General features: G+C 71.7%; 84 protein-coding genes (2 of these 84 running past the window's edge). 31 read left to right on the forward strand and 53 right to left on the reverse strand.

Going from position 1 to position 115,343, the window contains the following annotated elements; genetic code table 11:
- A protein-coding gene (locus KV106_RS00970) for a patatin-like phospholipase family protein (RefSeq protein WP_261205717.1) crosses the window boundary here: on the forward strand, window positions 1-925 show its 3' portion. Its footprint begins 149 nt before the window's first position; 925 of the gene's 1,074 nt are visible here — the last part of the coding sequence; its start codon lies beyond the left edge, outside the window; its stop codon occupies window positions 923-925.
- A 103-nt stretch (window positions 926-1,028) separates the two neighbouring features.
- Window positions 1,029-2,021 (forward strand): tripartite tricarboxylate transporter substrate binding protein, encoded by a 993-nt coding sequence (locus tag KV106_RS00975; RefSeq protein WP_261205718.1) that lies wholly within the window; start codon window positions 1,029-1,031, stop codon window positions 2,019-2,021.
- A gap of 22 nt (window positions 2,022-2,043) precedes the next feature.
- On the opposite strand, the gene KV106_RS00980 is transcribed toward KV106_RS00975, so the two are convergent.
- The 7 genes from KV106_RS00980 to KV106_RS01010 form a co-directional block, all read right to left on the reverse strand.
- Window positions 2,044-2,430, reverse strand: a complete 387-nt coding sequence (locus tag KV106_RS00980; protein WP_057590264.1) for a DUF4150 domain-containing protein — start codon at window positions 2,428-2,430, stop codon at window positions 2,044-2,046.
- A 109-nt stretch (window positions 2,431-2,539) separates the two neighbouring features.
- Window positions 2,540-3,217: a DUF3540 domain-containing protein gene (locus KV106_RS00985; protein ID WP_261205719.1), complete on the reverse strand. Its 678-nt coding sequence runs from the start codon at window positions 3,215-3,217 to the stop codon at window positions 2,540-2,542.
- A complete protein-coding gene (locus KV106_RS00990) occupies window positions 3,214-4,347 on the reverse strand; it encodes a pentapeptide repeat-containing protein (RefSeq protein WP_261205720.1) in 1,134 nt (377 codons plus the stop codon). The genes KV106_RS00985 and KV106_RS00990 overlap by 4 nt, the downstream gene beginning before the upstream one ends.
- Window positions 4,344-7,001 carry a DUF2169 family type VI secretion system accessory protein gene (locus KV106_RS00995; RefSeq protein ID WP_261205721.1) on the reverse strand — a complete coding sequence of 886 codons (2,658 nt, stop codon included), beginning with the start codon at window positions 6,999-7,001 and terminating at the stop codon, window positions 4,344-4,346. Before KV106_RS00995 ends, KV106_RS00990 begins: the two co-directional genes overlap by 4 nt.
- Window positions 7,002-7,016: 15 nt before the next feature.
- Window positions 7,017-7,454, reverse strand: a complete 438-nt coding sequence (locus KV106_RS01000) for a hypothetical protein (protein WP_261205722.1) — start codon at window positions 7,452-7,454, stop codon at window positions 7,017-7,019.
- A 12-nt stretch (window positions 7,455-7,466) separates the two neighbouring features.
- Window positions 7,467-9,812, reverse strand: a complete 2,346-nt coding sequence (locus KV106_RS01005; protein ID WP_261205724.1) for a type VI secretion system Vgr family protein — start codon at window positions 9,810-9,812, stop codon at window positions 7,467-7,469.
- Between the two features lie 166 nt (window positions 9,813-9,978).
- Window positions 9,979-11,115 (reverse strand): iron-containing alcohol dehydrogenase, encoded by a 1,137-nt coding sequence (locus KV106_RS01010; protein ID WP_057590258.1) that lies wholly within the window; start codon window positions 11,113-11,115, stop codon window positions 9,979-9,981.
- A gap of 139 nt (window positions 11,116-11,254) precedes the next feature.
- Here KV106_RS01010 and KV106_RS01015 point away from each other — a divergent pair, with 139 nt between their 5' ends.
- Window positions 11,255-12,217, forward strand: a complete 963-nt coding sequence (locus tag KV106_RS01015; RefSeq protein WP_261205726.1) for an alpha/beta hydrolase — start codon at window positions 11,255-11,257, stop codon at window positions 12,215-12,217.
- Between the two features lie 33 nt (window positions 12,218-12,250).
- Window positions 12,251-13,111: a YbgC/FadM family acyl-CoA thioesterase gene (locus KV106_RS01020; RefSeq protein WP_261205728.1), complete on the forward strand. Its 861-nt coding sequence runs from the start codon at window positions 12,251-12,253 to the stop codon at window positions 13,109-13,111.
- A 7-nt stretch (window positions 13,112-13,118) separates the two neighbouring features.
- Here KV106_RS01020 and KV106_RS01025 read toward each other — a convergent pair whose 3' ends face one another.
- On the reverse strand, window positions 13,119-14,027 hold the full coding sequence (locus KV106_RS01025; RefSeq protein ID WP_261205730.1) for a hypothetical protein: 909 nt from the start codon (window positions 14,025-14,027) through the stop codon (window positions 13,119-13,121).
- A 215-nt stretch (window positions 14,028-14,242) separates the two neighbouring features.
- Window positions 14,243-15,175, reverse strand: coding sequence for a CAF17-like 4Fe-4S cluster assembly/insertion protein YgfZ (ygfZ, locus tag KV106_RS01030; RefSeq protein ID WP_261205731.1), 933 nt, complete (start codon window positions 15,173-15,175; stop codon window positions 14,243-14,245).
- Between the two features lie 156 nt (window positions 15,176-15,331).
- Between ygfZ and mltG the strand changes: the two genes are divergently transcribed.
- From mltG to KV106_RS01095, 13 genes are all read left to right on the forward strand, one after another.
- A complete protein-coding gene (gene mltG, locus KV106_RS01035) occupies window positions 15,332-16,354 on the forward strand; it encodes an endolytic transglycosylase MltG (protein WP_261205732.1) in 1,023 nt (340 codons plus the stop codon).
- The gene (tmk, locus tag KV106_RS01040) at window positions 16,351-17,013 is read left to right on the forward strand and encodes a dTMP kinase (protein ID WP_261205733.1); all 663 of its coding nucleotides are present in this window, start codon (window positions 16,351-16,353) and stop codon (window positions 17,011-17,013) included. The genes mltG and tmk overlap by 4 nt, the downstream gene beginning before the upstream one ends.
- Window positions 17,010-18,023, forward strand: coding sequence for a DNA polymerase III subunit delta' (locus KV106_RS01045; RefSeq protein WP_261205734.1), 1,014 nt, complete (start codon window positions 17,010-17,012; stop codon window positions 18,021-18,023). The genes tmk and KV106_RS01045 overlap by 4 nt, the downstream gene beginning before the upstream one ends.
- Entirely contained in the window at window positions 18,020-18,436 is a 417-nt protein-coding gene (locus KV106_RS01050; protein ID WP_261205735.1) for a PilZ domain-containing protein, read from the forward strand. The genes KV106_RS01045 and KV106_RS01050 overlap by 4 nt, the downstream gene beginning before the upstream one ends.
- 74 nt (window positions 18,437-18,510) lie before the next feature.
- Window positions 18,511-19,317, forward strand: a complete 807-nt coding sequence (locus tag KV106_RS01055; protein WP_261205736.1) for a TatD family hydrolase — start codon at window positions 18,511-18,513, stop codon at window positions 19,315-19,317.
- Entirely contained in the window at window positions 19,317-19,982 is a 666-nt protein-coding gene (locus tag KV106_RS01060) for an ankyrin repeat domain-containing protein (protein ID WP_261205967.1), read from the forward strand. Before KV106_RS01055 ends, KV106_RS01060 begins: the two co-directional genes overlap by 1 nt.
- Window positions 19,983-20,143: 161 nt before the next feature.
- A complete protein-coding gene (locus tag KV106_RS01065) occupies window positions 20,144-20,359 on the forward strand; it encodes a hypothetical protein (RefSeq protein ID WP_261205737.1) in 216 nt (71 codons plus the stop codon).
- A gap of 342 nt (window positions 20,360-20,701) precedes the next feature.
- A complete protein-coding gene (locus tag KV106_RS01070; protein ID WP_057590246.1) occupies window positions 20,702-21,154 on the forward strand; it encodes a hypothetical protein in 453 nt (150 codons plus the stop codon).
- A gap of 148 nt (window positions 21,155-21,302) precedes the next feature.
- Window positions 21,303-21,896: a phosphatase PAP2 family protein gene (locus KV106_RS01075; protein WP_057590245.1), complete on the forward strand. Its 594-nt coding sequence runs from the start codon at window positions 21,303-21,305 to the stop codon at window positions 21,894-21,896.
- 74 nt (window positions 21,897-21,970) lie between these two features.
- Window positions 21,971-23,257 carry an acyl-CoA dehydrogenase family protein gene (locus KV106_RS01080; RefSeq protein ID WP_261205738.1) on the forward strand — a complete coding sequence of 429 codons (1,287 nt, stop codon included), beginning with the start codon at window positions 21,971-21,973 and terminating at the stop codon, window positions 23,255-23,257.
- Between the two features lie 172 nt (window positions 23,258-23,429).
- A complete protein-coding gene (locus tag KV106_RS01085) occupies window positions 23,430-24,542 on the forward strand; it encodes an ABC transporter permease (RefSeq protein WP_261205739.1) in 1,113 nt (370 codons plus the stop codon).
- The gene (locus KV106_RS01090; RefSeq protein WP_261205740.1) at window positions 24,536-25,342 is read left to right on the forward strand and encodes an ABC transporter ATP-binding protein; all 807 of its coding nucleotides are present in this window, start codon (window positions 24,536-24,538) and stop codon (window positions 25,340-25,342) included. Before KV106_RS01085 ends, KV106_RS01090 begins: the two co-directional genes overlap by 7 nt.
- 25 nt (window positions 25,343-25,367) lie before the next feature.
- A complete protein-coding gene (locus KV106_RS01095; RefSeq protein WP_261205741.1) occupies window positions 25,368-26,543 on the forward strand; it encodes a c-type cytochrome in 1,176 nt (391 codons plus the stop codon).
- Between the two features lie 17 nt (window positions 26,544-26,560).
- On the opposite strand, the gene KV106_RS01100 is transcribed toward KV106_RS01095, so the two are convergent.
- The 4 genes from KV106_RS01100 to KV106_RS01115 form a co-directional block, all read right to left on the reverse strand.
- On the reverse strand, window positions 26,561-26,761 hold the full coding sequence (locus tag KV106_RS01100) for a hypothetical protein (protein WP_057607172.1): 201 nt from the start codon (window positions 26,759-26,761) through the stop codon (window positions 26,561-26,563).
- Window positions 26,762-26,863: 102 nt separating this feature from the next.
- Entirely contained in the window at window positions 26,864-27,904 is a 1,041-nt protein-coding gene (gene mgrA / locus KV106_RS01105; protein ID WP_057590240.1) for an L-glyceraldehyde 3-phosphate reductase, read from the reverse strand.
- 110 nt (window positions 27,905-28,014) lie between these two features.
- Window positions 28,015-29,670, reverse strand: coding sequence for an acyl-CoA dehydrogenase family protein (locus KV106_RS01110; protein WP_261205742.1), 1,656 nt, complete (start codon window positions 29,668-29,670; stop codon window positions 28,015-28,017).
- Window positions 29,667-30,290: a TetR/AcrR family transcriptional regulator gene (locus KV106_RS01115; RefSeq protein WP_261205743.1), complete on the reverse strand. Its 624-nt coding sequence runs from the start codon at window positions 30,288-30,290 to the stop codon at window positions 29,667-29,669. The genes KV106_RS01110 and KV106_RS01115 overlap by 4 nt, the downstream gene beginning before the upstream one ends.
- A 172-nt stretch (window positions 30,291-30,462) precedes the next feature.
- Between KV106_RS01115 and KV106_RS01120 the strand changes: the two genes are divergently transcribed.
- The 3 genes from KV106_RS01120 (at window position 30,463) to KV106_RS01130 (ending at window position 32,774) form a co-directional block, all read left to right on the forward strand.
- Window positions 30,463-31,458 carry a Rieske (2Fe-2S) protein gene (locus KV106_RS01120; protein ID WP_261205744.1) on the forward strand — a complete coding sequence of 332 codons (996 nt, stop codon included), beginning with the start codon at window positions 30,463-30,465 and terminating at the stop codon, window positions 31,456-31,458.
- Complete coding sequence (locus tag KV106_RS01125; RefSeq protein ID WP_261205745.1) at window positions 31,451-32,266, forward strand: thioesterase family protein; 816 nt, start codon at window positions 31,451-31,453, stop codon at window positions 32,264-32,266. The genes KV106_RS01120 and KV106_RS01125 overlap by 8 nt, the downstream gene beginning before the upstream one ends.
- A gap of 106 nt (window positions 32,267-32,372) precedes the next feature.
- Complete coding sequence (locus tag KV106_RS01130; RefSeq protein ID WP_057590236.1) at window positions 32,373-32,774, forward strand: VOC family protein; 402 nt, start codon at window positions 32,373-32,375, stop codon at window positions 32,772-32,774.
- Window positions 32,775-32,784: 10 nt separating this feature from the next.
- On the opposite strand, the gene KV106_RS01135 is transcribed toward KV106_RS01130, so the two are convergent.
- The gene (locus KV106_RS01135) at window positions 32,785-34,020 is read right to left on the reverse strand and encodes an SAM-dependent methyltransferase (protein WP_261205746.1); all 1,236 of its coding nucleotides are present in this window, start codon (window positions 34,018-34,020) and stop codon (window positions 32,785-32,787) included.
- A gap of 374 nt (window positions 34,021-34,394) precedes the next feature.
- Here KV106_RS01135 and KV106_RS01140 point away from each other — a divergent pair, with 374 nt between their 5' ends.
- Window positions 34,395-34,523, forward strand: a complete 129-nt coding sequence (locus KV106_RS01140) for a hypothetical protein (protein WP_261205747.1) — start codon at window positions 34,395-34,397, stop codon at window positions 34,521-34,523.
- 106 nt (window positions 34,524-34,629) lie between these two features.
- Here the strand turns inward: KV106_RS01140 and KV106_RS01145 are convergent, their stop codons facing one another.
- The 4 genes from KV106_RS01145 to KV106_RS01160 all read right to left on the reverse strand — a co-directional run bounded on the left by KV106_RS01145 (window position 34,630) and on the right by KV106_RS01160 (window position 37,467).
- Complete coding sequence (locus KV106_RS01145) at window positions 34,630-35,025, reverse strand: hypothetical protein (protein ID WP_261205748.1); 396 nt, start codon at window positions 35,023-35,025, stop codon at window positions 34,630-34,632.
- Between the two features lie 199 nt (window positions 35,026-35,224).
- Entirely contained in the window at window positions 35,225-36,148 is a 924-nt protein-coding gene (locus tag KV106_RS01150; RefSeq protein WP_057590233.1) for a cation diffusion facilitator family transporter, read from the reverse strand.
- 29 nt (window positions 36,149-36,177) lie between these two features.
- On the reverse strand, window positions 36,178-36,357 hold the full coding sequence (locus KV106_RS01155) for a DUF3606 domain-containing protein (RefSeq protein WP_057590232.1): 180 nt from the start codon (window positions 36,355-36,357) through the stop codon (window positions 36,178-36,180).
- Window positions 36,358-36,474: 117 nt separating this feature from the next.
- Window positions 36,475-37,467: an AraC family transcriptional regulator gene (locus tag KV106_RS01160; protein ID WP_057590231.1), complete on the reverse strand. Its 993-nt coding sequence runs from the start codon at window positions 37,465-37,467 to the stop codon at window positions 36,475-36,477.
- 193 nt (window positions 37,468-37,660) lie between these two features.
- Between KV106_RS01160 and KV106_RS01165 the strand changes: the two genes are divergently transcribed.
- Window positions 37,661-38,713 carry an aldo/keto reductase gene (locus KV106_RS01165; protein WP_261205749.1) on the forward strand — a complete coding sequence of 351 codons (1,053 nt, stop codon included), beginning with the start codon at window positions 37,661-37,663 and terminating at the stop codon, window positions 38,711-38,713.
- A gap of 19 nt (window positions 38,714-38,732) precedes the next feature.
- Here the strand turns inward: KV106_RS01165 and KV106_RS01170 are convergent, their stop codons facing one another.
- The 6 genes from KV106_RS01170 to KV106_RS01195 form a co-directional block, all read right to left on the reverse strand.
- Window positions 38,733-39,596, reverse strand: coding sequence for an NmrA family NAD(P)-binding protein (locus KV106_RS01170; RefSeq protein ID WP_261205750.1), 864 nt, complete (start codon window positions 39,594-39,596; stop codon window positions 38,733-38,735).
- Between the two features lie 35 nt (window positions 39,597-39,631).
- Complete coding sequence (locus tag KV106_RS01175; RefSeq protein ID WP_057590294.1) at window positions 39,632-39,940, reverse strand: hypothetical protein; 309 nt, start codon at window positions 39,938-39,940, stop codon at window positions 39,632-39,634.
- A gap of 135 nt (window positions 39,941-40,075) precedes the next feature.
- Window positions 40,076-40,780, reverse strand: a complete 705-nt coding sequence (locus KV106_RS01180) for a glycosyltransferase family 2 protein (protein WP_057590228.1) — start codon at window positions 40,778-40,780, stop codon at window positions 40,076-40,078.
- Complete coding sequence (locus KV106_RS01185) at window positions 40,777-41,391, reverse strand: class I SAM-dependent DNA methyltransferase (protein ID WP_261205752.1); 615 nt, start codon at window positions 41,389-41,391, stop codon at window positions 40,777-40,779. Before KV106_RS01185 ends, KV106_RS01180 begins: the two co-directional genes overlap by 4 nt.
- Entirely contained in the window at window positions 41,388-42,170 is a 783-nt protein-coding gene (locus tag KV106_RS01190) for a PIG-L deacetylase family protein (RefSeq protein WP_057590226.1), read from the reverse strand. Before KV106_RS01190 ends, KV106_RS01185 begins: the two co-directional genes overlap by 4 nt.
- Window positions 42,158-43,171, reverse strand: coding sequence for an acyl-CoA dehydrogenase family protein (locus tag KV106_RS01195; protein WP_261205753.1), 1,014 nt, complete (start codon window positions 43,169-43,171; stop codon window positions 42,158-42,160). Before KV106_RS01195 ends, KV106_RS01190 begins: the two co-directional genes overlap by 13 nt.
- Window positions 43,172-43,364: 193 nt before the next feature.
- Between KV106_RS01195 and KV106_RS01200 the strand changes: the two genes are divergently transcribed.
- A complete protein-coding gene (locus KV106_RS01200; RefSeq protein ID WP_057590224.1) occupies window positions 43,365-43,574 on the forward strand; it encodes a hypothetical protein in 210 nt (69 codons plus the stop codon).
- A 2-nt stretch (window positions 43,575-43,576) separates the two neighbouring features.
- On the opposite strand, the gene KV106_RS01205 is transcribed toward KV106_RS01200, so the two are convergent.
- Window positions 43,577-44,170, reverse strand: a complete 594-nt coding sequence (locus KV106_RS01205) for a DUF4304 domain-containing protein (protein ID WP_261205754.1) — start codon at window positions 44,168-44,170, stop codon at window positions 43,577-43,579.
- A gap of 86 nt (window positions 44,171-44,256) precedes the next feature.
- Between KV106_RS01205 and KV106_RS01210 the strand changes: the two genes are divergently transcribed.
- A complete protein-coding gene (locus KV106_RS01210; protein WP_261205755.1) occupies window positions 44,257-44,778 on the forward strand; it encodes a hypothetical protein in 522 nt (173 codons plus the stop codon).
- Window positions 44,779-44,808: 30 nt separating this feature from the next.
- On the opposite strand, the gene KV106_RS01215 is transcribed toward KV106_RS01210, so the two are convergent.
- The 5 genes from KV106_RS01215 to KV106_RS01235 form a co-directional block, all read right to left on the reverse strand.
- A complete protein-coding gene (locus KV106_RS01215) occupies window positions 44,809-45,423 on the reverse strand; it encodes a class I SAM-dependent methyltransferase (protein ID WP_261205756.1) in 615 nt (204 codons plus the stop codon).
- 37 nt (window positions 45,424-45,460) lie between these two features.
- Window positions 45,461-46,330: an AraC family transcriptional regulator gene (locus KV106_RS01220; protein WP_057590220.1), complete on the reverse strand. Its 870-nt coding sequence runs from the start codon at window positions 46,328-46,330 to the stop codon at window positions 45,461-45,463.
- Between the two features lie 68 nt (window positions 46,331-46,398).
- Window positions 46,399-47,751: an MATE family efflux transporter gene (locus tag KV106_RS01225; RefSeq protein WP_261205757.1), complete on the reverse strand. Its 1,353-nt coding sequence runs from the start codon at window positions 47,749-47,751 to the stop codon at window positions 46,399-46,401.
- A gap of 46 nt (window positions 47,752-47,797) precedes the next feature.
- A complete protein-coding gene (locus tag KV106_RS01230) occupies window positions 47,798-48,454 on the reverse strand; it encodes an alpha-ketoglutarate-dependent dioxygenase AlkB (RefSeq protein ID WP_261205759.1) in 657 nt (218 codons plus the stop codon).
- Complete coding sequence (locus KV106_RS01235) at window positions 48,441-50,786, reverse strand: ATP-dependent DNA helicase (RefSeq protein WP_261205760.1); 2,346 nt, start codon at window positions 50,784-50,786, stop codon at window positions 48,441-48,443. Before KV106_RS01235 ends, KV106_RS01230 begins: the two co-directional genes overlap by 14 nt.
- A gap of 250 nt (window positions 50,787-51,036) precedes the next feature.
- On the opposite strand from KV106_RS01235, the gene KV106_RS01240 reads away from it, so the two are divergent.
- The 6 genes from KV106_RS01240 (at window position 51,037) to KV106_RS01265 (ending at window position 58,844) form a co-directional block, all read left to right on the forward strand.
- Window positions 51,037-54,540 carry a response regulator gene (locus tag KV106_RS01240; RefSeq protein ID WP_261205761.1) on the forward strand — a complete coding sequence of 1,168 codons (3,504 nt, stop codon included), beginning with the start codon at window positions 51,037-51,039 and terminating at the stop codon, window positions 54,538-54,540.
- A 62-nt stretch (window positions 54,541-54,602) separates the two neighbouring features.
- Complete coding sequence (locus KV106_RS01245; RefSeq protein ID WP_261205968.1) at window positions 54,603-55,451, forward strand: CheR family methyltransferase; 849 nt, start codon at window positions 54,603-54,605, stop codon at window positions 55,449-55,451.
- Window positions 55,448-56,053 carry a chemotaxis protein CheB gene (locus KV106_RS01250; RefSeq protein ID WP_261205762.1) on the forward strand — a complete coding sequence of 202 codons (606 nt, stop codon included), beginning with the start codon at window positions 55,448-55,450 and terminating at the stop codon, window positions 56,051-56,053. Before KV106_RS01245 ends, KV106_RS01250 begins: the two co-directional genes overlap by 4 nt.
- Window positions 56,043-57,266 (forward strand): hybrid sensor histidine kinase/response regulator, encoded by a 1,224-nt coding sequence (locus tag KV106_RS01255; protein WP_057590214.1) that lies wholly within the window; start codon window positions 56,043-56,045, stop codon window positions 57,264-57,266. Before KV106_RS01250 ends, KV106_RS01255 begins: the two co-directional genes overlap by 11 nt.
- A gap of 101 nt (window positions 57,267-57,367) precedes the next feature.
- Window positions 57,368-57,736 carry a response regulator gene (locus KV106_RS01260; RefSeq protein WP_057590213.1) on the forward strand — a complete coding sequence of 123 codons (369 nt, stop codon included), beginning with the start codon at window positions 57,368-57,370 and terminating at the stop codon, window positions 57,734-57,736.
- Between the two features lie 31 nt (window positions 57,737-57,767).
- The gene (locus tag KV106_RS01265; protein ID WP_261205763.1) at window positions 57,768-58,844 is read left to right on the forward strand and encodes a S41 family peptidase; all 1,077 of its coding nucleotides are present in this window, start codon (window positions 57,768-57,770) and stop codon (window positions 58,842-58,844) included.
- 18 nt (window positions 58,845-58,862) lie between these two features.
- Here KV106_RS01265 and KV106_RS01270 read toward each other — a convergent pair whose 3' ends face one another.
- The 19 genes from KV106_RS01270 to KV106_RS01360 form a co-directional block, all read right to left on the reverse strand.
- Window positions 58,863-59,336, reverse strand: a complete 474-nt coding sequence (locus KV106_RS01270) for a TonB C-terminal domain-containing protein (protein ID WP_261205765.1) — start codon at window positions 59,334-59,336, stop codon at window positions 58,863-58,865.
- 47 nt (window positions 59,337-59,383) lie between these two features.
- Window positions 59,384-60,103 (reverse strand): S1 family peptidase, encoded by a 720-nt coding sequence (locus tag KV106_RS01275; RefSeq protein ID WP_261205766.1) that lies wholly within the window; start codon window positions 60,101-60,103, stop codon window positions 59,384-59,386.
- 98 nt (window positions 60,104-60,201) lie between these two features.
- Window positions 60,202-72,750 (reverse strand): filamentous hemagglutinin family protein, encoded by a 12,549-nt coding sequence (locus tag KV106_RS01280; RefSeq protein WP_261205767.1) that lies wholly within the window; start codon window positions 72,748-72,750, stop codon window positions 60,202-60,204.
- Window positions 72,751-72,872: 122 nt separating this feature from the next.
- Complete coding sequence (locus KV106_RS01285) at window positions 72,873-73,883, reverse strand: FecR family protein (RefSeq protein ID WP_261205768.1); 1,011 nt, start codon at window positions 73,881-73,883, stop codon at window positions 72,873-72,875.
- A 109-nt stretch (window positions 73,884-73,992) separates the two neighbouring features.
- Window positions 73,993-74,511, reverse strand: coding sequence for an RNA polymerase sigma factor (locus tag KV106_RS01290; RefSeq protein ID WP_064262158.1), 519 nt, complete (start codon window positions 74,509-74,511; stop codon window positions 73,993-73,995).
- Window positions 74,508-75,212, reverse strand: coding sequence for a secretin and TonB N-terminal domain-containing protein (locus KV106_RS01295; RefSeq protein ID WP_261205769.1), 705 nt, complete (start codon window positions 75,210-75,212; stop codon window positions 74,508-74,510). Before KV106_RS01295 ends, KV106_RS01290 begins: the two co-directional genes overlap by 4 nt.
- 123 nt (window positions 75,213-75,335) lie before the next feature.
- Window positions 75,336-75,569 carry a hypothetical protein gene (locus tag KV106_RS01300; protein ID WP_057590205.1) on the reverse strand — a complete coding sequence of 78 codons (234 nt, stop codon included), beginning with the start codon at window positions 75,567-75,569 and terminating at the stop codon, window positions 75,336-75,338.
- Window positions 75,570-75,595: 26 nt separating this feature from the next.
- Window positions 75,596-76,132, reverse strand: a complete 537-nt coding sequence (locus KV106_RS01305) for a YbjN domain-containing protein (protein ID WP_261205770.1) — start codon at window positions 76,130-76,132, stop codon at window positions 75,596-75,598.
- A 37-nt stretch (window positions 76,133-76,169) separates the two neighbouring features.
- On the reverse strand, window positions 76,170-77,111 hold the full coding sequence (locus KV106_RS01310) for a peptidylprolyl isomerase (protein ID WP_261205772.1): 942 nt from the start codon (window positions 77,109-77,111) through the stop codon (window positions 76,170-76,172).
- A gap of 23 nt (window positions 77,112-77,134) precedes the next feature.
- Entirely contained in the window at window positions 77,135-77,908 is a 774-nt protein-coding gene (locus KV106_RS01315) for a hypothetical protein (RefSeq protein WP_261205773.1), read from the reverse strand.
- A gap of 10 nt (window positions 77,909-77,918) precedes the next feature.
- The gene (locus KV106_RS01320) at window positions 77,919-79,706 is read right to left on the reverse strand and encodes a putative porin (protein WP_057590291.1); all 1,788 of its coding nucleotides are present in this window, start codon (window positions 79,704-79,706) and stop codon (window positions 77,919-77,921) included.
- Window positions 79,707-79,753: 47 nt separating this feature from the next.
- Complete coding sequence (locus tag KV106_RS01325; protein WP_261205775.1) at window positions 79,754-80,500, reverse strand: energy transducer TonB family protein; 747 nt, start codon at window positions 80,498-80,500, stop codon at window positions 79,754-79,756.
- Window positions 80,501-80,510: 10 nt separating this feature from the next.
- Window positions 80,511-80,921 carry an ExbD/TolR family protein gene (locus KV106_RS01330; RefSeq protein WP_057590202.1) on the reverse strand — a complete coding sequence of 137 codons (411 nt, stop codon included), beginning with the start codon at window positions 80,919-80,921 and terminating at the stop codon, window positions 80,511-80,513.
- Window positions 80,922-80,931: 10 nt separating this feature from the next.
- Window positions 80,932-82,806, reverse strand: a complete 1,875-nt coding sequence (locus tag KV106_RS01335; protein ID WP_082321565.1) for a DUF2341 domain-containing protein — start codon at window positions 82,804-82,806, stop codon at window positions 80,932-80,934.
- A gap of 73 nt (window positions 82,807-82,879) precedes the next feature.
- On the reverse strand, window positions 82,880-84,571 hold the full coding sequence (locus KV106_RS01340; protein ID WP_261205776.1) for a ShlB/FhaC/HecB family hemolysin secretion/activation protein: 1,692 nt from the start codon (window positions 84,569-84,571) through the stop codon (window positions 82,880-82,882).
- A gap of 245 nt (window positions 84,572-84,816) precedes the next feature.
- Window positions 84,817-98,391: a filamentous haemagglutinin family protein gene (locus tag KV106_RS01345; RefSeq protein ID WP_261205777.1), complete on the reverse strand. Its 13,575-nt coding sequence runs from the start codon at window positions 98,389-98,391 to the stop codon at window positions 84,817-84,819.
- A gap of 148 nt (window positions 98,392-98,539) precedes the next feature.
- Window positions 98,540-99,502, reverse strand: coding sequence for a FecR family protein (locus KV106_RS01350; RefSeq protein ID WP_261205778.1), 963 nt, complete (start codon window positions 99,500-99,502; stop codon window positions 98,540-98,542).
- 46 nt (window positions 99,503-99,548) lie between these two features.
- Window positions 99,549-100,109, reverse strand: coding sequence for an RNA polymerase sigma factor (locus KV106_RS01355; RefSeq protein WP_057590199.1), 561 nt, complete (start codon window positions 100,107-100,109; stop codon window positions 99,549-99,551).
- Between the two features lie 10 nt (window positions 100,110-100,119).
- Window positions 100,120-100,845, reverse strand: coding sequence for an STN domain-containing protein (locus KV106_RS01360; RefSeq protein ID WP_261205779.1), 726 nt, complete (start codon window positions 100,843-100,845; stop codon window positions 100,120-100,122).
- A 218-nt stretch (window positions 100,846-101,063) separates the two neighbouring features.
- On the opposite strand from KV106_RS01360, the gene KV106_RS01365 reads away from it, so the two are divergent.
- Window positions 101,064-101,417 carry a hypothetical protein gene (locus tag KV106_RS01365; RefSeq protein ID WP_261205781.1) on the forward strand — a complete coding sequence of 118 codons (354 nt, stop codon included), beginning with the start codon at window positions 101,064-101,066 and terminating at the stop codon, window positions 101,415-101,417.
- A gap of 32 nt (window positions 101,418-101,449) precedes the next feature.
- Here KV106_RS01365 and KV106_RS01370 read toward each other — a convergent pair whose 3' ends face one another.
- The 4 genes from KV106_RS01370 to KV106_RS01385 form a co-directional block, all read right to left on the reverse strand.
- Window positions 101,450-113,419 carry a filamentous haemagglutinin family protein gene (locus KV106_RS01370; protein WP_261205782.1) on the reverse strand — a complete coding sequence of 3,990 codons (11,970 nt, stop codon included), beginning with the start codon at window positions 113,417-113,419 and terminating at the stop codon, window positions 101,450-101,452.
- 118 nt (window positions 113,420-113,537) lie between these two features.
- Window positions 113,538-114,554, reverse strand: coding sequence for a FecR family protein (locus KV106_RS01375; protein WP_261205783.1), 1,017 nt, complete (start codon window positions 114,552-114,554; stop codon window positions 113,538-113,540).
- Between the two features lie 46 nt (window positions 114,555-114,600).
- A complete protein-coding gene (locus tag KV106_RS01380; protein WP_057594968.1) occupies window positions 114,601-115,101 on the reverse strand; it encodes an RNA polymerase sigma factor in 501 nt (166 codons plus the stop codon).
- A protein-coding gene (locus KV106_RS01385) for an STN domain-containing protein (protein ID WP_261205785.1) crosses the window boundary here: on the reverse strand, window positions 115,098-115,343 show its 3' portion. Its footprint extends 477 nt past the window's final position; 246 of the gene's 723 nt are visible here — the last part of the coding sequence; its start codon lies off the right edge, out of view; it ends in the stop codon at window positions 115,098-115,100. Before KV106_RS01385 ends, KV106_RS01380 begins: the two co-directional genes overlap by 4 nt.

The raw sequence follows: 115,343 nt of genomic DNA on the forward strand, positions 1-115,343 counted from the left end.
CGAGTGGCTCACGCAGTCCAGCCAGCCGGTGCACCTGGTGGGCGCGTCGATCGGCGCCTGGCGGCTGGCCACGGCCTGCCTCGGCGATCCGGTCGCGGCCTTCGAGCGCTTCGAGCACGACTACGTGCGCCAGCAGTTCGAGGTGCCGCCGGGGCAGAAGCGGCTGAGCCCGCACCAGCTGAGCGAACGCTTCGCCGAGAGCCTGCAGGCCTTCTATGGCGGGCGCATCGGCGAGGTGCTCGCGCATCCGCGCTACCGGCTGCACGTGGTGACCTCGCGCGGGCGCCACATCCTCGGGCGCGAGGGCAGGGCGCGCACGCCGGTCGGCTACCTCGGCGCCTTCGCCTCGAACAGCGTGCACCGCAAGACCCTGGGCGCCTGGCTCGAGCGCTGCGTGTTCTCCACGCCCGGCGCCGAGCTGCCCTTCGGCACGCGCGACTTCCGCACCCGGCAGCATGCGCTACGCGAGGACAACTTCAACCTGGTGCTGCAGGCCTCGTGCTCGATCCCGTTCCTGCTGGCCGCGGTGCACGACATCCCGGGCGCGCCGCGCGGCGCCTACTGGGACGGCGGCATCACCGACTACCACCTGCACCTCGACTACCAGCCGGTCGACGACGGCCTGGTGCTGTACCCGCATTTCCAGCGCGCGGTGGTGCCGGGCTGGCTCGACAAGGGGCTGCGCTGGCGCCACAGGTCCACGGGCTTCCTCGACCGCATGGTGGTGCTGGCGCCCGATCCCGACTGGGTGAAGACCCTGCCCAACGGCAAGCTGCCCGATCGCAAGGACTTCATCCATTTCCAGAACGACGCGCAGGCGCGCATCGCGGCCTGGACGCGGGCCACGCGCGAGGCCCAGCGGCTTTCGGACGAATTGCGGGAATGGCTGGCGCGCGGCAGCGCGGCCGAGATCCTGCCGCTCTGAGCGGCGCCGGGCAAACCCTGAACGGGCACGCGGCCCGCGCTTCGAGAATGGCCCGCATGCCGTCCGCCCCGGACGGCGCATAACAAGCAGGAGACCGTTCCCGATGCCCCATGCCCTGATGTCGCGCCGCCGCTTCGCCATCGCCACCTCCGCCGCCGGTGCGGCCGCCACGCTCGGCCTGCCGGTGCTCGCGCAGAGCGCCTGGCCCAACAAGCCGATCCGCATCGTCGTGCCCTACACGCCCGGCGGCTTCACCGACCAGATGGCGCGGCTGGTGCAGATCGGGCTGCAGACGCGGCTGGGCCAGCCGGTGCTGATCGACAACAAGCCCGGCGCCAACAGCCTGATCGGCGTCGATGCGGTCGCCAAGGCCGCGCCCGACGGCAGCACCTTCGGCGTGGTGATCGCGGCCTATGCGGCCAACACCTCGCTCTATCCGAAGCTGCCCTACGACCCGCGCAAGGACCTCGCGGGCGTGTCGCTGATGGGCGTGTCGCCGCTGCTCGCGGCGGTCAACCTCGACGCGCCGTTCAAGACCGCGCGCGAGCTGATCGACTACGCGCGCGCGAATCCCGGCAAGGTGAGCTTCGGTTCGTCGGGCAACGGCTCGGCCGCGCACCTCACGACCGAGCTGTGGAAGTCGCTCACGAAGACCTACATGATCCACATCCCGTACCGCGGCGCGGTGCCGGCGCTGACCGACCTGATGGGCGGGCAGATCCAGCTCTTCTTCGATGCGCCCACCGGGCTCATCAACCAGGCCAAGGCCGGCAAGATCCGGCTGATCGGCGTGGCCGGCGACAAGCGGCTGCCCGCGGTGCCGGACGTGCCGACCTTCATCGAGCAGGGCTTCGCGGGCTTCACCGGCAGCACCTGGGCCGGCATGCTCGCGCCGGCCGGCACGCCGCGCGAGATCGTCAAGCGCATGTCGGACGAGGTGGCGCGCATCATCAAGAGCGACGAGACGCGCGCGAAGCTCGATGCGATGGGCACCTTTCCGGCCGGCGGCACGCCCGAGGAATTCGATGCCTTCATCGCGTCGGAGACCGCGAAGTGGGGCGCGGTGATCCGCACCGCGGGCGTGAAGGCGGAGTAGCACCAGCCCGGCCGTCGAAGGCTCAGGCCGCCAGCACCAGCACCTTGAACTGGCTCGGCACGATCCGCATGCCGACGATGTTGCAGCGGTTCTGCACCGACAGGCTGGTCATGCGCGTGCACGGCGTGCCCTTGAGCAGCACGGTGAAGGCGCCCGTGATGTGGCGCGAAGGCCCCATCACCGTCTGCGAGACCACGCCCATCAGCACGCCCGCGTTGTCGCCGTTGGTGATCGGCGTGACGGTCGCCATGTTGTGGGCCGGCGTGCCGCCGTAGAGGATGTTCCAGGCGTTGGGAATCGCGGTCGGGCCCAGCGCGATGTTGGGGTAGGGGATCGGCAATGCCGGTGGCGTCTTGCAGACGTCGGGGAAGGCGAGGTCGACACCCATCATCTGTGCGTTGGCGAACATGGTTGACTCCTTTTCCGATCCGTTCAGGCTGAGCTTGTCGAAGCCCTGCGCGGCGCTTCGACAAGCTCAGCGTGAACGGGTATGGGGTTTGACAGGGCGAGCTTTCGGGTCAGCCCATGTGGATCTGCTCGGCATCCACCTTGACCAGTCCCTTGCTGCTCACCAGCGTGTTCTTCGCATGCAACCGCAGGGTCTCCTCGGCCTGGTAGTCGATCTGCCCCGCGCGCACCTGCTCGACCTCCTCGGTGAGCCTGAAGCTCGAGCGCGTGAGCACGCTGAGCCGGTCGAGCACGGTCTCGCAGGTGCGGCCGACGAAGCGCGCGAGCAGCGTGGTGATGCGCACTTCGCCGCCGCGGTAGTCCATCTCGCCGATCTCGACCTCTGCCTTGCGCGCTCGCAGATCGAGTTCGGGCGCGGCCAGTTCGAGCCGGGTGCCGGCCTGCAGCGTGAGCACGCCGTCGACCGCGAGCCGCGCCTGTGCGGGATCGGCCTGCGTGATGACGGCGATCAGGTAGGCCTGGTCGCGCCGCGGCCCGGCCACCAGCACCGTGTCGCCGACCGAGGGCTGCAGCAGGCAGCTCGCGGCGCGCGGGCAGTGCCAGCGTTCGCCGCCGGCCTGGGCCTCGACGAGGAAGGCATCGCCGGGCAGCGCCTGCAGCACGGTGCCGAGGGCGTTGCCGGTCCAGGCGGCGGGCGCGGGCAGTGGACGGCGCAGCAAGGCCTGCATGTCCGGTGCGTGGTGCGCGGTAGGAGCGGAGGCGCGTTCGCGCAGGGCGGCGGGGCTCATGGTGCGAGGTCCTCGAGGTCGTCGGAAGTGGAAGGCAGCGGCCGGCCGAAACCGTCGCGGCCCGCGCGTTGCGGCCGGTCCTGGCGCGCGGCCGAGAAGCGTTCGGCCTCGAACAGGGCCGGGTCGCTGTCGAGCACGCCGCCGCGCTCGCCCCATCGGGTGCCGGACTGCAGCGCGCGGTGCATCTGCGTGCGCTCGAAGAAGGCGCCGCGCAGGTCGGCCTCGCCGAGGTCGGCATAGGCGAAGTCCGCATACACGAGCCGGCTGCGCGCGAACGAGGTGCGGCGGCACCGCGCGCGATGGAACACGCACTGCTCGAGCCGCGCATCCGACAGGTCGGCGTCGTCGAGCCGCGCACAGACCCACAGGCTCTGGTCGAAATGGCCGCCGCGCGCATCGGCCTGGCGCAGGTCGGCCTCGGGAAACAGGCACTGCGGCGCATGCACCGCGGTGAGCACCGCGCGCGCGAGCTTCGCGCCCTTGAAGTTGCACTGGACCAGCGTCGCGCGGTCGAAGTTGCAGCCGCCGAGGTCGGCATCGATGAACTGGCAGAGCCGGAACTGCTGGCCCGAGAAGTCCTGGCCCGCGAGATCGGCCTCGCTGAAGATCACGTTGTGAAAGCTGGCGCCCGCGAAGCGCGCGTCGCGCAGCGCGGCGCGGTAGTAGACGGTGGTGTCGAGCGTCACCGCGTCGAAGCGGGTGCCGGCCAGGCTCGATTCGCCGAACACGGCCTTCGTGAGGTCCGCACCCGCGAAGCTAGTGCCATCGAGCCGGCTCTGGTGAAAGGCAGCGAGGTCGGCCTTGGCCTCGGCGGCATCGGCCTCGTGCAGCTCGCAATCGCTGAAAGCCGCGCGGCTCATCGTGGCGCCGCGCAGGCTCGCGCGCGCCAGGCTGCAGCGGTGGAAGCCCGCGCGCTGCAGGTCGGCCCCGTCGAGCACGGCACCGTCGAAGCGGCAGGCATCGAAGGCCGACTCGGCGAGCTTCGCGCCGCGCAGGCTGGCGTTGGAGAAATCGCAGTCGCGCAGGGCGCCGCCGCTGAGGTCCAGGCCATCGAATCGCATGCCCTGGAAATCCTGCCGCTCGATGAATTCGCCGCCGCGCAGTTTCAGGGCCAGGGTCTCCGGCGTCATTGCACCGGATCCGCCGCGCGCCGCGGCAGCGTCTTGGCCTGTTCGAGGTAGGCGCCGTGGGTGTCGGTCACCGTGTCGATCACGGTCTGCGAAACGTCGGCGCGGAACAGGTTGGCTTCGCGCAGGTCGCAGGAGAGCAGGCGGGATTTCTGCAGATGGGCATTCATGAGGTTGGCGCCGCGCAGCGAGGCCTGGGTGAAGTCGGCGCGGATGAACAGGCTGTCGGGCGCATCGATGGCGCCGAGGTCGGCGCCGGTCAGCACGCAGCCCGAGAGATCGCAGGTGTCGAGCGTGGCGCGCACGAAGCGCGCGCCCTCGAGCTGCATCTCGCGCAGGCTGCAATGGACCAGCGTGGCGCCTTCGAAATCGACCGTGCGCAGGCTGCTGGTGCCGACGAAGCAGGTGGTGCGCAGCGTGGCGCCGCGAAAACTCACGCGCCGGTCGGCCACGGTGTGGGCCCAGGCGCAGGCTTCGAGCGAAGCGCCCGCGAAGTCCAGGCCCTCGACCTCGCAGGCAATGAGGCCGAACTTGTGCAGCGTGGCGCCGCGAAAGCTGCAGTCCACGAGCCGGCTGCCTTCGAGCACGGTCACGTAGTCGAAGTGCGCATCGTCGAAGCGGCAGCCCTCGAAATGCATGCCGAACAGGTTCAGGTGCGCGAGCCGCGCGCCGCCGAAGTCGCAGTGGTCGAAGCGGCTTTTCTCGCTCGTGGTTTCGTGCAACCGGGCGTGCGCGAACGAGGTGCGCTCGCAGCGTGCGAGGCTCAGGTTGGCGCGATCGAGCACGCAGTGGGCCAGCGAGGCATGCGCGAGGTTCGCGCGCACCAGCACCGCCTCGGTGGCATCGGCGCCGTCGAGCTGCGCGCCCGCGAGCGAGGCGCTTTCGAGCAGGGTGCGGTGCAGCCGGGCGCCGCGCAGGTCGATGCCCGAGAGGTCGGCGCCGGTCAGGTCCAGGCCCGAGAGATCGCGCGTGGTCGCCATGAGCTGCAGCACGCGTTCGCGCGCCTCGGCCGCGCGGGTGCCGTCCATCGCATCGGCGGCGCTCTGGTGCTGGGCGCCGAGCCGGTACATGTCGATCAGGCCGCGGCGGCCGTTCTCGGCCGCCTGCTCGAGCGCGCGCTGCTGCTCGGGCGGCATCTGCGGGCTGCGCGTGGCGGGCGCGATGCCCAGCAGGCCCTGCATCACGGTCTTCGCATCGAAGGCCGGCGGGCCCTTGACCTCGGTGCGCTGCGCGCCGTCGACCATCTCGCCGGTGTCGAAGCCGACCTTGCGCGACTCGGGCGCGTTGGCCTTCGCATGCCGCGCGAGGTCGCGGCGGCCGTCCTCGAGCTTCTGCAACTGTTCGCGCTCGTAGGCCTTGGCGCGCTCCATGAACGCGGGCAGCTCGCTGAGGCTCGGCCGCCTGGTGAAGGGCTCGGGCACCGCGCGCTCCTTGAAGTGGCGCGGCTTGTGGCCGGCTGCCACGCCCTTGTCGGCGAGGTCTTCGCGCAGCACGCGCGCGCGTTCGCGCATGTTGCGCACCAGCGGCGATTCCTCTTCCTCGAGCTGGTCGAGCCAGGGACCGATGGTCTCGGCGGGCAGCAGTTCCTCGTCGCGGAAGGTGTGGAGCGCGCCGGTCTCGGGATCGCTGCGGCGCTGCAGGATCTCGAGGTAGTGGGCCAGCGGTCGCGGTGCATCGGCGGCGCGCTCGATGGCGGGCATGAGGTGCGTGATGTCGGCGGCGTCGTCCTCGGCGATCGCGGTCTCGCCATGGAAGATCAGCGCGATCTGTTCGCGGTGCGGGAAGAACCAGGCCGTGGTGAGCCGCAGCTCGACCTCGTCGAAGTGGCCAGGCTCGTCGCTGCCGGCCTGCGTCCTGCGCGCCACGAAGCCGCGCGCGCGCCAGTCGGGCAGCCGGCCGTGCTGCACGGGCCGCGCGGGATGCATGTTCAAGATCTCGTAGGGAGTGCCGCCCGCGATGCGGTCGGCCTGGGGCCAGCGCTGCTCGGGCACGGCGGCGTTGAAGAGCCGCCAGTCCATGTCCTGCGCGAAGCCGGGGAACAGGTGCTCGCGCCAGTGCGCGCCGTAGTCGCTGCCGATCAGCCGCATGCGCGCGGGCCAGCTCACGTCGATCGCGCCGGGGCAGGCCGGCTCCATCGTGCGGCCCGGATGGTCGATGCGGCGCTGCGGATGCTCGACGTTGGGCAAGCGCTGCACCCACAAACCGTTCACGAGTTCGGGCTGGTGGCCGATGCCCAGCGGGTTGTCGGCGAAGGCCGGACCGCCGTAGGCGCGGCTCCAGTCCAGCCGCATCGATTCGAAGGGCTGCGGTGCGCTCGCGCGGCCGTCGATCCAGTAGCGGTCGCCGAACACGGCGAACCGGCGTGCCAGCGCGCCCACGCGCAGCTCGACCGCGCAGGCTGTCTTCTCGGCCTGGTGATGGGTGTAGGCATGGCCGGTGGCAAGGAACTCGGCGCAGGCCTTGGGCATGCCGAGGTCGATGGCGCCGGTGGGGCCCAGCTCCTCGGAGACCGTCTTCCAGAATTCGGTCTCGGGCAGCAGTACCGGCTGTTCGTCCATCGGCACCATGCCCATCACCGTGAGTGCCAGGCGTTGATGGCCCTGGCGCAGGAAGGGGCGCGTGATGACGCTCAGCCGCAGGGGTTTGACTGTTTTCACGGGCGGGCGCGCGGCTCAGTGCGAGGCGCGCGGAATCTCGAGCGGCGTGCGCGCGCGGTCGATGGCGAAGATGGAGGCGTCGTTCGGATCGCGCAGCAGGTGCACCGGCTTGCCGGGCACCGCGAACTGCGGCAGCAGCCCTTCGTCGATCAGCGTGCGCACGACGGCGCGTCGTTCTTCCACGACGGCGTCGGTGCCGAGCACGCGCAGTGCGAGTTCGACGGCATAGACGGTCTGGCCCTGCGAGCCGCCGCGCGAGAGTTCATTCTCGGAACGCTTGAGCGACTCGACCACGGCCTGCGCGGGAATGCCGGTCTGCGCCAGCCGCTCCCAGGTCTTGGCCTCGGCCGAATAGATACGGTTCTCGCGCGTGGCCGCGATCACGACCGACACCGCCACCAGCAGCATCGAGCCCATCAGCACCGCGAAGACGATCCACAGCAGGATTTCCATTCGTTCGCTTCGTCAGGCCACCAGTGTCAGCACCTTGAACTTCGCCGCCAGGCCGCCGGTCGCGATCAGCATGCCCTTGTTGGCGATCTTCAGGCCCGTGGTGCTGATCTTCAGCGGCGCGTTCTTCATCGAGAAGATGGCCACGTCGATCTTGACCGTCGCGAGCTGCGCGTTGAGCGCCGCGTAGTACTGCAGCCGCGCGCCCCACACGTCCAGCGACATGCCCACCAGGCTCAGCCGGAAGCCCACGCCGCCCACGCGCGCGAGCCGCCAGTCGCCGCTCGAGGCGTAGTTGTTGTTGTAGACGGTGGAGTTGTTGGTGTAGTTGTTGGTCGTGTTGTTGTAGGTGGTCGACGTCGTGTTGTAGACGTTGGTGTTGATGACGTGCTGCGTCGTGTTGTGGACGTGGTTCGTGGTGTTGAAGGTCACGTCGGGCGAGGTGTGCACCGTCGGGCCGGTCACGATGGTGGTCGAGGGGCCGTTGACCGTCGTGTTGTTGACGGTGTTGATGGTGTCGTTGCGCCCGCCGCTCACGAAGCGGATCTCCTGGCCGTCGATGGTGCCGTGGAAGCCGCCGGTGATGGCGAGGTTCACGCCGCCCGTGATGGTGTCGTTCAGGCCGCCCGCGAGGTTGCGGTTCTTGCCGCCGGTGATGCGCTGGTTGACGCCGCCACTGATGGTCTCGCTGAAGCCGCCGGTCACGTCGCGGGTGTCGCCGCCGGTGATGGTCTCCTGCGCGCCCGCGGTGATGTCGCGCGTCTCGCCGTCCTGGTAGGTGGCCGACTCGTGGCCCTTGATCAGCGTGGTGCGCGTGCCGTCGGTGGTGTGGGTCTCGTCGGCCTCGACCTCCACGTCGAGGTTGCGCTCGGCATGCAGCAGGATCTGCTCGGCGCCGGTGCGGTCCTCGAAGCGCAGCATGTTCGCCTGGTTGGCCGCGCCGCCCTCGCTCGAGCGCGTGAGGATGCCGCTGGCCGTGGCGTTGGCCGGCAGTTCCCACGGCGGCATCTGGTCGCTGTTGTAGACGCGGCCCGTGATGATCGGCCGGTCGGGCTCGCCGCCGATGAAGTCGACGATGACCTCCTGGCCCACGCGCGGCATGTGCATGGTGCCGAAGTTCGCGCCGGCCCAGCTGCTGGACACGCGCACCCAGCAGGAGCTGTTCTCGTCGGCCTGGCCATAGCGGTCCCAGCGGAACTGCAGCTTCACGCGGCCGAAGCGGTCGGTCCAGATCTCCTGCGGGCCGACCACGGTGGCGGTCTGCGGGCCGTTGGTGCGCGGGCGCGGCGTCTTGCGCGCGGGTCGGTAGGCCACGGAGGAGGGCAGCACGGTGAAGTCGAACTCGCACACCGATTCGGCGCTGCCGCCGCTCGAGTACTCGGGCTCCTGCAGGTCGTAGCGGGTCTCGGTGACCAGGTACTCGCGGTTGTCGGCCTCGCGCGGGCAATGCGTGAGCGAGAACAGGTAGCCGGGCGCCATGCCCGCCACGTTGGTGTGGCCCGCGGCCAGCTCGTGCGCGCACTGCAGCTCCTGCAGCCGGATGCGCGCATAGGTGTCGCCCTGCTGGTGCTCGCTGTAGCCGCCCAGCCATTCGTAGACCTCGTACGAAGCATGGTCGTGGCCCTTGGGGTCCTGCTGCACGCTCTGCAGCGAGGCGCGCGACTTGCGGAAATCGAAGTCGTCGAGCATCACTCGGCCCGAGGTGATCTGCTCGGCCACGCGCCAGCGGTCGATGCAGGGCTCGAGCGCATCGACCACGCGGTCGCGCGGCCGGTACGGGATGCTGGCGTAGCCGGGCAGCGGCCGGTAGGCGCCGGCGTCGTCGGCCAGCACCAGCAGGTGCGAGCCGTTCGAATGCTCGAAGTGGTAGGAGATGCCTTCGTGCTCCATGAGGCGGCTCGCGAAGGCGAAGTCGCTCTCCTGGTACTGCACGCAGTTCTCCCAGCTGCGGTAGCTGCCGGTCAGTCGCTTCTCGTATTCGAAGCCGTATTTGCCGAGCACCTCGTCGAGCACTTCGGGCACGCTCTTGTTCTGGAAGATGCGGCTGTCGGTGGTGCGCGTGAGGTACCAGAGCCAGGGCTGCACCAGCGCGCGGTAGACGTAGTGGCGGCCGGTCTCGTTGGCACGGCCCAGCAGTTCGAAGCGCACCACGGTGCCGTTGAGGAAGCGCGGGCCGGCATCGTCCGAGACCTCGATGCTCAGCGAGGTGCCCAGCAGCGTCTTCAGGTCGAGGTTGAAGCTGTTGCTGACCATGTCGACCTCGAACTCGAAGAGTCTGGAGAGGCCTTCCTGTCCCCGCATCGCGCGAAACTTCAGCTGCTCGGCGCTCAGTGCGGTGTGGACCCGGATGGTTCGCGTCATTCGAAGGTGTTCCCTGTTCTCGAAGGACCCGGCGGGTGCGGGTCGTCGAGGCCAGTCTAGGAAGCCCTCATGTCATCGACATGACGCGATGGTGCATGCGACGCGCTAAGACCGCGCGCTTAAGACGAACTGTTTATAAGGCCGGGCCAAGCGCCACGGCCCGGCCTCACATCGAGGCTTCGAGCATCGCGCGGTAGTCGTCGCGCGTGGCCAGCCGCGGGTTGGTCTTGTGGCAGTGGTCGGCCATCGCGCCGTCGATGATCTGCTCGAACAGCGCGGGCGTCACGCCCACTTCGGCCAGGCCCCTGGGCAGGCCCAGGCGCGCGTTCATGTCGCGGATCGCATCGCCGAGGTCGCCAGCCGAATCGAGGTGCATGGCCTGCGCCATGCGCTGCAGCCGCTGCTCCTTCTGCACCGACTCGGCACCGGCGTTGAAGTGGATCACCGCGGGCAGGAACAGCGCGTTGAGCGTGCCGTGGTGCAGGCGCGGATCGACGCCGCCGAGGCTGTGGCTCAGCGAGTGCACGCAGCCCAGGCCCTTCTGGAACGCCATCGCGCCCTGCATCGAGGCGCTCATGAGGTTGAGGCGTGCCTCGCGGTCGCTGCCGTCCTTGGTGGCGCGCTCGATGTGGCCCCAGGCGCGCTCGAGGCCGTCAAGGCCGATGCCGTCGGCCGGCGGGTTGAAGGCGGCCGACATGAAGGTCTCCATGCAGTGCGCGATCGCGTCCATGCCGGTGGCGGCGGTCAGGCGCGGCGGCAGGCCGAGCGTGAGCTCGGGGTCGCAGATCGCGGCCTTGGGCATCAGGAACCAGCTGTGGAAGCCGAGCTTTCGGTGGTCGTCGACGATCACGATCGCGCCGCGCGCGACCTCGCTGCCGGTGCCGCTGGTGGTGGGCACCGCGATCAGCGGCACCACGCGCTCGGTGATCTTCGGCGAACCGCCCTCGATGGTGGCGTAGGTCTTGAGCGGGCCCTCGTGCGTGGCCGCGATCGCCACGCCCTTGGCGCAGTCGATGGCCGAGCCGCCGCCCACGGCGATCAGGCCGTCGCAGCGGCCGCTGCGGTAGAGCTCGACGGCCGCGCGCACGGCGGCCTCGGTCGGGTTGGACGGGGTCTGGTCGAAGATCGTGACCTCGAGGTCGGCGATGGCGTCGATCGCCTTCTGCAGGATGCCGGCCGCGCGCACGCCGGCGTCGGTCACGATCAGCGGGCGGTTGATGCCGATGCGCGCGCACTCGCTCGACAGCAGCTTCACCGCGCCGAATTCGAACTGGATCTGGGTCAGGTATTGGATGAGGGCCATGGGGTGGGGGAGGGGTTCTCGAGCTGGCAGGCAAGTACGATGGCGGACCATCGAATCTACCAACAGGCAGGCAGCTTGCCCACGAAGAAAACCCTCGACGCTGTCGCACTCGGCACAGCGCTCGTTGGCTTCCCATGACATGACGACGAATCCCCCCGTACCTTTTTCCCCTCCGCTGACCGCCAGGATGGCCAGCGTGGTCGAGCGCATGGCGCGCGCCGGCCACCCTTCGCTCGACCAGCTCACGCCCGAGGAGGCCAAGGCCTCGTACGAGCGCGGCGCGGGCGTGCTCGAGGTGCCCAAGCCCGAGCTCGCGCGCATCGAGGATTTCGAGATCGCCGCGCGCGACGGCCACGCGATCCCCGCGCGGCTCTACGCGCCCTCGGCCGAGGTGCTGCCGGTGCTCGTGTACTTCCACGGCGGCGGCTTCACGGTCGGCAACATCCGCACCCACGACACGCTGTGCCGCGTGCTCAGCAAGAAGAGCGGCTGCGCGGTGGTGTCGGTCGATTACCGGCTCGCGCCCGCGCACAAGTTCCCGACCGCTTCCGACGATGCCTGGGACGCCTTCGCCTTCGTCGCGCGCCAGGGCGCGAGCCTGGGCCTCGATCCCGCGCGGCTCGCGGTCGGCGGCGACAGCGCGGGCGGCACGCTGGCCGCGGTCTGCGCGATCCTCGCGCGCGACGCGGGCCTGCCGCTCGCGCTGCAGCTGCTGATCTACCCCGGCATGACCGGCCACCAGGACACCGAGTCGCACCGCCGCTATGCGCAGGGCCCGCTGCTGACCAAGGCCCTGATCGACTACTTCTTCGGCCAGTACGTGCGCAGCCCGGCCGACCGCGACGACTGGCGCTTCGCGCCGCTGATCGCCGACGACGTCGACGACGTGGCACCGGCCTGGATCGCACTGGCCGAGTGCGACCCCGTGGTCGACGAGGGCATCGCCTATGCCGACAAGCTGCGTGCCGCGGGCGTGCCGGTCGACCTCGAGATCTACCGCGGCGTGATCCACGAGTTCCTCAAGATGGGCCGCGCGGTGCCCGAGGCGCTGCAGGCGCAGGACGACGCGGCGAAGGCGCTGCGCGAGGCGCTGCGGCCCTGACGATCCGACTTCTTTTCCCTGGAGACAACAAGAATGCAACGCAGTGATTTCCGTTTCTTCCACCGCCTGCGCGTGCGCTGGGCCGAAGTCGACATGCAGAAGATCGTCTTCAACGCGCACTACCTGATGTATTTCGACACCGCCATCGCCGACTACTGGCGCGCGCTCGCGCTGCCCTACGAGGAAGCGATGCATTCGCTGGGCGGCGATCTCTACGTGCGCAAGGCGACCATCGACTTCCGCGCCTCGGCGCGCATGGACGACGTGATCGACGTGGGCATGCGCTGCGCGCGCATCGGCACCTCGTCGATGACCTTCGAGGGCGGGCTGTTCCGCCAGGGCGAATTCCTGGTCGGCTGCGAGCTGGTCTACGTGTTCGCGGACCCGGCCACGCAGACCTCGAAGCCGGTGCCGGCCTCGTTGCGCGCGATCCTCGAGGGCTTCGAGGCCGGCGAGACGATGCGGGCCATCGACACCGGCGACTGGGCCACGCTCGGCGAAGGCGCGGCGGCGCTGCGGCGCGCGGTCTTCATCGAGGAGCAGAAGGTGCCCGAGGCGATGGAGTGGGACGAGCACGACGCGGCCGTGCCGCACGTGGTGGTGCGCAACCGGCTCGGCCAGGCGATCGCCACCGGCCGGCTGCTGCCGGCGCGGGACGGCCGCTCGATGATCGGCCGCATCGCGGTGCATCGCGCGCTGCGCAGCGGCGGCCACGGCGTGGCGGTGGTGCAGGCGCTCGAGGCCGCGGCCCGGGCGCGCGGCGATGCGGAGATCGCGCTCCATGCGCAGCGCAGCGCCGAGCGTTTTTACGAACGGCTCGGCTATGCGGTGCATGGCGAGCCCTTCGTCGAGGCCGACATCCCGCACATCGAGATGCGGCGCACGCTGCGTTGAGCGTCGCTCAGTAGCGCGGCGGCGGATCGGGCACGTAGCCCGCCTCGGATGCGGGGAACGGCGACGGTCCCGCGGGACGCGGCCAGCGCGGTGCCGGGCTGGCCGGGATCACGCCCGCGGCAACGAGGTTCTCGCGGCTGTCGTAGCGGATGCGCACCACCTCGTCGGGCGAGGAACGCAGGCGCTCGAAGGTGGTGTGGCCGACGTACGAGGTCTCGCGGCGGCCATGGCCGGTGCCCAGGCTGGGCGCGGGCTGGCTGCGCGACTGGGCCATGGCGGAGGATTCCCCGGGCGCCGCGCTGTCGGCCGAGGCCGAGGCCGAGGGTGCCATCGACTTGTTGCGGGCCTCGAGTTCGCCGCGCGGCGCCGATTCCTCGCGGCTGTAGCCGTCGCGGCGTGGGAACGGCATCGGCACGGGCGGTGGCGGTGGTGCCACGCGCTCGCGGAACACCGCGACGCCGATCACACCGACCTCGTCGGGGCGGCCGGTGCGGCTCGCGTACGAATTGCCGTTGGCCGTGAACTCGAAGGCCGCGATCTGCGAATCGCTCTTGCGCCAGCCCGCGATGTCGGCGCGCTCGCCGCCCGAGAGCACGTAGCCGTTCTGCTGCACGCCCGCGGTTTCACCGGTCAGCACGTTGACGCCGTCGACCGACATCACGGTCATGAGCCGCTCGCCCATGCGGTTGCGCAGGCGCACGGCATAGCGCGCGCCGGGACGCCCGGCCACCCAGTACTCGCCGTTGGCGCGGTAGACGGGCAGCTCGCGGCCGGTGGCGCGGTCGACCACGCTGACTTCCATCAGGCTGCCGAGGCGGTCGACGGGCGAGGGCGGCAGATAGGGGCGCGCCGGGGTCTGGGTGCAGGCCGAGAGCGCGGCCAGCGCGAGGGCGGTGGAGAAGAATCTGCGGTTCATGGAGGTCTCTCTTTCCTTGCCGGAAGTGGTCGGTGCAGGCTTCTACGGCGCACCGGCGGCAACGGGGTCAAGAAAGACGCACAAAAAAAGGCGCTATCTGAAAGATAGCGCCTTGCGCCCGAACGACGGGCGTTGGAAGCCCAAAACGCCTCACTGATTGGGCTTCAAGCTGCAGCGTGGCGTCGGTGGTCGGCGCCCGGTGCTGTTCGGAGAACTCAGATATCTTCGAGCAGCGGATAAGGCAAAGGTTCCACACTCAGCGCCGGGCCGCTGGCCGAGGCCGCATGCAGGCCGCCGGCCTCGAGCGCGGCGATCTGCATCGAGATCAGCGCGGCCCAGCCGCCGTCGGGCGCGGGCGCGGCCTGCGCGACCGTACCCACGGGCTGTTCGGCGTCGCTGGCGGCAAAGACTTCCTGGCCGGCCGCGACTTCGCCGTTGGCCTTGACGAGGTAGGTGCGGCGCTTGAGCGTGCCGCGGAACTGGCTGCGCGCCACCACTTCCTGGCCGGGGTAGCAGCCCTTCTTGAAGTTGACGCCGCCCACCGATTCGTAATTGATCATCTGCGGCACGAAGGCCTCGACCACCGGCGTGGTGAGCGTGACGATGCCGCTGCGCACCTCGCTCCACGACCACAGGGCCGGATCGAGCGCGGCGCCTTGCGGCGCGGCGCTGCCGGCCGGGGCCAGCCAGAGCGCGCGCGGCACGCCGTCGGCCGGGTACAGGGAGATGGCGCTGCCGCCCTCGATGCCTTCGATCGCACGGCGCTGGCCGGGCGCGGCGGAAGCGTCGATGCCGTTGGCCGCGAGCGCGGTGCCCGCGAGGCCGAACAACGCGAACTGCTCGGTCGCGTCGCTGAGCTTGGCCTTGGCGCGCAGCACGTACATCGACAACCGCTTGAGCGTGGCGGCCAGGATGTCGCGGCTGCAGACCAGCAGCACCAGCTCGGGCTGCGGGCGGATGCCGATGAAGCTCGCGATCACGCGGCCCTTGGCGGTGCACAGCGCCGCCAGGCGGGCCTCGGCGGCGCCGAGCAGGGAGAAATCCTGGGTCAGCTGGCCATGCAGGAAGGCCGCGGCATCGGGGCCCTCGGCACGGATCACGCCCAGATGGGCGAGGGGCGCAACGCCATTGAGAACGACTGTGGTCATCGCTGAATTATCATGGCCGGGCCCGATTCGTCGGGACCGCGGGGACGGCAGCCTTTCTTCTTGCAGGGCCACCGCCTTGTCCGGTCGCTCCTTTCGCGTCCGCCCCGCTCGGCCCCTTTCATCGCCTCCTTCTTCTTCCGCTTATCCATCGGATCCGTGCGCCGCTTCTTCCTCACGATCTTCCTGCTCGCTGCCCTGGCCGCGCTGGCCGCCGGTGCCGGCGGACTCTGGTGGGTGCACCAGCCGCTCAAGCTGCCGGCGCCCAACGTCGACCTGTCGGTCGAGCCCGGCACCACGCCGCGCGGCATCGCCCAGGCCGTGGCCGATGCCGGCGTGGCGGTCGATCCGCAACTGCTCTACCTGTGGTTCCGCATCTCGGGCCAGGACCGGCAGATGCGTGCCGGCAGCTACGAGCTCGACCGCGGCGTGACGCCCAAGCTGCTGCTCAACATCCTGGTGCGCGGCGAGGAGGCCACGCGCAGCCTGGTGCTGGTGGAAGGCTGGAACATCCGCCAGGTGCGCGCCGCGCTCGCCAAGGCCGAGCAGCTCAAGCCCGACAGCGTGGGCCTGAGCGACGAGGCGCTGATGGAAAAGCTGGGCCGCCCCGGCCAGCATCCCGAAGGCCGCTTCTTCCCCGATACCTACACCTATTCCAAGGGCTCGACCGACATCGCGCTGCTGCAGCGCGCCATGCGCGCCATGGACAAGAAGCTCGAGGCCGCCTGGGCCGCGCGCGCGAGCAACCTGCCGCTGCAATCGGCCGAGCAGGCGCTGATCCTCGCGAGCATCGTCGAGAAGGAGACCGGCAAGGCGGCCGACCGGGCCGAGATCGCCGCCGTCTTCAACAACCGGCTGCGCATCGGCATGCCGCTGCAGACCGACCCGACCGTGATCTACGGCATGGGCACCGCCTTCGACGGCAACCTGCGCAAGCGGGACCTGCAGACCGACACGCCCTGGAACACCTACATGCGCAACGGCCTGCCACCCACGCCGATCTCGATGCCCGGCAAAGCCGCGCTGCTGGCGGCCGTGCAGCCGGCGCAGAGCAAGTCGCTGTACTTCGTGTCGCGCGGCGACGGCACCAGCCAGTTCAGCACATCGCTCGACGACCACAACCGTGCCGTCAACCGCTACCAGCGCGGCGGCGGCACCCCTGCGACGAAGGCGGCCCAATGAACGCTGGCGGACTCTTTCTCACGCTCGAGGGCATCGACGGGGCCGGCAAGTCCAGCCACCTCGATGCCTTGCAGGCGCTCTTCGAGGGCCGGGGCCGCGCGGTCACGCGCACGCGCGAACCGGGCGGCACGCCGCTGGCCGAGACGCTGCGCACGCTGATCCTCGAGCAGCCGATGGACCCGCTGACCGAGTCGCTGCTGGTGTTCGCGGCGCGGCGCGACCACATCGCGCAGGTGATCGAGCCGGCCCTGGCGCGCGGCGACGTGGTGCTGTGCGACCGCTTCACCGACGCCACCTTCGCCTACCAGGGCGGCGGCCGCGGCTTCGACACCGAGATGCTGTCCACGCTCGAGCGCTGGGCGCAGGCCGGACGCGGCGGGCAATCCGAGGTGGCCCTGCTGCAGCCGCACATCACGCTGTGGTTCGATCTCGCGCCCGAGATCGCGGCCCAGCGCCTGGCCGGCGCGCGCGTGCCCGACAAGTTCGAGGCCCAGCCGGTCGAGTTCTTCCGCAAGGTCGCGCAGGGCTATGCCGATCGCGCTGCCGCCGATGCGGCGCGCTTCGTGCGCATCGATGCGGGCCAGAGCCGCGACCAGGTCTGGCAACAGGTCGAGGCGGCGCTGGTGGCGCGCGGCCTGGCCGGGGAGGGACGCGCATGACCGCGGCGGAACTGTCGCCCTGGCTGCGCCAGCCGCTGGTCGAGCTGCTGCGCCAGCGTGGTCACGCCTGGCTGCTGCAGGGGCCCTCGGGCCTGGGCCAATACGACCTGGCACTCGCGCTGGCCTCGGCCTGGCTCTGCGAGCAGCCGACGGAGGAGGGCGCCGCCTGCGGCCATTGTCCGAGCTGCCACGCCATCGAGGTGCGTACCCATGCCGACCTCTGCGTGCTGATGCCCGAGGTGGCGATGCAGGAACTGGACTGGCCGCTCGACGAGAAGGCCCAGGCCGACATCGACGACAAGAAGCGCAAGGCGAGCCGCGAGATCCGCGTCGAGGCGATGCGCGACGCGGTCGGTTTCGCCCAACGCACCAGCGCACGCGGCCGCGGCAAGGTGGTGCTGGTCTATCCGGCCGAGCGCATGAACACCATCACCGCCAATGCGCTGCTCAAGACGCTCGAGGAGCCGGTGGGCGACGTGCGTTTCGTGCTCGCGAGCGAGGCCGCCTGGCAGCTGCTGCCGACCATCCGCAGCCGCTGCCTCGGCTTCACCTTGCCCTGGCCCGACATGCAACAGGCCGAAGCCTGGCTTGCGGCGCAGGACGTTCCGGCGGCGGATGCCGCGGCCCTGCTGCGCGCGGCCGGCGGACGCCCGAGCGATGCCCTGCGGCTCGCGCGCGCCGGCCAGTCGCCCAAGGCCTGGGCGCTGCTGCCCAAGGCCGTGCTGCGCGGCGACGTCGGCGCGCTGGCCGACCAGGCGCCGGCCCAGGCGGTCAGTGCCTTGCAGAAGCTCTGCCACGACCTGATGGCCGTCGGCAATGGCGCGGCGCCGCGTTTCTTCGAACCCGGCGACCTGCCGGCCGCGCCCTCGCGGCTCGCGCTGGCGCGCTGGTCGAAATCGCTGGCCGCGTCGGCCCGGACCGCGGAACATCCGTTCAATGCAGGACTCATGCTGGAAGCGCTCGTGAGCGAAGCGCGCAGCACCCTCAATTCAGCCGCTCGCCGCCCATGAACCAATCCGCAGCCCCGTCCGCCAACTCCGCAGCAGCCGCTGCCGCCGCCAACGCCGCGGGTGGCGCCGCGCCGCACCGGCCGAGCGTCATCCAGCTCGCCATCAAGGAGAAGGGGGCGCTCTATGCGGCCTACATCCCGCTGTTCTCCGAGGGAGGCATCTTCATTCCGACCTCGCGCGAATACCGGCTCGGCGACGACGTCTACGTGCTGCTGACCCTGCCCGAGGACCCGCAACGCTATCCGGTGGCCGGCAAGGTCGCCTGGATCACGCCGGCACGCGCGGCCGGCAGCCGGGCGCCCGGCGTGGGCATCCGCTTTCCGTCCGACGAGAAATCGCGCCAGCTCAAGGCGCGCATCGAGGCCGCGCTGGGCGGCTCGATGGCTTCCGACCGGCCCACGCAGACGATCTGACATCGGCGGCGATCCGGCCGCCTTTTGCGCTCGCCAGTTTTCCCGGCTTCCTTCGTTTCCTCAGATTCCTGGCGATGTTCACCGACTCCCACTGCCACCTGACCTTTCCCGAATTCGCCGACCAGATGGATGCGGTACGCGCCGCCATGGACGCCGCCCAGGTCGACCGGGCCCTGTGCATCTGCACCCGGCTCGAGGAGTTCGACGAGGTGCAGGCGCTGGCCGCGCGCTACGACAACTTCTGGGCCAGCGTGGGCGTGCATCCGGACACGGAAGACACGCTGGAGCCCAGCGTCGACGACCTCGTGCGCCTGGCCGCGCGGCCGCGCGTGGTGGCGATCGGCGAGACCGGCCTCGACTACTACCAGATGGAAGAACGCAAGGGCGGCCGCAGCATCGCCGACCTCGAATGGCAGCGCGAGCGCTTCCGCGTGCACATCCGCGCCGCCCGGCAGACCGGCAAGCCGCTGGTGATCCACACGCGCGAAGCCTCGGCCGACACCATCGCGATCCTCAAGGAGGAGGGCGAGGACGGCTCCGCGGGCGCGGTCGGCGGCGTGTTCCACTGCTTCACCGAAACGGCAGAGGTGGCGCGCGCCGCGCTGGATCTCGGCTTCTACATCTCCTTCTCGGGCATCCTGACCTTCAAGAAGGCGCAGGATCTGCGCGACGTGGCGGCCTTCGTGCCGCTCGAGCGCATGCTGATCGAGACCGACAGCCCATACCTTGCCCCGGTGCCGTACCGGGGCAAGACCAACACGCCGGCCTACGTGCCGTACGTGGCGCGGCAGATCGCCGAGCTGCGGCAGTTGCCGCTCGAGGCCGTGGCCCGGGCGACCAGCGACAACTTCGAAACACTGTTCAAGGGGGTTCGACAATGATGAAGAAAAACTTCAAGAAGCTCGTCTATCTATCTGTTTTTTCTGCGATTTTTTCTGCGCACGCAGGTTCCTTCGAAGATTTTTTCCGGGCCGTGCGCGCCGACAACCCCAGCGGCGTTCGCAGCCTGCTGCAGCGAGGCTTCGATCCGAACACACGCGACGAACGCGGCCAGACCGGCCTGCTGATCGCGCTGCGCGAGCCGTCGCCGAAGGTGGTCCAGGTGCTGCTGGAGTCGCCGCAGACCAATGTCGAGCTGCGCAACGCCAAGGACGAGAGCCCGCTGATGCTCGCGGCGATCAAGGGACAGCAGGAGCTCGTCACCCAGCTCATCAAGCGCGACGCCGACATCAACAAGCCCGGCTGGACGCCGCTGCACTATGCGGCGACCGGCGGGCACGTGGCGATCATGAAGCAGTTGCTCGACAACTTCGCCTTCATCGACGCGCAGTCGCCCAACGGCACCACGCCGCTGATGATGGCCGCGATGTACGGCTCGACCGATGCGGTGAAGCTGCTTTTGGCCGAGGGCGCCGACGTGACGATGAAGAACCAGCTCGGCATGACCGCCGTCGACTTCGCCAACCGCGCCAATCGGTCCGAAGCCGCGGGGTTGATCGCGGCGGCTTCAGCGGCGAAACCGGTGCCAAAAGACGGAAAATGGTAAGAATTTACTAATAAATTAGTAGTTTTCGATGCTGGAACCATGAAAGCGTGATTTATTACCGGCTCCGTCAAGTGTCTGGATGATGAAGTTTGTATTTTTTGGAAACAGGCGCGGACAGAATGAGGGCTTCATCGAAGCCCTTTTTTCTGCCCGGAACATCCATGCAATTCACCCTACAGCAGCTCGGTGGCGGCGCCTTGGCATGGCGGATGTCCTTGCTCGCAGCCATCCTGATCGCCGGCACGCTCGTGGGCTGGCTCCTGTACCTGGTCATCAAGGCCGGTGTCCGCGATGGCATGAGCGAGGCGCTGCGTCGGCGCCGGCGGTTCCAGCGGGCGGAACTGACGACTGACGGCGGGTTGGACGCGCGGGACTGAAGTTGAGCGCCAGGAGCTGATGGCCAAGAGGCCCTGGCTTTGGATCTGGTCCAGCTAATCTGCACAATGTGCACAATGTGCACAATGTGCATTATGTAAAATAACATGGCAGAGAAAAGGCGCCCGGCGCAAAGCCGGGCGCTCAAGAACCTGCCGCTGTCACGGCAGGTGCCCCAAGCCAGGGAGGAGGAGTCGCTCGGGACACGCGGATGCTGAACCTCCAGGATTTCTCGCCGTGTCGGACGGCGCCGATAGTTCAGGACCTTCGGAAATGGCTCGAAGTCCCGAGAAGTTCTGCGAGTACTCATATTCCGTTCATATTTGCTGCCTAGCATCCGCCGCATGTTGCTGGCCAGGTTCCGCCGATGGGTCGACGCGCACCGATGCATCGGGTGCGCCATCGGTCTTTGGCTGGTGCTGCTGCATCCCTTCATCTCGGCGCACTTCCACAACGACGGCCTCGAGGACGAGCCCGGCCTCAAGGTGCGCAACGCCGGCGAAACGGTGCGCTTCGAACCCGACGAACGCGCCGGCCATGCGGACAGCCTCGAGACCACCATGTTCGCGCAGGCCTCCTGCTGCACGCCCATGGTCAATGCCTTGAGCACGGCGTTCGACGGCTTCATGGGCCTGGTGCTCGCGCTGCTGCCGTTGACCATCGCCGTGGCCGCCACCGGACTGCCCGGCGTTCGCCATGGACCGTGGCGTCGCACCAGCGCGCGGAGTGGGGCGCCTCCCCTGCCCCGCCCCTGGTTGCGCCTACCGCCGACCACGGCACCGCCGTCGTTCGCCTGACACGGTCTGGCGGCCTTTCCGCGCCGCACCCATCGCTTCTGTCGTCCCGTACGGCAAGGCCACTTCACTTCGCCCCACGAGACTCATTCATGTCCTTCGACCGCGCGCGCGCCGTCTTCGTCCCATTTCGTCCGTTCGGGGAGGCTCCGTGAACGAATTCCACCTCGACCTGCTGCGCTGGCTCGCCGCCGGCACCCAGCCCACGCCCTGGGTGTTGTCGATCGCGATCGGGCTCGCCCTCGGCGGCGCATGGCTTTCCGCCGCGATCATCGGTGCCGCCGCCTGGCGCCGGCCCGGCAACTGGACCTACGCCTTCTTCGTGCTCGCGGGCGCCGGGCTCACCGCCATGCTGTGCCAGGACATCGCCGCGCGCATCAACATGCCGCGCCCCTTCATCATGGGCCTGGTGCCGGCCTACATATCGCACGGTGCCAGCGCCGCGCTGCCGAGCACGCATGCGTCGGTGATGTTCATGGTGGCCTTTGCCTTCCTCGCACGGCCGGCGCTGCGCGCCGCGGGCGTCGCGCTGTTCGTGGTCGCGGCCGCCACGGGCTGGGCGCGCATCCACGTCGGTGTGCATTTCCCGCTCGACATCGCGGCCGGGCTGATGTTCGGCGCGCTCATGGCGGGCCTGGTGGGTGCTGCCTGGTGGATGCTGGAACTCGGCACGCGGCGACTCGTCGGCCGCATGCCGAGCCTGTCGGGCAAGCGCTGGCCGACGATGCCGAGGTCGCGCGCCTGAAGTCCCGCGGCGCATAAGAAAACTCGAAAAGCGCATTTCCCAATCGAAGGGCGCGACTGCAAAGTCGTCGCCCCATGGAATCCCTCACGCATCCGCCGCGCACCGCGCCCGGCAACCCATCGCCCGCCGCCGAGTCGCCGCGCGCCCCGCAACCGCCCTCGTACGATCAGCTCGCCGATCGCTTCCGCCCGATCTTCGCGCGCATCGCCCAAGCCGCGGTGCAGCGCGAGAACGAACGCCTGCTGGCCCATGACGCCGTGGCCTGGCTGGCCCAGGCCGGCTTCGGTGCGCTGCGCGTGCCGGTCGCCCAAGGCGGTCTCGGCGCCTCGGTCGAGCAGTTCTTCGACCTGCTGATCGAACTCGGCGAGGCCGACTCCAACCTGCCGCAGATCTTGCGCGCCCATTTCGGCTTCATCGAGCGCCTGTTCGCCGAGATCGACCCCGCGCTGCACGGTCCCTGGCTGCGGCTCGCGGCCGACGGCGTGATCTTCGGCAACGCCACCACCGAGCTCGGCGAAGGCCCACTCGGCCAGATGCAGACCACGCTGCGCCGCGACGGCGACGGCTGGCGCCTCGAGGGCGACAAGTACTACAGCACCGGCACCCTCTACGCCGAATGGATCGCGGTCTCGGCGCAGCGCCACAACGACGACGGCAGCAACGACCGCGTGATCGCGCTGGTGCCCTCCGAGGCGCCGGGCGTGGAGCGCGTCGACGACTGGCGCGGTTTCGGCCAGCGTCTGAGCGCCTCGGGCACCACGCGCTTTCGCAACGTGCGCGTCGACCCGGCGCACGTGCTGCTCTACGTGCGCGACCAGCCCACGCCGCTGACCGCGCAGTTCCAGCTCACGCACCTCGCCACCCTGGCCGGCATCGCGCGCGCCATCGTGCGCGACGCGGTCGACTTCGTGCGGCCGCGCAAGCGCGTCTACAGCCACGGCAGCGGCAGCACGCCGCGCGAGGATCCGCTGGTGCAGCAGGTCGTCGGCCAGCTCGCCAGCACGGCCTTCGTCGCGAGCTCGACGGTGCAGGCGGTGGCACGCACGCTGGGCGAGATCGACCGCCGGCGCCAGCGCGGCGAAGCGATCCCCGAGCAGTTGCTGTTCCAGGTCGAGCTCGAGACCGCCAAGGCGCAAGCCGGCATCGTCGACGCGGTGCTGCAGGCCGGCACGCGGCTGTTCGACGTGGGCGGTGCCTCGGCGCTGCAGGAGGACATCCGGCTCGACCGCCACTGGCGCAACGCGCGCACGCTGGCCTCTCACAACCCGACCATCTACAAGGGCCGCGTGGTCGGCGACCACCTGCTCAACGGCGCGCGGCCTACCTTCTACTGGGCCGTGGGCGCGAACGTCTCGTCCTGAAAGCCCCGGCGGCGACATGCCGCAGCCGACGAATCCGCATATCCATGCGTGCATTCATTCGTTGGCCGGGAAGGGTGCAGCGCCAACACTCGCCCTTCCCTTCCTCATCCTCCGGCGGAGCAATTCCCATGACCCTCTTCGACGATCAACCTGCCATCGGGAGCGCCCAGGCATGACCTCGGCCGACCACGCACTCGACGTGTCCGGCGTGCTGAACGCGCCGGAGTTCCGCGGCCCCACCGCGGCTCCCCAGCCTCGCGCGCCGCGCCCGCCCGCACCGGTGGCCACCGATGCCGCCACCGTGCTCGCGCGCCGGCACGCGCTGCCGCCGGGTCTCTGGCGCACCGGCGTGCTGGCCGCCGCGGCCTGGCTGGCGCTGGGCCTGCTCACGCTGCTGTGGCCCAACAAGCCGATCGGCTTCAGCGACTGGAATTTCACCGAGGAATTCGGCTACGCCACGCTGGCAGTCGCCGCCGTGTTCCTCGTCATCGCGCTGCTCGGCCCGCGTGCCGGCCGCGTCGCGCGCACGCTGCGTCCCGCCGGCCAGTGGCTGGTGGCCTCGGCGCTGGTGCTCGCGCTGTGGGAGATCGCCACCGCCAAGCTCGCCGTGCTGCCCTCCCCCTTCTTCGCGCCGCCGCAGAGCCTGATCGACGTGCTGCACGAGGACTGGCAGCGCCTGGGCCTGTCCACCGCCTACTCGCTGCGCCTGCTGGCCAACGGTTTCGTGATCGGCGCGCTGGTCGGCTTCGTCACCGGCGTGGCGGTCGGCTGGTCGCGCATCGCGGGCTACTGGGTGCATCCGCTGCTGCGCTTCCTCGGCCCGGTGCCCGCCTCGGCGCTGCTGCCGCTGGCCTTCTTCTTCGCGCCCTCGAGCTACGTGGCCGCGGTGTTCCTGGTCGGCCTCGCCACCTTCTTCCCGGTCGCGGTGCTGACCTGGTCGGGCGTGGCCTCGGTCGGCAAGAGCTACTACGACGTGGCGCGCACGCTGGGCGCCTCCGAGCGCTTCCTGGTGCTGCGCGTCGCCATCCCGGCCGCGCTGCCGCAGGTCTTCGTGGGCCTGTTCATGGGCCTGGGCGCCTCGTTCTCGGTGCTGATCACGGCCGAGATGATGGGCGTGAAGGCCGGCCTCGGCTGGTACCTGCAGTGGGCCCAGGGCTGGGCCTCCTACGCCAACATGTATGCCGCGCTGCTGGTGATGGCCGCGCTGTGCTCGGGCCTGATCACCTTGCTGTTCAAGGTGCGCGACCGCGTGCTGTCGTGGCAGAAGGGAACCGTCAAATGGTAGGCGCCGTCCTCTCCCACGCCGTCGAGACAGGCGCTGCCGCCCACACCGGCGCGCTGATCGACATCCACGGCGTGAGCCACTGGTTCGAAGTGCCCACGGGCGTGCTGCAGGTGCTCGACGACATCGACCTGCAGGTGCGCCCCGGCGAGTTCGTCGCGCTGCTCGGCCCGAGCGGCTGCGGCAAGTCGACGCTGCTGCGCCTGGTGGCCGGCCTCGAGCCCGCGACCCCGGGACGCATCACGCAGAACGGCGAGGTCATCGAGAAGCCCGATCCCTCGCGCATCGTGGTGTTCCAGGACCCCACGCTGTTCCCGTGGCGCAGCGTCTGGGACAACGTGGCGCTGGGCCTGCAGGCGCGCGGCGTGCTCGAAGCGCAGCGCGGCCGGGTCGACGAGGCGCTGCAGCGCGTCGGCCTCACCGAGTTCGCGAAGGCCTATCCGCATCAACTGTCGGGTGGCATGGCGCAGCGCGTGGCGCTGGCGCGCGCGCTGGTCAACGACCCGCAGCTGCTGGTGCTCGACGAGCCGCTGGGCAAGCTCGATTCGCTCACGCGCATCGCGATGCAGAGCGAGCTCGTGAACCTCTGGCAGCGCGACGGCTTCTCGGCGCTGCTGGTCACGCACGACGTCGAGGAGGCGCTGTTCCTGGCCAACCGCGTGATCGTGCTGAGCGACCGGCCGGCGCGCATCGCGGCCGAACTGGTGGTGGACCTGCCCTACCCGCGCCATCGCGGCGATCCGCGCCTGGCCGAGCTGCGGCACGAGGCGCTGCGCCACCTGGGTCTGGACGCGACCTGGTGAGGCAGGCCTTCGAGGCGCGGGCGCGATGAACGCGCTGCCCGATGCGGCCTGGCTCAATCTGCTGATCGAGGCGCTGCAGACCCTGCAGTTGCAACTGCTGCGGCTGCTCGATGCGCTGGGCCTGGTCGCGCATGCGCACGGACAGCCCGCGTGGCCCTGGGCCGAGCGGCTGTCGGGCGAGAACCTGCTGATCGACCTGGGCCAGGCGCGCCGGCTCGGCGTCAGCGTGGTGCTGCTGGGACTGTCTCTACTCGTGCTGGTCGTGGCGCTGCTGTGGCGACGGCGCCGGATCTGGCTGCTGGGCGCCGCGGTGCTGCCCGTGGTGCTGGCACCCTGGCCCGATGCCCACGTGGTCCTCGTGCCCGCTCACCCCACGAGCTTTCAACAACATGCGACGGGCTTCAGCGCCGAATCGATCGCGCGCGGCCGCATGCTCTATGCACAGGATTGCGTGGCCTGCCACGGCAGCGACGGACGCGGCCAGGGGCCGTTGGCCGCGTCGCAGCCCGTGTGGCCGCCGAATCTCGCCGGACCGCTGCTCTGGCGCCGCGCCGATGGCGACCTGCTGTGGCGCGTGCTGCACGGCACGCGGGATCGCCATGGCGCGCAGACCATGCCGGGCTTTCAAGGCCGATTGAGCGAAAGCGACGCCTGGGCCCTGATCGACTTCATGAAGGCCCAGGCCGCCGGCGAAAGCCTGCGCGTGGCGGGCGTCTGGGCCCAGCCCGTGAGCCCGCCCGACATGGCGGTGCGTTGCGACGGCAAGCCGGTGCGCATGCTCAGCAGCTGGCGCGGCCAGCGCCTGCGGATCGTGGCCGCCAGCGATAACGCAAGTGCGTTGCTCGAGGATCCGCGGCTGGTGACGGTGCTGCTCGAGCCGCGTCCCGGCCTCGCGTCGAATGCGCACGAGCGAAGCATCGCCTGCGTGGCCGACTCTCCGGCGGCGTGGGAGGCCTTCTCGCTGATCGCCGCCACCGAGAAGCTCGAAGGCACGCAACTGCTGGTCGACCGCCAGGGCTGGCTGCGCGCGCGCGGCGAGCCCGGCAAGAGTGCCTGGAGCGACGACGACCTGCTGTGCCGCGCGGAGACCGCCTCAGGAACAACGACCATCCCGGCGGCCGCGGCCGATGGCCTCGGCGCGCTGATCGCGCGCATGGATGCGCAGCCGGTGCGCTTCGTGAAAGGCGGCTTCGTGCATTGACGGCATGGCGCCGTCGCTCACCACGAATGCATCAGCACCGCGGGCCGCAGCGCCGCCATGGCCTGAAGCCGGCGCAATGCGCGGCGCGGCACATGGCCGTAGGCCGCGCGACGCGCGATCGCATGGGCCGATGCGGGCGGGACGGTCCAGGCCTCGGCGGTGCGCGAGATGACGAGCTGGGCCTGTGCGGCCACGGAGTGATAGGTGCGCTGGGGCATGAGGAACTCGAAACGGAACGCCCCCATTCTGCGCAGCCCGTGCGGCAGCTCAAAGACGGATTGCGAGTTACCTGATGCGCTCCGTGATCACCGGCCCTGCGCTCAGGCGAAGTCGGTCGACGGTTTTTCCCAGAGGTTCACACCGCCCTCGACCGCGTGCCGATCGATCTCGGCCAGCTCTTCGGCGCTCAGCGGCGCGCCCCGGAGCGCGGCCACGTTGTCGACGATCTGCTCGGGCCGGCTCGCGCCGATCAGCGCCGAACTCACGCGCGGATCGCGCAGGGTCCAGCTCAGCGCGAGCTGGGCCAGCGACTGGCCGCGGCGTTGCGCGATCGCGTTCAGCGCGCGCGCACGCTCGATGTTGGCATCCGACAGATGCTCGGGCTTCAGCGAGCCGCCGCCCGGGCGGTTGATGCGCGCATCGGCCGGCACGCCCTGCAGGTACTTGTCGGTCAGCAGGCCCTGCGCCAGCGGCGTGAACGCGATCACGCCGGCACCGAGTTCCTCGGTGGCGCCGAGCAGGTCCTTCTCGATCCAGCGGTTGAACAGGTTGTAGGCCGGCTGGTGGATCAGCAGCGGCACCTTCCATTCGCGCAGCAGCGCGGCCATCTCGCGCGTCTTGCCGGCCGAGTACGAGGAGATGCCGATGTACAGCGCCTTGCCCTGCTGCACGGCCTGGGCCAGCGCCGAGGCGGTCTCCTCCAGCGGCGTGTGCGGGTCGAAGCGGTGCGAATAGAAGATGTCGACGTAGTCGAGTCCCATGCGCTGCAGGCTCTGGTCGAGGCTGGCCAGCACGTATTTGCGCGAGCCGCCACCCTGCCCATAGGGGCCGGGCCACATGTCCCAGCCGGCCTTGCTCGAGATGATCAGTTCGTCGCGGTAGGGCTTGAAGTCCTCGCGCAGCAGGCGACCGAAATTGGTCTCGGCGCTGCCGTAGGGCGGGCCGTAGTTGTTGGCCAGGTCGAAGTGGTTGATGCCGAGGTCGAAGGCGGTGCGCAGCAGCTGGCGCTGGGTGGCGATCGGCGTGGTGTCGCCGAAGTTGTGCCACAGGCCCAGCGAGATGGCGGGCAGCACGAGGCCGCTGCGGCCCACCTTGCGGTAGGGCATGGATTCGTAGCGCGTGGAGGCGGCGAGGTAGGTCATGGGCGATGGAAGAACGCGAAGAGAAAGAGAAAGGCGCCATGTCGGCGCCGGTACTTCGCGTTCGAGGATAGCGGCAATCGCGTCGACGCGCAGGCCGCCGATCCGCTGCGTTACGACGCCACGGCCGTGTCGCGCCCGAAGGCCAGCGCCGCGAGTTCCTCGTCCGAGGCGGGCAGCACCGGCGGCACCAGCGCGTCCTGCAGGAACAGCCGCAATGCGGTCCATCCCGAGCCGTCGGCCTTGCGCGCCTGGCGCCATGCGGCCGCCTCGAGCAGCAGCACCGATTGATAGGTGCGCGCCATGCCCCAGGCCAGGCGCCGGCCATCGCTCTCCTGCGCGCGCGGCATCAGCTCCGCGAGCGTGCGTCGCGCATGCACGATCGCATCGGGCGCGCGCGTGCCCTGGCCCGCGAGCGCCGAGAGCCGTTGGTCGATGTCGGCGAGAAAGGCCTCGCCCGCCTCGGGCGCGCGCAGCGCACGCAGCACGTCGTGCGCGAGCACCGAGGTCGTGCCCTCCCAGATGCAATGCACGTGCAGGTTGCGCAGCACGCGCGGGATGCCCGTGTCCTCCACATAGCCCGCGCCGCCGAAGCTCTCGACCAGCTCGCTCGCGGCCCAGATGCTCTGGCGCGCGCAGGCCAGCTTGGTCAGCGGCGCCAGCAGTCGCGCGAGCCCGGGCGCACCGGTGCCGCGCTCGTGGCGATTGAGCGCGAGCGCGGTCTCGAAGTTGAGCGCCAGCATCGCCTCGTACTCGGCCGTGATGCGCGCGATCCACTGCGCATGCAGCGGCTTCTCGGCGAGCATCTGGCCGAACACGCGGCGCCGGCTCGCGTAGTCGCGCGCCAGCATCAGCAGATGGCCCACGCCCGCCGGGCCGCCCCACGAGGCCCACAGTCGCGCGACGTTGAGCAGGTCGCCGATCTTCGCGACGCCGCGATCGATGCCGCCGACCGGCACCGCGACCGTGCCTTCGAGCTCGAGCTCCGCGGTCGGCAGGGCGCGCGTGCCGAGCTTGTCCTTCAGGCGCCGCACGGCGATGTGGTTCCAGCTGCCGTCGGGGCGGCGCAGCTCGACCAGGAACAGCGACAGGCCACGGCTGCCCGGTACCGCGTCCTCGGGCCGCGCGAGCGCGAGCGCCATCTGCGAGGTGGTGGCCGAGGTGAACCACTTGGTGCCGTGCAGCGACCAGGTGCCGTCGCCGCGCGGACGCGCGACGGTCGAGGTCTGGCCGACATCGGAGCCGCCCTCCTTCTCGGTCATCCACTGGCCCGAGGTCCAGCCGCCCTGCCGCGCGGTGAGCTTCGGCCGGTAGCGCGCGGCCAGCGCTTCGTCGTGCAGCGTGAGCAGGCGCGCGGCGCCATCGGTCATCACCAGCGGACACGAGGCCACCGCGCCCGCGCCGTCGTACAGGTTCACGAGGCCGGCCTGTACCACGCGCGTGAACTCGCCGTAGGGGTTCTCGTAGGGCAGCGCGACCAGGCCCTCCTCGAGGCCGATGTCGACCAGGCGATGCCAGGCCGGATCGACCTCGATGCGATCGACGCGCCGGCCCCAGGCATCGAAGGGCTCGTGGCGCGGCACGTTGTGCTCCGCCGTCGCGGCCAATGCGGGAATCTCCTGCATCGCGCGCTCGCCCATGCGCTGGAACAGCGGGGTCGCGTCGGCGAAGACCTCGGCGGGCAGCAGGCGTTCGAGCGTGTGGTGCAGGGCGCGGTCGCTCGCGAAGCGGTTCGACGGCTCGGGATGGGGCTGGATGAAGTCGGTCATGGTGTCTCCTTGGCCGAAGGCGGGACGGGTGCCTTCTTTGTGCGCGCGGTGTGGTCGAGCACCGCGGCCAGGCACAGCGCGACGATGTCTTCCACCACGCGCTGCGCCGCGCGCTTGGACAGCACGCCGAGCGCGAGCGGGCCGATCATGGCTTCGGCCAGTGCGCCGACGATCGCCGCGGCGCTGGTGTGCGCGTTCTGCGCGCGGAACTCGCGGCTGTCGATGCCGTCCTCGATCACGGTCACGAAGATCGCGCGATAGGGTTCGCGAAAGCGCAGCCGGTCCTCGTCGATCTGCGGCGCCACCGGTTCGGCCAGCAGGGCCCACGCGAGCTTGGGCCGCTTGAGCGCGCGGTGCGCGAAGGTGCGGATGATCGCGGCCAATCGCTCGCCGGCACCGCTTTCGGAGGCGGCCGCGGCGGCGCAGGCGTCGATCTCGCGCTGCGAGGCCTGGCGGAACACCTCGTCGAACAGGTCGGTCTTCGACGGGAAGTACTGGTAGAGCAAGCCGGTCGAGACCTCGGCCGTGGCCGCGACCATCGGCATGGTGGTGCCGCCGTAGCCATGGGTGGCCACGAGTTCGAGCGCGGCCAGCACGATGCGCTCGCGCGTGAGCGTCATGCGCTCCTCGACTTTGGATGTGCGTCGGTAGGTCACGCGAAGAATTGAATCACAGTTCATTTCTTATTGCAATTGCACTCCGGCTCCCTATACTTCGACGCCTCGGCCGCATCGCAACGATCGCGCCGCCGGCGGCCACGGCGTCCAGTTCAACCACCAAGGAAGCTTCTCCATGCGCAGGTTCGACGACTCCTCTTTCGGTCATGGCTGGTTCCAGGCTGCCTACAGCGAGGACCTTCGCAAGGGCGACGTGCAGCCCCTCACGGCCATGGGCCGCGAGTTCGTGCTGTGGCGCGACATGCAGGGCCAGGCCCATGCGATGGATGCGCACTGTCCGCACCTCGGCACCCACCTGGGCCACGGCGGCCGCGTCTGCGGCACCTCGCTGCGCTGTCCATTCCACGGCTGGCAGTTCGCGGGCGATGGCGCCTGCACCGACATTCCCTACAGTCCGAATCCGCGCCTCGAGATGCGGCACCTGAAGTCCTGGCCGCTGGTCGAGCGCAACGGGCTGGTGATGGTGTGGTGGCATCCGCGCGGCATCGCGCCCAGCTTCGAGGTGCCGGCGATGCCCGAGCATGGCGATGCGCAGTGGTCGCGCTACCGGCGCCAGCGCTGGGAGGTCGCGACGATCTGGCAGGAGGTGCAGGAGAACATCGTCGACACCACGCACTTCCACCACCTGCACGGCGTGGCCACGCTGGCGCGGCTCGACCGCTTCGAGCCCGCGGGGCCGGCGCTGCACGTGAACATCCTGCACGACTTCAACACTCCGCGCGGCCGGCTGCCGGGCTTCCTGCAGACCTCGCTGTACGGCCCCTACTTCGCGACGGTGCGCTTTCGCATCGCCGACCTGGCCGAAATCCTGTTCGTCGATTCGGTGGTACCGATCGAGACCGGCCGCGTCGCCGTGAGCTTCAGCCTGATGGCACGGCTGCAGGGCATCGCCTCGCCCGACATGAGCCTCGCGCTGATCGACGAGGCGATCCACCAGGTGAGCCAGGACGTGCCGATCTGGGAGCACAAGATGCGCTGGAAGCGTCCCAGCCTGGCCGAGGGCGACGGGCCCATCATGCGCTTCCGCCATTGGGCCGAGCAGTTCGAGACCGAGGACGAAGTGCCTGCCCCCGCGCCCCTGCGCCGCATCGAGATCGCCGCCCATGCATGAGCTCGCCGCCTCCGATGCCGTCTTCGTGCGCGAGGACGCGAACAGCTGGCGCGCCAGCGAACTCTCGCGCGGGCCCTGGGATCCGCGCGCGCAGCATGGCGGCGCGCCCTGCGGCCTGCTCGCGCACATCGCCGAGTCGGCGGTGGAGGGCGAAGGCTGGCAGCTCGCGCGGCTCACGGTCGAGCTGATCCGGCCGGTGCCGGTCGACAGCCTGTCGTCGAGCGTCGACGTCGAAGCGGGCCGCACCACCGCGCGCGTCGAGATAGCGCTGATGGCCCAAGGCAAGCCAGTGGCCAAGGCGCATGCATTGCTGGTGCGCACACAGGCCGTGGCGCCGCCCGAGGAGATGTTGCAAAGGCCGCTGGCCCCTGCCCTGTCGATGCCGGCACCGTCGGCCTGCACGGCACCCCTGCGCATCCCGGGCCTGCCCGACGTGCGCTCGTTCTATTACACGGCGACCGAAAGCCGCGTGGCGGCCGGCGATGCCGCGGCACCGGGACCGGCGGCCGCCTGGTTCCGGCTGCGCGTGCCGCTGGTCGCGGGCGCGGCCAATTCGCCCGCGATGCGCGCGGCCGCCGCGGCCGACTTCGGCAATGGCCTGAGCTGGGTGTTGCCGGCGGAGCGCTTCAACTTCGCCAACGCCGACCTCTCGCTGCAGCTTGCACGGCAACCCGTGGGCGAATGGGTCGGCCTCGACGCCGTGACCACCATCGCGCCCGACGGCAGTGGCTGCGCCTTCAGCCAGCTGCACGACGAGCGTGGGCGCTTCGGTTTCGCAACGCAGACGCTGCTGGTCTTCGCGCGCTGACGAAGCGCCCGCGTAGGCGCTGTCCGGCCACGCGATGCGCGGCGTGCCCGTTTCCGCTCGCGGCCATGCCGACGACGATGCATGCTTCATCGGAAAAGGACCGCCCATGTTCGACCACATCGGCTTCAGGGTGCGCGACCTGCGCGCCGCACGGCGCTTCTACGACGCCGTCGCTCCTGCGCTCGGCCTGCAGACCATCGACAACAGCCCGCATTCCTTCCTGCTCGTGCGCAGCATGGAGGAGACGGTGCCCTTCGTCTGGATCGGCACCGACCAGCCCGCGTTCTGGAACAGTGCGCATCAGGTGTCGGCAAGCCCGATCCATCTCGCCTTCTCCGCCGCGAGCACGCGGCAGGTCGACGAATTCCATCGCGCGGCATTGCAGGCCGGCGGCATCGACAACGGTTTTCCCGGCCCGCGCGGGCCGGCCGAAATGCACTACTACGGCGCCTACGTGCTCGACCCCGACGGCAACAACGTCGAGGCCGGCTGCCGCGGCGCGGGCTGATGCGACCGGCTCAGACCGCGACCGCGCCGGCGTACATGTAGCGCCGCGACCAGGGCAGTGTCTTCGCGGCGCGGCCGGCCTTGCGGCCCACGATCTGGTAGATCGCCACGTCGTCGTTCTCGAAGGCATAGGCGCAGCCCGCGAGGTACACGCGCCAGATGCGGAACTTCTCCTCGTCGACCATCGCGCGCACCTGCTCGGTGTGTGCCTCGTAGGCATCGCTCCACAGGCGCAGCGTGCGCGCGTAGTGGCGCCGCAGGTTCTCCACGTCGAAGGCCTCGAGGCCGCCCTGCTGCATCGATTGCAGGGTCAGGCCGATGTGCGGCAGTTCGCCGTTCGGGAACACGTAGCGGTCGATGAAATCGCCACCCCCGTAGGAGACGCCGCCGCCTTCGGGGTCCGACGAAGTGATGCCGTGGTTCATCACCACGCCGTCATCGGCCAGCAGCGCGCGCACGTGCCGGAAATACTCGGGCAGGTTCTTGCGGCCCACGTGCTCGAACATGCCGACGCTGGTGATGCGGTCGAACTGCCCGCTCACATCGCGGTAGTCCTGCAGCCGGATCTCGATGCGGTCGGCCAGCCCCGCGGCCTTCACGCGCTCGGTCGCCAGGTCGAACTGGTTCTGCGACAAGGTCACGCCCACGCAGCGCGCGCCGAACTTCCGTGCCGCGCGGATCACGAGCGCACCCCAGCCGCAGCCGATGTCGAGCAGCGTCTGGCCCGGCTGCAGCTGGATCTTGGTGAGGATGTGGTCGATCTTCTTGAGCTGCGCGGTCTCGAGGTCCTCGTCGCCGTTCTCGAAGTAGGCGCACGAATAGACCATGTTCGGGTCGAGCCAGAGCTGGTAGAAGGCGTTCGAGACGTCGTAGTGGTACTGGATCGACTTCCTGTCCGACGCCTTGGTGTGCGTGAAGTAGCGCGCCATGCTCTTGAGCGCGCTGGCACCGGCGCCGGTGCCGTTGTCGAGCGAACTCTTCGCGAGCCCGTAGGCGATGTCGATGATGTCCGTGAGCTTGCCCTCGATGTCGATCTTGCTCTGCACGTAGGCCTCGCCGAGGTTGGCCAGCGTGGGCTCGAGCATCAGCGACAGCGCCGAGGGCGATTTCACGTGCAGGGTGACGGCGGGGCCGCTGAAGTCGCCGAAGTCGTACGACTTGCCGTCCCACAAGGTCAGCCGCGCGGGCAGATTGGCGCGAGCGCGGACGGCCGCGCTCCACTGTTCGACCTTCTTTTCCCAAAGCATGCATTTCTCCGTGTTGGTGTTGCTTGCGATTCGGGAAAGCACGATAGCCAGATTCCGTGCGATGTGCAGGGACATGCCGGACTTCGACCCGGAGCCGTCACGGCTTAGCGCTCCAATCTGACGGAAAGCCGTGGTCCGATGTAAATGTGCGCGAAAACTACAGTATGCAGAATTCTGACAATCTGTAATACAAATGCACTATTACCAAAGAATAATTGAGGGAATCGTAACGAAGCTGCACACAGGCCTCAGAGCCTCGGCAAGGGAAAAAGCTCGGTGCAAAACAATCTTGAAGTCCAACGCCGATGGCTATTTCGTCTTCCAAGTGTTCCTGCGGGCTTGCCCATCTCGAACGCATTCCACGTCGCTCCTGGATGCGCTGGCTTCCATGGCTGCGCCACTACCAGTGCACCCTCTGCGGCGGCAGGCGCATGGCCACCGAGAACGCGGTGAACGCCGCGGTGGCCGCCCGCGCGAGCCGCGAGGCCACCGAGCGACGTTAATCGCCCGTCCTGACCATCGCCTGAATGGGCGGGCCCGGCGGGCACGCACCTGCCCTTCCGGCCCCGTGCCGGGTCTCGTTCGACGCCGGGCGTGCCGGCCGAAAACTCAGTCGTAGCGCACGGTCACGAGCGCGATGGCGGCCGCCTGCGCCGCCACCGACAACACCCCGCCTTCCTGCCCGATCGACCACTCGCGCCGTTGCGCCAGCGGCGTGGTCCGACCTTGCGCATCGACGAACGCGATGGCCAGCGGCTGCGCGCCGAGGGCATCGACGCGCACGCTGGCGCTGGGCGCATCGATCCGCTGGCGCAGGAAATGGATCTCCGTGGCGTCGCCCGTCACGCGGTAAACGAACGCGGTGGGCCTCGCGGCGACACGCGTCTCGTAGGGTGCTCCGACGATCGCGCCGGTGAAGTGGATGGTTCCGTCGGCGGCCTGGGTCGCCGGCGGCAGGAGGCACAGGGCAAGCATTGCCGGGCGTGCCAGGTTGCGAAGCGTCAAGGCGTGATGACTCACGTGAGGCTCCTTTCTCTCTGCTCAGATTGCTCCCTGATTTCTGAACAGAATGAAACCATTGATTACAAGCAAATGCAAGTAATTGTTTCCGTCATGACGAGGGGTTGCGCGGCGATACGGAAATCTGTAGTGGCTTGTCACCACGCTGTCGCACCGGCGTGCGTCGTGCCGCGCGTAGCGCCGGTCAGGAGCGCGGCGCCAGGTCCGCGGGCGCTTCGCTGGCCTCGATGAACAGCCGCTTGATCATCGGAAAGCGCGCCCGCACCTGCCGTTCGATGGCGGCGATGGCCTCGGCGGCTTCGCCGGTGTCGGTGTCGTCCTTGAAATTCACGTCGACGATCGCGAGCACCTGGTCGGGCCCGATGTACATCGACAGCACCCGGCCCACCTCCTCCACGCTGGGCTGCGCCATCGCCAGCTCGCGGATCGCGCGCGCCGTCTCGGGCCGCACGCCCTCACCGATCAGCAGGCCGCGCGACTGGGCGATCAGCAGCAGCGCCACGCCCGCGAGCAGCAGGCCGATCACCATCGAGGCCGCGCCGTCGAACACCGGCATGTCGAAGCGGTGGCCCAGGTAGATGCCCAGCGCCGCCACCGCGAGGCCGGCCAGCGCGGCCGAGTCCTCGGCCAGCACGGTGTAGGTGGTCGGGTCCTTGCTGCGGTCGAGCGCCTGCCAGAACGGCGTGCCGCCGGCCTGGGCGCGGAACTGCCGCAGCGCGATCAGGAAGCTCGTGCCCTCGAACACCGCCGCGGCCGCGAGCACCACGTAGTTCCAGGTCGGATCGCCCAGCGGCTCGGGATGCCGGATGTGCTCGATGCCTTCATAGAAGGACACGCCGCCGCCGAGCCCGAAGATCAGCACCGCGACGATCAGGCTCCAGAAATAGAGCTCCTTGCCGTGGCCGAACGGATGCTCCACGCTCGGCGGGCGCTTGCTCAGGCGCAGGCCGACCAGCAGCAGCACGCCATTGAAGGTGTCGACCGACGAATGGATGCCCTCGGACAGCATCGCCGAGCTGCCGGTGATGCCGGCCACGGCGAACTTGGTGATCGCGATGGCGATGTTGGCGCCGATGGCGCCGTAGATGGCGATGCGGGATTCGGCCATGGAGAGCGTGGCCGTTCGCTAGCCGGGCCTCAAGGCAGGCCGAGGTAGATGCGCAGGTCGTCCTTGTAGGTACCGGCCGAGGCGACGGCGGTGCGAAGCCGTTCTTCCGACACGCCGAACCATTCGGTCCAGTAGTCGACTTCCTTGAGGTCGGTCACGTCGATCCGGTCATCGTCTCGGGGGATGCGGATCTGAAGCTCTTCGGACATCGGACGTTTCTCCTGCGTTGAAGCCACGCAGTGTCGCGAGCGCCCGGCGCCACGAGGCCGGACGCGGACGACACTGCGTGCAGGACGGCATCCATGCGCGCCGCGCACGCAGGATGCTCAGGCCGCCTCGCGCGAGGCCGCGCCCAGCGCGTCGTTGCCCGCCTCGCCGAGCCAGCGGCGCTTGTCGCGCAGCGGCGGCGCGCCGAACATGCGGCCGTACTCGCGCGCGAACTGCGAGGGGCTCTCGTAGCCCACGTTGTGCGCGGCCGTCGCCACGTCGGCGCCGGTCAGCAGCATCAACCGCCGCGCCTCCTGCAGGCGCAACTGCTTCTGGTACTGCAGCGGGCTCATCGCGGTCACGGCCTTGAAGTGGTGATGGAACGAGGACACGCTCATGTGCACCGCGCGCGCCATGTCCTCCACCTTCAGCGACTGCGCGAAGTTCACGCGCAGCGCGCTGATCGCCTTGGCCACGCGCTGGGTGTGGCTGTCCTGCAGCGCGATCTGCCGCAGCCGCGCGCCCTCGCCGTTCACCAGCAGCCGGTACATGATCTCGCGCTTGATCAGCGGCGCCATGATCGGCACGTCCTCGGGCGTTTCGAGCAGGCGCAACAGGCGCAGCACCGGCTCGAGCACCGGCATCGCGATGCGGTTGACGTACATGCCGCGCGAGGCCGGCGCATTGGCCTTGGCCGGCAGCTGCTCGCTGCGGATCAGCTCGCCGATCTCGTCGACCGCGAGCTCCAGCCGCAGGCCCAGGTAGGGCTCCTGCTCGCTGGTCACGCGCACCTGCCCGCACACCGGCAGGTCGACCGAGGTGACCAGGTAGTGCATCGGGTCGTAGACGTAGATGTCGTCGCCCACCATGATCCGCTTGGAGCCCTGCGCGATCAGGCCCAGCGCCGGCGTCTGCATCGCGTGCTTGGGGCCGTCGGGCTTGCTGACGCAGTAGACGAACAGCCCGGGCACCGCGGTGTCGATCGAGCCGTCGCGGCCGCCGGTCACCAGGTTGATCAGGCGCACCAGCTCCTTGCGGGCTTCGTCGAGTTCGGGTTCGAGCGGCAGCGGCGTGCCGATGGCGGAAAGGATGTCGGGGGTTTCGTCGGACATGTGGCGAGTCGTTGTCACGGTGGAGAAACAAGCGGCTCGCAGCTTAAACCTCCCCTGGCGCGACCGCACGCCCGCGAGCACCGGTCTGGAGAATTAGGCAAGACCTTTGCAGGAACGCGCTGGCCCCGGGGCGGCGCGCGGCCGGATACTTTTCCGGGGCCCACCGGGCCTTTAACGCAAAGGAATTCTTTCGATGCAATACCGCAAATTCGGCCGCACCGGCCTCTTCGTCTCCGAACTCTGCCTCGGCACCATGACCTTCGGCGGGTCTTCGGGCATCTGGGGCCAGATCGGCGATCTCCAGCAATCCGAGGCCGAGGCGCTCGTCGGCCGCGCGCTCGACGCCGGCATCAATTTCATCGACACCGCCGACGTCTATTCCGAAGGCCAGTCGGAAGTCATCACCGGCCAGGCGCTCAAGAACCTCAAGGTGCCGCGCGACAAGGTGGTGGTGGCGACCAAGGTGCTCGGCGAAACCGGCAGCAAGGGCGTGAACTCGGCCGGCGCCTCGCGCTACCACATCATGGACGGCGTGAAGGCCAGCCTGCGGCGGCTGCAGCTCGACCACATCGACCTCTACCAGATCCACGGCTTCGACCCCGCCACGCGCATCGAGGAAACCGTGGAAGCGCTCGACACCCTGGTGCGCCAGGGCCACGTGCGCTACGTGGGCGTGTCGAACTGGGCCGCCTGGCAGATCGTCAAGGCGCTCGGCATCGCCGAACGCAAGGGCCTCGCGCGCTTCGAATCGCTGCAGGCCTACTACACGATCGCGGGCCGCGACCTCGAGCGCGAACTGGTGCCGATGATGCGCGGCGAGGAGGTCGGCCTGATGGTCTGGAGCCCGCTGGCCGGCGGCTTCCTCAGCGGCAAGTACAGCCGCGACGGCGACGCCGAGCAAGGCAGCCGACGCGTGGCCTTCGACTTCCCGCCGCTGAACAAGGAACGCGCCTTCGACTGCATCGACGTCATGCGCGAACTGGCCGAGGCGCGCAAGGTCTCGGTGGCGCAGATCGCGCTGTCCTGGCTGCTGCACCAGCCGGTGGTGACCAGCGTGATCATCGGCGCCAAGCGCGTCGACCAGCTCGACGACAACCTCGCCGCCACCGCCATCAAGCTGAATGCCGACGAACTCGCGCGGCTCGACAAGGTCAGCGCGCTGCCGGCCGAGTACCCGGGCTGGATGCTCGAACGCCAGGGCGGCGTGCGGCGCCAGCGCGTGGCGGACTCGCTGGCGCGCGGTTGAGACGCGCGGTGCGCGCCGCTCAGCCGGAGCGGCTGCGCACCAGCGCGCCGATGTATTCGCGCAGCGGGACGCGCCCGCGCTCGGGATTCTCGACCTCGTACTTCCGCTCGAGCGTGATGCGCGTCATCGCCGCGTACGAGGCAGCGCCCGCGTCCGAGAAGCCCATCGCCCTGAACGCGTGCTCCCACTGGCTGCGCGGGGTCTGGACCGCGCGCACCGGCTTGTCGAGGGCCAGCGCGAAGGCCTCGGCCACGTCCGCGCTGGTATAGGGCTCGGGCCCTTCCACGTGGTGCGGGCCCGAATCCTTCGCCGGCCCTTCCATCAGCCGTGCCGCGAACTGCCCCAGGTCGCGCGGCGCCACCATCGGCAGCGCGAAATCGACCGGATACATGGTGTGGACCACGCCCTGCTCCTGCGCCGTGCGCAGCGACAGGTCCCAGTTGCTCATGTAGTAGGCCGCGCGGATCACGGCGGTGGGAATGGGCTGGGCCGCGAGCGCCTGCTCCATCTCGTGGAGCACGCCGAGGTCGCCGATGCGCTCGCCCGGCTGCGCGCCGTAGGCCGACTCGGCCACGATCTTCTCGAGGTTGGCGCCCTGCACCGCGCGCAGGATGCTGCGCAGGCTGCGCCGTTCCTCGGCCGCGGTGTCGGTCGAGGGCGCCGCGGGCGGGTTCAGCAGGAACAGGCGCTTGCCGCCGGCCAGCACGCGCTGGAAGGCCGGGACGTCGAACACGTCGACCACCGCGACCTTGGCGCCCGTCTTGCGCAGCGCCTCGGTCTTCGAGGCATGGCGCGTGACGACGGTGACGGGCTGGCCCTTGGCCAGCAGCGCTTCGGCCAGGGCCGAGCCCACATGGCCGGTGGCTCCGAGGATGATGTGCATGGTCGTCTCCATGATCTCCGTGACGGCGGCCGGACTCAGCCGCGCTGCTCGTTGCGCTTGCGCGTGGCCGCGGCCTTGCGCGCCGAGGCCGACCGCGCGGCCGCGGGCCGGGCCGCCGCCGCGGCACCGCCCTTGTGGCCGCCCTTGCGCGAAGGCGCGTGGTTCTCCGGCCGGCCGCGGCCCGAGCCGCTCTTCTTGCCGCCGCCGGTCTCGGCGTTCACCGTGGCCCAGGCACGGCGCTCGGCCTCGCCCCGGCCCACGCCGCGCTTCTCGTAGCCTTCCTCGATGTGCTCGGCCTTGCGTTTCTGCTTGTCCGTGTAGGACGACTTGTCGCCTCTTGGCATGGTCATCGCTCCTGTGTGCATGAAAGATGCAAACCATGCTGCGCGCGGCGATCGCACCCAGGGTAAGAAAAGCCTAGCGCCCGGCGTCAGCGCTGTCCGTCGTCGGTGGCGCGGCCTCGCGGCGCTCCAGCCTGCTCAACCCGCTTCGATGGCCGCCACCGGCACGGCCAGCGCGGCCGCCATCGCCAGCAGCGTGTCGCCGAAGCCACCGCGCGCGCGGGCATCGGTGCGCGCGCTGGTCGTGACGCGCGGGCGCGCGCTCCATGCGATGCGCGCGCCCGCGGCCTCGAGCGCCGCGACCAGCGCCACGTCCTCGCCGCAGGCCAGTGGCGCGAAGCCGCCCACGCGCAGGTAGGCCGCGGCCGAAACGCCGAGGTTCGCGCCATGCACGTGGCGATGCCCGTCGCGCGCCATGTAGTCGCGCGCGAAGCGTTCGCGCAGCCGCGCGGCGCCGCCTCCGTGCACCTTCCAGTCGTGCACGCCCACCGTGCCGCAGACCGCGTCGGCACCCGCCCGCGCCTCGGCGAGTTGCATCGCGAGCCAGCCGGGCGCGACGCGGGTGTCGGCATCGGTGAAGGCCAGCCAGCGCGCGCCGGCCTCGAGGCAATGGGCCGCGCCGGCCGCGCGCGCGATGCCCACGTTGCGCGCATCCAGCGCGAGTTGCCGCGCGCCATGGCGCGCCACCACGTCCGCGGTGCCGTCGACGCAGCTGTCGAGCACCACCACGAGGCGGACCTCCTCGCCCGCCAGCGCCGGATGCGCCGCGGCCCGGCGCGCCGCGCGCAACGCGGCGCCGATGCGCTCGCCCTCGTCGTGGGCCGGGATCACGAGGCCGATCACCGGATGCCCTCGCACTGGGCGACCGAGCGCGCATCGCGCGTCCAGACCTGCAACAGGAAATCGTCCTCCTCGTGCAGCGCCAGCCGTGCCAGGCCCAGCGCGGCCAGGATGCCCTGCACCTCGGCGGTCGGCAGGCTGCGCTGCGCGAAACCGGGGCGCCAGTCGCAGGCCACCAGCGTGCCGTCGGCGGCCAGCGTGCGCTCGCAGCAGGCGGCGACACGCTGCATCGCCTGGCGGTCGAGGAAGTAGCCGATCTCGCTGAGCACGATCAGGTCGAAGCGGCCGCCCTCCGGCGCGAGCGGCCAGTCGTCGGGCAAGGCCTGCCGCCGCACGTCGACGTGAGGCAGCCCGGCCGTGCGCTGCCGCGCGATCGCCACCGCCCGGGCCGAGAAATCGCTCGCGAGCAGACGGTCGCAACGCGCGGCCAAGGCGAGCGTGAGCTCGCCGACGCCGCAGCCGGGCTCGAACGCATGGCGGTAGCGCGCCCGCGGCAAGGCCGCGAGCAGCAGCGAGCGCTTGCGCGCCTCGTACCAGCGCGTGCGCACCGCATAGGGATCCTCGCTGGCCGCATAGAGCGACTCGAAGTAGCCGTGCTGCGCCGCGGAGCTCACAGGAACACCACCTCGTAGGGCCGCTGCGCGCGCGCCAGCGTGGTGGCGCGCAGCACCGGCGGCGCGCCGGTCGAGGGGTCGCGCCGCAGCTGGCTGGTGAAGGCACGCACCGCCTCGCGCTTGCGCCGCAGCGCCTCCGGGTCGAGCAGCAGCCGCCGGGCGTGCCGCCAGGGCATGCGCGCATCCGCGGGCCGTGCCCAATGCCAGCCCCAGACCGGCACCTCGACCAGCCGCGCGCCCGCGCTCGCGGCCGCCAGCGCGCAGGCCTGGCCGGTCGCCTCGTGGTCGGGATGGCCGTCGCGGCGCCAGGTCGTGAAGACCATGTCGCGCGGGCGCAGCAGCGACACCAGTTGCGCCGCCAGCGTGGCTCGCAGCGCGCGCAACCCGCCATCGGGCAGCCCGAGCCGCGCCGGCTCGATCGCCAGGCCCAGCCGCTCGAGCGCGCGCAGGCTCTCGCGCGGGCGGGTGCGGGCCAGCCGCTCGGGCGGCCAGACGGCCGAGCCATGGTGGCTCGCGGTGCCGTCGGTCACGGCGATCACCGCCACCTCGCGGCCCTGGTCCGCGAGCTGCGCCAGCAGGCCGCCGACCGCGAGCACCTCGTCGTCGGGGTGCGGCGCCACCACCACCGCGCGGGCGCCCTCGGGCACCAGTTGCCCGCTGTCGATGGCGGGCAGCCGGGCCAGCCCGGGCCAGTCGTTCCATTCGTCCTCGGTGGTGCCGTCGCCGCGGATCGCGCGCTGGGCGGCATCGTCGGGCACTTCGTCCATCACAGCACCCATGTGGCGCTCCTTTCGTCGACTGCGATCTGTCCCAGCGCGGCGAGGTCGCGCTCGGCATGGCTTTGGCGCAGGTACACCGGCAGGTCGGCCATCGCGCGCGCGAAACGCGCGTCGCGGCACAGCGGCGCGGCGCCGAGCGCGCGGCCCGCGTGGCGCAGCACCGTCTCGGCCGCCTGCTCGGCCACCAACCGCGCGTTCAGCGCCACGCGTCGCGCGTCGTCGGCCGGATGGGTGTCGATCCAGTGCGCGGCCTCGCGCAGCACCGCGGCGGCACCGGCCAGCGCGGCATCGATGGCGCCGAGGTGCGCGAGCCGGTGCGCATCGGGCTTGCCGCCCCGCGCCGCGAATGCGAGCACCTGGCGCGCGATGCCGAGCGCGCCACCCCACCAGCAGGCCGCGATGCCGGCACCGCCCTGCCAGAAGCCCGGGCGGCTCGTGTAGTCGCCGGGCCTGCCGACCGGCACCGCGAGCGCGTGCTCGAAATGCACGTCCACGCTCGCGCTCGCCGCCATGCCGACGGCCTCCCAGCCTTCGTCCGACACGCGCACGCCCGGCTGCCGCAGCGACACGGCCGCGAGGCAGGCTCGATCCGCCTCGTCGTGCACGCTGACGATGGCATGCGTGAGGCCGGCCGCGCCCGAGCACCAGGCCTTGCGTCCGTCGAGGCGCACGGCGCCCGGGCAGCCCTCCTCGGGCCGCATGGCGACGCGTGCATCGGGCGGCTCGGCGCACCAGGTGCCCCAGCGCGAGCCGGACGGCAGCGCGGGACCGTGCAGCTCCGCGAGGATCGCGAGCGCATCGGTATGGCCTTCGTAGAGCTTGGCCAGCGAGAGATCGTGCGCCGCGACCTCGGCGAGCGCGCGCCAGCGCATCAGCGTGCGGCCCTGGGCCGGCCAGGGCACGCGGTCGGCGCCGGCTTCGACCAGACGGCTCAGCGCAGCGGCGGGATCGGCGGGCAGCCGGAGCCGCTCGAGGGTGTCGCTGCTGAGGTCTTCCGTCATGGATCTTCGTGCGGGCGTGTTCCGGTGGATGGGCCCAGAACTTAGATGGCGGGCGCGCCCCTTCCCGTCGGCAGGAAGGCTCCGGGCCTGTAGGAGCGGCGGCCCGCGCCACCGACGCCAGGCCGAGGCCTGGTCCGACAGGCGCGCCACCGGTGCACGCGGAGAACGGAGCGCACAGCCACTGGAGAAAGCCATGCCCAACACCCACACCACCCCGTCGAACGATGTCGACAGCCGCGACCTGCTGCGCGACGGCAACCACGGACCGCAGCACAACAAGGCCGGCCACCAGGCCCCGACCTCGCGCAACGAACCGCGCCGCACCACCGAAAGCCGCAACGACCGCGAAGGCCACGTGGGCGGCAGCAACCAGATCCAGTCGCGCCGCGGCGCGACGCGCTGAGCTCAGTTTCCGAGCACCCGCTCGAGATCCGCCTTCAGGCTGGTGGCGCGCTCGGGCGCCTTCGCCAGGCCCGTGTCGACCAGCGTCCGGGCGATCGAATGCTCGCCCAGGTGCAGCGCGATCCGCGCGAGGTGCAGCGCCGTGCGCGCATGGATCCGCGCGGGGTCGGTCTCGCGCAGCATCCGCGCGAAGCCTTGCGGATAGTCGCCGTGCCTCGCGAAGAACGCGCGCCCGGGTTCGGCCCATTCGCTCACGATGAATTCGACCGTTTCCTCGGCCTCCTCCATCGAGCGACCATAGGCCCAGCCATGGGCCTCGCCGGCGGGCGGGTCGAGGCGATCGCGGAACACGCAATGCGACTCCTCGATCTCCGCCGGCGCGACCTGGCCGCCGCCCTCGGTCGGCAGGAAGTCGAGGTGCGCGCCGAGGTTGAGGTAGCACTGCTTGCCACCGCTCGCGCCCTGCACGTTGAAAACGTGGATCACCGGGCCCTCGATGCGCCGCAAGGTCTGGCCCGAACCCTCGAAGCCTTCGGCCATGAGCACGGGATGGAGCTTGCGGGTCAGCAGCTTGAGGAAGGCGGCGCGGGTGGTCATCGGCTTCGTGGGGCGGGTGGATGGAAGCTGCATTCTGACCGCGCTCTCGCGCTCGCTATGCTCGGACGCGCAGCAGGAGACAACGCATGACGGTGGTGGCACGGGATCGGCGGATGGCGGCTTTGCGCGAACTCGGCGTGTCCGAGCCGATGCAGCGGCTCGCGGCGGGCGAATGCCTGCACGAGGCCTTCAGGGGCTGCTGCCTCGGGCCGCCCTTCTACGTCGATGGCGGCGCCGCGGTGCCCGAGGGTCCGCCGCTGGTGCCGCTGTGGGAGCGCGACAGCAGGGTCGCGGCCGTCTGGCACCAGCACGATGGCCTGGCGTTCATCGAGTTCAGCATCGAGGACCCCGGCGCCTTCGAGGTGCTGGCCCGGAGCGAGCAAGGCTTCTGGGCCAGCCGCTTCGACTTCCTCTACGAATGCGACCTGGCCATCGAGACATTGCGAGCGGCGGCCGAATGCGTGGGCTTCCGCTTCCTCGAGCGCCACCTCGCGTCGCGCGAGGCAGCCGAGGACGGCCTGACGAGCTTCGCGGCGCATCGCGCCTGGCTGCGGGGGCTGGTGGCGCAGATCGATGGCGAAGCGGCGGGCTCCGGCCTCGGCGCCTGAGCGGCGCGAATGCGATCCCGCTGGCTTTTGTCAGCGCCCGAACACCAGCAGCAGGTTGTTCGCGGGCATCGCGTGCCGCGCGTGCAGGCGCAGCCCCGCTTCGCGCGCCTGCGCTTCGACCTGCGTCAACGAGCGGATGCCCCAGGCCGGATCGCGCTCGCGCAGGCTCTGGTCGAAGGCAAGGTTGCTCGGCGCGGGCGCCACGCCCTCCTCGAAATACGGCCCGTAGGTGAGCAGCACGCCACCCGGGCGCAGATGCCGCGCCGCCCCCTGCATCAGCGCGGCACAGGTGGGCCACGGCGAGATGTGCAGCATGTTCGCGCAGTAGATCGCATCGAAATCCTGTGCGAAGGCCGTGCCCTGCGAAGGCCAGGAGGCGTCGAGCACATCGAGCAGCACGGGCTTCCCGAGGCCGGGCAGGCCGGACTGTTCGACGCGGCGTGCGAGCGCGGGAAGCGCGCGCGCATCGGCATCGCTGGTCTGCCAGCGCCAGCCGGGCAAGGCGGTCGCGAACCACTCGGCATGCTGTCCGGTGCCCGAGGCGATCTCGAGCGCGGCGCCCTCCCGGCCGAGGATGCCGAGCAGCCGCTCGAGGATCGGTTGCTTGTTGCGTTCGGCGGCGGGACTGAAGGACAGGTCGGACATGCGGTGCTCGGTGGCGAAGGTCGGGAGCCGGAGGCTATCAGCCCTCGACCGGCACGTGGAAGTCGATCACCGCGCCGGGCCGCGTGGGTTCGAACTTGCCGTCGTAGAGCTCGAAGTCCGGGCTGTCGGCCAGCTTGAGTCCCGAGGCCGGGATCAGTTGACCCCAGATGGTCGCCATCGCGTTCTTCACCTGCGGGTGCAGCGCCGATCCGTCGAGCGTGATGCGGAACACCGCATAGGTCGCGGCCGGTATGCGCTTCTCGCTGAAACCCGCGGGCAGCGCACTGCCGGGCACGATGCCCACGCCCGCCATGTAGTCGAAGCTGCCCTCCTCCCGGTCGACGCCCCAGACCGCGCCGTAGGTGGCCCAGCTCGGCACCTGGCCCTCGAACGGCAAGGCGCCGATCAGCGCGGACCACAGCTGCGGAATCTCGGAACGGCTCTCCTGGTCGAAACGCCGGGCCGGGCCGGCGATGCTGAAGGCCTCGAGCCGGACGAGGTCTGGCAAGCGGGTCACGGCGGTGGAGGTGCTGGCGGGCAGGTTCATGGGATATTGGCCTTCGATGGGTGTGAGGGCGAAGCCGGCGCGAAAGCGCCCGGGCGAGACGCCGAAGATGCGCTTGAACGCGCGGGTGAATGCTTCCTGCGACTCGAAACCGCAATCGAGCGCGAGCTCGACGAGCTGGAGCTCCGGCTCGTCGCAGAGCCGGCGCGCGCCACGCACCAGCCGGCGGCCACGCACATAGGCCATCACGCTGCGGCCCATGCGCGCGGTGAAGAGCCGCGAGAAGTGATACGGCGACAGTCCCGCCTGCTGCGCGATGCGATCGAGCGTGAGCGCGTCGTCGAGCCGCGCCTCGATCCAGGGGATGAGCTCGGCGATCGGGTCGGGGGTGGGTCGGTCCATGCCGCGATCATCGGCCACGCGGGCGCGGCGCGTCCTGACCGAACTTGCTGTCGGGCCCTTCGCGTTCCCTAGATCAGCCGCTGGATCGGCCTGCGCTTCCACACACCGTGGAAGTACAGCGCCTGCAGCCCCAGCGCCACCAGGTAGGTCAGCGGATAGGCGACCCAGACGCCGCGCAGGCCGAGCGCCTGCTGCAGCACCCAGGCCAGCGGAAACAGCAGCACGGCCAGGCAGCCCAGCGAGATCGCCGTGGGCACGCGCACCGTGCCGGCCGCGCGCATCACGCCCGTGAAGACGCTGGCCATGCCGAAGGCCACGCTGCCCCAGACCGTGATGCGCAGCACCGAGGCCGCGAGCTCGACCACGGCGGGATCGTTGCTGAACAGGCTCACCGCAAGCGGCGCCGCCAGCGCGACCAGCACGGCGAGCCCGGCCGTGAGCGCGAGGTTCATCCACAGGCCCACGCGCTTCACGTGGTCGATCTCGTCCAGGCGCCCGGCGCCGATGGCCTGCGCGGCGAACACCGAAGCCGCGATGGCGATCGACATCGCCGGGAACTGCACATAGGCCATCACCTGGCCCACCGTGCCCCAGGCGGCCGTCGCGCCGGGGCCATGGTGGTTCACCAGCGACAGCAGCATCGCGTCGGCCAGCGAACTCGTGATGAAGAAGAGCCCGGTGGGCACGCCGAGCCGCGCCACGGTCGCGAGCACGGGCGCGTTCCAGCGCAGGTGCGCGCGCAGCTTCGCGGGCGCGAGCAGGCTGTCGCTGCGGCGCAGGTGCCAGGCCAGCCACAGCACGGCCAGCGCGTTGCCCGTCATGCTGGCCCACGCTGCGCTCTGGGTGCCGAGCCGCGGCAGCCCGAGCCAGCCGAGGATGAAGGCCGGCGTGAGCAGCACCCAGACCGAGGACGCCACCGCGAGCGCCTTGAGCGGTGTCACCGTGTCGCCCAGGCCGCGCAGCAGCGCCGCCAGCATCAGGTGCAAGAACAGCACGGGCATCGCGGCGAACAGCACGCGCGCATAGCCCACGGCATCGGCGAGCACGTCGCCCGGCGTGCCCAGCGCCCGCAGCACCGGGCCGATCCCGGCCGCGCCGATGCCCGCGATGACGCACGACAGCAGCAAGGTGCCCAGCAGCACCGCGCCCGCGACGCGCCGCACCTTGTCGGTGTCGCGCGCGCCCCAGGCCTGGCCCACGAGCACCGAGGCCCCCGTGCCCAGCCCGATCGCGAAGGCCATGCAGCACATGAAGAGCGGAAAGAAGCTGACCGCCGCGGCCAGCGAACGCGTGCCGAGCAGCTTGCCCAGGTAGATGGTGATGGCCGTGCCGCCGAGCGCCTGCAGCACGTTGGTCAGGACCAGCGGGCCGAGGAAGACCAGGAAGCGTTGCCAGAGGGGGCGGGTGGAAGTGGACTCCATGGGGGGCGGATCGTAGCGCGCGCCCTGCCCCGGCCTCCGGCGTGCCTCAGCGGTCGTCGTCGCGCCACGCCGGGCCGGGCGCGCCCACCCTTCGCCGCGAGCGCGTGCGCAAGGTGATCGAGTAGCGCAGCGCCGGCGTCGGCGCGATCGCGTGCTGCCACTCCCAGCGCGCGGCACCGCGCAGCAGGTAGATCGAGCGCGGCTCGACCAGCAGTTGCACCGTGGGATCGTTGGCCGCGTAGTGGCCGTCGCGCCGGTAGGGTCGCAGCTGCATCACGGCGTCGCCGCGCAGCGAGATGCCGACGATGTGCTCGAAGTCGGGCACGTCGCGGTGCCAGCCCAGCGGCGTGCCGGGCTGGTACTCGGCGATCAGCGCATGGGTGAGTTCGGCCTCGTCGATGCCGGCCCAGGCCGCGGCGCGGCTGCGCATCGGGTGCAGCGATTCGGGCAGCGGCGCGCCCGGCAGCAGCCGGTTGGCATCGAAGTCGTAGCGGCCGCCGAAGCCGATGCCGCGGCGGCGCGCGGTGTAGGCCTTGTAGCGCATCTCGCGCAGCGTGAAGCCGCCGACGATGGCCAGCAGCTCGGCCTCCTCGGCGGCGCTCAGGAAGTCGGCCTCGTAGCGCAGCCCGTCGATGGCCGCGACCGGCGCGGCGCCGAACAGGTCGGGCTGCGCCTCGTGCTCGACGCGTCTAGCGGCGCGCATCGCCGCCTCCTTGCTGCCCGCCCTGTCCGTTCAGTCGCACCTCCCACCAGCGCGGCAGCAGTTCGCGGATCTCGGCGCGCGAGAAGCGGTCGTCGAGCAGGTGCAGCACGCCCTCGTCCTCTTCGGTGCGGATCACGCGGCCCGCGGCCTGCACCACCTTCTGCAGGCCCGGATAGAGGTAGGTGTACTCGTAGCCCTTGCCGAAGCGCGCGTCCATGCGCTCGCGCGTGATCTCGTTGAGCGCGTTGTACTGCGGCAGCCCGAGGCTCGCGACGAAGGCACCCACGAGGCGCGTGCCCGGCAGGTCGATGCCCTCGCCGAAGGCGCCGCCGAGCACCGCGAAGCCGATGCCGCGGCCGCCGACCGCGAAGCGCTCGACGAAGGCCTGGCGCTCGGCCTCGGGCATGCCGCGGGTCTGGCTCCACACCGGCACCTCGGGATGCCGCGCGACGAAGGCCGCGCGGGCCTGCTCGAGGTAGTCGAAGCTGCTGAAGAAGGCCAGGTAGTTGCCGGGCCGGCGCGCGTACTGGCTGCCGATGATGCCGGCCACGCTGCGCAGCGAGCGCGCGCGGTCGCGCCAGCGCGTGGACACATCCATCGCCACCTCGACATGGAGCTGGCGGCCGCTGAACGGCGAGGCGACGTCGAGCACGGCCACGTCCTCGGGCAGGCCCAGCGCATCGCGGTAGAACGGGAACGGCGAGAGCGTGCCCGAGAAGCAGACGGCCGAAGCGGCATCGGCGAAGCGGCCTTCGAGAAAGGGCGCGGGCACGAGGTTGCGGATGGCCAGCCCGCGCGAGCCGTTCGGCCCCAGGGTGCGCTCGAACACCGAGTGGTCGCCGAAGCTCTCGGCCAGCCGCGCGAAATGCAGCGCGTCGAAGAAGAAGCGCTGCAGCGGGCCCTGCGCCGCGTCGGGCGTGGCCGCGAAGTGCTCGGCCATCGCGGTGTTGGCGGCCTGCAGGCTGCGCGCGAAGCGCTCGGGGATCTCGTCGGCGGTCTCGTAGTCGACCGCGTTGGCCTGCTGCGCCTCCTGCAGCGCGCCCCATTCGCGATGCAGCCGCGCGAGCGGGCCGCGCACGGCGGCGGGCGCGGCGCGGTGGGCCTCCTCGAGCGCGCCGTCGTCGAGCGGCGCGGTGTACATGCCGCGCGCGCGCTCGAGCAGGTTGTGGGCCTCGTCCACCAGCAGCGCGGCGCGCCATTCGCGCTCCTTCATGGTGGCCCACAAGAAGGCGCTGCCATCGAAGTAGTAGTTGTAGTCGCCGACCACCACGTCGCTCCAGTGCGCCATTTCCTGCCCGAGAAAATAAGGGCAGACCTCGTGCGCGAGCGCGATGCGGCGCAGCGCCGGGCGGTCGAGCCAGGCGGCGCGCGCGGCCTCGGCGCGCGCCGCCGGCAGCCGGTCGTAGAAGCCCTTGGCCAGCGGGCAGGCGTCACCATGGCAGGCCCGGCCCGGGTGCTCGCAGACCTTTTCGCGCGCGGTGAGTTCGAGCACGCGCAGCGGATCCGCCGGTGCCTTGCCATCCGTGGCGGCCTGGCGCTCGAGCAGCCGCAGCGCCTCGAGCGCGATCGCGCGGCCCGAGGTCTTGGCCGTGAGGAAGAACACCTTGTCGACGCGGCCCGCCGCGCGCGCCTTGAGCAGCGGGAACAGCGTGGCCAGCGTCTTGCCGATGCCGGTGGGTGCCTGCGCCATCAGGCAGTGGCCCTTCGAGCCGGCGCGGTAGACCGCCTCGGCCAGTTCGCGCTGGCCGGTGCGGAAGGCGCCATGCGGAAAGGCCAGCGCGCCCAGCAGCTCCGCGAGCGCCGCGTGATGCCGGCCCTCGCGCTCGGCCCAGACGATGTAGCGGCCGCAGAGGTCCTCGAAATGGGCCTGCAGTTCCTCGCGCGTGTGCAGTTCCTCGAGCACGGTTTCCTCGCCGCTCGCGAGGTCGAGGTAGACCAGCGCCACGGTGATCGCCGCATGGCCGTTCGCCTCGCAGAGCATCCAGCCGTAGCAGCGCGCCTGCGCCCAGTGCAGCGCGCGGTGGTTGCCGCGGATGGCGTCGAAGTCGCCGCGGAAGGTCTTGATCTCCTCGACGCGGGCGCTGCCCGACTGCAGCTCGTAGCCGTCGGCGCGGCCGCGCACCAGCAGGGCGCCGCATTCGGACTGCAGCGCGACCTCGCTCTGGTAGTTCTCGCCGCGCCGCCCCTGCACCAGCGCGTGGCCCGCCATGCCCTCCTGCGCGCTGGGCGCGGGCACGAAGCGCAGGTCGAGGTCGCCGGCCTTCGCGCCGAAAGCGCACAGCGCCTTGACGGAGACGGGCGCGACGGTGGCGTGGAAGGCTTCGCGAGACATCGGAGTGAGAGGGGCGACGGGACGCAGCGGCCGCCAGTATATGGATATTCATCCAGTGTGCTGGTGGAATTTACAGTATCCCTGCCGGCGCGCAGGCTAGAGTACGCAGCTTCGGGAGGCCCGCGGCCTGCCCTTCTCCCCCTCTTCCCTTGCGCCTTGCCACCGTTCCGGGGCCGGGCGGGCGGCCGCGCGCCGTCCGTCTCCTCCGGTCGAAGACAATGTCAATTGTTCGTTCACAACTACGTTCGAAATGAAAACTGCCGCAGCGATCGACACCGCCGACTTCGAGCGCCTTTTGAGCCGCAATATCAAGCTGCCGCTGCTCGGGGGCCTGTTCGGTGCCGTCGTCTTCGTCGCCCTGATCCTGTACCTGCTGTCGACCATCGCCTGGGTCGAGCACACCGACCAGGTGGTGCGCAACGCCAGCGAGCTGCAGCGCCGCTCGATCGACATGGAAACCGGCATGCGCGGCTTCCTGATCAGCGGGCAGGACCGCTTCCTCGAGCCCTACGACGCCGCGCTGGCGCGCGTGAAGACCGACACCGCGGCGCTGCGCCAGCTGGTGGGCGACAACCCGCAGCAGATCGAGCGGGTCGACCGCATCGGCTCGCTGCAGGGCGCCTGGAACGAGTTCGCGGCCGAGATGATCGCGGCGCGCCGCAGCGGCGGCGACTTCGAGGCCGCCGTCAAGCTGGGGCGCGGCAAGCGCCTGACCGACGACATCCGCAACGAGTTCGACAACTTCATCAACACCGAGCAGTCGCTGCGCTTCCAGCGCAATGCCGAGGTCAAGCGCACCAGCTGGATGGTGGTGGGCCTGTTCCTGCTGTTCACGCTCACCCTGAGCGGCCTGGTGGCCTTCTTCGGCCGCCGGCAGCTGGTGCGCCTGTCGGAGAGCTACGACGCGGTGCTGCAGGAGCAGGAGGCGCACACCGAGCGCCTGACCGAGCAGGCCTGGCTGCGCACCGCCCAGACCGAGCTGGTCGGCGAGCTGGTGGGCGAACTCAGTGCCGCCGACATGGGCCGCAAGATCCTGGCCTTCTTCTCGCGCCACCTGGGCAGCACCGTGGGCGCGCTCTACGTGCGCGAGCGCCACGGCCCGCTGCGCCGCGCGGCCAGCTACGGCTTCTCGATCGAGGCCGAGAACGCGCAGCAGGTGTTCTCGCCGAGCGAGAGCCTGGTGGGCCAGGCCGCCGCCGAGAAGCGGCTGATGCTGATCGACCCGGTCGAGGCCGACTACCTCAAGGTCAATTCGGGCCTGGGCGAGATGCGCCCGCGCGCCGTGGTGCTGCTGCCGGTGGCCAACGACGGCGTGTCCAACGGCGTGGTCGAGCTCGGCCTGCCCGGCACGCCCGACCAGCGCGCGCGCGACCTGTTCGAGGTGGTGGCCGAGGACATCGGCACCTCGCTGGCCGCCGCGCGCTACCGCGAGCAGTTGCAGGAGGTGCTGGCCGAGACTCAGCAGCTCAACGAGGAGCTGCAGGTGCAGCAGGAGGAGCTGCGCACCGCCAACGAGGAGCTCGAGGAGCAGTCGCGCGCGCTGCGCGCCTCGCAGGCCATGCTCGAGAACCAGCAGGCCGAGCTCGAGCAGACCAACAGCCAGCTCTCCGAGCGCACCGAGGCGCTCGACCAGCGCAACACCGCGCTGCGCCGCGCCCAGCGCGACCTCGAGGAGCGCGCCGACGAACTGCAGCGCGCGAGCCGCTACAAGTCGGAGTTCCTCGCCAACATGTCGCACGAGCTGCGCACGCCGCTCAACAGCGCGCTGATCCTGGCCAAGCTGCTGGGCGACAACCCGCAGGGCAACCTGAGCACCGAGCAGGTGAAGTTCGCCGAATCGATCTACGCCTCGGGCAACGACCTGCTGGTGCTGATCAACGACATCCTCGACATCGCCAAGGTCGAGGCCGGCAAGCTCGACCTGGTGACCGAGGACACGCGCCTGGACCGCCTGGCGCAGGCGCTGGAGAGCACCTTCCGGCCGCTGGCCGACGAGAAGCGGCTGAACTTCCGCCTCGAACTGCACCCGGCCGCGCCGGCCTCGCTGGTCACCGACCGCCAGCGCGTGGAGCAGATCCTCAAGAACCTGTTGTCGAACGCGCTCAAGTTCACCGAGCAGGGCGAGGTCTCGCTGGTGATCTCGGGCACGGCCGACGGCGGCGCCTCCTTCGCCGTCTCCGACTCGGGCATCGGCATCGCGCCGCACCAGCAGGAAGTGATCTTCGAGGCTTTCCGCCAGGCCGACGGCACGACCAGCCGCCGCTACGGCGGCACCGGCCTGGGCCTGTCGATCTCGCGCGACCTCACGCGGCTGCTGGGCGGCACGCTCAGCGTGCAGAGCGAGCCGGGCCAGGGCAGCACCTTCACCCTGCACCTGCCGGCCCAGGCGCCGCAGGCCGCGCAGCAGGAACCGGGCAGTATCCCGTCGCAGCCGCCCGTGGGCGGCGCGCCGGCGCGCCTGCAGCCGCGCGCGCCGGTGCCGGTCGCGCCCCCTGCCCCGGCCGCGCCGGCGCCGGTGGTGCCCGCGCCGCAGTTCGCCGACGACCGCGCGCTGCCGCGCGACCAGCAGGTGCGGCGCGTGCTGGTGATCGAGGACGAACCGCAGTTCGCCCACATCCTCTACGACCTCGCGCACGAGCTCGGCTACCGCTGCCTGGTCGCGCACGGCGCGGCCGACGGCTTCGCGCTGGCCAGCGAGTTCGTGCCCGACGCGATCCTGCTCGACATGCGGCTGCCCGACAGCACCGGCCTGGACGTGCTGCAGCGCCTGAAGGATTCGCCGCTCACGCGCCACATCCCGATCCACGTGGTCTCGGCCGCCGACAACGCCGAGGCCGCGCTGCACATGGGCGCGGTCGGCTATGCGCGCAAGCCCGCCACGCGCGAGGACCTCACGCGCGTGTTCGCGCGGCTGGAGGAGAAGCTCACGCAGAAGGTCAAGACCGTGCTGCTGGTGGAAGACGACGACCTGCAGCGCCAGAGCGTGATCCAGCTGATCGGCGACGACGACATCGAGATCGTCGACGTGGCCTCGGGCGAGGAGGCGCTGGAGCTGCTGCGCACGCGCATCTTCGACTGCATGATCACCGACCTGAAGCTGCCCGACATGCAGGGCAGCGAGCTGCTCAAGCAGATGGCCTCGGAGGACATCGTCTCGTTCCCGCCGGTGATCGTCTACACCGGGCGCAACCTCACGCGCGAGGAGGAGGCCGAGTTGCACCGCTACTCGCGCTCGATCATCATCAAGGGCGCGCGCTCGCCCGAGCGGCTGCTCGACGAGGTCACCCTGTTCCTGCACAAGGTCGAGGCCGAACTCTCGAGCGAGCGCCAGGGCATGCTCAAGGCCGCGCGCGGGCGCGACCGGATCTTCGAGGGCCGCACGGTGCTGCTGGTGGACGACGACGTGCGCAACATCTTCGCGCTCACGAGCGCGCTCGAGCAGCGCGGCGCGAAGGTCGAGATCGGCCGCAACGGCCGCGAGGCCCTCGAGCAGCTCGACCGCGTGAAGGAGATCGACCTCGTGCTGATGGACGTCATGATGCCGGAGATGGACGGCCTGGAGGCCACGCGTCACCTGCGCGCCGATCCGCGCTTCGCCAAGCTGCCGGTGATCGCCATCACCGCCAAGGCCATGAAGGACGACCGCGAGCAGTGCCTGGCCGCGGGCGCCAGCGACTACCTCGCCAAGCCGGTGGACCTGGACCGCCTGTTCTCGCTGCTGCGCGTGTGGATGCCGAAGATGGAGCGGCTGTGACCGACGCGCCGCCGCCTTCCCTGCCCGAGCGGCCGGCGACCGGCCGCCCCGCCCTGCCCTCCGTGCCGGGCGCGATCGCCGCTCCGCCGCAGCCGCTGAGCGACACCGAGATCGAGCTGCGGCTGCTGATGGAGGCGATCTACCTCAAGTACAGCTACGACTTCCGCGACTACACGCTGGCCTCGCAGAAGCGCCGCGTGCTGCACGCGCTGACGCAGCTCGGCCTGCCCTCGATCTCGGCGCTGCAGGACCGGGTGCTGCGCGACGCCGCGCTGTTCGGGCGCCTGCTGCAGTTCCTCACCATCCCGGTCAGCGAGATGTTCCGCGACCCTGCCTACTTCCTGGGCCTGCGTCGCCACGTGGTGCCGCTGCTGCACACCTATTCGTCGGTCAAGGTCTGGGTGGCCGGCTGCAGCACCGGCGAGGAGGTGTTCTCGCTCGCCATCCTGCTGCGCGAGGAAGGCCTGCTCGAGCGCACGCAGATCTACGCCACCGACATCAATCCGGCCTCGCTCGAGAAGGCGCGCCAGGGCATCTTCCCGCTCGAGGCGATCCGCGGCTACACCGCCAACTACCAGCGCGCGGGCGGGCTGCGCGCGTTCTCCGACTACTACACCGCGGCCTACGACGCCGCGCGCTTCGACCCCTCGCTGTGCGCCGACACCATCTTTGCCGACCACAGCCTGGCCACCGACAGCGTGTTCGCCGAGACCCAGTTGGTGTCCTGCCGCAACGTGCTGATCTACTTCAACCGCGAGTTGCAGAACCGCGCGCTCGGCCTGTTCCACGAATCGCTGAGCCACCGCGGCTTCCTCGGCCTGGGCGCCAAGGAGAGCATCGACTTCTCGGCCTATGCCGACCGCTTCGAGCCGCTGGCGCGCCCCGAGCGCATCTACCGGAAGGCCACGTGAGACAGGCGCTGCCCTCCCACCTGCGCCGCCGCGTCGAGGCCGTGGTCATCGGTGCCTCGGCCGGCGGCATCGACGCGCTGCTCGGTCTCTTGAGCGGCCTGCCCGCCGCCAGCCGCATTCCCAAGGTGGTGGTGCTGCACCTGCCCGAGGGCCACGACAGCCGCCTGGCCGAGGTGTTCGGCGAGCGCGTCGCCATGCCGGTGCGCGAGGCCGCCGACAAGATGCCGCTCGCGGCCGGCACGCTCTACTTCGCGCCGCCCGGCTACCACCTGTCGATCGAGCGCGACCGCTGCTTCTCGCTGAGCTGCGAGCCGCCCGTGCTGTTCTCGCGTCCGTCGATCGACGTGCTGATGGCCTCCGCGGCCGACGTCTACGGCGCCGGCCTCGCCGGCCTGCTGCTCACCGGCGCCAACGACGACGGCGCCGAAGGCATGGAACGCATTCACCGTGCCGGCGGGCTGACCGCCGTGCAGGATCCCCAAGAAGCCCTGGTTTCCGTCATGCCCAACGCCGCCATTGCGCGCCATTCGCCCGACTTCGTGCTGCCGCTGCGCGATCTCCACACCCTGCTGCTGCACCTGGAGGCCGCTCATGGACATTGACGTCGAAAGCAAGCTGCTGATCGTCGACGACCTGCCCGAGAACCTGGTGGCGCTCGAGGCGCTGATCCGCGCGCCCGGGCGCTCCGTGTTCCGCGCCCAGTCGGCCGAGGACGCGCTGGCACTGCTGCTCGAGCACGAGTTCGCGCTCGCCATCGTCGACGTGCAGATGCCCGGCATGAACGGCTTCGAGCTGGCCGAGATGATGCGCGGCACCGAGCGCACGCGGCACATCCCGCTGATCTTCGTGAGCGCCGCCGGCCGCGAGCGCAACTACGCCTTCCAGGGCTACGAGAGCGGCGCGGTCGACTTCCTGCACAAGCCGCTCGATCCGCATGCCGTGATCAGCAAGGTCAACGTGTTCGTCGACCTGCACCGCCACCGCAAGGCGCTGCGGCATGAGATGGAGCTGCTGGCCCACGCGCACCGCAAGCAGGAGGAGCTGGTGGCGCAGCTGCAGGTCACGCAGCGCGAACTCGAGCGCGCGGTGCGCATGCGCGACGACTTCATGTCCATGGTCTCGCACGAGCTGCGCACCCCGCTCAACACCCTCTACCTCGAGGCGCAGCTGCGCCAGCTGCACGTGTCCAAGGGCAACCTCGCGGCCTTCGCGGCCGACCGGCTGCCCGCGATGATCGAGCGCGACCAGCGGCAGATCCGCAACATGGTGCGGCTGATCGACGACATGCTCGACGTCACGCGCATGCGCAAGGACGCCCTCTCGATCCAGCCCAAGCCCACCGACCTCGCGCAGCTCGCGCGCGCCGTGGTCGAGAACCTGCGCCAGCAGGCCGAGGCCGCCGGTTCCGAGATCTCGCTGCAGGCGCCGTCCGAACTGCCGGGCGTGTGGGACGAGTTCCGCATCGAGCAGGTGCTGACCAACCTGCTGACCAATGCGCTGCGCTACGGCGGTGGCCAGCCGGTCGCGATGACGGTCGAGCAGGTCGGCGCCGGCGAGGACGGCTTCGCGCGCGTCAGCGTGCGCGACCGCGGCATCGGCATCGCGGCCGAGGACCAGGCGCGCATCTTCGAACAGTTCGAGCGCACCGAGCACAGCCGCAAGCACGCGGCCGGGCTCGGCCTGGGCCTGTACATCACGCGCCAGATCGTCGACCTGCACGGCGGCAGCATCGGCGTCGAGAGCGCGCCGGGCGAGGGCTCGACCTTCAGCGTGGAGCTGCCGCTGGCCGCGCCGCGCGGATCGGCGCAACCGTAGGCTTGCTCCTACCCCACGCGCGGCGCCTTGCCGGGATACTGTTCCATTCCGGACATTTTCAGAAAACCAAAGGCCGCAAAGGCCACCAAGGACCGACCGCCGTGAATGTGCTGATCGTCGACGACAACGAAGCCGCAGCCGACCTGCTGCAGGAACTGCTGACCCTGCAGGACCACACCGCCCGCTGCACCTACACCGGCCAGCAGGCGCTGGACGCCGCCGCCGCCGAACGCTTCGATGCCGCGCTGATCGACCTCACCCTGCCCGACATCCCCGGCACCCAGGTGGCGCGCCGCCTGCGCGAGACCGAGGCACAGGGCGCGCCCAGGCTGCTGGTCGCGATCTCGGGCTTCTCGGCCGCCGATGCCGGTGCCGCGGGCGGGCCCGACGGGCGCAAGCTGTTCGACCACCATCTGCAGAAGCCGATCGACATCGGCGCGCTCGAGGACATCCTCGCGGCAGCGGGCTGAGGGCCTTTTCGCTGCCTTAGCATCGGCGGCCATGCGCCGCCTGCTTCCCTCCACCCTCCTCGCCCTCGCACTGGGCGCGCCGGCCGTATCGGCCGCCGCGCAGTCCCCCGACACCGTTCCCCTCGCACCCGCCGAGCGCGACCGCATCGTGGCCCGCGCCGCCGAGCTGGTGCAGCGGCACTACGTGCTGCCCGCGCCGGCCGATGCCATCGCGGCCCGCCTGCGCGCGCGCTTGCGCGACGGTGCCTATGCGGGCATCGCCGACGCCGACGCGTTGCGCGCGCAGCTCGAGCAGGACCTGCAATCGGTGAACCAGGACAAGCACCTGCTCGTGGCCTTCAGCCGCGAGCCGCTGCCGAAGCCGGCCGATGCGCAGGCCGCCGCGGCGGCGCAGGCCCACCTGGCGCGACAGTACGTGCGCTTCAACCACTGCTTCTACAAGGCGGAACGCATGGCCGGCAACGTCGGCTACATCGACCTGCGCTGCTTCGACCAGCCCGAGGCGCTGGCCGCGACCGCCGCGGCCACCTTCGAGTTCCTGGCCCACACCGATGCCCTGATCGTCGACCTGCGCCAGAACGGCGGCGGCTGGCCCGCGGGCGTGGCCCAGGTCAGCAGCCATCTGCTCGAAGGCAAGGTGCATCTCAACGACGTGCTGCATCGCGAAGGCCACCGCGTGGAGTCGCACTGGACCCGCGCCAAGCTGCGCGGCCCGCGCTACCTGGACCGGCCGGTCTATGTGCTGACCAGCAGCCAGACCTTCTCGGGCGGCGAGGAGTTCGCCTACAACCTGCAGGCGCTGAAACGCGCCCGCATCGTCGGCGAGCGCACCAAGGGCGGTGCCCATCCGTCCAGCAACCATCGGTTGAACGATCGCTTCGAGATCACGATCCCCTTCGCGCGCGCGATCAACCCGATCACGCGCACCAACTGGGAAGGCACGGGCGTCGTGCCCGACCTGCCGGCCAACGCGGACGAGGCGCTGGGCGTGGCGCACCTGGCGGCGCTCAGGGGGCTGGTCGGCAAGGACAGCGATCCGACGACCGCCTATGAGGTGAGCGAGGCCATCAAGGCGGCGGAGACATCCACTGCCGGCGCCCGCAAGTAGTGCCGGCGCAGCGTGCCCTCAACCCGGCCCCAGCACCTTCAACGTCAGCTGCAACACCATCGGCTGCCGCATGTCCCGCGGCGGCGGCTCCGACAGCGGCTGCGCGGTCAGCAACTGGCGCAGGTCGGCATCGGCCTGCGCATTGCCCAGCGAATCGAAGGCCACGCGCTCGGGCCGGCCATCGGGCGCAACCCACACGCGCACGATCAGCGGCGGCGGCGGCAGGGTGCGGCCCTCCTCGAGCAGGCGCTGCTGCATCCAGGCATGCAGGCGCTGCACGGTCTCGTCGGCCGGGTCGCTGAGGCGGCCCTGGAACTGGTTGCCGGCCAGCTCGGCATAGCTGATCCAGTGCTGCGGCACCGGTGCGAGCGCCGAGGGCGCGGGCTGGGCCTGCACGGGCATGTGCACGGCCGCCAGGCCCAGGCCGGCGAGGCCGAGCGCGCGGAACAGGCTGGCCCAGGGCCGCGGCGCGGCGGCGGAATGACGGTGCAAGGGGAACATGCGTTCTTTCGGGGAAAGTTCTGGAAATCGGTGCAGGCTCAGCCGCACAACACGCCGACCGACAGCGTGGCGGCGCGCGCGGCCGGCGACTGCTGGGGGCCGAGCTGCGGGGTATCGCTCTCGCTGTAGGCCACGTCGTTGTCGCGCAGGAAATGCTTGATGCGCGCGGCCCTCTCGGCCCGCACGCGCGTGGAGCCCGCGGCCGCGCCGCTGCCCGACAGACTGGGCAGCCGGCTCAGCGTGCCGCCGCTGGCGCCGGGCGCGGCCGCGATGCGCTCGACCACCACGCCCAGCAGCAGGCCGCCGGCGTCGAGCACCGCGCTGCCGCTGGCACCGGGCTTGGCGCCCGAGAGCAGCTGCAGGCCCTCGGCGCCCGGCACGGTCAGCGCGTTGCCGAGCACGGCCGAGCGGTCGGCCATGCGCTGCAGCGGGCCGTGGGCCTCGGAGAACACCGAGATCGTCGCGGTGGGCAGCGCCTCGCTGCGCGGGAAGGTCGCGCCCAGGTAGGGCTTGATGTCGCTGCGCAGCACGGCGATGTCGAGCTCGGGTTGCGGGCTCGTCGCCCGCACCGTGGCTTCGGCGACGCGGCCGTCCTTGAGCACGAACAGCGAGCGGCAGCCGGTCACGGCATGGCGCGCGGTCAGCACGTCGCCGGCGTCGTTGAGGAACACGCCGCTGGCGTTGCCCTCGAGGACGCGCGGTGGCGATTCTTCGGCGGTCGCCAGCGTGGCGGCCGCCGCGCACACGACGGCCGCCAAGCGGCGAGCAGGACGAAAGGAAGTCATCCGCATAGAGACGGATGAGCGGGCCGCCGAATGCGCTTTGTCATGCAAGTTTCACGAAACTCGTTCCCCGCCTAGCGTCCGCGCGCGCCGGCGCCACCGAGGTCGGCCAGCCGGGCGCGCTCGGCCGGCGTGAGCTTCGCGAGTTGCGCCGCGTCGAGCGCGCCCTGCCCCAGCATCTGGAACGGGCTGGCCGGGTCGTAGCGCACGTTGCGCTGCGAAGGCGCGGCCGGCGCGCCCGAGGCACCGCCCGAGGGCGCAGGCGCGGGGGCGGCCGGCTCGTCGCCGAAGCCCAGTACGCGCACCGTGAACACCGAGGGCAAGGCCTGGCGCGCGGCCGTGCGTTCGCGCTGCATCACGTCCTGCGCCGCCATCGTGGCCTGCGCGGCCGCGGCGCTGGCGTTGGCGAGCGCACCGACGTTCACCGAGGCCACCACCGGCAGTCCGGCCGATTCGCCCTTGACCTGGATGTTGGCCGCGTTCACCACCTGCAAGGCCGCGAGGTTCACGTTGCCCGACACGCGAATGCCGGCCTCGCCCGCGTCGATGGTGCCCAGCGGCGCGATCAGGTCCACGTCGCCCGGCGGCACCTCGGGAATCGGATCGAGCGTGGCGATGCCCGCGCCCGTGCTCGGCACGTTCGGCGACAGCTTCACGTTGCCCAGCATGTCGTACTCGCGCTTGGGCGGCGTGTAGACCAGCGTGGTCTTCGAACCGCGTCCGGCATTGATGTCGCCCGTGGCCGACCAGCCGAGGATGTCGCCGCCGAAGGTGGTCATGATGCGCGACAGGCCCAGCAGGATGCTGCCCTGGCTGTACATCTGGATGTCGCCCTCCCCCTGCGTGATGAAGCCTGTGGGGTTCGCTCCCGGTGTGCTCGCAGGCGTGATGCCCTCGACGCCGACGATGGTGGTGCCGCCCGGCGTCAGCGTCTGGATGTCCCCGCCCACCACGGTGCGGATGCCCGCGCTGGTGCTGGTGCCCTGGTAGAGCGTGAGGCCGCCTTCGCGCTCGATCGGCCGGCCGTCCGCGCCCCGCGTCGGGAACAGCGTCGCGATGGCCTCGCGCCCGCGCAGATAGCTGCCGTAGCGCTTGCTGTCGACGTCGTTGTACTCGCGCCCGCCCGCGATGAGCTCGTCGTAGAACACCTCGCGCACGAACACGCGCTGCTGCTCGGGTGGCAGCGCCTGGAAGTACGCCAGCGCGTCAGCGGGCGACGCCGCGACATGGCCGAAGCGCTCGCGCAGCCATTGCGTCAGTTCGGCGTCGTAGGTCTTCACGACCTTGCCGGGCTGGCCGGCCAGCGCGGCCGATGCGTCGATGGCATTGGCGGGGTCGAGGTACAGCGCGGCGAAGCCCGCGAAGTCGCTCGCGCCCTGCCCGCGCGGCCCGGCACCCAGCCCCGCCTGCACCGCGATGTCGGCGCCCGGGCGCCGGTCGCCCGGCACCACGGCGCCGAGGCTGGTCAGGGTGCCGCGGTTGCCCTGGTAGATCTGGCCGCCCGCGGACACTTCGAGCGTGCCCGGGCCGGCGATGCTGAAGCTCGTGTACAGGATGTCGCCGCCGGCCGCGATCATCGAGATGTCGGAGGGCGCGTTCTGCACGATCAGGCCGCTGCTGTTGACGATGTCGCCGCCGGCCAGGATGCGCAGCGGCTTGGACGCCAGATAGGTGGGAATCGCCGCTTCGCCGACGCCCGGGCTCACGTTCAGCAAGTTGCCGATCTCGATCGCCAGCACGTCGCCGTTCACGGCATAGATGTGCGACACCACGCCTTCGCCGGCCATGCTGCCGTCGCTCACGGTGCTGAGCCCGAAGTTGAACAGCGCGCCGCCCACGCCGACGTGCGCCGGGATGTATTCGGCGAAGGTGTTCTGGTACATGTAGTCCCACTCGTACGGCTGCAGCTTGCTGGCGTTCCAGTAGTTCGTGGCCGCGAGGGGATTGAAGGGGTTGTCGCGCAGCATGCGCCAGCCCGGACGCAGTGGCGTGGCCATGCTCGACAGCGCCGTGCCCAGCGGCCCGATCGGGTTGTGCCCGTTGCTGATGGAGTTGGTTGAGTCGCCGCTCACGAGATCGCGCGCCAGCAGGTCCAGGTGGCCGACCGGCGAGGGCATCATCTGGCCGCCGCCGAGGCTCTCGGTCGCGTAGTAGATGCTGCCGCCGGCCGCCACCGCGCTCAGCGTGGCCGGCATGATGCTCGTGCTGCTGTTCACGTCCTGCATGTTGGTCGCGGGATCCATGTTCGTCGCGCCGAAGGGCGAGACGTTGCCGCCCGCGGAGAACAGGTCGAGCGCCGTGCGGTCGGTCCACAGCGTGAACCAGCTCGCGGTCGGGCCGCCGAGGCTGCCGTTGCTCGCCTGCGTCTCGACACGCTCGCCCGCGCGGCCCGCATCGACCACCGCGCCGATCGCGAGGTCGCCCAGCGTCTCGATGCGCAGCACGCCGTCGCCCGGCGCGAAGCTCACGACGCCGTCGCGCTGTCCGCTGTAGGGCGTGTGCGGATCGACCGCGCGCGGGTCCTGGTTGTTGGGCGTGGCGAAGTTCTTCAGCACCACGCTGCCCACGTCGGTGGCCGCCATGCGCGTATCGCCGCGCAGGTTGGCATACAGGCCGGTGCGGATCTGTCCGCCGGCCGAGACGTCGAGATTGCCGCCGCCGGTCTGCGCCAGCACGCCGCCGTCGGCGACGCGGCCGGTGCTGCCCACCGCGACCAGCAAGCCGCGCGTGAAGGAGCCCGCGGTGCCGATGTTGCCGCCCGCGTGAACGCTGGCATTGCCGCCGCCGAGCGTGCCCATGCCGGCGAAGCCGCCGAATCCCAGCCGCGGCTGCGCGAGGGTCGGCCAGCCGTCGATGGCATAGCTGCCGAAGTTCAGGCCCCAGGCCGTGCGCTCGCCGATCTCGGCGCCGCCCTGGCGCCACAGCCACTCGCCGGTCGACAGGGTCTCGGGCTGCACGTAGCCGAGGATGTCGCCCTGCGCCGAGAGCGTGAAGTCGCCGCCGTTCTCGGTGAACCACATGCGCTGCGCGGGCAGCGTGCGCTCGTAGTCCGCGTTGCCCGCGCCGAGCACGCTGCCGTCGGGCAGCCTGGCGCGCGGCGCGTTGTAGCCCGAGTCGTTGCCGGTGCCGGCCACCGAGGTGCCCGCGGTGTAAACGCCGAACAGCGACTCCTGCCGGTAGCTGCCGCCGGCATAGAGCTCGAGGTCGCCGGTGCCGGTGCGCACCACGCTCGGCGCCTGCACGGTGAACTGCGTGGTCGTTCCGGCCAGGTGCAGGTCGTCGAGCACCAGGTTGCCGCGGCCGGCCAGTTGCGCGGCGCCCTGCAGCCGGCGTGTGTCGGCGGCGCCGAGATCGGCGCCGCTCACCAGCCGGATCGAGGCCGACAGGCTGCCCGCGGCCAGCATCCGCGACGCGGCCCACAGCCGGCCGGGCTCGGCGCGCGGGCCGCTGAGCAGGATGTCGGCACCGCCCGGCGCGACCGTGGTCAGCACCGTGCCGGCCGCGACCGTGATCGTGCCGGCGAGGAAGCCGTTGTAGATCGTGTCGCCCGGTCCGTAGCTGCCGTAGTCGTCGCTGATCGAGCCAGACACCACGACCGGGAAGTCGCCCGTGAAGATGCCGGGGAACACGTACCAGAAATCACCCCAGGTGGCGTTGAAGGGCACGCTGACCGTGACGTCCTTCGGCGCCGGCTGGTTGGTGAACAGCACCTGCAGGCGGGTCTGCCAGCCGTTGTCGTCGGGCGTGGCCGGCGGCGGCGCGAAGCCGTCGTTGATGCTGCCGTGGATGTTCAGGTCACCGCCCGCGCGCAGCGCCAGCGACATCGGCTCGCCCGCGCCGTAGCGCGCCGAGGCCAGGTCGCGGTCGGCCGCGGGGCCGTAGCGGTAGCCCGACAGGTCGAGGTCGCCCTTGACCGTGAGGTTGCCCGTGGGCGTGCTGCTGGCGATCTCGACGCCGGGGCGCAGGTGGAACGCATCGCCGTAGGCCAGGAGCCCGGCCATGCGCGCGCGCAGCTCCGCATTGCCGCGCGCGGCGGCATCGAAGGCGCGGCTGTCGCTGTCGATCAGGTCCAGGTAGGCCTGGTCGACGATCTGCCCATTGGCATCGCCGGGGTCCGGCCGCGCATTGGTGTAGCGCGCGACGCCGTTCAGCGCGATGGCCTGCGCGCCCTGGATGTTCAGCGTGCCCGCGGCCGCGATCGCGATGTCGCCGCCGGTGGCGTTGGCCGGCGCGTCCGCGCCGGTGGCACTCTCGCCGGTGCTGCCCACGCGCGGCGCGTCGATGTCGAGATGGCCGCGCGCGATGCCGTCGGGCGAGCGCAGGTCCAGGGTCGCGCCCGGTTCGAGGCGCACCGTGCCACCTGTGCTGCCCAGCGAGATCTTGGCTCGGTTCGACGCATCGATGGGCGCCCCGTAGCTGTCGGCGACCAGCGTGGTGGCATGGGTGTCGAGCACCGCGCCGGCCGCCAGCGTGAGGTCGCCGCTGGCGTTGAGGCGGATGCTGCCGGGCGTGGCGCCCGAGGCGTCGATGGTGCCGTTGACCGTGAGGCGGCCCGCGTCGGTGGCGATGCTCACCTGCCGCGCGCGCACGCCCTCGCCCACGTTCAGGTCGCCCTGCTTCACGACGAAGCCGCGCGCGCCGAAGAAGGCGGCGTCGTTCAGGCGCGCATTGAGCGCAGCGAAGTCGGCATCGGAGATGGCGCGCGTCGTCAGGTCGAACTTGCCGTCGTCGAAGCCGGCGCCGCCGCCCGCGCCGTGCAGCGCGCCGGCCAGCGTCACCGTGCCCGCCCTGGCGTCGAGCGTCAGCGAGCCGGCGTCCTCGTGCGCGGCCGACACGTCGATGCGCGAGCCCGCGGCCTGCGCGATGCTGCCGTTCGTGCTCGCGAGCGTCGCGGCGCCGCCCCAGCTGTACTTCGTGATGTCGTAGAACTGCACGGCGCGGCCCGACAGGTCGATCTGCGCGCCCTCGCCCAGCGAGATGTCGCCATCGGCCAGCAGCCGGAGCACGCCGGTGGGCAGCGCCACCGTCGTGTCGAGCGACACGCTCGGGCCCTGCAGCGTCAGCGAGGCACCGAGTTCGCCGATGGCGGCGGTGTCGGGCGCGGCGGCACCCGCGGGCGCCGACACGTCGATGGCCCCGCCCGCGACGTAGCGCATCGCCGAGCCCGCCTGGCCGGTGAGCAGAGGCGTCACGATCGACAGCGTGCCGCCATGCAGCGTGCCGTCCGCGTCGCGCGACTGCCCCACCAGGAGCGCGGCCTTGTTGTTGGCCGTGACGCGATCGGTGGCCTGGATCTTCACCGAGCCGAAGCCCAGCGCCAGACGCTCCAGCTCGGCCTGGCGCTGCGGCTGGCTCAGCGCGTCGTAGCCGAACTGCACGGTCCGCGCATCGATCACCAGCGACCCCGTGCCGGTGCCCGGACCGCCGGGCTGCACCGCCGCCGGCGTCGCGCCCGCATAGGGCGTGGTGGTGCCGTTGCCCGTGGCAATGCCGTTCCACACGAAGTCGCGCGTGGCGATGCGCACCGTGTCGCTGTCGGTGCCCAGGCCGTAGAAGGCGGGTGTGTTGAACACGAGCTGCACCGGCGAGTCGCCGGTGTCCAGCGTCAACGAACCGTAGAAGTTGAAGGCGCCACCGGCCGTGAGGCTCAGGCGCTCGAGCGCCGGCACGCCGGCGCTCGCCGAGGGGCGCAGCAGGCGGTCCAGCGTGGCCTGGGTGAGCTGCCAGCCGGCCTGCATCGACCCGGCCGCCTGCGCGGCTGCCATGCTCGCGGCGGTGCCGATGTTGATCTGGTCCTGCGCCACCGTGAGATAGCGCGCGCCCAGGTTCACGTCGCCCAGCGCCAGGCCACCCGGCGCGGCGAAGGCGATCGTGCCTTCGCTCAGCACTGTCGCGCCGTCGCTGACCGTGACCGTGCCCGTGCCGAGCGCCGGCAGGAAATCCAGCCAGCCGTTGCTCACGGCGAACACCGCGGGCGAGTAGGAAGCGGCCGAAACGCCGGGCGCGTTGGCATACAGGAAACCGAGATTGGAATCGACGCCGGGCCGGCCCAGGCCGCGCGTGTCGAGCACAGCGCCGCCATCGACATTGATCTGGTTGCCGATGAGGAAGATCTGGCCCGCGCGCAGCGTGGCTCCATCGCGGACGTTCACCAGGCCCGCGCCCAGGCCATTGCCGAAGTAGATGCGCGCGCTGTCGCCCGACGAGTCCTGGCCGTTGAAGTAGATGTAGATGCCGCCGATCGCCAGCGTGTCGGCACGGAAGGCATTCAGCATGTCGGCCGACACCTCGATGGCGCCCGCCTTGGGCCGCGCGGCGCCGCCGACGATGTCGATGGGCTTGTCGCCCAGCAGGTTCACCTGGCCGCGCAGGCCGCCCGGGGCGGCATCCAGCAGCACCTGGCCGTCGAACTGCAGCGGCACCACCTCGTCGTTCTGCGCGAAACTGAAGCGCAGCACCTTGCCGTCCACCGGCAGCAACGGCCGCACGTTGCCGAACAGCGCCGCCTGCGCCTTCGCGAAGTCGGCATAGCTGGTCTCGTTGTATTGCGAGAAGTGGCGCACCGTCTGGCCCGGCGTGACCAGCACGCGGCTGGGCAGGTTGTCGTGCACGGCAGTGTTCGAAAAGCCCAGCGTGCCGGTGGTGCTCCACGAGCCGAAACCATCGGCCAGCGCGCCGGCCGGCGCGGCGGTGCCCGAGAGCGCATCCATGCGCGCGCCGACCTCCACGCGGAACGCGCCCGGCATCAGCGCATAGCTCGCCGGCAGCAGCGCGTAGGTGCCGGGGGGCAGGCCCGGCACGCCCGCGCCGATCGTGATCTGCCGGCCCACCGCCGGATCGCCCGCGCCCTTGTCGCGAACCACCGGCGCATAGGCCGATGCGTAGCCGGGCACGATCGCATAGACCGCGTTGCCCGCGCCGCTCTTCGGATAGGCCGCCGGATTGGCGTTGGCCAGCGCCGTCGTCAACACGTCGACCGAACCGCCACGGCCGGTGATGAAGCCCGCGCCGCGCAGGTCGCCCCCGCCCGAGAGGTCGAGCACCGAACCGGGCTCGGCGACCACCGAGCCGCCGCCGATCGAGATGCCCTGCGCCAGCACGAAGTTGTCGGGCGAGAGGTTGACATTCGGTCGATTGATGAAATTGCCGCCGAGGCTGAACAGCGTGCCGTCGGTGCCGCGGTAGGTCAGGCCGTCCTGGGTGCCGCCGTAGGGCATGGTCAGGCCCGCCGCGCTCACCGAGGTCAGGCTGCCGTCGCGCAGCACCAGCCGCATCCAGGGCAGGATCTCGGGGTTGGCAATGACGCCCCCCATCCAGGCGACGCCGTTGAGCGAGCCGCCGACGTCGTTCAACCCGATCGTGCCCAGCGGCGCGCGCACCACGCCGCCCTGGTCCAGCGTCGGGCCCATCAGCACGAGCTGGCCGAACACCGAATCGGGCACCGGCGCGTCATGGCCGTTCGAGCGGATCGTCAGGCTGCGCTCCTGGTCCCAGATGCTGGACGAATCCGGCAGCCTCGCCTGGCCGGCGATCACCACGCCGCGCTGCCCGCTCACCGGATAGATCTGCGCCGCGTCGATCAGCAGGTCGCCGGTGACGACGAAGGCGGCGTTGCCCAGGCGGATGTCGCCCTCGCTGCGCAGCGTGAGGGCGGCGAAACCGCCGGCATCGACGGTGTGGCCGACGGGCGGCCCGTTCGGCACCACGGCACCGTCGCCATAGCCGGCGACGATGCCCGACTGCACGCGGCCGTAGATGTCGATCAGGCTCGCATCGAGCGTCAGTGCGCTGTCGCCGCGCGCCGGGCTGCCGATGGCCCGGTTGCCGATGATGAGGCCCGGGCTGAAATAGCCCGAGGCGCCGTCCCAGGTGCCGCCGTCGAACCGGATGTAGGGCGCCGCCAGGCGCACCTTCGCGTCGGGCGTGTTGTCAGCAACCGTCAGGAAGCCGTTGCGCAGGTTCAGGCTGCGGCCCAGCGCGAGGTCGATGTCGCCGTCGAACAGGAACAGGTCGTGCGCCGAGAGCGTCAACGCGTCGAAGCCGCCCGCGCGCACCTGGTCCGCGGACAGCGTCGCCGCGCCGTACTTCAGGCCCGCGTCGGCCTGTCCCGGCGCGAGGCCGTCGGCCAGGCCGCCGGGGTGGTACTGCTGCGTCAGCGTGATGTTGTGCATCACCTGCACGTCCTCGGGGATGTTCTCCGCGCCCGCGAGGTATCTGCGGTTGGCCATCTCCATCGTCAGCGAGCCGCCGGCCGCGCCAGCACCGCCCGCGCGGGCCGTGAGCGTGCCGTCGATCACCATGCCGACGTAGGAATGCAGCCCGATGCCTCCGCCCGCACCGGCCAGCGCGAGTGGCCGCGCGGGTGTGCCGGATGCGCTGCCCGCCGAAGCGTCGACCTCGGCGTAGGCGCCCGAGGCGTCGAGCACCGCCCCCGGACGGATCACGATGAAGGAGTCGGACAAGCCCAGCTCGATCGTGCCGCCGTCGGGCGCAATGCCATAGGCGCGGCCCTGCGCATCGCGGGCCACGTAGGCGCGCGCTGCCGCGTCGAGCACCGCGTTGTCGCCGATCCAGACCGAGCGCGTGGTGGAGGCCCGGTATGCGAGCTGCGAGATCGGCAGCGAGGCGATCGAGATGTCGCCGCCCCAGGCATCGAGCCGGCCGTCCACCGTCAACTGGCCGCCGTTGTTCCACAACGTGATGGCCTGGCCCGGATCGACCGCGATGTGCGCGCCGGTGCCGACCGTCAGGGGCGCGAGCTGGCCCGGACCGCCGAGCCTGGAGCCCGCATCGAACTCGATGCTCGCGCCGCCACGCTGCACGAGAGTGGCGTGCTGCGGGTCTTCCTCGTACAGCGGCGGCGTCCACACCGGCAGCGAATCGGCGAGCCGGCTGCCGGTGGCCAGCGACTGCAGGCCGTCGACGTCCGCGCGCAGCACCGGCATGTTCACTTCGATCCGCGTGCCCGGCGCGATCGCGAGGCCATCGCTGGCCGTGACCACGTAGTGCGAGAAGCCGCTTTGGAACAGCGCGGGCGACAGCGTGCCCGTGGCTGCCACGGCAACGGGCCGGGCCAGCACGGTGCCGGCGGCAAGCGAGGTTCCCGCCGCCAGCGTGAACGGCATGTCGAGCACGCTGCCGGCGTTGTAGCGGACCAGCGTCGACGCGATCGGCAGCCCGTCCGGGAACACGGCGGCTGGAATGGTGACGCCGACCGGCAGGAAGAAGCCCTGGGTCACCGTGGTGCCCGCGGGCACGGTGCTGCCGGTGCCATGGAGGACCCCATTCGAATCGAAGAGGTTGAACGGCACCACCCAGTCCGCCTTCAGCACCAACGGCGTATCCCACGGGATCCGGATCTCGAGCTGCTGGCCCGTCACGGTGTAGCCGGCCGGCCGGCGGGTCAGCGTCACCGAAAGGTCGGTCGGCGCGATGTCGCCCACGGCAAGCTGGTAGTCCTGCAGCAGCCGCAGGTTGACCGGCGCCGCCTGGCCGGCCGCGAGCAGGCCGTCGGTGTCGAGCGCCTTGCCGCCGATGCCCACCGCCGTGCCCGAACGCACGTCGAGCGTGCCGCCGCCGTTCACCCCGAAGGCGCGCAACTCGCCGGCCAGCGTGAGCAGCGCGGTCGGGTCGGTCGCGAGGGAATTGGCGTCGGTCACGAAGCCGGCCGCCAGCGTCACGTCGCCACCATGGCCGCCGCGCAGCGCCCCGCTGCGCAGCAGCGCCGCGCCGGAAGACACGTCGATCGCCGCGCCCTGCGCGAGCGTCACATCGCCCGTGCCGCGGATCGACACGCTGCCGCCGTCGACGTAGGGCAGGCCCGCGCTGTCGCGTTCATCGGCCAGCAGGTTGGTCCACAGGCCGCTCGCATCGAGCGTGGCGCCCGCGGCCACGGTGGTCTGCGCGCGCTGGCCCGCTTCGGGCGCCAGCGCGACGCTGTTGGCGGTACCTAAACCGGTCACCGACGGCAGCACGTTGCCCAGCGCGATGTCGCCACCGCGCGCGGTCAGGTCGGCATTCACGTTCAGCTGCGGCGCATACAGCGCGATGCTGCCGCCCGGCACCACTGCGAGCGCCGCCTCCACCGCCAGGCCGCGCGTGCCGCCGGCCATCAGCTGGCCCAGCTGCCAGCCGTTGACGCGGTCGCTGTCGAGATGCAGCACGTCCTGGAGCGCCTGCGGCAACGGCCCGTCGGGCGCGATGCCCTCGCCCAGGGCCGGCTGCCCGGTGCCGAACACGACCTGGCCGAAGCTCGGCGTGAAGTTATGGAACACGCCCTGTATGCCGTTGGCCTTGTCGGGGTTGAACACGGTCGTGTAGTTGCCGAGGATCAGTTGCGCGGCGAGCGCCGCGGCGTCGTGCGACTGCGCATAGCCGTCGATGCCACCATCGCGCTGGATCGTTTGCCGCGGGCCCCGGTAGACCGTCGTCGTCAGGTCGCCCTCGAGCACCGCGGCGCCGGTCGAGACGATCAACTGCCCCGCATCGCGTCCCACCGTGTAGCCGTTCTCCAGCCGCTGCTGCGGCCCGATCAGCGGGTTGTAGAAGAAGCCCGTGGTCTTGTCGCCCCAGCGCTTGTGCGCGTCCTCGTAGCCCTTGTAGAGGCCTGTGTACTGCACGTCCGCGGGCGCGCTCGACACTTCATAGAGCCGGCCGTCGGAACCCTTGAGCCAGCTCTGCTTGATCATCCCGGTCTGCACGTCCAGCGTGCCGCCCGAGAGGTTGATGTTCGAGCCCGCCTGCGCGACCAGTTCCTTGCCCGCGAACAGCACGCTGCCGCCCTGCGCGCCCCACTCGCCCACCGTGTGGCCCTGCAGGCCCAGGTAGCCGCCGACCTCGAGCAGGCCGCCCGGCGTGTACCAGCGCTCCTTGTCGTAACCTCCGACGCCCGCCGCCACGCGCAGCAGCTTGCGCCGGTCGATCCACACGTTGCTGTTGTTGAGCAGCGTGGTGTCGCGATTCAGCGGCGCATCGCGCTGCTCGTTGCCCTGGATGTTGATCTGCACGTTGTTGGACGACATCGCGACCTGCACGCCGACCGCGCCCGAGACATCGAGCCGCGCGCCATTGGCGACCGTGCTGCGCCCATTGCTCGCGGCCACCGCGATCTGGCCGCCCGTGGCCAGCGTGGTCGATCCGCCCTCGAACACCACGCCGCCGCCCGAGACGATCTCGATGCGCGACTGGTCGCGCCGGTCGTCGAGGCGCGCGAGGTTGTCGAAGCCACCCGAGGCTGCCGTGCGGCGCGCCAGATCCTGCACCGCCGAATCGGCGATCAGCGCATCGCGCTGGCTGTCGAGCGCGGTGCGGCCGCTCTGGTCGTCGAGCAGGATCGCGTTGAGGCCGCGCGAGGTGACCGTGACGCTGCCGAGCTTGTCGCTCGCCGAGTTCAGCAGATGGATGGTGCCGCGCGTGTCCACGGTCGTCGTGGCAATCGCGACGCCGTCCTGCACCACCTTGCGGCCCGCGAGCGTGATGTCGCCTTCGGGCGCCTGCAGCAGGCCGGTGTTGGTCACCGCGCCCGCAGTGCTGTCGGCATTGAACTGCGGCGCCACTTCGTTGCCGCGCGTGGTCGCATACTGGTTGCCCGTGGTGCTCTGGCCGGGCCGCACGATGAAGAAGTCGCCCGCGGCCATCTGCACCTGGCCGCGCGGCGTGGTGATGGCGCCGGCGTTGCTCACCTCCTTGCCGAGCAGCAGCGCATAGCCGCCGCCTTGGGTGACGGTCGTCGGCACCGTGGTGTTGATGCGCGCGCCGGCCTGCACCTCGACCTTGCCGTTGGCATCGGTGAAGCTCGGTGTGTAGGCCCCGCTCTGCTGCGCGCTGTAGATGCCGCGTGCCTTGAACTGCTCGTCACTGATCTTCGCGGCCGCCGCCACGAGGTTGCGCGTGTCGGTCTGGCTGCTGCCGCTGAACACGATGCCGTTGCGGTTCGCGATCAGCACCGTGCCATCGGCCTTGATCCGGCCCTGGATCTGCGAGGGCCGCGCCTGCGGATCGTTGACGCGGTTGAGCACGGCCCAGTCGGCCTGCTGCCTGAAATCGACCGTGGTGCGCTTGCCGACGTTGAAGCTCTCCCAGTTGAGGATCGCGCGGTCGCCGGTCTGCTGGATGGTGACCGTGGTGCGGCCATCGCCGCCTTGCGATTGCACGGGCGCCTGGGCATTGAGCCAGCCCGCGGTCAGCGAATTGGTGTCGACGCGCAACCCGCCATCGGCCAGGCCATCGGGCACCGACGAAGGATCGTCCAGCGCCGCCTGCCGTGCGGCGGCTTGGGCGGCCTGTTGTGCCGCGATGCTCTGCGCGGCGAGGTTCAGGTTGCCGAGCGAACGCTGCAACTGCTCGCGCGCCTGCTGCTGTTGCGCGGTCGGCGTGTTGAGCGAGGACACCGGCAGGCCATTGGGCAGCCGCCCCGTGGCGATGGCCTGTCCCTGCGCGATGTTCTTCTGCGCCATCCAGGCCGCACTGAACGCACGTTGCTGCGCATGCGCCGCGCCCGCCGCGCCGACCGCGATGACGACGGCGACGGCATGGGCCAGGGGTGCGAGGCGTCGCGGTCCGGTGCGGCGGCCAGGGCGTGCGGGGAACGCGGGCTTCACCGGGGCAGGATGGAGGGGCGGCATGACAGGAATCTTTCAGTGGCGTTTCGAATGGACAGGAAGCCATGCGATGGCTTTGCCCATAGACGAATGCCGACGTCCAAAGCTGTACACCTCGCCGCGCATCGGCGGCGAAGAACGCCGCCTCAGTGAAGGATCACGATGCCGCCTGGCAAGGCGGTGAGCTCGAGGCGGAACAGCCGCTGGATCTGCGCCAGCGCCTTGTCGAGGTCATGGATGTGAAAGCGCCCGCTGACGGGCTTGCCCGCGAGCCCGCTGCCCAGCAGCATCACGCGGCCCGGCCGGTAGCGGTTGATCTCGTCGACCACCTGCGCGAGCGCGGTGCGCTGGAAGCGCAGCACGCCCTCGCGCCAGTCGGAACGCTCGCCGCTTTCGAGGCTGCGCACCGGCTGCGGCTTTCGGCCTTCGTACACCAGTTCCTGCGCGGCGCGCAGCGCGAGCGACTCGGCCCCGAGCGTCACGCGCACCTGGCCTTCGAGGCAGCGCACGCAGACGCTGCGCGCATCGGTGTGGCGCACCTCGAAGCGCGCGTCGAGGGCCTCGATGCGCCCGAGCGCCGCGCTCACGGTGAAGGGCCGGCCGCGGCGCGTGGCATCGACCGCGACCTCGCCGCCGATCAGTTCGATGCCGGCGGTCTCGCCCTGCGCGGCCTGCAGCGCGATGCTGCTGCGCGTGTTCATCTCGACCGTGAGGTCGGGCGCGAGCGCGAGGCTGCGTTGCTCGCCGGTGCCCGTGCGGTAGTCGGCCTGCCAGCTCTCGGGCGCGGGCCACAGGCCCAGCGGCGGATGCATGACGAGCACGCCGGCCGCGGCCGCCGCGGTGGCGATACCGGCACCGAGGAAAGCGCGGCGCGGCAGCGTGCGCACGGCCTGCGCCGCCGGCCGCGGCGCCGCGCGCAAGGCCGCGAGCGCGGGATCGCCGGCACCGGCCAGCGCGGCCGCGCCGGCCATGTCGCGCCACAGCCGATGGGCGCGGCCGAAGGCCTGGGCATGGGCCTCGCTGAGCGCGCACCAGCGCTTGAGCGCGCGCGCATCGCGGGCCCGCGCGCCGCCCGAGGCCAGGCGCTGCACCCAGGCATGGGCCTGGCGCTCGAGGGCCTCGGCATCGCGCGGCGGCAGGGGGGACGAATCGGACACGTTCAACGGCCTCGCAACAAACCAACACCGGGCCACGACGCGTCCGCGCGCGGTGCCCTCTTCTTCCAGACGTCTGTCGCGGCCCGGAACTGCACGCGAGCGAAACATTTCATCGCGTGCGCTCCACGATGTACTCGTGCGCGCGCCGCAGCTCGCGGTCGACCAGGCTCAGCGACACGCCGAGCCGGTCGGCCACCTCCTGGCGTGGCATCTCATCGACGCGCACCAGGATCAGCACGTGGCGCCGCCGCGGCGGCATCTCCTCGATGATCGCGGCCAGCTGCGCGAGCTCCGAGCGACCCAGCGCCTGCTGCGCCGGGTCGGGCGCGGGATCGCCGAGCTCGGCGAACAGCTGCTCGACCTCCTCCCCGTTCATGAAGCGCGCCTCGGCCCGGATGCGGTCGAGCGCCACGTTGGTGGCCATGCGCATCAGGTAGCTCAGCGGGTACTGCACGGGCTCGCGCGGGTCCTGCGCCTCGGCAGAGCCTGCCTGCAGCCGCAGCCAGGTGTCCTGCAGCGCATCGCCCGCGAGGTCGGCACTGCCGAGCTGCAGCGTGAGCCGGCGCTTGAGGTCGTCGTAACGGCCCACGAGGTAGTCGCGCAGCATGCCGAAGCTGGAGCCGCTCACGGTGCCGCCCCCACGCGCGCATCGCAGCGCCAGCCGCCGCCTTCCGCGCGCGGCGCGATCAGCATCACGTAGGGCGGCTGGCCGGCGCCGGCCAGCGGCGGCCGACCCAGTTGCACGGTGGCCAACGCCGCGAGCACCGCGCGGTCGCGCGCGGCATCGCCGGTGGAGCCCAGCAGCAGCGGGCGCACCACGCGGCCCTGCGCATCGAGGCCGAAGCGCAGCGCCGCGCGGAAGTCGCCCGCGGCCAATCGCGGGTCGCCGCAAAAGGCATCGTTGACGCGCGCCTGCACCAGCCCGTCGTCGGGCCCCGGCGCGCGCGCCGCTTCGGCCGGTGCTTCAGCGGTTGCCGGCACGCCGGGTTCGAGCACGAAGGCATCGGGTGCCGTGTAGTGGATCGCGAGGCCCGTGCCCTCGAGCAGCAAGCGCAGCGCCGCCTCGGGCGTGTAGCGGCCCTGCACCGCCGCGCTGCTGCGCCCCGCGATCGACTCGGCCGTGTAGAAGCCCGAGCGCCCGGTGAGCGCGCCATAGGCATCGAGCGCGCCCTGCAGCGGCTGCACGCGCAGGTCGAAGCGCAGCAGTCCGGCGGACGGCATCGTCGAGGGAGCGGACGGCAACGCAGGCTCTGCGGCGGCGATCGGGCTCAGGAACGCCATGCACCCCGCCAGTGCGAGCGCACCGGCCGACGGGACCGTGGTTGCCATACGCGGGACATGCTCATGCCATTTCGGAGGGAGAACGCGAAGCGGCCGCACCGCGGCGCGGCCGTTGTTCGGCGGCGATGCTAGGCAGAAAGTTTGACGGCGGCGTGACGCGCGCCGCGCCTTTCACTTCGGTCGCGTCGGCGCGAGCGCGCGCCGCGCCGCATTGAGTTCGGCATTGGTGATGTGCAGGTCGGCCATGACGCGCGCGAGCATGTCGAGCAGCGCCTCGCGCTGGCGCAGCCGCACGGTCTCCGCGCGCCGCGCGCGCTGCACCTGGCGCGCGGTGGCGTGGATCGCGCGCAGCGTCGGCGAATCGTGGCCGTCGAAGGACTCCGCGGAACGAAGGCTGTCGGGCATCGCGCTGGGATGCGTTCGGTGCGCGCTCAGGCGGCGGCTTCGACCCGGTCGGCGGCACCAGCGGCCGGCACTTCGCCATTGGCGGCATCGCCGCGCGTGGCGGCGGCCGGGCCGTAGTTGCGCAGGTGCAGGAAGAACTCGCCCATCATCTGCATCCACAGGCGCGCGCTGAACGCAAGGTGCGCGGGCGTCACCCCGCCGGCCACCACCACGTCCATCTCGAGCACCACGAAGTCGCCGTGCTGCGCGACGCGCGCGAAGCGCTTGCTGCGATGCCAGGCCGCGAGCACGGCTTCGGGCAGCGTGCCGCCCTGCACGTGCAGCGGGCAGCTGAAGGTGAAGTCGGTGTACTGGGTGGTGGTGACGGGATTGCCCCACAGCACCTGGAAGCCGATGCCGTGGCTGGCGCTGTGCAGGCGGATCACGCCGTCCTGTTCGATGGTGGAGACGGCGGCGCCGGCGGCCTTGATGGCTTCGGAGACCTGTTCGGGCGTGACCGCGTCGAGCAGGTCGAGGGCCTCGGCGGGCGTGGCGGCGGTGGTGTCGGTCGGGGTGTTCGTCATGAGGTTCCCTGTCTGTGGATGGTGGTTGTCGGTGGGTTCAGTTCGTCTTGCGCAGCGCGGCGTCGAGCGCGGCGGCATCGATGCTCAGCTGCGTGGCCGGCGCGAGCTGCGTCAGGTGGGCCTGGATCAGCTGCTGCTGGCGCTGCTGGCGCAGCGCGGCCTGCAGCTGCGGGCGCATCTCCTCGAGCGTGGCGGTGCGCGCGGGCTGGCTGTCGAGCAGCTTCACGACGTGGAAGCCCGCGGCCGATTGCACCGGATCGCCGACCTGGCCGGTCTTGAGCTTGCCGATGGCATCGCGCACCTCGGGCAGCATGCGCGCGAGCGGCAGGTTGCCGACCTCGCCGCCGCGCTCGGCGCTGCTCCTGTCCTGCGACTTGGCGCGCGCGAGTGCCGCGAAATCGCCGCCGCGCGCCTCGCGCGCCAGCTTCTGGGCTTCCTCGCGCACCTTGGCGACGGCCGCGGTAGCGGTGTCGGGGGTGGCGAGGAAGATCTGTGCCACGCGGTAGGTGGCCGGCAGGTTGAAGCCGGCCTTGCCCTGCTCGTAGGCGGCAGCGAGTTCGGCCTCCGACGGATAGCCCGCCGGCACCTGGCTCACCGACTCGAGGTAGCCGGTGGTCACGATGCGGGCCGTGAGCTCGCGCACCGCGGCGTCGATCTTGGCCTTGACCTCGGGCTTGTCGGTGAAGCCCTTGTCGCGCGCTTCCTTCAGCAGCGCCTCGCCGAGCAGCCGCTGGCGCAGCCAGCCCTCGACGCTGGCGCGGTTGTCCTTGACTGCCGCGCGCTCGGCATCGGGCAAGGCCTGCAGCAGCTTCTCGACCTCGTCCTGACGCACGGTGAGTTCGCCCAGGCGGGCGACCACCGGCGCGCCCGTGGGCGCGGCGATCTGCTGCGCCGCGGCGCCGAGGCTGGCCGACGCGGCCAGCAGCAGCGCGGCCAGCGTGCGCAGGCGCGCGGGAGCAAGGGGTTTCTTCGGGTTCATGGTCGAGGTTTCCTTCTGGCCGCTCACTTCGCGGCGGGTGCCGATGCGGCGGCGGCCGGCGGCGTGGCTGCCGCGGCCTCGGCCGGCTTGGGTGCGTTCACGGCGCGCGCGTCGAAGCGGCCTTCGTACAGCTTGTCGCCGTACTGCTGCGCGATCTGCTCGAACTTCACGCGGCTCTGGGCCGCGAACGGCTGGCGCGCGGCGAACACGCTGCCCATGTCCATGGTCTCGTAGGCGCGCAGCACCTCCTGGCCCACGGCATAGAGCTGGGTGTTCTTCGCCTCGCACTGGGTGAGCGCGGTGCGCTGCGTGCCGGTCTCGGCCACGAGGCGCTGGCGCTCGGCCTCGGAGGCGCGCGCGGTGCGCAGCAGCTCCTCGTAGGCGCTGCGGAACTGCGCGACCTGGCCGTTGGACTTCTCGGCCGCGGCCTGCGCCTGCTGGCGCAGCTGCTCGACGCCGGCACTCGCGTGCTCGCGCGCCTGGCGTTCGCCGGCGAGCTGCGACTGGGCGCGCGCGAGGTCCTTGCGCAGCGCCTCGACTTCGGCCGCCGGTGCGGGCGCGGCCGCGCCCGGTGCCGCGGCCGCGGGCTTGCCGGCCTTGAGCGCGGCGAGCTCGTTCTGCGCCTGCTGCAGCTGCGAGGTGGTGATGCGCAGCTGCGCGCGCAGCCGCTCTTCCATGCTCTGGCCGCCGGCCGCGGCCGGCGCGCCCTGGGCGTGCGCGCCACCGGCCAGGCCGGCCAGACCGGCGAAGGCGAGCGCCAGGGCGAGCGCTGGGGTCTTGAAATGGGATCGGGCCACGGCGACGTCCTCAGAAGCGCGCATTGAGTTCGAGCTGCAGCGTGTCGATCGACAGCGGCGCGCCATAGACCTCCTTGGTCGAGATCCAGCGGCCGGTGAACCAGAGGTTCTTGTCGAACGCGTACGAACCGCCGAGGAAGTAGCCGCGCGCATTGGTGCCGCCGCCATGGAAGGTCGAATCGTTGTAGCCGTCCGGCAGCGCATCGGGCTCGATGCGCTTGTAGCCCGCGATGAGGTTCCAGTCGCCGCGCGCGGCCGGTGCCGGGCGGCCGTAGGTGGCCTGCAGCATGAAGGCGTTGCCGCCGCTCTTGTAGTCGGCCTGGGTGGTGCCGCCGGTGCTGCCGAAGTTGTTGACGATGGCGCCGCGGATGCCCGCGCGGCGCCAGATGTCGCTGGCGTCGTAGGCGGTGTTGCGGATGAAGTTGGCGTCCAGGCGCAGGTTGTTGCCCGCGACCTTGGTGTCCCAGCGCATGTTCAGGTCGACCAGGCGGAACTTCGAGGCCAGGCCCACGTACTGCGGCTGCGGCGTGCCGGCCGGGTTCAGCGGGTCGAGCGAGATGTCGCGCAGCAGCATGAGCGTGTTGCCCTTCTGCATGAAGGCCGGGCGCGACCAGTCGGTGCTGCAGCCGTCGGCGCCCGCGTACAGCGCGCAGGGCTCGGAGACCTTGCCGCTGATGTTGCGGAAGTTGTAGTACGCGAGCGCGCCGCGCAGGCGGTTGTCGTCGTCGATCTTCCAGTCGGCGCCGACCTGCGCGCCGAGCAGCCACTTGTTCTCGCTCTTGGCCTTGGTCTGGCTGCGGCTGGGCGCGTTGTCCGAGGAGTACTCGAGCGGGATCAGGCCCAGCGTGCCGAACAGCGACAGGTCCTTGTTGCTGGCCAGCGCCTTGTCGAACTGGAACGCGATGCCGTCGAAGTTGAGGTCGCTCGAGAACAGCGTGTCGGTCGACATGAAGGGGTTGGCGAAGCGGCCGCCCGTGACGGTGAGCCAGTCGACCGGCTTGTGCGAGATCCACATCTGGTCGAGCCACACGCTCTTCTTGCTCAGGCCGCCACCGAGGGTGGTGGTGGTCGACACCGGGTTGTCGTCGCTGCCCGAGGCCAGGCGCACGCCGGCCTTGGTGTTCTCGCTGAGGTCCGCGAGGATGCCCACGCGGGCCCGCGCGCGGAACAGGTTGCGCCGGTCCTCGCGCGTGTTGAGCAGCGAGGGCAGCGCGAGGTTGGTGTTGGGGTTGACGTCGTAGCCGCTGCCCTTGTTGAGCTCGGGCCAGTTGATCTCGATGTTGCTGTTGTTGCCCGCGTAGCTGCGCGACTCGTTGCGCACGCGCACGTCGCCCTCGAAGCGGATGCGCTTGCTCCACTCGGGCGTCTCGTTGGGCGCGGCCCAGCCTTCGTCCTTGGCCTGCGCCATGACCTGGGCCTTGACCTCGTCGCGGATCTGGTCGCGCACGGTCTGCGAGATGTAGGGCACGCGCACGTCGCCCGGTTCCAGGCGCACGCCGCCGGCGCTGGCCACGGCACCGGCCGAGACCGCGGCCAGCCGCTGCTGGGCCTGCTGCGAGGCCATGGCTTCGGCCTGGGCCTGCGCCAGCAGCGCCTCGCCCACGTCCTTGGCGAGCGTGCCGCTCTGAATCAGGCCGCGGATCAGCTTGACCATGGCGGTCTCGCCGGCCGGTCCGGCCTGCTGGGCGGCCGCGCCGCTCGCGGCCAGCGCGAGGGCCGTGGCCACGGCCGCGGCCAGCGCGCCCTGGCGCAGGGCCGGCGCGAGGCGGCGGCCGAAGGGGTATTTGGATGGGTTCATCGCTTCGTTCACGGGATGGAATGGGGAAGACGGGGCTTCGGCGCGCATCACGGCCGACGCCCCCTGAAGGACACGCGCATCGGGAAGCGCACGGAAGGCGGTGGCGACTCGTCGAGCCGGCCGAGGTCGCGCACCGCGGCCAGCACCGCCTCGTCGGTCTCGGTCGAGCCGGTGCTGCGCACGAGCTGCGCACGCCGGATCTGGCCCTGGACGTCGAGCCAGATGTCGATATGGATGTCGTCGAAGGTCAGGCTGCGAGTGCGCGGGTCACGCAGCAGCGCCCGCTGCAGCTGGTCGGAGGCATAGCGCGCGAACGAGCCGCTGCCCAGGCCGCCGCCGGCACCGGTGCCGCTCATGCCGCCGCCGCTGCCGGCCTGGATGCCGAAGGCATCGCTGCCCGCCTGCGCGGCGCTGTCCATGGTCACGGGGTCGCCGAGGTCCTTGGTGGGACTGGGCGGGGTGTCGTCCTTCGGCGGCTCCAGCGGCTCGATCGGCTTGGGCTCGGGCTCGGTCACCGGCTTGATCTTCTCCGGCTCGGGCTCGGGCAGCTTCTCGGGTTCGGGCGGCGGCGGCGGTGGCGGCGGCAGCATCAGCGTGGGAGCGTCGGCCACCACGCGCTTCTGGCTCGCGGTGTCGGCCAGCAGGTACCACACGAGCGCCGCCAGCAGCGCCAGCAGCACCGCGCCGATGGCCCAGCCGCCCCAGCGGCGCCACAGCGCGCGAGCGTCGGCAGGCGCGCCGCCGCCGGCCGCGGCGCGGCCCACGAAGGCGAAAGTCGGATCGCGAGGTTTCACGCGCCGGTCCTCACTTCTGCTTGCCGGTCACGAGGCCGATCTGGTTCAGCTCGATGCGGCGCAGCAGGTCCAGCACGTCGACCACCTTGGCGTACTGCACGCTCGAATCGCCGCGCACGATGACGGGGAAGTCGGGCGACAGGGCCTTCTCGGTGCGCAGGCGCTCCTCGAGCTCCGGCAGCGACACCGGGTAGGCGTCGAGGAACACGTTGCCCGCGTTGTCGATCGTGATGGCCTTGGTCTTGGGCTTCTCCAGCGCCACCGAGGAACTGGCCTTCGGCAGGTCGACCTTGATGCCCGGGATGCTGGCGTTGCTGGTGAGGATGAAGATCACCAGCACGACCAGCAGCACGTCCACGAACGGCGTGATGTTGATGCCGCCGGTGCGCTTGCGCACGGCGAACTTGGCTGCGTTGGGCATGTGCGTCGCCTCAGGCCGGAACCTGTGCCGGCGAGGTCCAGCCGCCACGCGCCGCGCTGTCGTCGGCCGTGCGGCGCGCGCCGCCCTGGGCCGCCACGGCCGCGGGCACCGACCTGCCCTCGCCCTGCTCTTCGGCCAGGCGCGTCACGAACTCGTCGACGAACACCGCCATGTCGGCGCCGATGGCGTCCGAGCGCGAGGCCAGCCAGTTGTAGCCGAACAGCGCGGGGATCGCGACGCCCAGGCCGGCGGCGGTACACAGCAGCGCGGCCGCCATGCCCGGTGCCACCGAGTTGATGTCCACCGCACCGGCCATCGCCGCCACCACGAACACCAGCATGATGCCGATCACGGTGCCGAACAGGCCGACGTAGGGCGCGCCCTCGATGGTGGTCGACAGCCAGTTCATGCGCTTGGACATGCGCTCGGTCTCGCGCACCATCACGCCGTCCATGGCCGCGCGGATGGCGCCGATGGTCGCGCTCGACACGGCGCTCAGGTCGTAGCCGCGCTCGTGGCGGCGGCGCATCTCCTCGATCGCCACCTGGTAGAGGCGCCACAGCGAGGAATCGTCGCGGACTTCCTGCGACACGGTGTTGCTGATCGCGAGGCGGTCCAGCGGCGCGCCGGCGGCTTCGCGGAAGTGCTCGATGAAGCGGGCATTGGCGCGCGAGATGGCGCCGTAGCTGCGGCCCTTGCCGATCATGATGGCCCACGACAGCACCATCATCAGGCCCAGCAGGCCGACGACGATCCAGGCGTCCAGCGGCATCGCGGCCAGGATGAAGCCGAAGTGGCTCTTGCCGGCCTGCTGCTCGTCGGCACCGAAGGCCGTGAGGCGCGATTCGGCGCCTTGCGAGACGGCGTCGGCCAGCAGCAGCGCATCGCCGCGCGCGACCTTCGACAGGCGCACTTCGTCGATCGCGCCGGTGAACGGCGCCCAGGCGGCGGCCGCGGGAGCGTTCTGGCCGGCGGCAGGCGTGGCGGCCACGTCGGCGCCGAGCGCGGCGGCCGTGTTCAGCGCCGGCAGGCGCGCGGCCAGCGACACCGCGGGGCGGCCGCCGACATACAGCGCAACGCTGTCGCCCTCGGCCTTGACCGCGATGTGCGACCACTGGCCGGCCTGCACCGGCTGCGCCGGGGTGCTGCGCTGGCCGTTGACCTGCACGAAGGGCACGCCCTGGTCGATGCCGACCAGCAGTTCGCCCGCGCCGTCGCGGCGCGCATAGATCACCTGGCGCGCGCCGAGCTGGTCGGGCCGCACCCAGGCGGAGAAGGTGAAGCTGGCACCGGCGGCCAGGGCCAGCGAGGGCGTGGCGGGCAGCATCAGCGGCGCGCCGGCGAACTGCGCGCCCTTGCCGATCACCGTGCCTTCGGCCGGCACGGTCGGGGTCTGGCCGTTGTTGCCGTAGGCGGTCGTGTCGCGCGGCGGCACCGCGCCTTCGGCGAAGTGGTAGACCAGCGTGTAGTCGGGATCGAAGCTGCGCTGGCCGTTGCCCGAGGCCGGGGCCTTGGGGTTGCCGTAGTACATCCAGAGCTTCTGCGGCGTGCCGGCCGAGACCGTGGGCACGTCGACCCAGACCAGCGCGATGCCCAGCAGCGGATCGAACTGCTCGATCTGGTGGTTGAGCACGGTCTTGTCGTCGCCGGCCACGAAGCGCAGGTCGGCGCCGGTCTCGCTCACGCCCTCGAACTTGAAGTTGCCCGTGTGCAGGCGCACCAGCACCGGCATGCGGCCGGCGTCGCTGCCGATGGCGCCGGCCTGCGGGCCGCCGTCCACGGTGATCGGCTTGCGATAGGCCCATTCGGGCTGCCACCATGCATGGGCCAGGCCCGGCAGGAGCGTGCTCAACAGCGTGAGCGCGAGGAAAAGAAAGCGTCGCATGACAGGGGTTCTCCGGAAAGCTCGTGGAAAAAGGTTCTTGAAAAGTGGCGTTGCCGCGTTTCGGATTCGGTGATCAGTAGCTGGCGTTGATGCTGAAATTGACCTGCGTGTCGCCCTTCTTCGTGCGCGGGCCGTCCTTCAGCGGACGGCCGATATCGATGCGGCCCGAGAAGTACTGGCCGACCTTGAAGGTGGTGCCCAGGCCCACCGAGGCGAGCGCGAAGCGGTCGGCCTGTTCGGGCAGCGGGTTCTTCAGGCGCAGGCGCGCGCCGTCGACGAAGGCATAGGCGCGCCAGCCCTCGACCCAGGGGTTGAGCCAGTTCAGCGGCGGGGTGCGCCATTCGAGCGAGCCGACCACGCCGTAGTCGCCCGTGGCCTCGGCCGAGAGATAGCCGCGCACCGAGTTCATGCCGCCGCCGGCGATCTGTTCGCTCGACACCAGCGGCGAGTCGGTCATCTGGCCGTTGACGCGGAAGGCGAGCTGCGAGCCGCCCTCGAAGGTGTAGGTGCCGTTGAGGTCGGTCTTCAGCACCATGAAGCTCGGCGAGGACTTGTAGCGCTTGTAGTCGAACTGCGCCTGGTCGCTGCCGTAGCTGAAGAAGCTGCGCGTGCCCACCACCAGCGACACGCCCACGCCGTACTGGCTCTTCTCGGCCTGGCGCAGGCCCGAGTACGACAGCGTGATCGGCGCGTACTTGAGCGGCACCTCGTCGCTGCTGTTCTTGAGCGTGAGGGCCTCGCGGTTGTTCTTCAGGTCGACGCCGGCGCTGAACGAATGCCACCAGTTGCCGGTGTTGGGCACGGTGTAGGTGGCCTTCAGCCCGATCGAGTGGCCCTTGCCGAGCACGTCGGTGCCGCCCACGGTGGCCACGTTGCTGTCGGACCAGAAGGCCGAGGCCTCGAGCGACCAGTTGCTGTTCGGCAGCGGCGCCAGGTACGAGGCCGAGACCACCTGCGTCTGCTTCAGGTCCTGCGGCGCGCCGAAGAAGCTGATCGAGGCGCTGTGCCCGAGCTGCCACAGGTTGTCGTGGCCGATCGAGGCCGAGGCGCGCAGCTTGCGCGTGTCGGCGCTGTAGTCGTTGTTGAGGCCGACGCTGGCGCGCCACGGGCTCTGGTCCTCGACCTTGAGGTCCACGTCCATGGTGCCGGGCAGCGCGCCCTGGCGCACCAGCGGCATCACCTGCCGCTTCGGGCCGCGGTTGAGCGCGGCGAGCTGCGACTGGGCCTTGTTGAAGTCGGGCACGGTGCCCTCCTGCAGCGCGGGCACCTGGTCGCGCACGTCCAGCGGCGAGTTGTACTCGGCGCCGACCACGCGCACGCGGCCGACTCGCGTTTCGCTGACCTGCAGGAACACCACGCCCTGCGTGACCTGCTGCTCGGGCAGGTCGACGTAGACCGACTGGTAGCCCGCGGCCTGGTAGGCGGCGAGCAGCGCGTCGCGCGCCGCCTCGATGTCCTTGAGCGTGCGCTCGGGACCGAGGAAGGGCGTGACCGCCTTCTCGATCGCGCGGGCGTCCAGCGCGGTGTTGCCGCGCACGATGTATTCGGTGACGTCGACCTTTCGTTCGGGTGCGGCCGGCGCGGCGGCAGCCGCGGCCGCGGGGGGCGGGTTCTGGTTCGGGGCCTGGGTGTCGGCGGGCGCGGCGGCCGCCGGCGCGGTGTCCGCGGCCTGCGCCGACGCGACGCCGTGCGCACACAGCGCCAGCACTGCCAGCCACACCGCTCTCCAGCACATCGGTGGGGCGTTCTTCTTCAAGTCATGCATTTCCAGCTCGGTTCTCAAGGATGAAGCTCGCTCGGCAGCGGCCCATGGTGGAGAGCCTTCATGTCGCCGCTGCGTACGTTTCCTAGACGCCCGGCAGGCGCGGCGACTGTCGTTTGTCACGAAAACTTCATCAAGAAAAGTCGGACGGGTCCTGCACGGGGTCGTCGACGCGCATAAGAAGAAGGGCCTCCACGCGGGAGGCCCTGGCTCGCGATGGCGCGGCGGATGCCGCGCGGTCCTTCGTGCTACTGCTTGAGGTTGCGCCGTTCGCCCGGGGTCAGCGACTGCATCTGCGCGGTGGTCAGCGCGCCCGCGCCGAGCACCTGCACCACGCCCTTGGGGTCGTAGGCCGCGCCGGTGCTGCCGCGCTCGCGCGCGCCGCCGGCCGGCGCGCCCTCGGGCGCCTCGTTGCCGAAGCCCAGCACCCGCACGGTGAACACCGAGGGCAAGGCCTTCCTCGCCTCGGCGCGCTCGCGCTGCAGCGAGTCCTGCGCCGCCATGCCGGCCTGCGCGGCCGCGGCGCTGGCGTTCGACAGCGCGCCCACGTTGACCGCCGCCACCACCGGGATGCCGGTGGACTTGCCCTGCACCTGGATGTTCTCGGCGTTCACCACGCGCAGCGCCGCGAGGTTGACGTTGCCCGACACGCGGATGCCGGCCTCGCCCGCGTCGATGGTGCCCAGCGGCGCGATCAGGTCGATGTCGCCCGGCGGGATCTCGGCGATCGGGTTCAGCGTGGCGATGCCCGCGCCGGTGGTCGGCGCGTTGGGCGACAGCGTGACGTTGCCCACGCTGTCGTAGACGCGCCGCTGCGGCGTGTAGACCACGGTGGTCTTGGCGCCCCGCCCGGCGTTGATGTCGCCCTCGCCCGACCAGCCCAGGATGTTGCCGCCGAAGGTGGTGAACACCCGGCTCTGGCCCATCAGGATGCTGCCGCGCGCATAGATGTCGATGTCGCCCTCGCCCTGCGTCATCACGCCCGAGCCCGGACCCGGCACGAAGCCGCCGTCCACGCCCACCAGCGTGCGGCCGCCCGGCGTCATGATGCGCACGTCGCCGCCGAACTGGGTGTGGATGCCGGCGTCGAGCACGTCGTAGAAGGCCACGCCGTAGCCCGGGCTGCCCAGCGCTTCCCACTCGGCCTTGCTGATGTAGGTCTTGCCCGGGGTCGGGCGGTCCTTGCCGACGCCGCTGGTGGTCACGTACTCGTCGATGTAGAGCGCGCTGCTGAACAGCGTGAGGTCGCCCTCGTAGCTGCGCGGGCGGCCCTGCGCATCGGTATCGGGCAGCAGCGTGGCGATGGCCTCGCGTCCGCGCAGGTAGCTGCCGCGGCGCTTGCCGCCTTCCTCGTTGTACTCGCGGCCCGAGGCCTTGAGCTCGGCGTAGTAGACGCCGCGCAGGAAGGCGCGCTGCTGCTCGGGCGGCAGCGCCGCGAAGAAGGCGCGCGCATCCATGGTGGCGGCGTCGAAATGCAGGCCCAGGCGGTTGGCCTTGCCGAAGCGCTCCGTGAGCCAGTTGACCAGGTGCAGCCGGCTCTCGACCTTGTACTCGCGCGCCAGCGAGCGGTTGGGCGCGCTGTCGCCGCGCGAGAGCGCCTGCTGGCGCTCGCGGTCGAGCTCCACCTGCTTGCGCGCCATGAAGGACTCGGCGCCGGCCTCGCTACCCTCGTAGCCGAACTCGCGCGCCAGCCACTGCGCGAGCGACAGCGCGCCGCCGTAGACGGCCACGGCCTTGCCCGGCTGGTCGGCCAGCGGCTGGCCCGGATCGGCCAGGTTGGCCGGGTCGAGGTAGCGCTTCGCGAAGGCCTGCCAGTCGGCGCCCGCGCCCATGCCGGCCGACACCGCCACGCTGGCGCCGCTGCTGCGGTCGCCGGGCTTCACGTCGACCACGGCGCCCAGCGTCTTGATCTCGCCGCGGTCGGCGAAGTAGAGATTGCGCCCGGCCGTCACCTCGAGCAGGCCCGGGCCGGTGACGTAGAAGCTGCTGTGGCGGATGTCGCGGCCGGCCTCGATCACCGAGATGTCGTCGGCCAGGCCGTGCGAGATCAGGTTGCCGCGGCCGGTGCCGATGGTGTCCTTCTGGCCCAGGCGCGTGCCCGAGTCGGTGATGTCGCGCCCCGCGCGCACCGCCACCGGGATCGAGCCGTCGTAGCGCGTGCCGTCGCGGCCCAGGTAGCCGAGGCTGGCGGCCTGTCCGAAGCGCAGGCCGACGATGTCGCCTTCCACCGCGTAGTAGCGCGCCGCCTCCTGGCCCGCCGCGGCATAGGCCGAGGTGGCCTGGCTCGCGAAGGTGAACAGCGGCGCGTTCGTGTAGCGGCCGCTGAAGCCGATGAGCCAGTCGGTCTCGGCATTCGCCACGGACGGATGCAGGTTGTGCACCGTCACCGGGCTGAAGCCGTAGGGACCGCCGCCCGTGTAGGCGATCACGCCCATGAAGCCCGGGCGGAACGGGCTGGTGAGCGCCGCCGGGTCGGCCGTCGACGCGGTGATCGCATAGCCGCTGGCCTGGATCGAGTCGCGCGCCAGCAGCTCGAGCACGCCCTTGCCGGTGACGTTGGCGTACTGCGCGCCCTGCGGTGCCGGCGAGAGCGTGAGGCCGAACTCGGTGCGCGTGAAGGCCGCGCCGTTGTTGGCCAGCAGGTTCGCGGTGCCCACGCCGTAGTAGAGGCTGCCGCTGGCCGCGACCGCGCGCAGGATCGACGGATAGAAATGCCCCTGGAAGGTCGCGCCGAGGTTGTTGTCGCGGCGCGCCTTCACCACGTCCTCGTTCACGCCGCCCTCGCCCCAGGCGGTGGTCGGCGTGAGATTGCCGCCGGCGCTGAACAGGTCCACGGCGGTGGCGGGCGTCCACAGCGAGAACCAGCTGTAGCCCTCGCCCGCGTAGGCCCGGCCCTGGTAGCTGAAGGGCGTGCTGTTGAGCAGCTTGGTGCGCCCCGCGTCGGCCACGCCGCCGAGCACCAGGTCGCCGCGCGTGTCCAGCCGCGCGGTCGAGTCGCCGAGCACCAGCACCGGTCCGCCGCTGGCGCCGGCGCGGCCCTTGCTGTAGGGGTCGCCGCCGCGCGAGTCGAGCTGGTCGCGCGTGCCCGCGCCCACGTCGAGGCCGCCGATGGCGCCGGCCTGCACGCGCAGCGCGCCGCGCAGGTTGACGAAGGTGCTGTTGAGGTCATGCTCGTTCCTGCGCAGCGTCGCGTTCGGATTGAGGCTGCCGCCGATGCGCAGGTCGAGATCGCCGCCGCCCGTGAGCACGAGCTCGCCGCCGGGCGTCATGCGGCCGGTGCTCGCCACGGCCAGGTGCAGGCCCTCGCTGCGCGGCACGCGCGAGGTCTGGGCTCTCATCGGGCCGTCGTTGAAGAAGACCTCGCCGCGCGGGCCGATCATGCCGGCGTCCTTGCCGGCCTCCACCACCAGGTTGCCGCCGCCCAGCGTGCCGAAGCCGGTGAAGCCCACGAGGTAGGGATCGTTGTTGAAGCTGTTGCTCGGGTACGGGTAGTACTCGCCGTTGGAGCCCGCCACGTAGGTGCCGAAGTTGATCCACCAGGCCGCGGGCAGCGAGTCGGCGCCGGTCGCGACGCTGCCGCTGCCCTGGCGCCAGAGCCAGGTGCCGGTAGCGGTCGAGCCGACCTGGCCGCGCATCTCGGCGAGCTCGAAGCCCACGCGCAACGAGCCCCCGCTGCCGACCAGGTCGCCGCGCAGGTCGCCGCCGGCGCGCAGCAGCAGGTTGCCGCCCTGCTCCGGGTACCAGGCCGCGTAGAGGCTGCGCGCGCCGCCGTCGACCAGCGGCTCGTAGGGCTTGCCTTCGACGGAGAACAGGATCGAGCCGTCCTTGAGCAGGCCGCGCTGCTGGTCGTAGAGCCGGTCGGCCGCGCCGCCCACGCCGGGCGCGGTGGCGGTGCCGGCCGTGTAGACGCCGTAGGGCGAGCGCAGCGTGATGTCGCCGCCCGAGACCAGGTCGAGGTCGCCGGTGCCGGTGCGCAGCACGCTGAAGATCTGCTCGCGCGCCGGGTGGTAGGCCGCGACGCGGTCCGGCGGCACGGCCGGCTTGTCGACGGTGGCGTACTCGCCGTAGCCGTAGTCGTTCATGTCGGCGGGGTCGTTGCCGACCAGGCCCCACATGCGCATCTCGTCGATCTGCTCGGGCGTCATGGGCGTGCCCGGAACGATCTGGAAGCTCAGCACGTACTCCCCGAAGAAGTCGATCACCATCTTCGCGCCGGCGTCCGGCCCCCAGAAGTAGGTGGCCGGCGAGCCGGTGCCCGGCACGTCGCTGACCTTCGAACCGAGGCCGAAGTGGGTGTCGGCCAGCTGCAGCCGGCCGGTGGCGTGCGGCTGCGCGAGGCGGGTGTCGGCCGCGCCGAGGTCGGCACCGGCCACGAGGCGCAGGTCCCACGACAGCGAGCCCGCGGGCAGCATCGGCGCCAGCGCCCAGGTGCGGCCCTGGTTGCCGTCGGCATCGGCGGGCCGCAGGTTGATCATCTCGACGCCGCCGGGCAGCTTGACCTGGGTTTCCGAGGGCACCACCGCGCCCTTGGCCAGCGCGAGCGGGCGCGACAGCGCCATGCCCACCGGCAGCGGCACGCCCGCGGGCCAGATGCCCGCCGCCATGCGCACCGCGGCCGGCAGACGGAAGCCCGCGGCCAGGCGCGTGCCGGCCGGCAGCGTCACGGGCTCGCCCAGTACCGAGCCGGCCGCGTGCAGCAGCTTGCCCGCGGCGTCGCGCACGTCCGCGCCGAGCACCAGGCCCGCGGGCACGGTCAGCGGCTGGTCGAGCACCATCAGCGCTGGCAGCAGCGTGCCCGAGGGCAGCGTCACCGCGCTGGCCGGCAGGTCGAAGTTCAGCGTGCGGCCCTGCTCGAAGCCGGTGCCGGTGTCGAGCGTGACCATGCCGCCGTGCGGGATCACGAGGTCGCCGCCGAAGGGCAGCCGGCCGCTCGGCAGGATCCAGCCCTTGTCGTCGGGCGTGGCGCCGCGCACGAGGCGCGAGCCATCGAAGCCGTCGTTGATGCTGCCGAAGACCTCGAGGTTGCCCGGCGCGCGGATCACCAGCGCGCCCGGCTCGCCCGAGCCGTAGGCCAGGGTCTTGCGCGTGCGCGGGTTCAGGCTCGCGTAGCGGTGGCCCGAGAGGTCGATGTCGCCGTCCACGTGCAGGTCGCCATCGGGGTTGATCGCGGCGTCGGTCACGATCTGCACGCCGGGGCGCAGGTGGAAGCGGTCGCCCTGCGCGCGCAGGCCCGCGAGGCGGCCGTCGATCAGCGCGCCGTTGCGCAGCGCGGCCTCGATGAAGGCCTCGCTCTGACCGTGCAGGCGATCGAGGTAGGCCTGGTCGATCACCTGGTAGGTACGGCCGTCGACGCTCGCGTCCGTGCCCTTCGCCGCGCTCTTGTCGGTGACGAAGGCGTTGACCGCGACCGACTTCGCGCCCTGGATGTCGATGCTGCCCGCGGCCTCGATGGCCACGTCGTCGGCGCCGCGGCGCGGTGCGTTGAGCGCCACCGTGCCGTAGTCCTTCGCGGCACCGGCCACGCGCAGGTCCATGCGCGCGCCGCTGGAGATCGAGAGCGTGCCGCTGCCGGCATCGAGCTCGATGACCGCGCGGTTGGGCGCGTCGATCGCCTGGCCGTGGCTGTCGCGCCGCAGCACGCTGGCGCTGGCATCGAGCACCGCCGTGCCCGCGAGCGACACGCCGTCGCGCGCCGCCAGCCGGATGCTGCCGGCCTGCTCGCCGCTGGCGTCGACGCGGCCCTCGACCGTGAGCCGGCCGCCGTCGACCGAGAGGTTGATCTCGCGCGCCTTGAGCTCGTCGCCGACCACGAGGTCGCCGCGCTTGAGCTGGAAGCTGCGCACGCCGAAGGCACCGCCCTCGCTGAGCCGCGCATTCAGGCCGCGGAAGTCGGCGATGGACTGCGCGCGCAGCTCGATGTCGCCCGCCGCGTAGGGCACCAGCGTGCCGCCCGCGTCGTAGTAGCCGCTGCTGTCGGCTGCGATCGCGCCGCGCAGGTCGATCGTGCCCGCGCCGGCGTCGAGTGCCACCGCATCGAGGCGGCCCGCGCGGTTGTTGCGCGCCGACAGGTCGATGCGCGCGCCCGCCGCCTGCGCGATGTTGCCGCTGCGGCTCTCGAGCACGAGGTCGCCGCCCCAGGCGTACTTGCTGACGTCGAAGAAATCGACGCGCCGGCCCGCGAGGTCGAGCATCGAACGCTCGCCCAGCAGCAGGTCGCCCTGCGCGACCAGGCTCAGCTTGCCGCTGGGCAGCCGCACCGCGGTGTCGAAGCTCAGTGGCCCGCCCGCGTCGAGGCGCAGCTCGGCGCCCAGCGCCTCGGGTGCCACCGCGTCGATCGCGGGCAGCACCGCGCCTTCGGGCGTGGTCACCGCGATGCGGCCGCCCGCGCGGATGGCGTTGACCGAGCCGGCCTTGCCGGTCATCAGCGCGGTGGAGATCAGCAGCTCGCCGCCGCTGCGGTCGAAGTCCTTGGTGGCCTCGTTCCACGCGCCCTGCGACTGGTAGACACCGAGGCTGCCGCGATGGTTGGCCGTGATGCGCTCGCTGGCATTCAGCGCCACCGTGCCGAAGCCCAGCGTCAGGCGGTCGTGCGAGATCACCGACTTGGGCTGGGTCTGGGCCGCGTAGCCGAACACGATCTCGCGCGCGTCGACCTCGAGCCGGCCGCTGCCGGTGCCCGCGCCGCCGCTCATCACGCCGCCGGCCGGCGACGCCGTGCCGTTCCACACCAGGGTGTCGGTCTCGATGCGCGCCACGTCGTCGACGCCGCCATGGCCGTAGATGGCCGGCGTGGTCAGCACCAGTTGCGCCAGCGAGGGCTGGCCGTTGGCGGACGACAGCGTCGACAAACGCACCGATTCGTAGAAGTTGACCGAGTCGCGCGCGGTCAGCACCAGGTTCTCGAGCGCGGGCGCGCCGGTGCTGGTGTCGCCGCGCAGCAGGCGGTCGAGCACCTGCTGGTTGAGCGTCATGCCCGCGGGCAGCGCGCCGCCCGCGCGGGCGCGCTCCAGCGCCTCGGCGCTGCCGACGTTGATGCCGCCCACGGCCAGCACCAGGTTGCGCGCGCCGTAGCGCACCGAGTCGCCGAGCTCGAAGGCGCGGTCGGTCGCGGCCGTGATCGTGCCCTCGGCATAGAGGGTGGTGGTGCCGCCGCAGCGCACGCTGCCCTCGCACACGCCGATGCGGATCGGGCCCTGGCCCCAGCGGGTGTCGGTGCTCAGGCTCGGGGCCAGCATGTCGAGCCAGCCGTTGGAAACGGCGAGCACCGCGACATCACCGGGCTTGAAGACATAGCCGGCCTTCGAGTCCCAGGAGACCGGGCCGCGGCGCAGGGTGTCGATGCCCGCGCCCTGCTCGAGCACGATGCCGCCGTCGCGCTGGCCCGCGACCAGGAACACCTGCGGCGCCGACAGCACGGCGCCTTCGCGCAGCACGATGCCGCTGGCGGCCTGGTAGGCCGTGCCGAAGCTCGCGAGATACGAGGACTGGGTGTTGCGGCCGGTCTCGAACTGCGAGCCCGGCGCGCCTCCGATGGCCATGGTGCCCGCGCCGATGCCGTTGAGCATGCCGGCGTCGAGCGTGACGCCGGTGAAGCCTTCGGTCGGGCCCTTGCCCGCCGCCACGATCTCGAACGCGCGCCCGGAGCCGCTGACCACCAGCTCGCTGCCGAAGCCGCCCGTTGCGGCCGCGTGCCGCACCGTGCCCTCGGCGATGCGGACGCCGCGGTCCTCCAGCGGCTTGATGCCGGGGGTCAGCGTCAGCCGGCCCGCGTCGCGCTCCAGGCGCGGGCGCGGCACGCCGTCGCGCGCGGCCCAGTCGAGGCCGAACTGGGCGTAGCTGGTCTCGTTGTACTGGGAATAGGTACGCAGCAGGTCGGCCGGCGTCAGCACGAGCTGCGTGGTCAGCGTGTCGAGGATGCCGGTGTTGGCGACGCCGACCCGGCCCGCGGTGCTGTAGGAGCCGTTGCGCATCGCCTGCGTGGCGCCGAAAGCCGCCTGGCCGCCCGCGAGGCCGTTGAGCTCGACGCGGAAGGCGCCCGGCAGCAGCGCGTAGGTCGAGGGCAGCAGCGTGTAGGTGCCCGGCGGCAGGCCCGGCACGCCCGCGCCGATGGTGATCTGGCGCCCGACCATCGGGTCGCCCGCGCCCTTCTCGGCCGCGATCGGCGCCGCGCCCGGCTGCGCGCCCGGCACGATGGCGTAGACCGGGTTGGTCGCGAGGCCCGGCAGCACGAAGGCCGCGCGGCCGGTGCCGCTTTGCACCAGCGGGTTGAGCCGCGCGTCGGTGGAGCCGCCGCGGCCGGTGAGGAAGGCCGCGCCCGCGAGCATGCCGCCGCCCGACAGGTCGATCAGCGCCCCGCCCTGCACGTCGATGCGCTCGCCGAGCAGCGTGACGCCGCCGAAGGCGATGCCCGAGCCGCCGAGGCCCACGTAGCCGGCGTCGGTGCCGTTGTAGATGTAGGTCAGGCCGTCCTTGGTGCCGCCGTAGGGCATGGCCAGGCCGGCGCCGCTGGTCGAGGTGATGCTGCCCGCGCGCAGCCGCACGGTGGAGGCGACGTCGTCGGCCTGGCCCTCGGGGCGGCCCAGGATCACGCTGCCCAGCGGCGCGCGCAGCACGCCGCCCTGGTCGATGTTGGCCGACATCAGTTGCAGGCTGCCGAAGGCCGAGTACGGCACGGCGGGCTCGCCCTCGCCGATGCGCTCCACGCGCAGGCTGCGCGCCGGGTCGTAGAGGTTCTGGTAGTTGCCCCAGGTGTCGACCTGCCCCCTCTTGCCGGCGCGGATCTCGGCGCGCGCGCCGGTGCCCGGATAGATCTGGCTGGCCGCGAGCACCAGGTCGCCCGCGGTCTCGAGCGAGGTGCGGTCGCGCACCAGCGAGGCCAGCAGGCGCAGGTCGCCCTGGCTGCGCAGCGCGATGTGCTCGAAGCCGTCGCGCTCGACCTGCACGTTGCCCTGGAGTTCGGGCTGGGGGCCCGCGGTGCCGAAGGCCACGGTCTCGATCACGTCGAGCACCGAGGACTCGATGCGCAGGTCCGAGCCCGCGGCCAGCCGCGGCACGCGCGTGTTCGTCGGGATCGGCAGGATGTGCTTGTCGCGGCCCAGGCCGGTATTGCCACCCAGGCGCACATAGGGCGCCGCCAGCAGCACCTGCGAGCCGTCGCCCGAGCCCTGCGCGAGGCTGAAGCTGCCCGCGGTCATGCGCAGGCCCTGGCCGAGCCGCAGGTTCACGCCGTCCTCGAAGCTGATCACGCCGTTGACCAGCAGCGAGAGGCTGTCGAAGCCGCCGGCCTCGATGCGGTCGACGCCGATGCGCGCATGGCCGTAGGCGAGCGCGGCATCGGCCTGGCCCGGGCGCAGGTCGGCGCGCAGCGAGTCGGGGCCCTGCTGCGCACCGAGCTTGATCTCGCGCAGCGAACGCACGCGCGCGTCGGGCAGGTTGGCCTCGGGATAGGCCGGCGCCTCCAGGGTCAGGCCCAGCGTGCCGCCGGCCGCGCCCGCGCCGCCCGCCGCGGCGCGCAGCGTGCCGTCGAGGAACAGGCCGTTGAAGCTGCTCAGGTAGATCAGGCCGCCGTCGGAAGCGACCGCGGTGGCGCCGGCCTGCGGCAGGTCCAGCGTCGCGCTGGTGCCCGAGGCCTCGAGGCGCGCGCCGGGGCGCACCACGATGAAGTTGTCGGCGCCCACCGTGCTGGTGGCATTGGCGTTGTAGCGCCCGCCGATCTGGATGCTGCCGCCGTCGCCGACCAGGCCGTAGCGCCGGCCGCGCACGTCGGTCGCGATGCGGGCCTCGCCCGACACGTCGAGCACCGCATGGTCGTCGAGCCAGATCGAGCGGTCGTGGCTCTTCGACGAGGCGCCGTCGAGGCCATAGCCGAAGTTCGTCACCTCGATGCGCCCGCCCGCCGTGCGCAGCGTGCCGTCGACGGTGATCTGCCCGTTGCCGGTGAGCGTGATGGCGCGGCCGGCATCGACCTGCACCCGCGCGTCGCGGCCCACGTCCAGCGGTGCGAGCGAGCCGTAGCCCCAGCCGGCCGTGAGCTGCAGGTCGGCGCCCTGGCGCTGCGTCAGCAGGCCCTTGGCCGCGTTCTCGGTGTACTCGGGCGGCAGCCAGCTCTGGAGCACGCCGGCGGTGTCGGCGCCCGTGGGCAGGCCGCGCGCGGCGGTGGTGTCGGCGCGCAGCACCGGCATCTCCACGCGCAGCGCGGCGCCCGGCGCGACCGCCAGGCCCTGGTGGCCGATCAGTTCATAGCGCGAGAAGCCCGCGCGCAGTTGCTCGCCATCGATGTGCAGCACGCGGCCGACCGCCACGTCGCGGTCGAAGCGCCCGCCCGCCGCGATGCGCGTGCCGGCCGTGAACTCGAGGTCGCGCGGCGCCGTCGTGCCGGCCCTGATCACGCCCGGGCTCGGCTGGATGCCCATGCCCTGCGGGAACACCTCGGCCGGCACCACGTAGCCGTTCGGGAAGCCGCCGAACTGGCCCGTGAGGCTGACGATGACCGTGCCCGCGGGCAGCGTCGGTATCGTGCTCCAGGAATAGAACGAGTAGGACTGGCCGCTCGCGGTCTGCAGGGTGTAGAAGTCGTTGCTGCCCACGGGCTTGGGCGGGGTCCAGTTCGCGGCCAGCGTGAGGTGGGTCTCGGGCCGCGCCCGGTCCACCAGCGGCGCCGCGCCCAGCGCCTCGCCGGGCTGGGCGCGCGTGCGCGTGTAGTGGAAGTCGGTCGGCAGCGTGGCACCGGCCTTCACCACGAAGCCCTCGCTCGCGATCAGGTCGACCGGCGCGGCCTCGCCCGCGGCCAGCACGCCGCGGCCGCCCGCGATCTCGCCGCCGACCACCACCGCGCCGCCCGACTGCAGCCGCAGCGTGCCGCCGCCCTTCATGCCCTGGCTGCGCAGCGCGCCGCCGAGCACCAGCTCGCCCGCCGGCCCGCTCGTGCCCGCGCCCGGGTAGGCATTGGCCGCCAGCGCGATGTCGCCGCCGCGGCCGCCCTGCACGCTGTGGTCGGCGCGGTAGACGGCGCCGGCCGAGGTGTCGAGCACCGCGCCTGGCGACACCACCACGTCGCCGCTGGACTGCACGCGGATGCCGCCGCCCGCGACGAAGGGCACGCCCGCCGTGCCCGCGCGGTCGAGCGCGAGGTTGGTCCACAGGCCGCGCGCGTCGAGCAGCACGCCCTCGGCGATCGTCACGTTGGCGGCCAGCTCGGGCTTGAGCGGCGCCGCGAGGCTGTCGATCCAGCCCAGGCTCGCGCTCCACTTCTGGAACACGTTGCCCAGCGCGATGCCGCCACCACGCGCTTCCAGCCCCGCATCGACCTGCACCTGCGTGGCATGCAGCGCGATGTCGCCGCCCGGCGCCACGCGCAGCGCCTCGCGCACCGCGATCGCGTCCTTGGCATGCACGCGCAGCGCGCCGAGCTCGAGCGCATCGAGCCAGCCGGCGTCGAGGTGGATGTCCTGGTCCTCGCCGCCCGCGCCGCCGATGGCGATGCGTTGCGCCACCGCGTCCTCGGTGTAGCGCAGGCCCTCGGTCGCCTTGTCGTAGACCGGCGTCTGCTTGCCGACGATCAGCTGCCCGCGCAGCGCCACCGCGGTCTGCGCCTGGCGGTAGCCGTCGAAGGACTTGTCGCGCGCCTGCGTCTGGCCCTGGCCCTGGAAGGCGCTGGTGTCGATGTCGCCCTCGAGCTGCGCCTTGGCCGTGGCCACCACCAGCCGGCCCGCGTCGCGCCCGACCGTGTAGCCGTTCTCGATCCGCTCCTTCGCGCCGATCAGCGGGTTGTAGAAGGCATCGGTCACGCCCCAGCGCTTGTGCTCCGATTCGAAGCCCTTGTAGAGGCCGGTGTAGAGCAGGTCGCCCGGCGCGCGCGAAGCCTCGTAGAGCCGGCCGTCCGAGCCCTTGAGCCAGGTCTGGCGGATCTTGCCGGTCTGCACGTCGAGCGTGCCGCCCGCGAGGTTGATGCTCGAGCCCTTGTCGGTGCGCAGCTCGCCGCCGCCGAACTGCACCGTGCCGCCCTGCGCCGACCATTCGCCGATGCCGTGGCCCGCGATGCCGAGGTAGCCGCCGACCTCGAGCAGGCCGCCCGCGGTGTACCAGCGGTCGGTCTCGTAGCCGTTGGTGCCCGCGGGCACGCGCACCAGGTAGCGGCGGTCGAGCCAGATGTTGTTGTTGAACAGCGCGCGGCCGTCGCGGTTGCGCGGCGCGTCGCGCTGCTCGTTGCCCTGCACGTTGATCTCGACGTTGTTGGCCTCCATCGCCACGCGCACGCCGACCGCGCCCGACACGTCGATGCGCGCGCCCTCGCGCACGCTGCTGCGCTTCGCGGCATCGACCAGCACCTGGCCGCCGGTGGCCAGCGTGAGCGAGTCGCCGAGGAACTCGACCTCGCCGCCGCTGGCGATGCGCACCAGCGACTGGTCGCGCCGGTGCGCGACGCCGTCGCCGGCCTTGTCGGAGTCCTTGATCATCGCGTTGCGCTGCACGTCGAGCGCGGTGGTCGCGCTCTCGTCGAGCAGGATCGCGGTCACGCTGCCGGCCTCGAGCGTCACCTTGCCCGCGGCATCGGCCGTGTCGTTGAGCAGGTGCACCGTGCCGCGCGTGTGGACCGAGGTGGTCGACACCGCCACGCCCTGCTGGCGCACGTCGCGGCCGGCGAGCGTGATGTCGCCCTGCTCCGCCTGCAGCAGCCCGGTGTTGCGCACCAGCCCGGCGCCGCTGCCCTCGAGGCGCAGCGGCACGACCGTGTTGCCGCGCGTGGTCGAGGCCTGGTTCTCGTCGGTGCCCAGGCCCTTGCGGATCACGAAGGCATCGCCCGCGGCCAGCATGACCTGGCCGTTGGGCGTGCTGATCTGGCCGTTGTTGCGCGTCTCGCGCCCGGCCAGCAGCACGTAGCCGCCGGCCTCGGTCACCGTCTCGGGGCGGCGCGTCGCGATGCGCGCGCCGGCCTCGACCACCACGTCGCCCGTGGCCGCGCCATGGCTGAAGCTGTTGGCGGTGGTCTGCAGGTCGTTGGCCAGGCTCGGGACGAACTTCGTGCCCTGGGCATCGCTGTAGATCCCCTTCCTGAACTGTGCGTCGCTCATGCCGACGGCCGAGGCCACCAGGTTGCGCGTGTCGACCTGGCTGCTGCCGCTGAACACGATGCCGTTGCGGTTGACCACCATCACCGTGCCGTCGGCCTGGATCCGGCCCTGGATCTGCGAGGGCCGCGCCTGCGGGTCGTTGACGCGGTTGAGCACGGCCCAGCTCGGCTGCTGCTCGAACTTCACCGTGGTGTTGCGCCCGACGTTGAAGGTCTCCCAGTTGAGGATCGCCTGCGGCGCGGTCTGCGCGATCGTCACCTGCGTCTGGCCGCCGCTGCGCGTTTCCACCGGCGCGTTGGCATTGGCCCAGCCGGCCGTGAGGCTGGCCGTGTCCACGCGCAGGCCGCCCTCGGCCATGCCGTCGGGCACGCCCTGCCCGCTGGCCAGCGCCGTGCGGCGCGCCGCCTCCTGCGCGGCCTGCTGCGCCGCGATGCCGCGCGCGGCGAGGTTCAGGTTGCCGATCGAGCGCTGCAGCTGCTCGCCCGCGCGCTGCTGTTGCGCCTGCGGGCTCACCAGCGCCGAGGCCGGCATGCCGTTGGGCAGCCGGCCGGTGGCCAGCGCGGTGCCCTGCGCCATGTTCTTCTGCGCCATCCAGCCGGCGCTGAAGGCGCGCTGCGCATGCGCGGCGGGCACCGCGGCGCCCGCGGCCAGCATCAGCGCGATGGCATGCACCAGCGGCCGCAGCCGGGTCTGGGGGGTGAAGGAAAAGGGGCTGCTCTCGTTGCGCCGGGACACCGTGCTGCTGCGTTGCATGCGGACTTCCATGGGTTCGTGTTGCGTTGCTCGATCGATGCCGCGAGGCCCGCGGCCTCGTGGTCTACCGAGCTATGACAGCGAAGCCATGGCGCGACTGCACCATGTCACGAAAACTTCACGAACGGCGCGCGCCCGGTCACGGCACTCAGGTGCTGGCCAGGCCCAGCAGCACGATGCCGCCGGGCAGCTGCGTGAGCTCGGCACCGTAGACGTCGCGCACCAGGAAGGCCACGTCGTCGAGCCGGTCGATCGAGAAGCTGGCCTGCACCTCGCTGCGCCCCAGCGCCGCGCTGGTGATCACCAGCCGGCCGTGGCGGTAGCGGTTGACCTCGGCCACCACCTGCGACAGCGGCACCCGGTCGAACACCAGCTGGCGCCGGCGCCAGGCGCTGACCGGGCCGGTGTCGACCGCCGCGACCGTGCCGAGGCCGGCCGCGCTCCAGCGCAGCTGGCGGCCCGCGTCGAGCCGCACGCGCTGCGTGCCGCGCGCCACCTCGACCTGGCCCGACAGGCAGGTCACGCAGACCTCGCCGTCGAGGTTGCGCATGTTGAAGCGCGCGCGCTGCGCCGACACCGTGCCGCCCGCGGCCGTGACCGTGAAGCGCGTGCCGCCCGCGGCCTCGTTGGCGAACTCGGCCTCGCCGGCCACCAGCTCGACGCTGTCGCCGCCGCCGCCATCGCCCGCCGCGCGGCGCAGGTTCACGCGCGTGCGCGTGTTCAGTTGCAGCACCACGCCGCCGGCCACGTGCACCTCGCGCTGCTCGCCGGTGGCGGTGCTGTAGTCGGCGTTCCAGTCGGTCACCGGCGACCAGAGGCCGAGCGGCGGCGAGACCGCGAGGTAGGCGACCGAGGCCGCCACCGCGCCGCCGAGCCAGGCGCGGCGGCCCGGCAGCGGCAGCTTGTTGCGCGCGGCGCGCTCCTCCTGCCGGCGCAGCTGCAGGCCGGCCGGCGCCATCGCGCGCCAGACCTCGCGCGCCTGCGCGAAGGCCTGCGCATGCGCGCGGCTGCGCGCGCACCAGGCCTTGAAGGCGCGCGCATCGTCCTCGTTCGCCTGGCCCGAGGCCAGCCGCACCGCCCAGGCCTGGGCTTCGCGTTGCAGGGTCTTCATCGCGTCGGGATCTCCGGGTTCGTCGACGGCCGAGGCTTCATCTTTTTCAGCCTTCATCTTGCTTCGACTGTTTTCCCGCGCCGGGACCGAAGCGCTGGATGAAATCCCGGCCCAATCGCTCGCAGCAATGCTCGAGGCCGGCGCGCAGTTCCTTCTCGACCGTGCGCACCGACACGCCGTAGCGCGTCGCGATGTCCTTGTGCGGCATCTCGTCCACGCGCGCGGCCAGCACGATCGCCTTGCGCCGGCGCGGCAGCTCGGCCAGCGCGCGCTCGAGCGCCGCGATCTGGTCGCGCGCCTCGGCGCCGCGCGCCGGGTCGGCCATCTCGTCGGCCATGTCGTAGAGCGCCTCGACCTCGCCCACGCTCAGCAGGCGCGCGTTGCTCTTGCGCTGGTCCTCGGCCACGTTGAGCGCGATGCGGAACAGGTAGGCCGAGGGATAGCGCACCTCGCTGCGCACGGTGCTGTTCTCCACCCGCAGGAAGGTTTCCTGCAGCGCGTCGTTGGCCAGGTCCTCGGAACCCAGGCGCATGTGCAGGTGCTTCCTGAACTGGGCGTAGCGCGCGAGGAACAGCGTCCGCAATGCGGCCTTGAAGCGGTCGGGCATCGTCGCTCCCTCAGCCCGCGCGTGCCCGATGGGGGCGGCAATCGCGCGCCGGGTCGGTGCGCGGCGTCAGCAGGATCGTGAGCGGCTGCGGCAGCGCGGGCGGCGGCGCATCGAGCGCCAGGTCGCGCAGGCTGCGCAGCACGCGCGCGTCGCGCTCCTGCTGGCCGCTGCCCTCGAGCACGCGGACCTCGCGCACCGCGCCGTCGTCGCCGATCCACAGCTGCAGGCCGAGGCGGTAGCGGCCGAAGGCGTCGGGCTGCGCGATGCACAGCACGCGCGTGATCGAGGATTGCAGCGCGGCCGCGTAGGCGCGCAGGTCGGCGACGGCCTCGTCCTCGCCGCCGACGGCCTCGCCGCGCGCCGCCGCGGGTGCGTTCGCTTCCGCCACGAACTCGGGCACCAGCGTGAACGACTGTTCGCCGACATAGCGCGCCACCAGGCCCGAGCCCGCGAGCAACTGGCGCAGCGCCTCGCGCGGCGCCAGTTGCCCGCGCACCGGCGAGGCCGCGCGGCCCGCGGCCAGGCTGCTGCTGACCAGCACCGAATGGCCGGTGATGCGGCCGAACTCGGCCAGCGCGTCCTGCAGCGGCTGGGCCTGCATGTCGAAGTTGATCGCGCCGGCCGCTTCGCGCGGACCGGGAATTTGCGCCTGGGCGAAGCGCGCGCCCATCATCAGCAGCACGACGAGGCACCAGGACAGCGACAGGGCACTGCCCGAGGCGGAAGCACGTGTCATGAGGCGGAGGAGGAAGGCAAGGGAGTGCGGCGGAGAGAAAGTGGGCGACTGGCGCGGCCGTCCGCCTTGCGGTCTGGATCGATGTTCGCGGCCTGAGGCTATTCGTCTGACATGACCGACCCATGACAGGCGCCGCGCACCCGGGTTCGCGACATCGCGGCGACTTGTTCCCGGCCTAGACTGGCGCGTTTTTTCTTTCCCGGAGATCGGAGACGTCGATGCGCGCAGCCTGCTTCTGGATCGCGATGCTGGCCGGCCTGTCCGGCCCCGGCGCCATGGCGCAGGACGCCGAGCCGCCCCCGTCCTGCATCGAGGCGACGGTGAACGGCGAACGCGCGCCCTCCTACGACTGCCTGACGCAGAAGATGCGCCCGCCCGCCTCGGCACCGCGCGATGCCGAGGGCACGCCGCAACTGGCCTCGGAGGCGATCGCCAACCGGCCCTCGAACCAGCTCGGCCTGTTCAACCGCGCGGCCACCAGCACCCGCATGGGCAATACCTTCGGCACCTCGGTGTATCCGCAGCGGCCGCCGCCGGTGGCGCCGGTGTCGCCGCTGATTCCGGGGCGGTGACGGAGGGGGCCGCGTCGCGGCCCCGCTTCCCTTCAGTACCCGAGCGTTCGCCGCTCCGCCGGCGTGAGCTGGTTGCGCTCGGCCGGCCCCATGGCCGAATCGCCGAGCACCTGCACCGCGCTGCCGCTGCGGTAGCCGCCGCGCTGCGGCGCGGCATCGTTGCCGCCGGGCGTGCTCGGCGTGCCGGACGCGGGCTCGTTGCCGAAGCCCAGCACGCGCACCGTGAACACCGACGGCAGCGCCTGCCGCGCGGCCGTGCGCTCGCGCTGCACCGAGTCCTGCGCGGCCATCGCGGCCTGCGAGGCCGCGGCGCTGGCGCTGGTGAGCGCGCCCACGTTGACCGAAGCCACCACCGGCAGCCCGGCCGACTCCCCCTTGACCTGGATGTTGGCCGCGTTGACCACCTGCAAGGCCGCGAGGTTCACGTTGCCCGACACGCGGATGCCGGCCTCGCCCGCGTCGATGGTGCCCAGGGGCGCGATCAGGTCGACGTCGCCCGGCGGCACCTCGGCGATCGGGGCCAGCGTGGCGATGCCGGCGCCGGTGCTCGGCACGGTGGGCGCCAGCGCGGCATTGCCGAGGGCGTCGTAGCTGCGCTTGGGCGGCGTGTAGACCACCGTGGTCTTGGCGCCGCGCCCGGCGTTGATGTCGCCCTCGGCGGACCAGGCCAGGATGCCGCCGCCGAAGGTGGTCATGATGCGCGACAGGCCCAGCAGCACGCTGTCGCGCGTGTAGATCTCGACCTCGCCCTCGCCCTGCGTGAGCAGGCCGGTGCTCGGCGGCGGCAGCACGCCGTTGGCGCCGAGCGTGAGTCCGCCGCCGGGCGCGAGCACCTGGATGCCGCCACCGAACAGCGTGTGCGCGCCCGCCGCCCCCTGGAACACGAGGCTGCCGCGCCGCTCGACCGGTTGCCCCTGGGCATCGGCTTGCGGCAGCAGCGCACCGATCGCCTCCCGCCCGCGCAGGTAGCTGCCCACGCGCCGGCTCTCGGGGTCGTTGTATTCGCGGCCACCCTGGCGCAATTCCTCGTAGAACACCTCGCGCACCAGAACGCCCTGCTGCTCGGCCGGCAGCGCGAGGAAGGCCGCGAGCGCGCCCTCGGCACCGCCCGCGTAGCCGAAGCGCTCGCGCAGCCAGGCCAGCAACCGGTCCTCGTAGGTCTTCGCGACCTTGCCGGGCTGGTCCGCCAGCGGACTGGCGGCATCGGCGAGGTTGGCGCGATCGAAATAGCGCGCGGCGAAGCCCGCGTAGTCGGGCCCGCCCGCGCCCATGCCGGCCGACAGCACGATCGAGGCGCCGGGACGGGTGTCGCCCTCGGCGATCGGGCCGATGCTGCGCAGCGTGGACGCGCTCACCTGGTTGCCCGAGAGCGGCTGCCCCTGCAGGATGTTGCGCCCGGCCGAGACCTCCAGCAGGCCGGGGCCCGCCACGTCGAGCGTGGCGTTCAGCACGTCGCGCCCCGCGTTCAGCACGGAGATGTCGAGCGCGCCGCTGTGCGCGATGTAGCCGGTCGCGATGATGTCGCGGCCGGCGCGCATCTGCACCGGCTTGCCGGCGATGTAGAAGTTCTCCGCCGCGACGCTCCCCTCGTAGCGCACGACCTGGCGGCCGGTGCTGGCCAGGATGTCGCCGCGCACGGCATACAGCCGGATCGGCTCGCTGCCCGGTGCGTGCAGCAGCGTCGCGCGGTCGGCGCCGTGGCCGAACAGCACGCTGCCCTCGATCAGGAAGTCGTAGAGATCCGCCTCCGGCGGGGTCACATCCAGCGGTCCGTAGAAGTTGCTGGCCGCCCACGCGCCGGGAAAACCCGCCAGCCATAGCGGGCGCTCGGGCGTCGCCAGCGCGGACAGCGGTCCGCTCGACATCGCGGAGGTGCCGGACACCCGGTCGCGCGCCAGCAGTTCGAGCCGCCCCTGGCGCGATGGCGCGAGCGTGAGGTTGGTGGCGATCGAGCCGTTGGCCGCGATCGCCGACAGGCGGCCCGGGTCGTAGCGGATCCACTCCACGTTGTTCGTGATCGACTTGCGCTGCTGGATGTCGCCGCCGGCCGAGAAGAGCTCGAGCCCGCTGCGCTCGGTCCACAGCGTGAACGAGGTCAGCGCCGGATTCTCCTGCCCCTCGAACGCGGCCTGCGTCGCGCCGCCGAGCAGCACGACCCGCCCGGCATCGCGCGCGGTGAGCGCCATCAGGTCGCCGCGCGCATCGACGGCCATGGTGCCGTCGCCGACCACCAGGCCGAGCCAGCCGTAGCCGAAGCGGTCGCGCGGCGCCTGCGCGTCCACCGCGCGCGGGTCGAGATCGGACTTCAGCCCGTAGCCCGATTCCAGCGTCATGCCCACCGCGCCCGCCCTCACGCGGCTGTCGCCGCGCAGGTTGACGAGTTGGCCGCCGGTGGTCGGTACGTCGCCGACATCGCGCCCGGCGTTGAGGCGGCCGCCGACGTCCAGGCTCAGCCGTCCACCGCCCGAGACCAGCACCGAGCCGTCGGCGCCCACGCGGCCGCTGGACGCCACGACCAGGTCGAGCGCCGAGGTCGTGCCGCCGAAGTCGTTGGGACCGAGGTTCGAGGTCGATCCGGCATCGCCGCCGGCGCGCACGCTCAGGTGCCCGCCGCCCAGGGTCCCGATGCCGCCGAACCCCGCCAGCTCGATGGCGCCGGAGAGCGGCGACACGGTGTACTGGCCGAAATTGATGCCCCAGGCCGCGCGCTGCCCGAGCTCCGCGCCGCCCTGGCGCCAGAGCCAGTAGCCGATGCCGTTGCTCGACTTGAGGTTGGTGGTGTCGCCGCTCGCGAAGCCGCGCACGTCGCCCTGCGCGGACAGCAGCAGGTCGCCGCCGCCCTCGGTGAAGAACATGCGGCGCGCGTTGAGCGTGGCCTCGTAGTCGGGATAGCCGAGCACCGAGCCGTCCCAGGTCCTGGCGCGCGGGGCATCCCAGGCCTCGCTGCCGGCGATCTGGGTGCCGGCGGTGTAGACGCCGAAGCGCGAGGCCTGCCGGTAGTCGCGCCCGGCCAGCACGTCGAGGTAGCCGGTGCCGGTGCGCACCACCGAGATCGCGTCCTCGGGCCCCGACTGCGTCGACGAGATGTGCGGATCGTCCAGCAGCACGTCGCCGCGCGCGCCGAGCAGCGATGCCGCGGTCACGGTACGGGTGTCGGCCGACGCGAGGTCGGCACCGCCCACCAGCCGCATCGACCACGAGCGCATGCCCGGCGCGAGCATGTCGGCCACGACCATCATGCGGCCCTGTCCGTCGGGGCGTCGGCTCCAGCCGAAGTCGTCGGGCGTGTCGGGTGGCGGCGCGAAGCCGTCGGAGATGCTGCCGTTGATCACCAGGTTGCCGCCCGCGCGCAGCACGAGCACGCCCGGTTCGCCGGAACCGCGACGCGACGCGTCGGCGCCCGGGCCGTAGCGCCAGCCCGAGAAATCGAGCTCGCCGCGCACGGTGAGGTCGCCGTCGCTGCGCAGTTCCAGGCCGGGACGCAGGTGGAAGGCATCGCCGAAGGCGCGCAGCCCCGCGAGCCGCGCGCGGGTGGTGCCGCTGGCGTTCGCGGCGTCGATGAAGGCGCGGCTGTCGGCGTGCAGCGTCTCGAGGTAGGCGCTGTCGACCACGCCATCGGCCGGCGCGTGGCGCGCGAAGGCATTGACCGCGATGCTCTCGGCGCCGCGCACCGTGAGTCCCGCGGCCGCGTCCACCGCCACGCCGTCGCCGCCGACACGCGGCGCGTTGATCTCCAGGCGGCCGCGCGCCACCGCGTCGGCCGCGCGCAGGTCGATGACGGCGGCGGGGTCGAGCCGCACCGTGCCGGCCGTCGACGCGAGCTCGATCTGCGCGCGGTTCGAGGCCTCGATGGCCTGCCCGCGGCCATCGAGCGCCAGGCGCGTGCCTCGCGCATCGAGCACCGCGCCCGGTGCCAGCACCAGGTTGTCGCGCGCGGCCAGCCGGATCGTGCCGACGTCCTCGCCGCTGGCGTCGATGCGGCCGTTGACGGTGAGCGCGCCACCGTCGGCCGAGACCTCGATGCGGTTGGCGCGCAACTCGTCGCCGATGACGAGGTCGCCGGTCTTCACGACGAAGCCGCGGCCGCCGAGGACACCGCCCTCGTTCAGGCGCCGGTTGAGTCCCGCCAAGTCGTCGAGCGCGCGGGCGCGGATGTCGATGCGGCCGGACTCGCGCGCCACCGGCGAAGTGCCGAGGATCGCGCCCGAGAGCTGCACGCGGCCGTCGACGCCCGTGGCGGTGACGCGGACCGAGCCCGCCGGCTTGCCCGCCGCCGAGACGTCGATGCGCGAACCGGCGGCCTGCTCGACCGCGCCATTGGCGGATTCGATCAGCAGGTCGCCGCCGCCGCTGAAGCGCCGGAGGTCGAAGAAATCCAGCGCACGCCCCGCGAGGTCGATGGCAGCATCGCCGCCGAGCCGCACGTCGCGCTCGGCCTCCAGCACCAGCCGGCCGCTGGGCAGCGCCACGGCGGTGTCGAGCTCGATCGAGCGCCCGGCCAGGCGCACTTCGGCGCCCAGCGCTTCGGCCCCCGCGACGCCCGCGCCGCCGCTGCCCGCGCCCTGCGGCGCCGTCACCCGCACCGCATCGCCCGCGCGGTAGGCCATGAACGAGCCGGCCTCGCCGGTCAGCAGTGGCGTGTTCAGCAGCAGCTCGCCGCCACGGCGGCTGGCCGCATCGGCGCCCTCTCGGTACACCGACAAGGTCGCGCGCCGGTTGGCCGTGATGCGCTCGGTGGCGTCGAGCTCGACGCGCGAGAAACCCAGGATCAGCCGGTCGAGCGCGACCTGGTCCTGCGCCCGCTGCAGCGGGCCGTAGCCGAACTCGATGCGGCGCGCATCGACGACGAGGCTGCCCGCGCCGGTGCCCGGACCGCCGGGCACCACCGCGCCGGGCGCGCGGCTCGCGTACGGCGCCTCGGGCGTGCCCGCCCCGGTGGACAGGCCGTTCCAGATCAGCGTGTCGGTCGCGATCCGCGCCCTGTCCCCCGCCGAGCCCCAGCCGTAGACCGCCGGCGTGTTCAGCTGCAGCACCGCCGGCGCGACGCCCGTGCCGTGCGCCGCGCGCAGGTCGAGGTCGACGCCGCCGAAGAAGTTGAGCGAGTGGCCCGCCGTCAGCGTGAGCTGCTCGATCGGCGTCTGGCCCGGCACCGTGGGCCGCAGCAGCCGCTCGAGCATCTGCTGGCTCAGCCGCACGCCGGGAGCGATCGCGCCCTGCGCTTCGGCGGCCGCGAAGGATTCGCGCGTGCCGACGTTGATCGCGGGCGCGGCCATGGCCAGGTAGCGCGCGTTGATCTCGGCCTCGCCGAGCGTCACCGGACCGCTGCTCAGGAAGCTCACCGTGCCGCGGGTGCGCAGCATCGCGCCGTCCGCGATGGTGATCGCCCCCTGCGTCGCCGACGGATCGCCCTGCGGAGGTGCGAAGTTGTAGATGCCGTTGCCCACCGCGAGGATCGCGTTGGCGCCCTGGCTCGCCGAATCGAGGTAGACGTAGCCGTTGGTGGAATCGAAGCCGACGGTGCTGCTGCGCGAGGTGTCGATCAGCGCATCCCGCTCCACGCGCACGTCGTGTCCGCTCAGGAACACCTGGCCCGCCGCGAGCCGCGCGCCGCCGCGCACGATCACGGCCTCCTGCTCGGCGCTCCGGATCACCACGTGCGGGCCGACCGGCACCTGGCCCTGGCCGACCGGCACGAACACGTCGCGCAGGCCGTACACGCCCCCCACGATCAACGCGCCCGCATCGAAGGCCGAGAGCTGCGCCGCGTCGAACGAGACGAAGCCCGGCGTGGACGCCGCGCCCGGCGCCACCACCTCCGCCGCGCGCCGGCCGGTGAGGAACAGGTTGCCGTCGAGCGCGGCCGCGCTGCCGGTGCCCGCGCCCGCCTCGCCGCGCAGCCGCGCCACGCCCTCGAAGGACAGCGCCCGGCCAGTCGCGCCGCCGGTGTCGATGTGCACGCTCTGGCCGTCGCGCTCGAGGCGCGCGCGCACCTCGCCGAAGGTGGCGGCGCGCGCGAGCGCGAAGTCGGCGTAGCTGGTCTCGTTGTATTGCGAGAGGCTGCGCACCGCGCTGCCCGGCGTCAGCGTGACGGCGGTCGGCAGCGCGTCGCGCACGGCGGTGTTGGCGATGCCGAGGTAGCCGCTGGCGCGCACCGAGCCGCTGGCGCGCAGTGCCTCGAAGCCCTGGCCCGCGCCGGTGGCGCCGAGCTCGATGCGCCAGGCGCCGGGCAGCAGCGCGTAGGTCGAGGGCATCAGCGTGTAGGTGCCCGCGGGCAGGCCGCCCACGGGCGCGTCGAAGCGGATCTGCTGGCCGATGCGCGGCGCGCCGGCGCCCGCATCCGGGGCCACCGGCGCATAGCCACCGGCAAAGCCCGGCACCAGCGCATAGACGCCGGCACCCGGGCTGCTGAAGCCGTAGACGGGGTTGGCATCGACCAGCGGCGTGCGCAGGACGTCGACCGAACCGCCGCGCCCGGTGAAGAAGCCGGCGCCGGTGAGCCGGCCGCCGCCCGACACGTCGAGCACGGCGCCGGCCTCGGCCGCGATCCGCGACTGGCCGAAGGCCACGCCGGGGCGCACGAACTGCTCGGCGTACAGCTCCGGCCGGCCGGCCACGGCGCCCAGCGGCAGGTACTCGACCGTCTGGCCGTTGTAGACGTAGCGGATGTTGTCCACGGTGCCGCCATAGGGCATGACCATGCCGGCGGCGCTGGTCGAGGTCAGGCTGCCGTCGCGCAGCAGCACCTCGAACAGCAGGTCGCGCAACGGCGGCGTCCCGACGCCGAAGGCGGGCTTGGTGCCGAAGACGATGCTGCCCAGCGGCGCGCGCACCACCCCGCCCTGGTCGATGGTCGCGGCCGCCAGCGTGAGCGTGCCGAAGGCCGAGGCCGGCATCGCGGGCAGTTCGCCGGTGCCGCGGATCGTGAGCCGGCGCGCGGGATCGTAGGTGTCCGGCTGGCTGCCGACCGAGCGCAGCGCCACGCGCAGCTCGCCGGTCGCGCCGGTGGTGGGATAGAGCTGGGCCGCGGTCACCGCGAGGTTGCCGCTGGTCTCGAGCGTGCCGTTGGTGAAGCGCACATCGCCGCGGCTGCTCAGCGCCACCTCGTCGAAACCATGGAAGTCCAGCGGCCGGCCTTCGATCACCCAGCCGAAGGGCGTGGGCACGGGGCCCTGGCTCACGCCGGCCGGGCCGAACAGGTTGGAGGCACGCACGTCGATCAGGTCGGCCTGGATGTCGAGGCGGCCGCCGTTGAAGGTGGAGCTGCTCCGGGGCACCAGGCCCGACAGGAACTCCGGCGCCTGGACCTCGATGGGGACCTTGCCGTCGAGCAGCACGTACGGTGCGGCCAGCACGACCCGCGCGGGCGGCGCGACCGTGGAAGCGGCGAAGGCGCCGCGGCGCAGGATCAGGCTCTCGGGCAGCCGCAGCTCGAGGTTGCCTTCGATCTCGAGGATGTCGCGGTTCCAGAGCTCCAGCGTGCCGAAGCCACCCGCGCGCACCTCCTCGGCGCTCAGGCGCGCACGCGCATCGACCAGCGAGCCGTCGGCCACGCCGGGCCGCAGGCCCGCGGCGGCGCCGCTGCCGACGCGGTCCTGCGTCAGCGTCATGATCTGCACGCGGTGCGCGTTGCCCGGCGGGTTCTCGAGCGCCAGGTTCAGCGTGCCGCCGGCCGCGCCCTCGCCGCCCGCGGCGGCGCGCAGGCTGCCGTCGTTGAGGATGCCGCGCGACGAGCCGATGCGGATCAGGCCGCCGTCGCCGGCCAGCCGCTGGCTGCGCGCACCGCCGGGCGGCAGGTTGTCCTGCGCCGCGTCGACCTCGGCGTAGGCACCCGAGGCGTCGAGCCGCGCGCCGGGCCGGACGATCACGTGCATGCCGGTGGTCTTGAGGAGGTCGCGGTTGGCGCGGGTGTAGTCCTCCAGGCCGATGCGGATCGAGCCGCCGTCGGGTGCGACGCCGTAGCGCAGGCCTTCGCCGTCGATGGCGGTGTAGGCGCGGCCCGCGGCGTCGAGCACCGCGTCGCCGCCGATCCAGATCGAGGTGCCGAGCGGCGCGAGGCCCGGGGCGTCCGTGCCGCGCGTGACGGCGCTGGTCAGCACGATGTCGCCGCCGGGCGCGACCACCCGGCCTTCGACCGTGAGCTGGCCCTGCGCCACCAGTCGTGCCTGGCGGCCGGGATCGACATCGATCCCCACACCGCCCGGCAGCAGCAGCTCGGCGCCATGCAGGCTCAAGTCGGCACCGGTGCGCGCCGTCAGGCGGTGCCGCAGCGCATCCTCCGCATACAGCGGCGGCAGCCAGCGCTCGAGCGCGCGGGTGGTGTCGGTACCGCTCGGCAGCTCGCGCGCATCGGCCGCGGCGCGCAGCACCGGCACGCGCGGGGCGAGGTCCTCGTTCACCAGGACGCCGCCGAAGCTGGTGAGGCGATAACGCGAGAAGCCGCTTTGCAGCAGCGCCGGATCGAGCCGCTGGGCCGGCACGAAGTCGATGTCCTGCGCGAAGCGCGCGCCGCCATCGACGACCCGTCCCGGCGCATAGACCGTCGGGATCGCGGCGCGCTCGCCCGCCTGCTGGGTGAAGGTGTAGGGAAAGGTCGGAAGCCCGGCGGGGAAGACCGCCGACGGCAGCACGGTGCCCGGCATGAACTGGCCCTGGACGTAGTCGATGCGGGTGCCGGCGGGCATCCGGCTGCCCGCCCCCAGCGGCCCGAGCGAGGTGCCGAGCGTGACGCCCACGGGCACCACCCAGTCGGCGCCCGTCACGATCGGCGTCGTGATCTGGGCCGCGACGTAGTCGGCCAGGGCGACGTCCTGCACCGTCACGCTCAGCGTGGTCGAGGCGCGCAGCGGCAGCCGCTCGCCGAGCCCGATGCGCACCTCGCGCGCGAGCACCACCGCCAGCGGCACCGCCGTGCCGGCCGCGAGCCGGCCGCTTTCGAGCAGAGCGTGCTCGCCGAACACCACGCTCGAAGGCGACTGCAGCGTCAGCGTGCCGCCGCCCAGCACGCCGCTGGCGCGCAGCTCGCCGTCCAGGCGCAGTTGCACGCCGACGGGGTTCTCCTCGAAATTGGTCTCCACGAACGCCGCCCCGGCCAGCAGGCTCGCGCTGCCGCCGCGCCCGCCCGCGAGCCGGCCGTTGCGCATCAGCGTCGCGCCCGAGGACACGTCCACCACGCTGCCGCGCTCGAGCGCGATGCCGCCGTGCGTCATGCGCACCGAGAGGCTGCCGCCGTCGACGAAGGCGGTGCTGGCCTCGCCGTCGATGTCGCCGCCCTCGCGCTGCTGGTTGCTCCACACGCCGCGCAGGTCGAGCCGCGCGCCCTGCGCGAGCACGAAGCTGGACGACCCGTCCTCGCGCGCCAGCAGCGTGCCGAGGTTCGGCGAGCCGGTGGTGGCCACGGGCGCGATGTTGCCAACCACGATGCCGCCGGCCCGCGCGCTCACATCGGCCTCGATGTGCGTGGTGGGCGCCACGATCTCGAGCCGGCCGCCATCGGCCAGCCGCAGCGCGCGCTCGATGCGCACCTCGCCGTTGGCCACGATTTCCAGGCCGCCGAGGCCGAAGCCGGAGAGCCGCGCGGCATCGAGGAAGGCGGCGCCGGTGCGCGCGGCGGGCAGCGCCGCGGCTGGATCCATCGCCAGCGCATCGGCCACGTCGGCGACATCGCCGATGCGCACCTGGGTATCGAAGGCGCCGTCCGCGCCCACGCCGCCCATGCGCCGCAGCGCCAGCGTGCCGGCGCGCGCGACCGCGAGCTGCGACTGCACGTAGCCGTCCTGCGCCGCGCCGCGCGCCTGCGTCTGGCGCGGGCCTCGGAACACCGTCGCCTCGATGTCGCCCTCGAGCACCGCCGTGGGCGCGCTCACCACCAGTCGGCCGGCATCGCGCCCGATCGTGTAGCCGTTCTCGAGCTGGCGCTGCGGGCCGATCAGCGGGTTGTAGAAGTGGCCCGTGGTCTTCTCGCCCCAGCGCGCATGCGCATCCTCGAAGCCGCGGTACACGCCCCCGAACACCATGTCGGCCGGCGCCTTGTCGAGCCGGTAGAGCCGCCCGTCGCTGCCCTTGAGCCAGCTCTGGTTCAGGTAGCCCGTGCGCACGTCGATCGAGCCGCCCGACAGGTTGATCGCGGAGCCGCGCTGCGTCACGACCTCGGTCGCGCCCAGCGTGACGGTGCCGCCCTGCGTCAGCCATTCGCCGATGCCGTGCGGCTGGTTGCCCAGGTAGCCGCCGACCTCGAGCAGGCCGCCGGCGGTGTAGTAGCGGTCGCTGTCGTACACGCCCGGCTTGGCCGGCACGTAGCTCAGGCGCCGGCGATCGATCCAGACGTTGGCGTTGGCGAGCTTGCCGCTGTCGCGGTTCAGCGGTGCGTCGCGCTGCTCGTTGCCCTGGATGTTGATCCGCACGTTGTTCGATTCCATCGCCACGCTCACGCCGACGGCGCCCGCCACGTCCAGCCGTGCCTCGTTCGCCACCAGCACGCGCCGCGCCGCGCTCGTCGCGACCTGGCCGCCGGTCGCCAGCACGAGCGAGCCGCCCTCGAACTGCACGTCGCCGCCCGAGACGATCTCCACGCGCGACAGGTCGCGCCGGTCCTGCAGCCGCGACAGATTGTCGAACACGCCGGGCGTGGCCATGGTGCGCAACCGGTCGAGTCGCGCCGAGTCGGCGACCAGCGCCTCTCGCTGGCTGTCCAGCGCGGTGAATCGATCGTCCGCATCGATCAGCACCGCCGTGACCGCCTCGCGGCCCGTGGCCACGCGCCCCTTGGCATCGGCCGCCGAGTTCAGCAGGTGCACCGTGCCGCGCGCATTGACGGTGGTGGTGGCCAGCGCCACGCCGTCCTGGCGCACCGTGCGGCCGGCCAGCGTGATGTCGCCCTCGGTGGCGACGATCAGGCCGCTGTTGCGCACCAGGCCGGCCGTGCTGTCGGGGGCGAACTGCGGCGCGATCTCGTTGCCGCGCGTGGTCGAGAAGGTGTTGGCCTCGGTGCCCACGCCCTTGCGGATCGCGAAGCTGTCGCCGGCCGCGAGCTGTGCCTGGCCGCGCGGCGTGGCGATGCTGCCGGCGTTCTCGACCTCGCGCCCGAGCAGCAGCACGTAGCCGCCGCCCTGCGTCACCGACGCGGGCTGCCGGGTCGCGATGCGCGCGCCGGCCTGCACCTCGACCTTGCCCGCCGCGTCGGTGAACACCGGCTGCGGCTGGCCATTGGACTGCGCGCTGTAGATGCCGTTGTTGCGGAACTGGTCGTCGCCGATGCGCGCCGCGGCCGCCACCAGGTTGCGCGTATCGACCTGGCTGGTGCCGCTGAACACCACGCCGTTGCGGTTGGCGATCAGCACCGTGCCGTCGGCCTTGATCCGGCCCTGGATGCGGCTGGGCCGCGCCTGCGGATCGTTGACGCGGTTGAGCACCGCCCAGTCGGGCTGCTGCTGGAACTCGACCGTGGTGTTGCGCCCGACGTTGAAGGTCTCCCAGTTGAGGATGGCGCGCTCGCCGGTCTGGCGAATCGCGACCGTGGTGCGGCCGTCGGCCTGCGTCTGCTGCGGTGCCTGCGCATTGAGCCAGCCGGCGCTGAGGCTGTTGCCGTCCACGCGCAGGCCGCCCTCGGCCAGGCCGTCGGGCACCGAGGCCTCGCCCTGCGCGGCCAGCCGCGCGGCGGCCTGGGCCGCCTGCTGGGCCGCGATGCCGCGCGCGGCCAGCTGCAGGTTGTCGAGCGAGCGCTGCAGCTCGGCATTGGCGCGCTGCTGCTGCGCCTGCGGGTGGGTCAGCAGCGCGGCCGGCTGGCCGTTGGGCAGCCGGCCGGTGGCGGCGGCCGTGGCCTGCGCCATGTTCTTCTGCGCCATCCAGCCGGCGCTGAAGGCGCGCTGGGCCTGCGCGCCGCCGGCGGCCAGCGCCATCGCGAGGCCGGCGACGGCCCAGGCGACGGGATGCAGCGGCCGCGCCTGGGCGCGAGGTGGATGGTGCGGCGGGGTTCGGTCGGTGGCGCGTCGCGGGATCGGAGACATGGTGGCGGGTCCGTGTGTGGGCATCGGGGTCGGTCGTTGAAGTCCTGACCTAGACGTTCGCGCCGCGAAGACCCGCCAAGGGAATCCGACTTTTTTTCGCGTGCGGCGCGGCCCGCGTTCAGCCCAGCATCACGATCCCGCCCGGCCAGCGCGTGGCGCGCGCGCCGAACAGCACCTCGATCTGCTCGATCGCCTCGTCGAGGGCGTCGATGCGGAAATGCCCGCTGAGCCGGTGGCGCGCGAGCGAGTCGCTCGCCAGCACGACGCGGCCGCTGCGGTAGCGGTTGATCTCGTGGATGGCCTCGCTCAAGGGCGTGCCGCGGAACACCAGCTCGCCACGGCGCCAGGCCTGGGTCTGCGCCATGTCCACCTGCGCCACCGGCGACACGCCGGTCGCGCCGCACCAGATCTGCTCGCCCTCCAGCAGCGCGACGGTGCGCATGGGATGCATGACCTCGACGCGGCCCTCGATGCAGCTCACGCGGTAGCGCTCCTCCTGGCGCCACACGGCGACGTTGCCCACGCCGGGCACGATGCGCGTGTCGCCCGCGACCAGCTCGACGAAGGGCGCGCCGGGTCCGCGCCGCAGCGTGGCCTCGCCCGCGATCAGCCGGATGCGCTCGCCGCTGCCGGCCGCGCCGGCGGGCTGCACCGCGAGGCTGGTCTGGGTGTTGAGCATCAGCTCCACGTCGCCCGCCAGCGTCACCGTGGCCTGCTGGCCGGTGCCGGTGCGGTAGTCGGCCACCAGTTCGGACCACGAGGGCCACAGCGCCAGCGGCGGATGCACCACCGCCGCGACGGCCGCGGCGCCCGCGCTCGCGAAGCCCGCGCCGAGCAGCCAGCGCCGGCGCGTATCGACCGCCACCGCCGCGTGCGCGGCGGCGCGGACCGGTGCCGCCGCCGCGGGAAAGAGCCGCTGGTGCGCCTGCGCCACGCCGCCGATCGCCTGCCATTCGCGCTTGGCGCGCTCGAAGGCCTGCGCGTGGCCGGGGCCGCACGCGCGCCATTGCGCGAGCTCGCGCGCGTCCTTGCGCGTGGCCGCGCCCGAGCGCAGCCGACGCACCCACGCGCGCGCTTCCGCGTCGAGACGGGAATCGGGGACTTCGGAATCGTCGTCGGCCATGTTCGAAATCATCGGTGTGCTGCTGACTGGACGTTCGGCGCCGGGGCCGGCCGCCAACTCAGTCCTTGCGCGGCCCTCGCATCTGTTCGACGCAGAACTCGTGCGCCAGGTGGATCTCGCGTTCGACGCGCCGCAGCGAGATCGCGTAGCGCTGGGCCAGTTCCTTCTGCGGAATGCCCTCGACGCGCGAGGCGAACAGCAGCTGCCGGCGCAGCGGCGGCAACTGCTCCATCGCGCGCGCCACGGCCTCGAGGTCGACGCGCGCCTCGACGGCCACGGCCGGATCCACCGCCTTCTCGTCGGCCATCAGCAACTCGTCGACCTCCTCGCCCGAGAGCTCGAGCCGGTCGGCGCGGATGCGGTCGATCGCGATGTTGACCGCGGTGCGCAGCAGGAAGCTCTGCGGACTGTGCACCGGGCCGGCCGGCGCGCGCGCGGAGAGCTTGACGTAGGTGTCGTGCAGCACGTCCTCGGCCAGCTCGACCGAGCCGAGCCGGTGCGAGAGCTTGCGGCGCAGCACGTCGTAGCGCTCCACCAGGAAGTTCAGCAGCGCCGTCATGGGCGGCAGTCGCCGGTCTGCGCCGGCTGGCGCGGCAGGATCAGCAGCGCGATCGGCTGCGCCAGGCCCGCGGGCGGCGCCGACGCGAGCGCGAGGCCGGTGAGCCGCGCGGCGATGCGCGCATCGCGCCGCTCGTTGCCGGTGGGATGCAGCAGCACGCGTTCGACCACCGGGGCCTCGGCATCGATCCAGAGATTGAGCGCGAGACGGTAGCTGCCGGGCATGGTGGCCGGATCGCCGCA

Source organism: Variovorax endophyticus (assembly GCF_025376855.1).
Taxonomy (GTDB): Bacteria; Pseudomonadota; Gammaproteobacteria; order Burkholderiales; family Burkholderiaceae_C; genus Variovorax.

Bases quoted from the DNA above. Each gene is read 5' to 3' on its own strand.
- KV106_RS01165 (WP_261205749.1), top strand. From the start codon at position 37,661: ATGCAATACCGCAAATTCGGCCGCACCGGCCTCTTCGTCTCCGAACTC.
- KV106_RS01130 (WP_057590236.1), top strand. From the start codon at position 32,373: ATGTTCGACCACATCGGCTTCAGGGTGCGCGACCTGCGCGCCGCACGG.
- KV106_RS01020 (WP_261205728.1), top strand. From the start codon at position 12,251: ATGCAACGCAGTGATTTCCGTTTCTTCCACCGCCTGCGCGTGCGCTGG.
- KV106_RS01370 (WP_261205782.1), bottom strand. From the start codon at position 113,419: ATGTCTCCGATCCCGCGACGCGCCACCGACCGAACCCCGCCGCACCAT.
- KV106_RS01205 (WP_261205754.1), bottom strand. From the start codon at position 44,170: ATGACCACCCGCGCCGCCTTCCTCAAGCTGCTGACCCGCAAGCTCCAT.
- KV106_RS00985 (WP_261205719.1), bottom strand. From the start codon at position 3,217: ATGAGCCCCGCCGCCCTGCGCGAACGCGCCTCCGCTCCTACCGCGCAC.
- KV106_RS01025 (WP_261205730.1), bottom strand. From the start codon at position 14,027: ATGAACCGCAGATTCTTCTCCACCGCCCTCGCGCTGGCCGCGCTCTCG.
- KV106_RS01240 (WP_261205761.1), top strand. From the start codon at position 51,037: ATGAAAACTGCCGCAGCGATCGACACCGCCGACTTCGAGCGCCTTTTG.
- KV106_RS01340 (WP_261205776.1), bottom strand. From the start codon at position 84,571: ATGCATGACTTGAAGAAGAACGCCCCACCGATGTGCTGGAGAGCGGTG.
- KV106_RS01015 (WP_261205726.1), top strand. From the start codon at position 11,255: ATGACGACGAATCCCCCCGTACCTTTTTCCCCTCCGCTGACCGCCAGG.
- KV106_RS01100 (WP_057607172.1), bottom strand. From the start codon at position 26,761: ATGCCCCAGCGCACCTATCACTCCGTGGCCGCACAGGCCCAGCTCGTC.
- KV106_RS01380 (WP_057594968.1), bottom strand. From the start codon at position 115,101: ATGACGGCGCTGCTGAACTTCCTGGTGGAGCGCTACGACGTGCTGCGC.
- KV106_RS01230 (WP_261205759.1), bottom strand. From the start codon at position 48,454: ATGCGCGCCGCTAGACGCGTCGAGCACGAGGCGCAGCCCGACCTGTTC.
- KV106_RS01200 (WP_057590224.1), top strand. From the start codon at position 43,365: ATGCCCAACACCCACACCACCCCGTCGAACGATGTCGACAGCCGCGAC.
- KV106_RS01320 (WP_057590291.1), bottom strand. From the start codon at position 79,706: ATGAACCCATCCAAATACCCCTTCGGCCGCCGCCTCGCGCCGGCCCTG.
- KV106_RS01120 (WP_261205744.1), top strand. From the start codon at position 30,463: ATGCGCAGGTTCGACGACTCCTCTTTCGGTCATGGCTGGTTCCAGGCT.
- KV106_RS01010 (WP_057590258.1), bottom strand. From the start codon at position 11,115: ATGGCCCTCATCCAATACCTGACCCAGATCCAGTTCGAATTCGGCGCG.
- KV106_RS01070 (WP_057590246.1), top strand. From the start codon at position 20,702: ATGTTGCTGGCCAGGTTCCGCCGATGGGTCGACGCGCACCGATGCATC.
- KV106_RS01280 (WP_261205767.1), bottom strand. From the start codon at position 72,750: ATGCCGCCCCTCCATCCTGCCCCGGTGAAGCCCGCGTTCCCCGCACGC.
- KV106_RS01170 (WP_261205750.1), bottom strand. From the start codon at position 39,596: ATGCACATCATCCTCGGAGCCACCGGCCATGTGGGCTCGGCCCTGGCC.
- KV106_RS01310 (WP_261205772.1), bottom strand. From the start codon at position 77,111: ATGAACCCGAAGAAACCCCTTGCTCCCGCGCGCCTGCGCACGCTGGCC.
- KV106_RS01065 (WP_261205737.1), top strand. From the start codon at position 20,144: ATGCAATTCACCCTACAGCAGCTCGGTGGCGGCGCCTTGGCATGGCGG.
- KV106_RS01140 (WP_261205747.1), top strand. From the start codon at position 34,395: ATGCGCTGGCTTCCATGGCTGCGCCACTACCAGTGCACCCTCTGCGGC.
- KV106_RS01110 (WP_261205742.1), bottom strand. From the start codon at position 29,670: ATGACCGACTTCATCCAGCCCCATCCCGAGCCGTCGAACCGCTTCGCG.
- mgrA (WP_057590240.1), bottom strand. From the start codon at position 27,904: ATGACCTACCTCGCCGCCTCCACGCGCTACGAATCCATGCCCTACCGC.
- KV106_RS01345 (WP_261205777.1), bottom strand. From the start codon at position 98,391: ATGCAACGCAGCAGCACGGTGTCCCGGCGCAACGAGAGCAGCCCCTTT.
- KV106_RS01135 (WP_261205746.1), bottom strand. From the start codon at position 34,020: ATGCTTTGGGAAAAGAAGGTCGAACAGTGGAGCGCGGCCGTCCGCGCT.
- KV106_RS01360 (WP_261205779.1), bottom strand. From the start codon at position 100,845: ATGACACGTGCTTCCGCCTCGGGCAGTGCCCTGTCGCTGTCCTGGTGC.
- KV106_RS01095 (WP_261205741.1), top strand. From the start codon at position 25,368: ATGAACGCGCTGCCCGATGCGGCCTGGCTCAATCTGCTGATCGAGGCG.
- KV106_RS01155 (WP_057590232.1), bottom strand. From the start codon at position 36,357: ATGTCCGAAGAGCTTCAGATCCGCATCCCCCGAGACGATGACCGGATC.
- KV106_RS01050 (WP_261205735.1), top strand. From the start codon at position 18,020: ATGAACCAATCCGCAGCCCCGTCCGCCAACTCCGCAGCAGCCGCTGCC.
- KV106_RS01175 (WP_057590294.1), bottom strand. From the start codon at position 39,940: ATGCCAAGAGGCGACAAGTCGTCCTACACGGACAAGCAGAAACGCAAG.
- KV106_RS01080 (WP_261205738.1), top strand. From the start codon at position 21,971: ATGGAATCCCTCACGCATCCGCCGCGCACCGCGCCCGGCAACCCATCG.
- KV106_RS01160 (WP_057590231.1), bottom strand. From the start codon at position 37,467: ATGTCCGACGAAACCCCCGACATCCTTTCCGCCATCGGCACGCCGCTG.
- KV106_RS01335 (WP_082321565.1), bottom strand. From the start codon at position 82,806: ATGCGACGCTTTCTTTTCCTCGCGCTCACGCTGTTGAGCACGCTCCTG.
- ygfZ (WP_261205731.1), bottom strand. From the start codon at position 15,175: ATGACCACAGTCGTTCTCAATGGCGTTGCGCCCCTCGCCCATCTGGGC.
- KV106_RS01150 (WP_057590233.1), bottom strand. From the start codon at position 36,148: ATGGCCGAATCCCGCATCGCCATCTACGGCGCCATCGGCGCCAACATC.
- KV106_RS01060 (WP_261205967.1), top strand. From the start codon at position 19,317: ATGAAGAAAAACTTCAAGAAGCTCGTCTATCTATCTGTTTTTTCTGCG.
- KV106_RS01305 (WP_261205770.1), bottom strand. From the start codon at position 76,132: ATGACGAACACCCCGACCGACACCACCGCCGCCACGCCCGCCGAGGCC.
- KV106_RS01215 (WP_261205756.1), bottom strand. From the start codon at position 45,423: ATGTCCGACCTGTCCTTCAGTCCCGCCGCCGAACGCAACAAGCAACCG.
- KV106_RS01005 (WP_261205724.1), bottom strand. From the start codon at position 9,812: ATGACGCGAACCATCCGGGTCCACACCGCACTGAGCGCCGAGCAGCTG.
- KV106_RS01000 (WP_261205722.1), bottom strand. From the start codon at position 7,454: ATGGAAATCCTGCTGTGGATCGTCTTCGCGGTGCTGATGGGCTCGATG.
- KV106_RS01375 (WP_261205783.1), bottom strand. From the start codon at position 114,554: ATGATTTCGAACATGGCCGACGACGATTCCGAAGTCCCCGATTCCCGT.
- KV106_RS01045 (WP_261205734.1), top strand. From the start codon at position 17,010: ATGACCGCGGCGGAACTGTCGCCCTGGCTGCGCCAGCCGCTGGTCGAG.
- KV106_RS01085 (WP_261205739.1), top strand. From the start codon at position 23,430: ATGACCTCGGCCGACCACGCACTCGACGTGTCCGGCGTGCTGAACGCG.
- KV106_RS00990 (WP_261205720.1), bottom strand. From the start codon at position 4,347: ATGACGCCGGAGACCCTGGCCCTGAAACTGCGCGGCGGCGAATTCATC.
- KV106_RS01125 (WP_261205745.1), top strand. From the start codon at position 31,451: ATGCATGAGCTCGCCGCCTCCGATGCCGTCTTCGTGCGCGAGGACGCG.
- KV106_RS01295 (WP_261205769.1), bottom strand. From the start codon at position 75,212: ATGGCAACCACGGTCCCGTCGGCCGGTGCGCTCGCACTGGCGGGGTGC.
- KV106_RS01365 (WP_261205781.1), top strand. From the start codon at position 101,064: ATGCGCGCAGCCTGCTTCTGGATCGCGATGCTGGCCGGCCTGTCCGGC.
- KV106_RS01225 (WP_261205757.1), bottom strand. From the start codon at position 47,751: ATGGAGTCCACTTCCACCCGCCCCCTCTGGCAACGCTTCCTGGTCTTC.
- KV106_RS01055 (WP_261205736.1), top strand. From the start codon at position 18,511: ATGTTCACCGACTCCCACTGCCACCTGACCTTTCCCGAATTCGCCGAC.
- KV106_RS01090 (WP_261205740.1), top strand. From the start codon at position 24,536: ATGGTAGGCGCCGTCCTCTCCCACGCCGTCGAGACAGGCGCTGCCGCC.
- KV106_RS01355 (WP_057590199.1), bottom strand. From the start codon at position 100,109: ATGCCCGACCGCTTCAAGGCCGCATTGCGGACGCTGTTCCTCGCGCGC.
- KV106_RS01350 (WP_261205778.1), bottom strand. From the start codon at position 99,502: ATGAAGACCCTGCAACGCGAAGCCCAGGCCTGGGCGGTGCGGCTGGCC.
- KV106_RS00975 (WP_261205718.1), top strand. From the start codon at position 1,029: ATGCCCCATGCCCTGATGTCGCGCCGCCGCTTCGCCATCGCCACCTCC.
- KV106_RS01265 (WP_261205763.1), top strand. From the start codon at position 57,768: ATGCGCCGCCTGCTTCCCTCCACCCTCCTCGCCCTCGCACTGGGCGCG.
- KV106_RS01115 (WP_261205743.1), bottom strand. From the start codon at position 30,290: ATGACGCTCACGCGCGAGCGCATCGTGCTGGCCGCGCTCGAACTCGTG.
- KV106_RS01210 (WP_261205755.1), top strand. From the start codon at position 44,257: ATGACGGTGGTGGCACGGGATCGGCGGATGGCGGCTTTGCGCGAACTC.
- KV106_RS01235 (WP_261205760.1), bottom strand. From the start codon at position 50,786: ATGTCTCGCGAAGCCTTCCACGCCACCGTCGCGCCCGTCTCCGTCAAG.
- KV106_RS00980 (WP_057590264.1), bottom strand. From the start codon at position 2,430: ATGTTCGCCAACGCACAGATGATGGGTGTCGACCTCGCCTTCCCCGAC.
- KV106_RS01330 (WP_057590202.1), bottom strand. From the start codon at position 80,921: ATGCCCAACGCAGCCAAGTTCGCCGTGCGCAAGCGCACCGGCGGCATC.
- KV106_RS01195 (WP_261205753.1), bottom strand. From the start codon at position 43,171: ATGACGGAAGACCTCAGCAGCGACACCCTCGAGCGGCTCCGGCTGCCC.
- KV106_RS01190 (WP_057590226.1), bottom strand. From the start codon at position 42,170: ATGGGTGCTGTGATGGACGAAGTGCCCGACGATGCCGCCCAGCGCGCG.
- KV106_RS01255 (WP_057590214.1), top strand. From the start codon at position 56,043: ATGGACATTGACGTCGAAAGCAAGCTGCTGATCGTCGACGACCTGCCC.
- KV106_RS01220 (WP_057590220.1), bottom strand. From the start codon at position 46,330: ATGGACCGACCCACCCCCGACCCGATCGCCGAGCTCATCCCCTGGATC.
- KV106_RS01300 (WP_057590205.1), bottom strand. From the start codon at position 75,569: ATGCCCGACAGCCTTCGTTCCGCGGAGTCCTTCGACGGCCACGATTCG.
- tmk (WP_261205733.1), top strand. From the start codon at position 16,351: ATGAACGCTGGCGGACTCTTTCTCACGCTCGAGGGCATCGACGGGGCC.